We start from the raw sequence: 95,006 nt of genomic DNA, 5'->3' as shown, positions 1-95,006 counted from the left end.
CTCAGGAGCAAAGCGTGCTTAATTTTGCGGGGATGACAGTAGTACCACCACATAGATAACCGGTTAGGCAGGGCTTTTAAGCCCAGCATCTGCTAAGTTAATTCGTACTCTCCAAAAATTCCATTATGAAGCCCAATTAACAGATATCTTATCCGGGGTGTTTCTAAGAAGGAAATACTTTAGCGCTGGGCTTAGCTGCCCAGCCTACGGCTAGTTAGCTTTTTTTGTCAATGAATTACCTAGCACATACGGGGGGGGCGAGGGTTATATGTTGCGTTTTGGTGTTTTCAGTCACACTATTTCAGCTTGATCTCGCGACGCCTCAAATATTTTTTTATATTGACAATTCATTCGATTTTTTATTTGTGAGTTTAGCAGAAATTAATTAAAATCATTTTCTTATAAAAAAATTGTTTGCGTAGCAAGAGTGTTTTTATAAGCAGTAAGTGTTTAAATTTTGTCATTTGTCGTTGCAAAATATTCCATAACGTGTAAAAATTGTCCGCCTATGAAAACGAAAATAATCTCTATTACAACTTTATTCGCCTTAATTGCCCTGAGTTTTTCAGCGTGGTGGTTTTGGCCCGCGAAAAAGCCATCAACTCTGTTTCGACAGGCTGATTTTGATCGATTACCTGGCTGGAAGTCTGCAGATCTGAAGAAGTCCTTACAAACTTTTCAGACTTCTTGCCGTGCTTTTATTAAGCAAAGTCCAGAACAGGTTGTAGGGACGGAGCATATTGATTTGCAGGTAAAGGATTGGCAACCAGCCTGTATTGCGGCTTTAAAAATTTCGCCCACTGATGAGCAAGAAGTAAAACACTTTTTTGAAAAGTGGTTTACTCCTGTAGAGTTTACAGATACAGGTGAAAAACCTGGCTTATTTACTGGTTATTATGTGCCTGCAATTAAAGGCAGTTATACTAAATCCAAAGAATTTCATGTGCCGCTTTATGAAACGCCTGATGATTTGGTGACGACTGATTTAGGTCTTTTCTTTAATGATTTAAAAAACCGCCGTCTTATAGGCCGGTTAGAAGGTAAAAAACTGGTTCCTTATTATACTCGCGCACAAATTAATCATGGCGCGCTTAAAGGCAAAGCCCGTGTTTTAGTATGGATTAATAGCCCAATTGACCGCTTATTTTTGGAAATTCAAGGTTCAGGAGTCATCGAACTTGAGGACGGTAAGCGTCTTTATGTTGGCTATGATGCTCAAAATGGCGCGCCTTATACTGCTATTGCTGGGGTTTTGATCAAAAAAGGCGTTATGACTAAAGATAACGCGTCCATGCAAGCAATCAAACGCTATTTGGAAGCACATCCCAAACAGATGGATAAAGTGATCAATAAAAACAAATCGTTTGTCTTTTTCCGTAAGATGTCGGATGGTTCCGCTTTGGGTTCGCAAGGTGTGGCTTTAACTCCTGGTTATTCTCTTGCTATTGATAAGCAATGGGTGCCTATGGGAGCTCCTCTTTGGTTAGCAACAACGCGTCCAGACAGCACGAATCCTGATGAGAATAAGCCCATGCAACGCTTGATGATTGCTCAAGATACGGGTGGTGCGATACGTGGCAAAGTGCGCGGAGATGTTTTTTGGGGCGGCGGTGAAAAAGCGACGCTGATTGCTGGTCATATGAAGAATCATGGTCATTATTGGATTCTTTTACCCAAAAACGCAGTATCTCGATTAGAAAAAAATAAATTAATTTCTGGGTAGTTTTGCCCTCACCCTAACCCTCTCGGGCGGGAGAGGGGATTGTCCTTCCATGAATTGGGAATGGGGAGAAGGTGCCCGTCAGGGCGGATGAAGGGAAGGTGACTAGCTTTGATGCTCAGATACTTTTTTCCCTGCTGCTTTAAATGGTGGTATAACGCTATTTAATGCTTCTTTATTGTTATTCAATGATTGAGCGGTATCGTCTTTTAAAGCATCAGCTAAACTAATAAATTTGTATCCATTTTTTTTATATAATTCAATGATATCTTCTAAACATAAGCTGTTGAGAAGATTTGCGTGGATTAATAAAATTTGCTTCGTATTTTTTCCCCTAGAATTTTTCTCAGCTCTTAATGTTTGTTGCCAGATGTAAGCCAAATAACGTTTTTTGAATGCAGGAAGATTGGCGGCTCTTTTTCTATAAGGTATTCTGTAGAAGCGCGCATTAAACTCATAGTCTTTGCTGTCAATCGTTACTGGGGCAATAGTATATTGATGTGCCGCTAGGTAGTTAGACACTTTTTGTTTTTTTTGACCAGTACCTTCTGCCAGATAAGGGTAGCGAAAATATTTAGGCTCTGTTAGCACTGGTGCTAATACGGTATCTGCACGATCTATATCGGCTATATACTTATCGGCGCTCATATTATTTAAGCTTTTATGAGTGTATGTGTGATTTCCTAAGGCAAACCCTTGATTGCGAAAGGTCTCTAGCAAATCCCATTCATTTTTCGCGACTGCTCCACCAATAGCAAACCCTGTAGCTGGGACTTGATTATCAACAAGTGCTTTAACTATTGCCATAAATCGAGCTTGGGTTCTTTTCAGACTTGCTGGTGTGCTGGTACCTGAGCCAACAAAGGGTAGATCATCAATTGTAATTGCAATCTCTTTTTCTTCAGCAAAACATGGAGAATTTAGTATGCAAAACAAGAGTGTTACACCGGTCCATCGCAGTAACATGATATCCCCTAATTTATTTTTATTATTAAAAATAACTATAGTAGACAATTTTCAAAAAAGTCTAATTTTTGTAATTAATTCTTTTTTAAGAAGATTATTTGATGATAGTATGAAGGATTTTTATTGATTTTAGTGCCCCAACATATAACCAGTTCATTGCTCCAATTTTTGTTTTGCTTTTCGCAAGCCCTCAAATATAGGTTCGGAAATATTTTTAGGAAAGTGTTCTGGTAATTGTTTTGCAACTTCTTGAATCACAGAATCTGTTTGTTCCAACATTTCATTGAGAATCATTTCCGCTCGATCTGGAGAGTAATTTGCGTCTTTTGCCGTGTCTAAAAAATGCCGACGTTGTAGGGTGTGCCAATGGTAATGCTTGTTTTTCCCTTTTAGAGCCATCGCCATTTTAATTTTTTGGGGTTGCAGTTGATTTTTCTTTATCAGTGGATAGGCCGATATGATGTCATATAGTGGTGAGAGTCTGTATTTTCCTTCTGCTTCAATAAAAAGGCTGAAGTTTTTAGCATGGCCATCAATTGCGGCAAGTAGCCAGAAAAAAACTTGAGTACGATAAAATACATCGCGATCTGCAATCGAGTTTGCTGATGCAAGCAATAATTTCATGATTTCTTTTATACCGGGGCCTCCATCCGATTGATATTTAATGTTGTACGAAACGCCTAGGGCTTGGCACATATCCTCTTGTGGCAAGCGCATAATCCAGCTTTTATCACGAGATACTCTGCGATCAAATCGTTTTACTGATAAAACCTTGATGTCCTCAAACTGAAGAATGTCGCAATCGGCTGCGGGTAGTCCATAGCATTTCGCAAGAAGAGAACATAGCCATTCGTTTTCACAACTGTCACTTAAATCCATCTGCTGATGGGCAATAAAGCCAATGGGTAATTTAAAAATATGGGTAGTTGGCGTTTCTTGCAATGGCTCGCACCATTGATTTTCATGATACAAAAAGGCTGTTTTTTCCTGCGCCCCCGCAATGGAAATTCGGAACTCCTCATCTTCTTGGCTCATGCCTAAGGGGTTTATTCGATAATTTCGTAAAATTGAGGCAATTTTCTGCTCTGTTAAAGGTTTAAATTTGATTTTTTTCTCAAACGCTAAAGGGGCAGTCACCAGTTGAATGGCCCCTACGCAATCCCTACCAATGCCTGCGAGTAGATCAAAAGGCTGGCTGGTTGCTATTTGAAATCGTGCCTGAATTCGCGCGCGAATTTGCTGATTATCTGGAAGCAAATTATCAAAAAAATTATATACAACATCGCCAGAATAAGTATTATTAATGAGCGGTAAAGATAATGAAATGGGACGAGCCCCTGCTTGGTTTAACCAATCGTGGTGGTAGGTAAATTTCAAGCCTCCCTGTGGTGTTTTCTCAAGCAGCCCCACCAAAATGCCATTCATTAAGACATAAAGAGTTTGATTTTTTTTTACCATTCATCGTTCCATTGATTGGTTGTTGTATGAGGAGCGTTTTTTTCTGACGCTTTGAAGTCTAAGCTCAGAGCGGATAATATCCGAAATAAAGTACTTAACCGCATGTTTTCTGGATTATTTTCAATGGCAGAAATAGTTTTTTGCTTTAAACCCACTAAATCAGCAACTTCAGCTTGACTTAGCTGAAGTTTTTTTCGTTGATTCTTTATCAGCAATGCCAGCTCCTGTGGTGAGTGGATCAGCATAAACGCTCCTGAGCAAATTAATACCTTATAAGGGATATTATGGATTATATACCCTAATAGGGATAATTTCAATTTTATCCATTTTTAGGTATAAAATATTATTTATACCCGAAAAGGGGTTGAGTAAATTTTTTTTGCATCACCGTATATCTTTCAAAATATAAAGATACAAACTATACATTAAGTAGTTATTTTACCCATTTTTTAACATTTCAGTTTGAATAAGGAGCATTACATTGCTAAAATGCTAACCCTTTATTTTACTGAACATATATATAGAACTAGTGCACTATTTAATTGTAATTTTATTTTTATTTAATTCCATATGTCATGCCAATATTGGTGAGCGCATTTTAAAAGAGTATCAATCGAAACTTTATACTTTACCCGTTACACATCAAGAGCACTTTGCTATGAGAATGTATACCTTAACGGGCAATGAAGAATACATTAATCCTATTATTAACTATCTGTATTTGCTTGGTGGTCGCTATAGATATCTCTATAAAAATCTTCAGAATGACATTGTGATTGAGATTGAAAACAAAAGATTATTATCAATTACTGATGGGGATACTGAAAAAACTAAAAGAAGAATAAAAGAAAGTTTGAAGTATCCTCGAATAGCTTACTATCTCAGTTTGCTTATTTTGACTAATAAAATATATTTTTATCATATGGAGGGTACTCCATTATTTCCTGACACGCCCAAAATCATTAGTTTTTTAAAAACAAAGAGTAGCGATTTTGAAAAATTTATTCTTGATGAAGAGAATATTAAAATATATGGGGCGCAGCTTATTAATTATGTTTATTATCTTTATGATTTGGGAATTATTGACTTAAGAAAATCGTATACCAAAAAATTTAAGAAAATTTTTCCTGATAGTCAGGATGCTCAATTAACTGATTTAGATTATGCTGCAAAAATCTATGGTATGACCCACTTTATTTTAAGTGAAAGCCGTTATTATCAGAAACAACTTAATCCGAACTTGTTTCATTGGATTACTGAATATTTTAATACCCACATCGATGAAATAATATCACGCACTGAGTACGATGTTATTGTTGAGGTTGGTGTTTGCCTTATGCTGATCAAGAGTAGCGATTCGAAAACGATTGATAAAATTAAAGCTCATTTAAAAACGATTTACAATAAAAACTATGGCATCCTTCCTAATAAGGAAAACTCATTTGACCTTATTAAAGGGGAGCATCGCAATATTTTAACAATCATGCTTTTTAGCTGGCCAAACAAATTAACCGAAGTCCCAAAATCACTGTTTCAAACCATGTTGGAGAAAAATTTTGTTCTCAGTGAATATGACTCAAAGATAATCTTTGGAGTTCGAGTTCCTTATTAGAGAATATGGCGGCCGTCATACCACCATATTCTCTTGCTAGGTTCAGTAATCCAATCATTTAAAACCTGCAGGATTTTTTGGCATTGAGTTATCAAATAGATAAGAAACACCGATTAATCCCATATTGGCTTTAAACTTACCTAAATGCAGCTGAGCATCGCGCCAGTCTAGCCCTTGGCCAAAACCTGAGGAAACATTGCCAAATGATTGATAGCTATAGCCAGCGGATACTAAGAGATTCTGGGTAAAGAAACAATCTAGGCCAGCACCAAGGTTGTAGGTGAATTGATTATTTCTTTTGGAAGCATAATCAGGACTGGTTCTTGAAGTTACATCGGGAAGAGCTGCTTCATTATAGGCGTGACTTCGATTGAATGACACCCCAAGTCCAAGATCGACATAGGGCATAAAGCGACCGATTCGAACTAAATCAAGCTTTGAATACACTGAAACAACATCAGCTTCTATGCTCCAACTGTAAGAATAATTTGTGAACTCAGGGAGTGAATATTGCGTTACCAATCCATGAATGTTTTTTGAAAAAACATGCTCATAGCGCAAAGCTAATGCATAGGATGGAAGCCATTGCTCACTACGATTCCATCGATGTCCTGCTTGAACATCGAGCATAATTGGTTGATGTCTATCCAAAGAATATTGATCAAGATCCCAGGGAGAGGGTGCCTCTGAACCATTAGGAACAGTCATTTCATCTTTCATGATTGTGTGCATAAATCCTACATCCATACCGACATACCAATGATGAGTATCGCGGGAGATTTCCGATGGTACGGGCGCGGAGGCATTTACAGATGTTGGCATTCCTACTAATGTCGACATGACTAAAAAGGCACTCCATTTTAAACTCGCTGAATTCATTTAATCATCCCTAAAATTTAAAAATTTTCACCAAACTCAATTGATTATTTTCTACTGAATATGAATTCAGTAGTACGGTCTTTTGAAAATTCTGGGTTATTGCTTATTGGAATGTTACTTGTGGGCTTGATGATAGCTATCCAGGGGAGGATCGAGTCCTTTTCATCTGCAGAAGTTAAGCATTCCGTGGCATTTGTCAGGCAAGATTATCGCGATTCAAACGAATAGACAAGCATTGCTTGATTCCATTCATCAAGCGAGCAGTTTTGGGCCAAATGATTAGGGTTATTCGCTATTATATTATTGATGATTCAGCTATATTTTATATATAAACGTTGAAAATGGTATTTAAATGAAACTAAGTAAAAAGCTGTGTTTTATGTTGGCCTATGCATTGGTTATATTGCCTTTTATTGGTTTTTACTTTGGCCATTATTATACTTTTCTTCCATTTTTTGTCTTATTCACGTTGATTCCCTTAATCGATGTATGGTTGCTTGATCCCAGCAATCCAGAGAGTACTCAAGAACATTTATTGCTTAAAGACAAATATTTCAAACTTATTACCTGGATGTATGTGCCGGTACAATATTGTTTTATGATTTTTGCGACGTACTTAGTTGTACGTTTTCCGTTAACAGCAACAGAATTTATTGGCTTTAGTCTATCCATTGGTCTTTTAACTGGTGGGATTGGGATTACTCTTGCTCATGAGTTAATGCATAAAAATTCCACTATGGATCAACTCCTAAGTAAAGCGTTATTAGTGAGTGTATGCTACGGTCACTTTTTTATTGAACATGTTCGTGGGCATCATGTTCATGTGGCTACACCTAAAGATCCTGCGACGTCTCGACTTGGAGAAAGCTTGTATCGCTTTTTACCAAGAACAATTATTGGTTCTTTTCGTTCTGCACTAAACATAGAGCGTAAGCGTTTAAATCGTCTAGGATATCGATGGTACCATGTGCACAATCAATTCTGGTGGATTATGGGCTTGCCGGTTGTTCTGGCAATCGCTCTTTTTTATTATGGTGGATGGCGAGCTCTTTTATTTTTTATCCTGCAGTCGTTGACTGCTATTTTTCTGTTGGAAATCATTAACTATATTGAGCATTATGGTTTGGAACGTAAAAAACTTGCGAATGGATCCTATGAAAAAGTGTCAGCTCAGCATTCATGGAATGCAAGTCATTGGCTGAGTAATATGCTTCTTTTTCATCTGCAAAGACATTCTGATCATCATGTTTATGGAGCACGTCCTTATCAAGTATTAAGGCATATTGACTCAAGTCCTCAACTTCCTTCCGGTTATCTGGGAATGATAATTACGGCTCTTTTCCCTCCATTATGGCGAAGGGTAATGGATAAACGAGTACTGGCTAATCGCAACAGGTCAGCCAATAATGTCTAACGAATTTTTAGCAAAGCGATCACCGGTATTCCAAGGAATAGTCAAGTTTTCCAATACGCTTCGACTATTTCCACGAATTACATAAAAAAGTTGTGAGCTTGCATTTACCTTTGTTTTGATTTGTTCATCATGGAGGATACGAATAAAATTAGCTAATAATCCAGGTGCTGTAGCTAGGTAATGACACTGGAGATCATTATTTACACTGAGAGGAATAATTTGCGTGGGCCCTTCTTCATGTAATGTATGGAGAAAACTATGAAAAGGAATTTCTGATATGAAGCCAGAAGCAATTGGATTCGCGGCAGTTGTAATAGAGTGAGGCTTACATTATCTGCTTAGATAAGTTTTTAATGATTCATGATCAATTAATACCTGTTTAATCATGTCTATGGCTGTGTTGCCGTAATACTTTCTATAGGAGTGATTTCTCCATTAGTCGCGGTATTCATCTTTGAGTAAAAAGAATGCGTTCTTGAAACAACACGAGTCGTTTCTGTATTTGTTTTTTCTGGTTCTTTATTTTTTTCTTTGGTGGGATCTACTACAACAAAATGCTCAATGGCATGTAGTGCGGCTAACTTCATGAACTCTGAGCCAGCCAAGCGGGGAAGTCTATTGGGGCTGTCTTTATAAAAGCGTTCTGCTGCCGTTGCGATTAATCCATTCACTTGTTTGAGCAAGTTCAGCTCGTCTACTTCAATTATTTTGCTCGGGACTATACTGCGTAAGGTCGCTAAATCATGGACAAAGATCTTGATTTGCTGATAAAGCGTTGCAAACTCTTCAATAGTGTTCGTATATTGCTCTTCATAAGTCTTGGTTAGTTGATCGCAGCTGTATTTTTCCAGGCCTTTTCCGGTCAGTTTTTTATAGATATGAGATATTTTGATTGCTGCCGGATGGCTTGGTAGTTTTTTATATTCTTCGGAATTTATAATATCACTCAGAATAACTGGAGAATTTGTTTCGATTTGATTTACTTGGGTTAATAACTCACTAAAAAATTGCGTTAAGCGATAATCTATAGATTCTTGCAAGTAATTAAAATCTTTTTCCAAGTCTTGTGCTTGAAGCACCAGCGTATGATTGATGCTGGTGAAGCTCAAAAGAAGTAGTTCTGCGACAAATTGTTGAACCGTTACATTCTCTAACTTAGATAATTCTTTAAATTTAGTGATTATATCAATAATTGCTTGATACAAAGTTCCTTTTTCTTTTTGTTTTTCAATAGAGCCCCAATCATCAGATAAATATCGTTGGCTAACCTGCCTAATCACAATGCCAAATGTGTCTAACACTTTTTTGCGAGTCACTTCAGAATCTAGGATGGATGTTTCTTTTTCCTTAGCGGTGATTTTTTTAATGTGCTCCTCTAGGACTGAGCTTGCAGTGTTGAGCATTTCAGCAAGAGTTTTGCTTGCGGTATTAAGACCAAAAATTTTAAAAAAATGGGCTTGGATTAATAAAGCATGCTCTTCATTGACATAGCTAGAGTACGTCGTAAAGACTTCATTGAAGAGGCCATAGACATGTCCTTTATGCAAGACTCTGCGTTGTTTCGTGAGACCCATATAGGCATAATGAGTTGCATTATATGCATCATACGCAATCTGATTTTTGGCAATTACCGCATAAAGTTTGCGTAAAATAGTAGGAAAATCGAGTAATGCCACATCGATTGATTTTTTCCCGGCATAGTCCCCCAAATATTTTCTACCTAAAGCAGTATGTTGATGAAAGATCTGAGAGCCATCATTAAACGTTACTTTATGGCTGCTTAAAAAGTTAAGTACCTTATATACCATTAATTTTTGCACGTGGGTGGTTTTGTAACCATCGGGGGAGACGATTACTCCTTGTTGGGAGCCATTATTTCCATTTGATCCTGTTCCATGATGCCCTGGCATAGAATAACAAACAAGACTTTGTTTTTCTGTGGAAACTACCTCAGGACGCATTGGAGTAAATCCCCAATCAGAACGTTCGTTTGCATAATAAATTAACTCAGTATTTTTTATAATTTGGGGTACTGTAAAATAGCGCTCGTCATACCATGTAATCGGAAAGCAATCTCCGGGGACAGGATCGATGCCAAAAAGATTTATTGAGGCATTGGGTAGATGTGTTTTAAGTTGATTAAACCATTGTTCTTGTTCTTCTTTAGGTATCAGATTTATTTGAGCTTTTAGCGGTTCTATAATATCTGGGGTATTATTTTTGGGGGTGCCTTTGTATCTTTTGGCCTGTTGTTCTGTTAGATGCTTTAACACGTCTTCAAAAGTAACACATGCTGTTATAATTGATTGTATCGTTTCTAATTCATGGGCCATCAAAATGGCTTCAACAACGCCTCTACTATGAGCAACAATGTTAATTGGCGTTTGTCCTCGCACAATCGCTTTGAGTATTGCGGCCAGACCCAGACCAATTTTCTCTCCAACATCAGAACCATCTGTTTTCGGCCCATTAATGACAGTAATTTCATCAGCCTGAAAGGGATAAGGATTTTTTGCATCTACTTTGGTGGTTTTAACTGGTGAACTTGTTTTAATTAAAGAAGAGATGACACTCAATGTTTCTCCTTTAGGGTAATCCTTTACTGCCGCTCCCTTAATATAAGGAGTCGATTTGCGGGCTTGTTTTAATTCGGGGGTAAATTCAGTGAGCGTCCCCAGCATTGTGAGTGTGAATGGCTTTTCAATTTTACTGTCCATAGCAGCTGTCCCATAGTGTGACACCATTGCTTTTTATATTTTCATTTTTAGAAAATAATAGCAATAAAAATTGTCTGATTGTATTAAAAAGAAGATATGGCATATCTCAATGGCTAGGGGGTAGAGAATGAAGTGGCGATTGCTTCACTTGGTTTATATGGGTGGCATTTGATACAATTAGACCTTTATTTTTTCATTAAGGTGATATTTTATTAATTTTTCTAACTTAGAGTGTTACAATGCCCGAATAATGGTCATTCTTGAACTATAACAATGAAAATTTCTAGTATTTATAGCAAAGTAGGGTTTCAAGAGATTTATACTCATGAAGACTCTCTCCCCCAGCATATAGATCTGCCTGAGAAGAAGCCATTTATTATCTTAGTAATACGCGATAATTCTCCGAATAATCAGTATCTAGAGCACCATTTCCCCTTGTTTCAAAAACTGGGATACACGGATGTTATTGATCAGTCGAAAATTTTAACGATTACAAGCAAAAGAAAAGTTGAGATTGTTATCAACGCAATTCTTTCAAGTGCTGATTATAATCATTCTCAAAATGAGGAGTTACTTAATAAATTAAGGTTGATGCAGCAAGAGCTATCTCAAATAAAAAAACCTAAAATGCTACCTCCTAAAAGCAAAAGCTCTGCGAAATATCATTCAGTTAATGCCCAAATAATTAGAGAAAAGCAGGCACCAACTCCTAATCATAGTGCTAAGAAAGTAAAAAAAGATGATAAACCAGCGATAGAAATTTTAAAAAAAGAAGTCTCAGGAAGAAGTATTACGGAAATAGAGGCGTTTAATGGCATATCGTATCGTCTTCTATTAAATGGTCGTACACCCAGAGTTAGAAGCGTGCATGATGCTGAAGGGAATCGAGTAGGGGTTCTTTCTCGGGAGATAGAGCATTTTCAATCCTTGCATGATTACTATCTAAAAGAAAAAAAGAAGACTGGTCGCATGTGTTCGCCCAAGCAGAGGGACCTAGTCAAATCAGGTATTGGTAGAGTATTAGCAGCTGCTTATTGTGAGGAAGAGAATGATTTGCATGGTGGTAATATTGGCTATGATCCAATCGAGATTAAATCCTATAAAATTGATCATGATCAAGCAACCTGGCCACTCACATCAAAATACAGGGGCATAAATCCTAATAAGCCATATTACGGTTCTATAAGAGTGCATGGCATAAAACCTAAAGATGCTTTCCCAATTACTCAAAGAGATATCACTAATTTCCCATATTTAAAGGATGCTAAACCACGTGCTTTTCCTGATAAAGCTGATAATGCTCTTTTAGATCTGAATGGAATTGAGAATGATCCTAATTTCATCAAAGATGCTTTTTCGGTTTTTCTTAAAAGAGCTTTATTTGATGAGCAAATTTATCGACCTATAGCTAATGCAACTATTGGAAGTCCTAAATTACGAGAAGAGTTAGTGGCTCACAAAAGCGAGCGCAGTGCACTACTTAGAGAAGAACTGATAAGAAATGAAAAATTTTTAAATTTCCTTATCGATAATCCTAATTTAAAAGCACAGATCATGGATGAATTTAGAGAATACAACAATGACTATAAAGAAGATAGTTCGTTGCGTCTTAACCTCGATGCTTTAGGAAATAAATTTGATGCTCTTGTGGGAGAAGCGCTCAATAATCCTGTGGCAGCAGTTAGACTGATTGAGGTGCACTATAAGCCTTATTTAGATAATAATTCCTATCAATACAAAGAAGTGATTGATTCATCTCTGAGAAAACAAGCAACAAAAGAATTCATCAAATCAATGCTTCATGTGAACGACACTGGAGCTGAACTCTATTTCAATCAAGCCAAGGAAATATGGCTCCATGCGTCAACAAATTCTCAAGAAAATATTATTGCAAGAAAAGCAGAAAGTACTCTTGAGGACATTTTAGCAGACATCATTAAGCTTGATGGTAAAATTGGAGTCTTTGGTGGTGAACAACGTATACTAGTCAATGGTGACGAAATTAATATACCTAAAGGCGCTGCCGCAATTTTTGATCTATATAAAAAATATAAAGATCATGAGATTCCCACTGCAATTGAAACCTTAGAGGCCATGATTGAGCAAGCAGCAATTTCGAATGCCTATAAAGGACATACTTGGTTTAATCGCCGCCAGAACGAAACATCCGATTTTTACAATCATATTGTTGCCATTCAGCATAGAACATTTGTTGAAGAGAGTATGAATCAACTATTAACGATACATTAAAAGAAGAAATACAATCCTACAGATGCAATTACATTTTTTTTCAAATTTATGTCGCAGTTGCAAGTCAGAATACATAGTCAGTCAATATAACGATTATTCCGTAATACCTTGCCAGCCAGGCTTTGGTGGATTGGATTTAAATTGTTGGCATCGCTCAATGAATATAGGTGCAATGATGTCTGCAGGATAGATTTCTAGACATTTTTTAAAATGCTCAATGGCTTCATCCCATAACTGTTGTTTATAAAGCAAAAATCCTTGTTCAAAAATAGAATTATAGGCATTGAGATCAAACTCGAGGTCTTGAACATTATCAGTTAACAGTTCGTAAATGTAGCAGCTTTGCGTGCGCCCTTTGACTACAACGCAATCGATCATCCTTAAAATAAATTGATCTTTTATTATTTCATAAACTGTATCACTTACAATAATCTTCGTTCCATAATTTTTATTGATACTCTCGAGTCGACTAGCAATATTAATTGCATCTCCTATAGCTGTATAATTTAGACGCTCAGATGAGCCCAGATTACCTACAATAGCATCGCCCATGTGGATTCCAATACGTGTAATGAAGGCTTCTCTTCCTTTTTTTTGCCACATTTTATTCAACACGGTTAATTTATTTTGGCATCGTAGCGCTGCTCTTGCCGCATGATGGTAAGGGCGTTCATTAGGCAAAGGTGCACCCCAAAATGCCATAATAGAATCACCAATGTATTTATCTATTGTCCCTTTCTCATCGATAATAATTTGAGATAATTCTTCCAAATATTCTCCCATTTGCTGCATTAACACACTGGGTTCCATTTTTTCAACTATTGCAGTGAAACGCTTAATATCTGAAAAAAGAACAGTCAACGTTTTTCTAACACCCCCCGTTCTTATGTCTTCGCCAGATTCAATTAACTGTCTGACAAGACTTTTAGGAATGTATTTCTGGAATAGTTTGAGTCCTAATTTCATTGAATCCACGGAATTTCTTAATTGGATTATTTCTTTTATTTTGGAGTGAATGACGATTTTGTTGTCTAAATTAAATTGCTTGATGTTTTCTGTTTCTGCTACCAGTATTTTAAGTGGTTTTACAATATGACTTACTAAACTAGATATTAAGAATATCCCTACTTGGAATGAATATTAGTGTTCTTTGCTAAGTTAGCAAAAGATGAGCTGCCTGAAGATGCAATTAAATTTCCTTCTTTATCAACAATAAATAACTATTGGGGGTTACTATTTGAATTTTATTAATAAATTGAGACAAATCACTTAAATCAATATCAAGAGCAAAAGCACCAAAGAATTTTCCATTTTTAAAAACAGGCGAGCTAACAGTTAATCCATTATTTTGTTGAAAATAAAACAAATAAACATTTGTCCAAACCGTTTTCTTTTCTTTTTTTGCTTGCAGGTACCAGGGACGTGTGCGGGGATCATAACTGATATCATTTGATAAATATTTTTTTATGATCTTGCCTTGTATGTCACGATTAATAATTGTCCTTGTTGTTGCCCCATGATTTCGTTGATAAATATCAGAGGTGATACTGGCATTAGGCTCTTTTTGGGCAAAAATAAAATTACCTTCTTCGTCTCCCCAATGGGCACCAACCACTAAGGGTATTATTTTAACTATATTCGTGGTTAATGAAATGATTTGAGTAGTAAAATTGTGAGTGATGTCTTCTTCTTCTCCTTCTTCAATGAGACGAGCTGCGAATTGGCTATGTATTTGGGCTGGTCCTATATTTTTATGTAATCTATTTAATATCAGTAAAGATTCATTCACCATCCGCTGATGCGCTATATCCGACAAAGCCTCAGAGTAGCGTTGCGTGGTTATCAGGATGATTAATAAGATGGTGGTGACAAAAAGAGAAATAAAAAGAAAGAGCATGCTCATTCGTAGCGTCACAATCATATCATTTATTTTTTTAAAAAGGCGCGTAATCATGCCAGACCTGCGATTAATAAATCTTTTTGATTAATTATAAATCATTTTAATTGCCTCAATTGTCTCACGCATAGCACGATTTATTGGTTGATAAGACTTGCAAAACTCAATATGAAACAATCAACCTGCAATGCAATTATTCGCGTGGCATGTCATCACGAACAATGAGAGGGATATTCCTGAATATGGCATAGACAATATTTGTAATGACCATAAATTAGGAACTCTTTTGTTGTAAACTCTTCAAATGACGAGGCTTTAAGGACCACAAGATCGATTACAGTCACACAGTACGTTAATAGTTAATAAAACGAGCGGCCTATAGCACTCTCTTTCGAATCATTAGGGTTATATTTTTCATCGAGCTCAAGTGCAGTTACTATTTCTTTAGCGCGAAGATGAGAGGGGGTATGGCTATTCAATGGTTTAAAAAACAATAGAGGGTTAGTACTGCGCAATGAACCATATCTGTCGACTGTTATATTGTCCTCAGAATAAGATGTGATGTCTGAAGACTTATAACCTGATAAATCATTTAAACTAGAGTTAGTCGTTGCAACAAATTCGGCTAAAGTAGTTGTGTTTCCAGAGACAGGCTGATTGCTATGAGTATTGCAGATGACCCCCTCAAGTTGCAGGGCCTTATGCTGATAATAGTAAGTCATTGGAAATTTTAATATATGTACTAAAGCAACTGCAGGTAGAACCATTAGTGTTGCTGCGGCGGCCATTGCGAACCTTAAAAATTGTAAACCAAAGCCTATGAAACATGCGATGCTTCTAAGCATGGTTGCGTCGTTCCACCGCTCTGCATCGCGGACGTATTTGAACGGGTTATCAGTACTTTGCTTTCCTGGCATGCCATAATTAATTAAGAAATTAGAAATTTGTGGGAGCAGGGTGATATCAATGAGCCCATGCTTCAGCTGATTAGGGTCTAGTTCTGCGCCATTTATTTTCTTAAGAATTCCGTAATCCCCGTACATTATTGCAAAGGTATCATCGAGTCCTTCAAGAAAATTATTTTTTATTACTTTATTTAATTTTATCCAGGGGTGCCAACTGTTTATTTTTAAGGCATTTATTTTAAAATGCTCATCTGTTTTTAATCTATCAGAAGCATAGAAATATAAACTGTGATCTTGTCTTATGGCAAAAGCGGTTATATTTTCGCGGTCTTGTAATGTAACATCTAGATAAATATAAGATCGACAATTGATTGCAAGCGCTTTAAGAGCAAAACTTTCTTTTTTCTTTAGTATCGGTGCCGCATAGCGCATTGCGTAAGGATTTAACTTGATCGCCTCAAGCATGAATGTTTCATTAGCCTTTAGATCTTCAGGAGTATTTTGAAGTAACGCAATATGGCCTTTTACTTTTTCTAATTCTTCTAATTCGAATTTACTTAACATCGCTGTATTTTAAATGGCAAACCAAGCGTGGAGTGTACAGTTAGGTGATTAGGATTTCAAATTTAAAAGGGTGCCTATAATGAGGGATAAGTAGCCTAGTTGCTTGCAGCCAAGCTGGGTTTGTTAGTTTTGGTGCACTTTATCAGGGCATGCTTTTCTGAATTTTTGTTAGTAATTTTTTGCAAATAGGATATTTAGCTTGGTCACAATTTTGGGAGACATTGTTCTTCATCGTCTTTAAATCTTTAGGAGCAGTGAGCTCGTTAATATGATCAAGAATAAACTGCTGCAATGCGCCTGTACTTTTATTGCCAGTGATGTATGGGCCTGCATAATTCCATGGTTTGGTTAATAACCTTGAAACAACATCAATCATTCCTTCTGCAAACTCACCATCATCATATTCTGGATGTTTTTTGATTATATTTGAGATTTCTACTGCTAAAGCCCATGCCTTTGGCGTATTTTGCGTGTTATTGAGATAGATTTCTGCCTGATCCATTTTAGTTTCTAGTAACTTTAACTCACTTGTTTGTGCGCTTAAAAATGGTGAGAGGCACATTAAATTACATCCGAAGATGAGTAACATGATTTTTTTCATTTGAGCCACTTTCCCTAGTGAAAAAGCATTGATTTTGTAATTAGTATAGAACGAAACATTGCAGTAAAGTAGGTTGTGGCAAAATGACTCAATTTGCCATCGCGATAATATGGAGGCGTATGCTATGCTGATTAAAGAACCTAATCAATTTGAGCAAATATTATGAATTATCATACTCCTTCAGGGTTAAAGCCTTTGATCCAGGAACTTAGGCAAATAAATATTTTAAAGCATGATGATCAGTACAATATTGAGAAGGTTTCAATTGTCCTAAGTAATTGGGTTAAAAAAACAGAATGGCTTGAGGAACATTTTTATACTGTTGATCCAGTGAACGGATTTACTTCCTGGTTAATTTTTGAAGAACCCGATCATACTTTGGCCGTTAATTTAGTTGCTTGGGAGCCTGGACGGGAAATTACGCCACATGATCATAACACTTGGGGAGTAGTGGGTTGTGTCGTGGGTATAGAGGAAAATTATTCTTGGATGCGTATGGATGATGGCACGCAACCTGGGTATGCTGATATCAAGAAACAGAATAAGAGCATTACCTGTTTTCCTGGGGATGTGATTGGTTTTAGCCCTAACGATATTCATAGTGTCGTTAATACATCTGATTCTGTAGCGATTTCCTTGCATGTTTATGGTAAAAATTTAAATTATACGAATCGTTTTCAATATAATCCCCCGAAAAAAACCGCCGAGCCATTTATTATTAGTTTTAATTAACTTTGACACAAGAGATTGGTTTTAAATGGGGCGCAGCGTGTTGATTGATACAACATGCAATCATAGACTGGGTTGTTCAAGCCCTGTTTAGCGAATTAATTTTTATTCTCTCTCCGGCAAACAGGTATAGGCTAATGGATTATTTAATTGATTTTTAAAATATACAAATAAATATAATTCGTTTACATTTACATTGGTTTGCTGATGTTAATTAAAGGAGCAAACCAAGCGACTTATCTTCTCATCAAGGACTAGAGAAATGGCCATGCCGAGTATTAATGACTAAACGGGTAATGTCGCTGAGGTAAGAGTAAATGATGTGTTAGGAGTTATTGCTGATGCAGCAATAGTAGCTAACCTTTGTTTGTATTTGCATCAGCGCTCAGGATGACTTGTATTTTTCTTTACCTCTCACTCGAAGATTTAACCTCTAATGTTAGGAGAAGAAAATGCAGGAAAAAGCCGAATTACCTTTAGCACAACGTCTAAGCCAACCTCAAAATAGTCAATTAAAAAAAGATGTAGACGGTTGGCTTAAAGAACTCAATATATCTCCTGAAGCTTTAAACTCTAGTCTCGTAGTCAAGGCAATTTCTATTAAAGCAGCTCAAGTCGGCAATTTAGATGTCATTCGATTCCTTACTGAACATAAATACATTGGCCCAAATAGTACCGATTATATAATGCATTGGGCTGTGAGCCGTGGACATGCACATATAGTTAAATATTTAATTAAGTACAGCAATGCAATGCAAATCGAAAATGTTTTGTGCGATGCAGCAAAAGAAGGACATTTTACTATTGTTCAATGCCTATTGGAAAATACACAAGTTGACTCAGCAGTCCGGAATAATTCTGCAATCCGCTTAGCTCTGGAAAAAGGTCATGTTGATGTTGTTTTATTACTTGCTTTGCAACCTTCGGTGGTCGCTTTAATGAATTTTCACAAGGAATTAGGTATTTCTGGGAGTTTGCGTAAACAAGTTGCTGAGTTAAAAAAAGCAATCAAGATGGTTTTAAATCAGTACACGAGTAACTCGTGCCTCTTCTTTCAGTCGGCATTTGATACAAACAGCAGTTTATCCGTTTTAGTTAAAGATGTGGTCTTAAATATAGCGGGCGTTGGCCTTTCATTACTAGAACAAGAATTGCATCTTTCTGATAAATGTATGAAAAATATTTTATCTATAAGAAGGGATATTTTATCGGGTTATAGTGAGCCAACTCCGGAAGAGAAACTATCAAACTCACTTGAGCGGGGGGGCATCCTTCTCATGTAAAAGATCAAGATGTTCCTGAGATGCTAATTTGTCATAGAGTTCGATTAGTTTACCTATTAATTTAGGTAGATCATCATCGAGTTTCATCTTGTTTTCCACATTTTTAGCATGTCGGTGCAGGGTGATTGCTTTGGGCTTATCAAGTGTGAAATATGCTTTTTTGTGTGTTTTCTCAAAGGCAATCTCGGCCTTTTCCAAATTGATTATATTTTTATTGAATTCTTTAACTAACTTACGTAACTGAGGTAAAAATTCAGCGTTTTTCTCCTCATGCAATTTTATTTTAAGGCTGATTAATTCAACAAAAATATTAAATAACCATTGATAATGCAACAGATCGAAAAAATGTATTTTATAGCAAAGGCAAGGGTTTGTCTCATCTTGCAAGAGTTTAATCGCATGCTCTGAGGAGCAAGGGGGGTGAAATAAAGGTAGTTTTTTTCGATCTGTGCTTTTAAAAAAGGGAATAAATGAATATTCAGTAGTTTCTATTACTGGTGGTTTAGCGCTTAACTCTTCACTTACCCAGGGCATTGATTCCTTACAAAGAAAAAGATTGAGTTTATATTGTCCATCTGCATGTTGCAGGTAAAAATCTAATTTTTCTTCCTCTGTTGTCGCTGATCCGGTATCTATCACCTCGATTCTTAGTCGGTCACTTTGAGACTGATAATGCTCTATAATTGTTCGGGGCTTTGTATGATCAAATAACACAAACTCGGTTGCATGGGCCTTCTTAAATTCATCCTTATTGAGCAATATAATAATATTTGCAATGCCAATTTTATCAAGCTGATGTAAGTGGCCAAAGGGAATGTCAGTATATTCCATGCCTAGCAAAATCACTGCGATTTTCATTTTGATTCCCAACAAAGGCTATAACGGATTTATTTTTAGTATAGCAAGTAGGAGGGAGGTGAATGCTCACACATCATTTATATGAGCCAAAAAAATATTTCCAGTCTATCATTTAAATAATATCAACATTGGAATCAATATAATCAAGGACTATTATGAGCATCACAGCATTAGCCGCAAGTGTTCTTTTAATTGTAACAACCACGGTTTTCGCAGACAATAACTCTTACAATGGCTCCAATAATCCAATTATTCCTGCTGATAATGATCAAATTCGTTTAAGTCTTGATCAATGTATTGCAGATACAAATGAGGTGATGACGGATAATGAAACTCATGATTTAGCAAAAGATCTATGTAAACTACGAGCACAACATCAAACTGCCCGTCAAAAAACATTAAAAGGATTAGCTGAATTAGTAGATCAATATAAAGGAGTGACGAACCATGAGCATGACCAGAATTTGACTCAGACAATCTCTTTGATTCAGAACGGAGTAAAATTGTGCCTCGATGCCTTGGATTCTCAGCAAGTTTGTCACAATATAGGTTGTGTGATTGTGCCCGAAACCAATGCCATACTTTGTGACAATCAAGCTACTGCTATCATCAACAGAATTTTAGGGCGCGAATAGTGGCCTATTATTAAGGTTTTAGATAGGTAAGTTGGGGCAGCAATAATCCCCAACGTACTTCATATTCGTAGCATCAGTGCGTAACCAGGTTTTACTATATTTTCTTACATCTTTAATCCCGGATTATCTATTCGTTTTTCCGCTTCTTTAAATATTTTATCAACTGCTTTGTGAGAATCTGTTTTTAATCCTAAGACTTTTGTTGGTTTTCCTTGAGGTCTATCGAGAATTTCCATTTCAGGGGATTTTAAAAAAGCAGCTTTCTTTTTCTTCAATGCATCTTTCGTTGTAATATCCGACAAAGATACTTTAAGCTCATTAAGAATCGTTCTTTTTAGAGCGTCGCCTTTTAAGCCTTCATATGCCTCTTGATGTTTGGGGCTAGTAAAAAAATGATAAGCACTAACTTCTCGAGCATGTTTTCTTTCCTTTACCTTTCCTGATAAATACTCATGAACACCTTGGCTTGCGAAATCCTTATGTAGATCGTTGACAATTTTTTTTGGCAATGACAGTTCGCCATTCTCATACATTTTAAGTAGTTCTTCTGGGTGATCTGATAAACATTGTCCTTCATGTTCATCGTACCAACGATCGACTAAATGTTCCCAATGAACTATTTCATCAAAATCATCATGCGGGGGATAGATGCGGTTATATACATATATCCACTGATCTCTACCAAACACAACTCGACGGCTATCATAATCACCATCGTTATAAGCAAAACCAGCATCCATATCAATGGTTTTTATATCTTCTGTTGTTACAAATAAATTTTGAAGGCTGTAATGGAAGGGATTATTAGCTAAATCCCTATGCCAGTAACCTAAATCATTCATCTCCTTAAGGGCGAGAATAAATTTTTCAACCTTAGGTTTATCATTGTTTCTGTTAAAATTTGCTGATTCAACTTTAGGCATATAAAAATATACGTTTTCTGGTGATTTAATATTCCATAATCCTAAAACGAAGTGTTGTTCAATATCTTTTTCGTTAAGCACAAATTGTTGCCTTAAAATTTCCAAATTAGTTTCTGTGGCATGTCTTTGTGTTCTTCCTCCTCCTTTAGATACTTTCATCGCTTTATCGGGTGTTTTTCCGTATACAGTTCCTTCTTCTCCTTGTCCAATTTTGTCTTTGGGTGTACTAATATTCTCTCCTTTGTGGCTTCTCCACATCGAAATAGAATCAATCGGATCGGTTTCATCATAACGAACTGCATATACTTCATGGTTGTAACGAAATATTTTAAATGTTTCATTCATTCTTTCTTGATAATCTCTCGTTATGTCTTCATCCAGGTAATGCGCAGTGATGTCATCTCCATCAATAATTTCATGTAGTTCAGGCATTTTGAGACTCCATTTCCAAGCAGACTATATGTTAATTATAGCTTTTGGGTTAAAATTTGACCTTATTCAGGTGGCTTTAAGAAGGATTTTGAAGCATGCGTAGTGCAGGCTTAATCTGTATGCTTGCTTGAGATTCACTGGCAACATAGCATTCATTATTTTTTTGTAATAAGAAGTACTTCACCCGGTTATTAACTATACTTAAAATGTTATTAAGCTGGCTAGATGGTGACTTAATGGTTATGTTTAGGCTGCATTATGGATTATTTTTAGGGGCATTATTGTTTAGTGCTAGCTTATTTAGTGAAGGTGTTGAGTCTTTAGTCAAGACAACTCCAAGTTTTTTGCATAATACAGCGGATACGGATTCGGAGCATCAATTAACATTTCCCCTCAATGGAGATAATCACATTAGTTTAGTTGTGACCTTGCCTAATGATTTAAAAAGAGAAAAAGAACAAAAGGACTCTAGCAATCCTAATCAACCCTTCATATTTTTTCATGGTAACTTCACATTTATTACGCTTTCTTCAACAACTTTTAACTCAGACCAACCTGACGAAAACCTCCTTAATCCATCATTTGATCCTATTACTTTAACCTTGGATAGTGTAACTAATACAATGAAAAAAGAAACGGAGGTTACTGTCTTAGAAAATGGCAAGAAAGACAATTCTGGATACCGCGAAGGTTATCGTATTGTTAAACGCTATTCTGCGCAAGGAGATAAGCTTGATGTAGCATATATATATGTTGTTTGCGGGCCACATGATGCTGTTATCATAATATATACAATGAGAGTACATGGTTCTGAAACAGTAGATACTCTTGTACAAAAGCTTAGAGAGGCAATGAAGGCACAGGTCAAAATTGTAAATAAAAGCACAACCAATTGATTTTATTATAAATATTTTCTGAAGAAAGCTACTAGAAAAAGTTGCAAGCGTAGAGGCTGTTAAGCCCAGCTAATCTTTACTCTGTAACATGTCCATTGAGATTTACTACTTCTATTTCTCTTTTATAATATGAGGAGCCTATCAGCCCATCCTCCGCTGAATTTGGCGTATTAGCAGTTGTTGGTGTACCATCAGCCAAGGTGTTTATGAATAAGTGTAGACAGTGAAACCATGTTCATTCAGATTAAATTTAAAGGACAGTTAAGTGATTAATTTTTTACTGATCTTGCTCGCTTTGATATTGGTTTTACTGAACGCTTTTTTTGTGGCAGCTGAATTCGGCATGGTAAAGCTTAGAGCAACTCGCGTAGAGGCTATTAAAAATATTTATGGTTTACGAGGAAAAATTTTATTCCATGTGCATCAACATCTTGATGCATATTTATCAGCATGTCAGTTAGGTATTACCTTCGCCTCTCTTGGACTCGGTTGGATTGGAGAGCCTGCTTTTGCTTATTTAATAGAACCACTTTTAGTCCTTGTTGGTGTTAACTCGCCGCAACTGACGACAGTAATTGCTTTTTTTGTCGCATTTTCGTTTATCTCTTTTCTTCATATAGTTGTTGGTGAACTCATGCCTAAATCGCTGGCTATTCGTCAGTCAGAACGAGTATCAGTATGGACTGCCTTGCCCTTGTATGTTTTTTATTGGCTTATGTATCCAGCAATTTGGGCTCTCAATACGTGCTCTAATTTTTTGTTAAAACTATTTAAATTAGATGCTGTCCACCAAGGTGAGTATTTTTATTCGACAGCAGAAATAAAGCTGCTTTTAAATGCAAGCCATCTTCATGGTGAGCTGACTGAGGAAGAGGTTGATATCATCGAGCATACTCTTGATTTTGCCGATCTAAAAGTCACAGAAGTGATGCGTTTTAGCGAAGAAATGGTCACGATTAATTTAAGTCAACCAATCAGTGAGATGATGGATATCATCTTGGAGCATCGTTACAGTCGTTATCCAGTATATGACCCTGATAAAAAAGATATTATTGGGATTATTCATGTAAAAGATATTCTTCCCATCATTTATCGAAAATCCGAAATAGAAAACTTAATGCCACTTATTAGACCCGTTCTAAAAGTTTCACGCCGTGTTCCTGCTTTAGACCTATTGCGCCAGTTTCGTGAAGGGATGCCTCATTTTGCACTTATTTATAGTGGCAAGAATACCATTTTGGGATTTGTTACATTGGATAATTTATTGCAGGTGCTTATTGGACGAATTAAAGATGAGTTTCATCGAACTAAAGTGGATTGGGTATTAAATAAGGATGGAAGCCTCTCTGTGTCAGGGAATTGCTCAATATATTCTTTGGAACAAGCACTTGGTCGAGAGATTGATGTTGAAGATGACATCGACGTTTTGAATGGGTTATTTTTCCAGCGCCTAGGGTATGTTCCTAAAGAAGGAGAGCGTTTTGAATTTCCTGAATTTGATGCGGAAATAGAGAAGGCAAGAGCTTCGAAAATTCTCAAAGTAAGAATTTACCCCAAGGATTTAAAGAGATGATAAGAGGATTGTTAGCTCATGAAGTAGAAGAGCGAATAAAACAAGGTAAACAAAACGTACCTACTACGACAAAAACTAAAAAAATCACTGAAATATTTATTGAGAATATTTTTTCGGTTTTTAATATAGTCATATTTGCAATTATTATTTTTTTAACAACCTTCTTCTTTATAGAAAATGATGAGAGATTATTTTTTGATATTATTGGTGTATCTTTTATTGTCATTATTAATACATTCATTGCTATATTTGAAGAAATAAAAGCTAAAAAAGCTTTAGACAAAGTTAATTTATTATTGAAGCGTGAAATAAAAGTTATCAGGGATGGAACTGAGCAATCCATTGAACAGTCTGAAGTAGTTATTGATGATTTCATTCTACTAGAACGCGGTGATCCGGTGGTGGTTGATGGCGTCGTAATAGAATCTACGAAACTAGAAATCGATGAGTCTTTATTAACGGGAGAATCCACCCCGATTAATAAAAAAATAAATGATGAATTAATGTCTGGAAGTTATTGCCTTTCAGGCCGAGCAGTCTATAAAGCATTAAAGGTTGGCGATGAATGTCAAGCACAGGAAATTACAAAGCTGGCCAAAAAATTTAAACTGAATGTTTCCCCTTTGCAAAAACGTTTAAACTTTATTGTAAAAGCTTTATTTTTAATAGCGTTGGTATTAATCCTTCTAGAAATGACATTGAGTCAAACCGAATTAAATCGGGTAGAGCTGATTAGAAAAATAGCCACTATTATGCTTTCGCTAGTTCCTCAAGGACTTATTTTGATGGCTTCGGTCACATTTGCGCTAGGAATTTATCGAATTAGCAAAATTGGCGCGATTATACAAAAGCTTAATGCCATTGAAGCTTTTTCCAATATTAAAGTCGTTTGCACCGATAAAACAGGAACACTTACCCAAAATAAGCTATCAGTACACAAAATCACTTCGTTAACTAATGATTATTCAATAGAGGAGACAAAACAAATTTTAGGGACCTATGCACATTTTTCACTAGATAAAAATGCGACTTTGAGAACTCTGGAGCGATTTAATGCATCCAATGCCATTATCACCGGAGAGATCCCTTTTAGCTCTGAAAATAAATTCAGTTTGTTACAGTTAATCATTCATGATGAAAATTTACATTTACATAATAAAAAAGTAACTTTTGTTCTGGGTGGTTATGATGTGCTATTAGATAAAATTGATGATTCCGAAAAAAAGCATATTGATGTGCTATTTCAAAAGGAACAATTGAGCGTTTTTCGAAACATGATATTTGGCATCGAAAAATCTAATCTTTCTCTGGAGTCTCTTTCAGAAAATATGAACTCCATGCAAATTGAACCTATCTGTATCATCTCTATCATGGATCAAGTGAGAGAGGATGTAATGGATGCGATCAATCTTTTCAAAAAAAATAATATACAGATTAAAATATTGTCAGGTGACAATGCTTCTGCAATACAAGCCGTTGCCCATGAGATAGGTTGGAAAGTCCAGGATAGTGATTTGATATCTGGCAGTGAAATTGATGAGATGAACGACGAACAGTTGTCAAAAATAATTAAAGACAAAGAAATATTTTCTCGTTTGAAGCCGCAACATAAACTAAGAATTATTCAATTATTTAGAAAAAACAAAATCTTCACGGCCATGATTGGCGATGGAGTGAACGACCTGCCAGCAATCAAAGAAGCAGACATAGGGATTGCTATGGAGGAAGGAAGCAGTATTACAAAAGAAGTAGCCGACATCGTTTTATTAAAAAACAAATTCAGTCTTCTTCCTAAAATTTTTGATGAGGGCAATAAGATCGTTAATACGATTAATGCTGTAGCAAAGCTTTTTCTTACCAAGACTTTTTTAGTTATTTTTACTACGCTCATGTCGTTTTTTACTTTTTATGATTTTCCACTAACACCACGGCGAGTTGCATTAATTAATGTTTTTTCTATTGGCTTACCATCGTTTATCATTGCTTTAAAAAACGCCAATGTTAATCGATTAAAAAATTTTACAATGGAGTTATTTTCATTTGTCCTGATTTCTGCATTATTAATCGCGATAGCTTCTTATATAGGCCAGTATATTACGGAGCAGTATGCGGGTTACACAATGGAAGATTTGCAAATGGTCATGCTTTCGATCATGGTCATAGTAACTACTGTTAATTTTCTGGCTGTTACTGTTCATAAAAAAGAAAAAAATTTAAAGTTATACGTTTTATATGCTTGTGGACTCATCGCATTGTATTCTTTGCTGATTCTCACCGATATTAATTCTATTGTGGTCAGAGGGATTAAAATATTTTATGAAATATCTTATCTTGATCGAAAATATTGGCTGATTGCTTTTGCGATTAGTCTTTTCTTCTCAATAGCGATTATTATTTCTCAACTTTTGCGGAAAAAAATATTGAAATTAATAATACGGCAAAGTTAATGGATTTAGGTTTAGTTCTTACCAAGTGATTCTTAGTTTTTGCTGGTAGTCAAAGTAGCCTGGGTGTAGGCAAAGCAGTAACTCCGGGTTGCAGATGAAAAAATCAGGCAGTGCACCCCAGGTCCCGCTTCGCTGCATCCAGGCTACAATTTAGCATGGCCCGACCTACACCTGTGGATAAACTTCCAGGAATTACTCCTGTTTACGCCGTGCAAAATAGGCTATTGCTACAATGGCAATAATTAAAATAGGAATAGCTAAAAGGAATATATGCGTTTCCATCCAGGCAACACTTATTGCGAATAAACCGAGTGCGATTCCTATAAAGAGGAATGTAGACTCAATATAGATGCCCGCTAAAAAAATGGCTTGCGCAAGTAGTGTAAGTACACCTAATGTTCCGATAAATGGGCTTATGATTCCTATGCGCACATACATCGAGGTGATATAAACTGAACCAATTAGTCCCAACCAATGTAAAAGTTCATGCCAAAAGAGAACTGGGGATGGGGTTTTCTGCAGATGTTTAAGATAAAAACTTAATCCCAAAGCAAGTAGAGCAATGATGACCGTAGTTATTTGCCAGAACCGCCACGCGCTTGCAGCTTTTATATTGGTTAAAATTAGTCCGATAAATGTTAGAAGAAGTATGATAATTCCAACAGCCAATCGAGCAGTCCATGGATGCCATGGGCGATTATTTTCCATTGATGAACTCCTTTTCTGCTTTTTTAAATACACGCTCATGTTAATACGAAGTAGGGTGGATTATCGCAGCTTAATAGCATGCCGAGTATTGCGCGAATTCCTTGTTTTGATTTCCCTTATCATTTAGATAGTTAATCTTAAATTGGTTTGATTACAATGTACATGGCTAATTGGGGGTTTCTAAGTAGTAGCCTGATTGCTTGCAACCAGGCCACGGTTTTTTTTGATCCTATTGCGTGATTTTTACGTAGCCATCTTGAACGAGCTGTATCAATCTTGCCATGGCGTCAGTGGTGACTTTAATTTCGGGGAGTAGCTCTGTGTTGACCCAGTTATGGGCTTTAGCTGTGCCGCCCACGCTGAAATCAGGTCAGCAATGAGTTTTTTGTAGGGATTCCCTGTCGCGATATTTCGCTCGATGTTATAAGTTTCGTCATTCAATGTCACATGCCCTGCATTGTAGAAATGTATAAATTTTGTACTATAATCAAAAAACACTGTGTTGCTAAAGATTTTTATGATAAAAACAAAATTAATCGAAGGCGAAAATCTACTAAAGATTTATCAAAAACATTATGCTGCACTGGCTCACAATCGTACTGATTTAGAATATTTTAAATGCTCCAAAGTTCGAATTTTTTTTCGCGATTCAGAAGAATACATGATTGGAGGTTTTTGTATTAACTCAGGGCCTCATTATCGCACTTTTCTTCCCTTAAACCCAACTCAACTAAAACAGATCTATCAAGAGCAAGGATTTGATAAAAGACAACCAATTGAGATTAGTTGTCTTTGGATAGAAGAACGTTCTCGGCGTGCAAGTTGGATACTATTGCTATTTTTACTCATGACTCTAGATGTACTTCGTTTACGTCGAGCTTCAATCATTTTTGGGACGCATGGCAAAAATGTAAATAATTATTTTGGCTTGCCACTTCCCAAAGTAGTTTTCTACGAAAAATTATTTGTAGAAACAAAAGGTGAGGTGTGCGATTTCTGGATAAGAACAGGCACTAAATTCCAAATGGTAAAGGGCTTTATTGTCTTGGCAATGATAAGACTTATTTTGGGTTATAAAGCTTTATGCAAGTTTCGGATGTGGTTTAGGAAAAAGGACACCACAAAATCAGAGATTAAATGAATATGAGAGTAGCTAGCATGAAAAGCAATATTTTTTCTTTTGACAAATTGGCAATAGAAGGGGGCCAACCCGTTCGTAACAAACCCTGGCCTACTTATGATAAAGGAAATGTTATTCTTAATGATGAGGATGCTGAGTCTTTAATCGAGGTGATGAAAAGCAAAAGGTTATTTCGTTATGATAATCGGCGGTTGGAAGAAACCAAAGTAGGGCAATTCGAAAATGAGCTTAAAAAATTTTTTAATACAGAGTATGCACTTGCCGTCAGTTCGGGGACTGCAGCAATCTCACTTCCACTGATGGCGCTTGGTTTGCCAGACAACTCATTGGTTGGTTGTCCGACATATTCTTTTACTGCGACTCCCAGTGCCATTATTCAAGCCAGGTTAAAGCCTTTATTAATTGAGGTGGATTCTAATCTTCACATGGATTTGGCTGATCTTGAGAAAAAAATCCAATCGATGAAAGCGCTTGTGGTTGTACATATGCGCGGATTTCCTGCGCCTCTTCCACAAATTAAAGAAATTGCGGCAAAATATAATGTGCCAATTATAGAAGATGCAGTTCCTTCCCTGGGTTCCAAACTAATGGGAAAATTTTTAGGAACTTATGGGGTAGCCGGTGCGTTTAGCACCCAATCTGATAAGTCCTTAAATACAGGAGAGGGCGGATTCATCCTTACCAACGACAAAGAGCTTTATATTAAGTGCGTTGTTTTATCAGGTGCTTATGAGTGTCTTTACGAAAAGCATTGTACACATCGGCCTGAGATTGATGTTGCCTTGCTTCCAATAATGAATTTTCGCCTCGATGAGCTTCATGGTGCGCTGGGACTTAGTCAACTCAAAAAATTAGATGGAAGGCTTAACATACTTTCTCGCAATTACGCTTATGTTCTTGAGGGAATTGAGGATTTGAGCTATTTAAAGCCACGAGCCCCCTGGCATGAGGCAGCATGTCCTATAGGTGATAATCTTCTTCTTCAAGTGAACGGCAGCGTTGATGATTGTTGCTGGTTTGCAGATGCGCTTAGTGCCGAAGGAGTAGATACTAAAGCATTAGGATCTCCGCATAAGATCAATGTTCGCCGATTCTGGGATTGGGCTTATTTATTTCCAACTAAAAATAAAGAAGAAATAACTCGTCTTTATCAAGCAAGTTTTAAACATATCAGTTCATACATTGATATTGCTCTTTCACCAACATTGACTCCTGAAGATATTACTGATTTTTTTAATGCCATTAGAAAGGTACATCATTACTATGAAAATAGAAAAACCTTTAAATAATTGTGTTGCTTTAGTGACAGGTGGCAATGGAGGCCTTGGTCTTGCTATGGCTGTTGCATTAAGAGAAGCAGGGGCTGCTGTCATTGTTTGGGGACGCGATCAAGAAAAACTGAATCAAGCCCAAACTTATGATTTAACCCCGTTTCAAGTGGATGTGGCATCTGAAGAGAGTATTCATAATGGTTTTAAGATGATAAAAAAACATTTTTCCAGACTGGATATACTCATTAACAATGCGGGCATTTACGAAGATCAAGAACTTACAGAGTTGTCACGTGAAAGTTGGGAACACTTAATCAGCAATAATTTAAGCTCTGTTTTTCTTTGTTCACAAAATGCTGCTCGGATGATGAAAACACAACGCAAAGGGAAAATTATCAATGTTGGCTCAATGTATTCTCTTTTTGGCCATCCTCATTCTATAGGTTATACAACAACCAAAACGGCAATACTGGGCTTAACTCGTGCTTTGGCTGCAGAACTGGGACCCTGGAATATTCAAGTCAATGCGATTTTGCCTGGTTGGTTTGAAACGGCCATTAATGGCTCGCTTCCTGAAACCAGTAGAGGAGATGAAATTCGTAAAAGAACCCCCTTGGGTCGATGGGGACAACCTCAGGATATCGGGCCTTTAGCTGTTTTCCTTTCCTCCTCTAACGCAGACTTTATAACAGGTGCCATGATCCCTATTGATGGGGGATATTCTATTTCTGATCGTGCTTTATGGTAGTGTATTAATCATTCTTCGGTTCGAACAGTTAAAAACTGGGGAGTCCTAATATGATACGTCATGTGATTCGCAGAACAATAGGTATACCCTTTATTCAGCATATGGCCAAAAAAATTGAAGAAAGCGCCTATAATCCTTATCCCTATCAGCAAGCTGCTTTGCAAAAAATTATTAAAACTAATGGTAAAACAGAGCTTGGACAACAAAGTGGATTATTTCAATTAAAAACACTAGAGGATGCTCGACAACTTCCTGTATATGATTATGAAGCATTACGACCTGAATTTGAAAAAATATACCAAGAAGGAAAAAAAGGTTTTTTTAGTTGGGATGAGATTAAGGCAATTTCCTTAACTTCGGGCACGAGTGGAGGGCCCAAATATATTCCAATTACCAACAGTTTAGTTAAAAATTTTATGCGCATCAGTTTTAGTTTATACGCCAGTTTATCGAATGAACTTAAAAATCCCCATGAGTTATTTGAGGGAAAGGCTCTTTATTTAAGTGCGTTGTCTCATATCTATGATTCACCGGTGCCGTTACCTGTTGGTTTTATATCTGGTTATATGAACTCAAAACGCTCCTGGTTATTTAAAGATCTACTCTACCCATCAACAAAAACATCATCAATTACCGATATGCAAGTGAGAATGTCTCGTATTCTTGAAGAAATTAGAGATCAGGATATTCGTACCATCTTAGGTTTTCCTGCAATTATTCAGTTATTTACTGAGAAAGCGTTGGCCTATTTCAATGTCGATTATCTACAACAATTATGGAAAAACTTATCGATTTGTGTGTATGGAGGAAATTTTTTATCCCTGTCACAAATCGAGTATCTTAAAAAAAGCTGGATGGGTAATAATAACAATAAGGAACTGATATTAATGGAGCATTATTCTGCTGTCGAGGGATTTTTTGGGCATACCCTGCATAGTCACTGGCCGGGGCTTGTTTTTAATCCCTTTGATATATTTTATCAGTTTAAAGAAGAGGCGAATCATTCCTCTTTTCTGCACTTACATGAATTGAAACAAGGCAAACGTTATCTGGTTTTTGTGACCACAGTCGCAGGTTTAATTAACTATGCGATGGAGGACATTATTGAAATTACTTCAGTGAAACCACTTACCTTTAAATTTATCGCTCGCGCTAAAGAGCAAATTTCTCTTATTTCAGAAAAAATAATTATTTCAGAAATTAAATTTGTGGTTGAACGTCTTGCCCAAAAAACAAATCTGTTAATTCCGGATTTTGCAGTGTATCTCGATTGCAAATCAGAGAATAAATTAATTTACGCCTTATCTGCTGAAATCTCCAACTTGGACGATGCCAGCAAATTATTGGATGATGCTCTTCGTGAAATCAATCCAAATTATAATGAATATCGAGGAAATAATACTTACCAAGCACCACAAATTATTTATAAGCCTCTTGAGTTTTTTGATGCTTACCGTAAGAAAAACATTCATAAGGGAAACTTTAAGGAGAAAAGGCTTTTTATGAGTGAGGTGGCATTTTATAGCGAATATAGCTAAAGGTAACGCAGGAACAGGTCAGTGGCGGTATATTAACTGCAATTGTTGGCTTGATTAAAAAATTTATGAGCAAAGGTTAAGTTTGCTTATTGGGTAGTTGCAGGAATATGTTCTTCTATTCGCTTTATCATGTAGGGATAAAATGGGTTGGATGAAAGGCGCAGTATTGCATCCAAACTCATGATGAGTACCTGACGTTCACCACGCGACGCAGTGGTTCCTAATTGAATGCCATATTTTTTTGAATCTGGGAACAGACCATAGAGGCTATCGTTTACTGGAAAGGGTATGGCTACATGTGACAAGGAGTAAACATCGCGTGGGTAAGCCAATCCTAGAGGGGAAATATGCTCATTTACTGCTTCAGCTTCAGTGACGCGTTCGACAACATCGATACTGTCAACATTTGCATTGGTGATGATTACGGTGCGAAATTTTCGTGGAGGTTCACTTAAAAGCCGCGTTACCGCAGTATCTGCGGAAGGACGTAATAAAAGACCTAATTTAGCCGCTCGATTCAAATCAAATAATACGAGTTCACTACCATTTGCAGGAAGATTGTCATAAAAAGCACTAATTATTGCACGTGTGCTCACTGTAAAATCCATTACTGATTGGAACGTCAATACAGGTGGTAGTTTAATTAGTTGATCTTCATTGGCAAGGCGCACTATTTGTTGTTGTAATGCCGTAGTTAAACGATGAGACTGACTTGCTCCATTCACTGGAAAAGAATTGTATTTAAATGGATTAAATTCAGGAACTATACTGATCCAAGCGGCTTTTGCAAATGGCGGTAAAATGGCTGGTAGCGCAGCAAATCCTGCGAAACGCGCGAAGCGGGTGACGCCTATCATGGGTGAAATTAGGATAATCTTATCTGGTCGTGTTAATTGTTTATTTTCAAGAGAATCAAGCGCATATTTTAATGCCAGTGCGCCACCATTAGAAAAACCTACGAGATGAAGGGGTTTTGATGGTCCTATGCGTCTTCGGGCTTCACGTACGGCGAGCTTGGTTGCCGCTAACCAATCTTCCCATTTGACATCGGTTAAGGCGGCAGGCACTGTGCCATGAGCAGGCAGCCTAATCGCGATGGCAACATAACCATGAGCAACATAGCGTCTGGCAATATGACGCAGGCTATAAGGAGAGTCAGTCAGGCCATGTAAGAATACAACCGCTCCAACTGCGGGACTTTGAGGTTCAAGTATATAAGAGCGATTCCAATCAGTGGAAAATTTTTCAGGATAAACAGGGCTTCCCGAGAAATATCGATTAACTGGAACACGCACTTTACTATTTAGTTTTTCAGTGACTTCGGTTCGTACAGCGTCAAAAAGAGTATTTTCTATTTCTATGTATTGTGCCCAATTCAGTTTATCAAGTTCTTTGGCATGTTTTTCTTGGGGGACATAAGTATGCCATAGCTCCAAGGCGGGACCACGTTGCGAATTAAACATCCTTATCCCGAGCAAAATTATAAGGCCTAAGCAGACAAGCTTAGTTAGTGATTTTAACAACTTAAATAATCTAGTTCTCATTGATGGGCTCTTAGTGATGAAACACAACAGGCTTCTAGATTATAAGACAAACATCCATTCCTGTAGTCGCAATGATAGATGGCGGCAATTCTATTGTAAGCTCAGGATCGAGGATGGCAAATATTAAAGTCCTAGCATACATTAACTTTAATACTAATTGAAATAGCAATAAATGCAAAGGAAACAATGATGGGGGGAATGTTTGTTTGGAAATAAAAACCATAAAAAGGCAGCAAATAAATGCCTAAATTAAAAAGTTCTGCTGCTATTTGGGAGGGGCTGAGTTAAGTAGAACAGCCTAGTGATCTCGCTGTTCTACACAATTTGAACAAGTGATGCATTTATTGGTAAGAGTAACTTTCTTCCTCTTCCTCATCTACTTCAGCTATTCTTATCGCAAGTTCATCCTTGTGAGACGAATCAACTATAGATAGTATTTCTTCTTTTAGAGCTAAATATTTTTGTTGAATATCCTCAAGATCCAAACTATCAATAATTTGCTTATATTCAGGCTTCTTAGTCATTTTGCTTTGAAATTTTGCTTTAGTTTCGGCAAACTCTCTAAGAATGATTTCCATCGCTTCATCACCATGATTTATAATGAATTGTTGGAATTGCTCTGTATTGATTGCGGTATGTTTCCATTCTCTTATAGAGCTCACCTCATCTTCTACGAGCTCCTCTTTAGTATTATCCTGATCAAAATATAATTCAGTGTAGGCTCTATATTGCTCTCTTGAGGTGAGAACATATTTTAATAAGCTCACATTTTTATGGTATATATATACTGGGTGTTCGGAAAGAAGTTGATTTACTTCATTATCTTCCTTGGTAAACGCTTTATTTTTTGAACCTACCATTTCTAATAAATATTCTTCAATATACTCAAAAATGTCTTGATTCTGCTTATAAAAAGTATCCCATTTATGGAGTAATCGGGTGAATAGAACTTCTCTTTTCCATAAATCCACCTCCGGATATCCGGACAGAAGTTCTTTAATAGTAAAGTATCCTAGATGGCATGCGTCAGAGAATTTGCTAATAAAATTGGATTCCAATTCGGCATCATCAACCAAACTTGGTAATAAAGCGGTGATAAATTTGGTAAAAACAGTGTCTTTTATTTTGCTGTTTTTGAACTCCGTCAAAAAAGCGGTGATGAAACCAAATAAAGCTCGGTTAAAATAATGTCTTTTAGTTGAGTGATAATGGACATATTGTTCTTTATCTCCAAGATCAGGAAATCGAGTAATAAGCTCAGGACTCGCAGGTTCATGTTCAAATCCTAAAAATTTAAACATTTGGATATTGAAACCATGGAAATTCTCTTCTCTAACGATGTCCTCAGACGAAAGTCCTAGCTCTTGCTGAATTTTGACGATTAATTTTATATAAGGCTCCCAAAATACACGTCTCATTAAGACATTCATTTTGCTGTATTCGAAATCAACCATCTCTCCCTTTTTAGACCCATTACTTTTATTTGAATCCCAATCTTGGTAAATCCAGCGAACAATACCAGTCCGTCCTTGGCCTTTGATTAACCTATATTGATACAACAAGGTTGAAGATATTGAATATTCTTTACCTTTAAAAGAACAGCGGAGGGTTTGATCTGGTTCAAAGGAAGGATACTGAGCGTCAAATTGCTCAAAAACGGGGATGGATAGATTGAGATGTTCCTCTTTTATATCGTGATTCATCCAGCCATTGAATAAAAGCTTTAACTCTTCAGGGCATAAAGGATTTTCATGCCACTTTCGTATCATCTTAGGAGTTGCAAAATCTAAAGAAGTCAATATTTCTCTATAGAGTTCCAATGGCGTATTAGTCAGCGAAAAAAAAACGACTACTCTTTGGGGTAAAGAACGCTGCTGCCAATCTTCCTCAAGCCTCCTGGCAGGTTCGGTTAGCATTTTTTTGATTTTTGTACTCATAAACGCATTAAAGAAGGGTTGGCATCGCATCATCAAATCCTCTTCTCTTAATGGGGCATCGGCACTTGATACAAAATCAATTGCTTTCGAAGCAACTCCATGCATTTCATCGGTTGGCTTTATAAAAAATTTTAAGAAGAGTTCACCACTCAATAACTTCATTAAGAAGCCTGAGCGATCAGTAAACGCATTGCGAATGAGCGCAATTAAATCATCACCCCATTGTTCCATGGGATCAACACTTCCTTTATAAGCTTTATAACTGGGTACATAGTGAGGTGTAACAATAAGCTGGTGTATTGCAGCACAATACGCCTCCCATTGAGCACGTATCAGTGGCTTTGGTTTAAAATAATATTGTTTTTTAATATCATGATTTTTAACAAATGCTCCTTCAAAAAAAGTTAATTGCTGTCTATTTTGAGTGAGAGCGGCGGGACGCTTTAAACTAGAACTTTCTGAGCTACCATGATCCTCTGAATTGTTATCTAAATTTTCTTGTTTCATCATCATGATTATATTTCCTTATATCTTCTATAGTCCTTGGAGAAGAGTTTATAAAACAACCCGTATCCTAAGGGCACATAATGTTTATAAACATAACAATGCTAACAGGAAAATATTTTATTTACAATAAGTTATGACCTTAGTCAGATTAACAAGCATTTCTCGGGACAAGACCTGCAAAATGATGAAAAAAAAAGGTACTTCAGGTTGGGGCAAATGCCCCAGCCTGAGGTGTGATGGCAGAGATCTAAGGGCACATTGCTATTGTTTTACAATCCACATGGTCTAATTCTATCTCTTCTGTCTCATTGATACTTAATGGCGGCACTTCAGTTGGTTCGTTAATTTTATCTTTCTTAATTAATGCCTCTAAATCCGGATAGTTAGATATCAAATATCTGAATTCAGATAAACTTAATGAGTTTTTATAATCTTCGTCTTTCAGTAAAACACTGACCAAAGCGAGATGACACTCAGCTAAACTAAGCATCCAATGAGGCAACTCTTTGGGTCTTTTTTCCAAAAGAATTCTTTTACACGTTTCATCGAGCAGAATAGCACGGCCATCTTCTGCATCGTTTTGAATGTAAGCTAGAAGCTGAATAAAATGTTTGGACGTTGGCGTTGCCAAAATGGCAGCCAAACGACACTCCATTTTCTGCCTATAAATAGAGCTGGAGTAAGAAGAAACGAAAGACAAGTTATCTTCGCATTTCTCTTCTAAGTCATGACACATTTTAACTAATAATTTCAGTGGTAAACCATTAAACATAGTAATTGTCTCTTTGTCTCAATTAATAATACATTAAGAATAATGCGCTATACTGAAAAAAAATAATCAGTTTGTTCGATTATTGTTTTTTTTAGTGAGAAACACATTATGCCTAAATCAATTGGAACTTTATATAGTGAATCACGATTAATTGCCAAAACAATTAATCGTATTACGGTAGAGCCAGAGCGAGTTGAACTAAATGATTGGCGAGCGGAAGCAAAACTATTGGCTAGCTCGGGTGGATCTTGCCTATCATCAACGACTCTCCTTGTGAAAGGAAAACATGTTCCCACTTATGGATTTGATGGTCGTTGCTATGGTTTTTTATTTGATGCAGAAAAATGTAATGTCTACGATGTAAGCCCTAACGATTCAAATTCGAATAGAGAAACAAAATTAGCGAAGCGTAAAGAGCGGGCAGGCGTCGATTTGCTTAAATCAAATGCTGTAGGCGCAAAAACATTAGACGAATTAGCTGGCGAAGTAGGACAACAAGACGGTCAAATGAATGAGGTTTTACTTGATGCATGGAAGTCATCTTGTGTTGGCTTATTTGTGCGTAAAATAGACCTAGATAGTCAAAATCCAAGAGCATTAAAGCATTACTATCAATCTTTACTAGAAATCGCACTCATTCGCAAATATCTGGTCCAGGCTTTTAACTATCCCGAGGACTTTAAAATTTGTCAATATGATGAAAGAGCGGGAAGATTGCTCACATTTCCTAGCATGGAAGAGCTAATAGTTTATGCAAGAATGCAAGGCGTAAATGACAAAACTTTTCCAGAGTTGTTTCGATTATTAGATGATAAGCATCATTTTGAACCGATGCCTGAGCCAACTAAAGTGGGGGAATTTCTTGCCGCTAGAGATCTATCCCCATCATTGCAAACTGAAGTTGTTGCAAAATTGGTTAAAGATTATGTACCTTTTGATGGCAGAGCTCTTGATGCAACAAGTATTTTGTTAGAAGTAGTCGATAATATTGCCGGTATTGCAGAATCAACCATTTGTGATGTAATCACAGAGTGTCAGGAAAAGGAACGAATAGGAGCGAGCGCCCAGGCGCTTCGTACAAAAAGTATTTTTGCAGAAGAGAGCTCCACGCCATCTGCCGAGGGGCTTAAAGACGAAGATTTGCGTCCCACGCTTTAAAAGGCTAGCCAATAAATGGATTTTTCTAGCGCAAGATCGGGACTCGGTCTGAGAATCGATGAAAACCTTTTCTATCTCCATTGCATGCAACTTGGCAATAAATACGTTTGTTCTATGTATCATTGTATCGCCCTCAAATATGCAAATCGCACGCCTTATTTTCTTTATGGTTCACAATGCAAATAAGGACATCGGGTGTGATTCGTGACAAAACCTTTAATATTCTGGGTACATCCTGCCAACATTTGTTGCTTAATTTCTGGGCGAGTAGAAAAGAAATTTGATTGGCTTGGCAGTTGTCGACAAACTTGCCTCATAACAGAGGTCATACAACGTGACACACACTCATCAAAACCTTCTTGTGTGTTGTATGAAATAAAAGGAAGTGTTGCTGGATCTTTGGGAAGTTCGGCACAGATTGTTGCATCGTCTTTAAGCAGTTCCCCAGATGTAACCTCTGCGGCGCTTGTAAGCGGTGGTCTAGATGTATAATACAGTGCGATAAGAATAACTATTAATATAACGACAAGAAATTTATTTAATGATAGGTGCATGGTGATCCTTACCATTTATCCATTAGCATAAACAATGTCTATATTAAGTGTAGTTTGAATTCAATGAATTACGTTAACGGTCATGCTCCAAATATTATTTAACTTTTGGATTACAACTTTTGTGGGGTGAGGTCTGTTTGACGGAGTGTTCAGCAACTACTACATTTAGCATGAGAGTGCATGTTTTATGAGCGCTTAATAATATGATTTAAGGGAAATGATCTGAGAGCAGGTAAAGAAATGGATACTCTTGAAATATTGAAATCTTCAGAACTATTTTCAAACCTAAGCGATACGCAACTGGTACAATTGGTAAGTCTTTGTCATCAAGAACATTTTGAGAATGGTGATTTTCTTATTAACGAAGGTGATTGTCCAGGTCCTTGTTTTCTCATTGTTTCTGGTCGAGTGCAAGTATATCGTGAGCGAGGTTATGACAGGAAATGGCAACTTGCTGAGTTAGGTCCAGGAGCAATTCTTGGTGAACTTGCGATCATTGATGGTTTACCTCGATCCGCCAGCATCGTTGCTCTGGAGGATACAGAGGCTTTGGCCATTGATGAGGAGGATTTTAAAAAAATGATGCAGAATAATCCTCTAATCGCATTAAACTTACTTCCACACATTGCAAAGATACTTAGAAGAACTCAGGATGAACTTTATCTGACAACTTTTGTATTAAAATAATAGCTCAAGGTGAAAATATAAACCTCATTCGCTGGCCAAGCTATTTGTCATAGAGACCACCAGCTCTATTATTTAAATGAAAGGACTTTGCGTGGCGAATCACAGTTTTCATGTACTAACGTACCTGTTTCTTTCGTTTGTCGTTCACTATTAAAAAAACTTTCCCTCCTTAGGACATGTTCTGGTGTACTTCTCTCTCTCTTTTTTAATACGCTCAGAACATCTGAAGTTAAATTATCACGAAAGGCTGTATATAGATTAGTAATTAAATTTTGTTGAGATGTACTAATAAGTTGCATTAAAGCAGGTTGGTGCATCTCCTTAATAGCTTCTTCAATGATTTTTTTTAATTCACTACTTCTATTGGCATAATATGTTTTTATTTTTTGAATTTCTTCTGTTGATTTTCCCTTTAATTCCGCTGTGAGTGGATGTTCTATAAAGTCCTCATTTTGCTGTAAGATTAACATTGCTATTGTAGGCAATAACTCAGTCTCGAGTACATTATTTGGAGATAATTGTTTGGTAATGGGATCTACAAAACGATTAAAACGAGAAAATCCTTTTTCGGCTAGCTGATCGCATAATTTTATAAGCTCTAAATGAGTAATAGCAACGTTTATTGCTTGAGAATGGGTTGTTTTAGTGTACTTATGGGCTTCAATTGCCAGTTCTTTCACTCCGTCATTGTCAGGATCACCTTGTATTTTCTCGTAGAAAATCGAGTTTTCGTGATGACGCTCAGAGGTATGAGCCAAGGTAACTGTCATACCTAAGTAAGAGGAAACATGGGTGTCAACTTTATGAGGAATTTCCATGGGGTAATGGACTAAATCCCCTTGTTGGTATAAATCCTCAGTAGTTTCCGTTATCCCTGTTTGTCCTTCTAATACAGCTCTTCTAGATGGTGTGTCTTCAGAAACTCCATCTCTGGTCGTGGGAACTAAATTATAACGATTAAAAAGTGGCGCCCCTTTAGTTTTAGCATATTGATGATTACTAAATCCACCAATTAAAAATCTAGAAGCCAGTTGCCAACTATGTTCATGTATGTGGTTTTCATCGTCTCTTATTTTTTTATTTAAATTGCTTATGACATACCCAGGCTCATCACTTTGTCTTACCATGTTATAGGTGTGTAATCTTAAAGCCCATTCATGGGGTTCATCACCTACCATAAGAACTAATTTATCAAATAAATTACTTCTTCGAGATAGAGCAATAGACATTTCAGTGAGTTCAGGGGTATCTCTTACTTCTTTTAATAACTGTATAATGTCATCAAGGGTAAGGTCTTGGATATTTCTCGCTAAAGACTTGGAGGTAGGTTCGCTTAAGTAATAAGCTTTATATTTTTTTGTTATTTGAGCGTGTATTCCCTTATAAACTTTAGGCACAATATTCCTTTTGTTCATCAATGAAAGATAAGTGTGTTCTGCTTACTTATAAAAGACTGTGATCATTAATTGTCAACTATACACAAATATTTTTCATCAGGCAACCAGTCCAAAGTTGCCAAGGCGCTCTCCAGGATGTGATGTTTATTCTTGTTTTAAACGCTCATTGATTAAATGTTGTAAGTGTGACCAAAACATCATCACACACGCAATAAAAAGCAGATTGGGCATCCAGCTTGCAATTACTTGATTCAAATAAGATAAATAACCTTGCTCAATGTTGCTGGTGCCTACCAAACGAAAACCTATGCCTGCAAAATAACTCGCTGCAAAAGCAAGCAGGGTAAGTATCACTAATAATAAAGCATGTTTAGAATGACGAGCTTTTATCTTTTGGTGAAATAGTAGACCTGATTTCGCCAAGTGTTTGGGTAAATCTTTAATACTAACACTATAGAAAAAGACTGTAGGTAATGTTGCAATCAAACCGACAGTTATTGCGGTCATGTTTTGATATTTGGGATCTGCATGCAAATTGCTTTGTAATAGCATTTGTAGTCCTTTAACACATTCGGGAATAAAATTAATAATAATCGGAATTGCACTAATAAACGCTACAATATACCCAATGCCAAGCGATGTTTTTATAATCATATGATCTTTTAAAGCCGCTTTGGCATTAAGTGAGTGTTCGGTATTATTCCGTTCGAGAATGTTGCGAAAAAAACGACGTGCTCCTGCGTATCGCGTAGCAAAGTACACCACTAAATTAAGATAAAAACCAAGGAGTTCTCCAGGAACTCCTAAGAAAGCCATGGTCTCTTTGCCAAGCTCTGCAAAAATCAGACTGGTCACGAAGCACCATACGAATAGTCCATTTTCAATGAACAAAATTTTGTTTCCGCCCAATTTTTTTGAACATTTGTTTTTTAAATAAATGATGTCACTTCTAATGAGTTCTAAAACTGTTTGTGTAGAGCCCAAAAGATATTTTTTATTAAGACCAGTCAAAACAAGAGCAGTGGCGAGAAAACAAATGAGCCCATAAAGGAGTTGACCTATAGTTTGATTGATTAGTAAATGCTTAATTGCATTGAGGGAATTGAGTGATATAAGATTTCCATGTGTACTTTCAAGTGCTGCAAATCCAGATAATACACTAGTAGGTAAGGCGACGAATGCACTGATAGAATAGATTGTTCTGTTCAGAATGACTTTTCTTTTTTGTTGATTTTGTTCGATTTTCTGATCTGTCTCTTGGGCTATAGTTGTAGATAATGAACTACCAAGAGCTTGTCCCATTCTCTCTGAAGACATTGTATTACCTATCATTGATTGTTATGTGTTACTAGACATCCAAGATGTCTGTTATCACTGATGGAGAATTGCAAATTATGAATAGACTTGACGCGACACAGCGAGTCAAGTCTATATTATTCAATCACAAGCCAGTTATTTTACTTTGCCGTTTTGTTGCTTTAAATCATCATGATTGCGTGACTCTGGTTTTTGTTTTGGCGGAGCCCACATTCCCGTGTGTGCTACAGAAATTTCTGAAAAACTATGAGAGCGGTGGAGTTTAGGTTTAGCAGATGGTTTTTCAGTTTCTTTCTGCTTAGGGGCTTTCTCACAACATTTTTTACCAAAGAATACTTCTTGTGTTACAGCACCAATCGAGCTTTCTTCTTCGCGCGACAATTCTTGTACCGTATTAGAAGGCTTTACGTCTTGTGCTGCTAACTTCGCCGCAGTATATAAAACACTAGCCCAGACTTGGCAAATTTCAAAGCCCGGAGTACCGCCAATTGCAAAATTAACTGACTTTCCTTCATTTAAAACATAAATTGTACGACCATCAAATAGCTTATAAGGAGACAAATGGAGCTGTTCTTCACTCTTGGCACGATCTGATTGTTTGTTTGTACTTTGAGCTGCTAATTCTGAGAAAAAGTCATCGCTGAACTCATCATCTGGTGATGTACATGATGCAATAAACAAAACTGGGTTCGTGTCATTTTCAGAAGTACGATCAATTTTTCGTAAGTTAGCAATATCTTTGCTTGACAATACTTTTGAACCCGTTGCACTAAATAAAATCTGTGCTTTTTGTAAAGCTAGGGCTTTAGCAGTTTCATCATTCCCCATCACGACCTCATGCCCATCAATCATCGCCATTTGTGCGCGCAGTGGATCAATTTCAATCACAGTGACGTCTGGAATTCCTCTTTTTCTGCAACTATTGGCGATACTTCGACCGATTTTTCCGTAACCGATAACACAAGCATGTTGTAATGAATTTAAAGCAGAATGGACACCATAAAGAATTGTATTGCTTGCATCGCAGATAGCAACGCCTGTTTGTGCATCCTCTAACTCTTTAATGTTGCTTCGCGCAACAGAAAGATTTGGAACTGGCGTTTCTTTTAACGCTTTATTTAGTTTGTAGTGGCCATTTTCAGTGACTTCTGCAATACCAATTAATCTTTTGCTTACTTCAGAGTGTTGCATCATTCCTTTAAGCGCATAAGAAAAATAACCACCATGGTCCATGATAACCAATTTTTCACCAGGTTTAGTATTCTGTAACACAAGATCAATTGCTACCTGAGGATCTTTAAGGGCCTCTTTTGTAACATCTAATATTTTGCAGTGTTTTGTGGCAAATTCCTCAGCTTCTTTAACATGAGTAGAACTTTTCAGTATGACACCGGCTATTTTGCCGAGTTTGGCTACAGAGTCCACATGTGTTTCAAATGTTTGTAGACAATGATCCACCACTAAGAACGTCACATTCTCATCAACTTTTAAATTCTTTTTACATAAGGCAATGATTTTATCGTAATATTTTGATGCTTTAACGTCAATTTCAGACCAGGATCTAATATGCTCATCTTGTGCTTGTACTGTTGGCTGCACTGGTGTTTGATCTAATACTGGAGATGGTGTTTGTACAGACTGTTGTACAGGTGGTTGAACTGATGTTTCAACTGATGCTTGAGGTGATGTTTGAACTGGTATTTCTTTTACCTGTTTGTCTTTTGGTTGTACTGGTGTTTCTTTTGCCTGTTTGTCTTGTGGTTGTTTCGATAACATTTACTTCTCCGATTCAAATTTAAATTTACGCATCAATTAATTTATAAACAATGGTTATATAAATGTGTCTTGTTGATCTATTATTGGACTGACGATGATACGCAAAGATTCTTTTAAATGCAAGACAATTTGTTCTATTTTTGATTATTATGATTAAATTAATTGGAGACTGTGTTTATTAAAGTCATTGTATGCTTGAGCACTGATCATTAAAAGCATTTAAAAATCAATTGGTTAGAGTAAGCCATCTTCACTCAGAGCCCTTACTTTAAAAGCAAAACATAATTTATTAATATGTGTGGTAAAGGGGACATTTTCTACTGTACATATTTAAAATAGATCTAGGCTGGACTGTTAAGCCCAGCGTTTATCAAATGATTCTTATCTCTAAAAATACGGTTGTGATGCTTTTTTATTTATTTGCATAAACAGTCGCAATTGCGGCGCTTACACCTATTATTGCTATTACTGGAGCAGCTTTTTTGAAGAACCCACACCAGCTTTGACTTGTTGAAACATCAGGAGTCCTATCCGGAGTAACCGTAACAGGCTTTTCTTGTGCTAGCACATCGGTTTTTCTTTGTCGGCTAAGAAAAGGGCAGGTGGCTGAGCTATCTAATTGATGATGGCCCTGCAAAACAGTAACTTGGGTAGAAAAAGGACATGATTTAGGTAAGGTACTATGGGTCTGTGGTTCGATAATTACTGCAGGAGAATCTGCTATTGTGGCTTTGATTCGTCCTATACGATAACTTTGCAACCAGCTCTCTGCAGTAGAGCTCTCCTTGTGCGTCAGCCGATACATTGCTGTCATATCTCTATCGACTAGTGCTTTGGACAAGAACATATCTCGTCCTGCTTTATGGATGTTCAGAAATTCAGTGATGTCATAAACAGTCCCATCAACGGTTACCCAACAACTTTCTGCTGTATTGTGTTGATTAATTTCTTCTAGAGTATATTCTCTATTCCAGTCAGCATTTCTCACTTCGTCGGCATTTGTAAAACTAAACGCTTCATAGACTAATTGAGAGCAGCCAATCATGCTTAAAAATCGCTCTTCACCTAACGCTTTCTTTAATCTGTCCAGAAGTGTCTTTGTAAAGGGTACACTTCCGCAGACATAGGCGAAAAATTCTTCTGACTTAAAACGATTAATCACTGTATCAATCGCAATAAGTTTGTCTTGAGAAGGACTGACGCTATCAATTTTACTTTTTGTCAGCCACTCTACTCGTTTGTTTTTTCCAGTATAAATCATACAACACTGGAGATTGGGCAGTAACTGGGTGTTTTGCCTTAATTGCATTTCTAGCCAATCTTCTTGTTCCGATCGCGTTAAATAAACAAGACATACTGGATTAGTGCATTTATTTTTATTCAACTCGGATAGAAAGTGAGTAAAAGGTGCGATTCCATTACTATTTGCGAATAACAAAATAGGTTTATTCTTGTCTTTAGGCAGTGTGAAACTTAATGGGGGCAATATATGACAGCATACTTCTTTACCCAAATTTTCTTTATTAGTTAAAAAATAAGATCCTGCTCCAATGGCGCCGCTTCCATAAACTTGTCTTTTTACTAATAAGTTAAGAGTGCCATTTTCGGAATCCACAGAGTTAACAGAATAGACTCTGTCAGGTGTAGGTAAAAAGTTTTTCTTTAAATTGATTGAGTTGCCTTTTTTGAGAGAGCCAACAAGTTGGTTTAAGTCAGCATAAACAAGCAACTCTCCTAAGGTAAATTTGGTTTTTTCTGCACATTCTGGCCACTTTCTTAGGGTCTTTTGCCATATTTCATTATCGTGAATATCTACTTCTGCATTAAGATCTATGGTTATCTGCGAAGACTTCAATGCACTTGCGAATTCAGCTAAATGTTCCATCGAATTTTTAATAGGAATATATACGCAAGATCCAGGCTGAATGGCCGCAAGAATACTTTTAGTCTTATCTTGCTTAGTACCACAAAGCTTCAGCTTAACACTAAAGTTGCCGCTATCTGCGCTCTCTTCAGAGGATATCTTTTCTTGGTCGATGATTCGAAAACGAATGGCGTTTTCAAATTCTGGATTCTCTCTTTCTTTTCTTGCTTCTTCTAAGTTTTCACCGAGTTTTGTATCTAATTTAACACCGCTTTGGTTCACATTGGAGCCAGAAGTTACGACGATGCCGCTCATAGCAACCTCTGTATGTATTCCAAAAAAACCATGTTTTCCAACATATGCCTCTGAAATTTGTTGGAACTTCATTTTTAAAGAAGGGTTCTCACATCGGTTAATAAATTCTTTAATATTCGCATCGTTTACATATTGTATAAAAAGTCTATGATTTTCCGGCAATAAGGCTTGTGAGGCCTGCATTGATTTTCCTAAACGCGATTCATATTTATTTCTACCTACCAGTGCATCTAGAATACTAAAAAGGCTGACATCAGAGCCTAATTGGGCCTTTTCTGCAGGATAACATGGTATAACCGCTTTCATTACGGTGTCTCCCCATGTTTTAAGATCAATAAAACTTTCGCCAGAACCGCGGTGAAAATTGTAAAATTCTGCAAAGGTACTTGAAAAATGCTGGATAGAGAGCAAAATGATGTCCAATTGATCTGACAACAAAGACAAGTCATTAACCTCCATCGCCTTGACTATATTTTCTATCGCATGAACCACAGGCGCAATATGGGCCTCAAATACTACCACGCCAAGATTAGTTACTATTTCTTCTCTATTATCAAAAAGTGGTACTAACTGTTCTAGTTTGTCTAAATCTTTTAAATTGTCCAAACTATGCTGCTCTTGTGGATTTTTGTAGCGCCAATTGCAATAAGTCGTATCACTACTTGTAAGAATTGGGAACTCTGGCGAATGGTTCATATGCTTGGCTAATTTTTGCCAAAGTAGAAACAAATTGGCGCATTCGATATCAAAATGTGGTTTGGCTTTTCCAGTAGCATTTAAAATATAACCATAGGCGTGCCCAATTTTTCCTACTATTAATTTTGCTCTTGCTAACTCACTATCAGTCAATCCACCCTTATCAATCTCTTCAATTAATAGTGGAACATTTAATTCTTTATTTAATTGTTTCAGTGGTTCAATATTTTTTCCTTTAACCCAGGTTTTTAAATTTTTTGCTGCATTGTCCAATACCGAAAATTGAGCAGGCAAAGCAGATGCAGGAACCACAGAAGGTAATAATCCAAACTCTGGTGTAACAAAACCTTTAGTAAAATTACTCGTTGTGCTTAATTGTTTTACAATGCCTGTATCTTTGCTAAACATATGAAATTTTCTCGGTGCTGGTTAATTTGGTGAATAAATATACTGTATTTGCTATATATATTCAAATACTATTAGTATTGACCATTCTTTAAGTGGTGTTAAATTGCATTTTGTTTTTTATTTATGCAGATGGTATGGCGTACCTTGCAAAGGCTTTATACTGAGGTTGAAAAGCTGGTGGTGCAAAAAACAGGAAGCCATATTTAGTGCATCTTAATCCAAAACAATCTTCATCAATAGTGTATTTTAAATTCTAACAGACTAATTTATAATCATTATTTTGAATGATAGATTATAAATAATTTAAGAAGATACAATGACCGCTAAATTTTTTAGCCTCCTACCCACTGCGTATCATCGATATGTTGACACGTTTCTCAATTCGAACGAGTCATCTCGTCTTGCAACGACTTCACAATATTTTCATGCTTCATCGAAGCTGCCTCCAACTCTGCCTGCAATGCGCCAATCTTTGAAAAAATTTTTAAGTCATGTTGTACATGGTGAGCATAAACAGGTGCAAGAAATATTGCGACGCGATATTCGTGTGCTACTTCAAAGAGATACAGTGACCGATTGCTCTGGACGAGAATTTGCTTCGATTAGTGGCTTTGAATACGCGCTATGGGCTTTAGATAAACACTTATGGGATGATATGTTGGCCTGTTTGCCCGTGGATGAGCAAGATCATTTGACTGAAGAAGATCGAGGGATTGTTGCGGAGTTGCAACGCCAATATGTTCAAGTGAAGACTCAAGGGGTGACGTACAAGCTCAATGGAGTCTCCAAAACGGAGCGTCACTATGATTTTGCTTTTATTAACGCATTACAAGAGCAAGTGAAGGCTCAAAAAGCTCCTGGAGCTAAAAATTGGGATGGTATTGATGAGCACTGGCGAACAGTAGTTGGGGGCGCGCAGCGGCTGTGTCCTATGCATGTGGTAGATGAGTATTGTTCGAATACACCTTTTTTTCCGGTACCGACATTTGTTGCTCGACCCATTCCTGCGAATGGTTTACGCCACTTTTATAGTTGGCTGTCCAATGTTTGGGAGTCTTGGTTCGGGGTTCATTCTAAGTTGGGTGTTGATTATGCCATATACAGGGCTGTGTCTGGGGGGCTAGAGTGGGGGATAGGTGCGGTGACGGCGCGTGCGGTGGATCTCATGGCGGATTTAACTGCCATGAAGGCGTTACGTACAACAAGAACACTGGACTTTATTAAGCTGGAAGCACGACTGGAATCCCTGGCGGTTGAGGAACATGTTCGCCCTCGTATTTAGAGGCAAGTGTTTGCTCGGCGTTTTGGCGAAAGTAGACTGTCTTTAATGAAAATCTCTCTTGCATTTAAAGACCGTCTACAGTTTTCTCCAAAATTTGCGTCATTATGTAAACACTTTATCTGCGGCTAGCGGGAGAGTCTACTGGGTCCTTTGGACCCGCACTTTCTTTATCTCCCGCCTCTGTTGTAAACATTGAAAGCCTTGTATGAGCGGAAGGCGAACGAGGTGAAGCTCTTGAGCCAAATGCGAACTCCTCAACCTCTTCAGTTGAAGCTCTAGGAGAAGCTTTTGCTCCAAATACGAACTCCTCAGCTTCTTCAGGTTCTGGTAAAACGGGATCAATCCTATTGATATACCCCAAATAATCTCCAGCACTTGCTGATGTCTTTGCGCGATCAACAAGGGTTGTACGTAAGTCAGTTGAAAATAGGGGCGCGCTGAAGACGGTAACCGCTCCTGGTCGTGCATCATCAACACGAACTACAGATGGACCTGCAAGCTCCCGCATTATAGGGTTACTAGTAAGGCTGCTACCATCACCAATTAGAATTTTTCCATGACCACCAGTTACATGATGCAATAAAGTTGCGGTACCTGCTAATCCAAGTCCTCGGCCACCAAAGATCGGAGCATCAGAGGTTTGAGCTGCTGCTTTATCTGAAATTACTCTATTTTCTCTTAATATACCTTCTTCTGGATTAAATTCGGGATCGATAATTTTACGATAATCAGTAAATCCTGAAGGATCTTTAACGCCAAGTCTTAATACTTGTCGCTCATATCTTGCTTTTTCTTGTGCATATTTGTTTTGAAGCTCCTCAGCCGAATCTTCAGGAGGTTTAACAGGGGCAGCTGGGACGGCAAACAGGCCAGAAAATCCATTACCATTATCTTTTATAATACTAGTCAACTCATTTTTTTCTACATCTAGATCAAAGGTGACCCTAAATTTAGTCGCACCTCCATCAAAAGCATTTTTAAAGTGTTCCATAAAGAAAAAGGAATTAGCTGTTACATAATAAGCTGCGGATTCTTTTAACTGTAACAAAGGAATTCCGGTTTTAGTGTGCAGGACCTCTAGTGCTGCCTCCATCCTTCTATTAACCGAAGCCATAAGTGGTATATTTTTTTCCGAGAAAATATTAATAGGCTTCTCTTCTCCTTCCATAACCTGGCGTCTGCATTCAATTAAATCAAAACCTAAATCAATAGTAACCTGATACATAATATTCTCCGCGTAAGTCATAATCCATTGACTGTATAAATTGTAAACAGATTATACAGAAAAAAGCTTATGGAAAAATTAAACGCAATAAGAAAATGGCAAGAGCGAATTGTCTCAGTTCATTGCTTACCAAGGGAGAGTCTAATTAAACGCTAAAATTGCATCGATGCCTCAAATCACATGTTACGTAAATTTCACATGAGAGCATTTGCCATAACTATAATAGTTAGCACTACTCAAGCTGTTTCATTTCTATGAATTGACTCGATAAATTGATAAATTAGAGCATTGATTTCTATTTGAGATTTATATGACTATCGCATTAGTCTGGTTTCGATACGATTTAAGATTGAATGATAATCCCGCGTTTATCAATGCTTGTTCTCATCATCAGTTTGTGATCCCTTTGTATATTTATGATGAAAAAAATAGTGCTTTAGGAGAAGCACAAAATTGGTGGCTTCATCATAGCCTTAATTCTTTAAGCGACTCCCTTATTCAACGTGGGTTAAATCTTATTCTGCGCAAAGGTAATCCTTTGGAGATTATTTTAGACTTAATCAAGACTGTTTCTGTAAGCTCAGTCTATTGGAATCGCTGTTATGAACCAGCAGCTATTTCACGTGATAAAAAAATTAAAGCAATCTTGTTGGAGCAGGGGATTGAAGTTCACAGTTCTAATGGAAGTGTACTTCATGAACCTTGGACGATTAGAAATAAAAGCGATAATTATTTTAAAGTGTTTACCCCTTACTGGAAATACTGTAAACAAATCCTTAGTATCCCAACGCCCAAGCATTTAGAGTATTACCCGGCTGGAGTTGAAGTTCAAAGCGAAAAGCTTTTGGAGTGGAAATTATTACCTACTATCAATTGGGCTGTACGATTTAACGATTATTGGACTCCAGGAGAGAATGGTGCACAAAACAAACTGCATGAGTTTATAGAGCATCATCTCAGTGGTTATCAAAAAAATCGTGATTTGCCCATAAAAAATGCGACATCACGTTTATCTCCTCATTTGCATTTTGGTGAAATTACTCCATGGACAATTGTAAGAGCAATTGAGCTAGCAAAGCTTGAGCCAGATTGTGATTTAGCATCAGCAGAACACTTTTTATCAGAGTTGGGATGGAGGGAGTTTTCAATTTATTTACTTTATCACTTCCCTAAGCTTCCTTTTGAGAACTTCAGAAGTGAGTTTAATGCATTTCCTTGGCACAACGATGAGCAATTATTGGCGTGCTGGCAGAAAGGTTTGACAGGCTATCCGATAATTGATGCGGGAATGAGAGAGTTATGGGCAACGGGCTATATGCATAATCGTGTCCGTATGATTGCTGCCTCATTCCTTACAAAGGGGTTACTGATTGATTGGCGTTTGGGTGCGGATTGGTTTTTAGACACTCTTGTAGATGCTGACTTAGCAAATAATAGCGCAAGTTGGCAATGGGTTGCTGGGTGTGGTGCTGATGCAGCACCTTATTTTCGTATTTTCAATCCAGTGTTACAAAGTCAAAAATTTGATCCTGATGGAAGTTATATTCGACATTGGGTTCCAGAGCTTTCTCAAGTAGGAAGCCAATCAATCCATGCGCCTTGGGAATCTATTGATTCTGAGAGGTTTTATTCAAATACAAATTATCCTCAACCCATTATTAATCATCATGAAGCAAGAGCGAGGGCATTAAATTATTACAATCAGTTAAAAAGGACGTAGCTCAAATAACACCCTTTTTTGTATGGAGTTTCGGCTATACTGTCAATCGGCTTGCTTAAAAACAGATTCAACTCAGTTTAATATTGTTTCAGTTTCTAAATTTTTTAGGTCGGCTGAATTGTAAAAATTCTGGGATTTACTATTGAGGTCTTGAAATTTGGGTATTCGGGAGCTCACCATAAGTTGTTGATTCTCATGGTGGCCAGAGGCGGAATCGAACCACCGACACGAGGATTTTCAATCCTCTGCTCTACCGACTGAGCTATCTGGCCCCGAGGGTTGCTATTAGACTCCGAGAAGCGTTTTGAGTCAAGTGTTTGAATGCTTTTTTTTTAAAAATAATTGGTTTTTATTCTAACGAGATTTATTTCTAGATATTTACTCTATGCATTTTTTAAAAGCATAGTGTTTTTTCTGAATAAGTCGTTAATTTTTTATCATTATTTTAGTATTTAATCGTTTCTTTTTGAGCCCATTGAAACCAAAGTGGAGTTTAAGTTTCTCTATTGTGTCAAGTTTGTATTACATCTTAGAGTGAAGAGAGAAAATAGATGATTGAGGGGCTGATTTTAGTTATAAGATCAATGAGCAAACGTAGGCTGGACTGTTAAAGCCCCGTATTTTGTTGAATTGGCTCTTATTTTTGAAGAAAATATTTTTGAGGTTTACTAAATGCTGGGCTACAACAGCCCAGCCTACGGTTGTATTTATCAATCTTATGCAAAACTTACTTAGGTATTAGGTGTAAAACCTGCAGGTTTTTCAGAACCATCACCAAAAAAGTATTTTTGCATTTCTTCTTTTAAAAATTCGCGGGCTTTAGCTTCGATTAAATTCAGCCGGTATTCGTTGATGAGCATGGTTTGATGGGTTAGCCACATATTCCAGGCTTGTTTTGAAACCTCATTATAAATTCTATCGCCTAATGCGCCAGGGAAGGGGGCTTTTAATAAGCCTTCGGCCTCTTGTTTTAACTTACAGCAGTATACTATTCTGGTCATATTTGTCTCTTCTTTCCAACATCATAAACGCAGTATAGTGTACGTGTTATTTGGCAATTTTGTACTAAATTTATTAAATTAATTTTTAGTCTGAACGGTGTTTTGCCTGCGCCAATAAAATATGTTGGGAAAGAATTTGTTCCTGTTCATTGGTTAAGCCATTAAAAGATACTGCAGTTCGATAATTATGTTCGCTTTGATATTGGCTATAAACCACGGTGCCCTCAACGATAATAGGTATCATTTTCGGTTTGGTATAAATTACCAATTTTAACAATGTTTTTTCTTTAATGAGCTCAGGGGTTTTAAAGGCCATCCCGCCGAGACTGATATTGACTTTACGTAGCTGAATCGTATTAGTCATAAGCATTTGCCGTGATAAATAATCTATTTTTGCATTGAGTAGATTAAGATAATGGGCGATGGTTGGTTCTTTCAGTGCAATGACTTGCGTGAGTTCAGCCAATTCATAATCAATTTCTTGGAAATAATGTGCTGCCTCGAGATATCGTTGCCCATTTTTGCCTAAAAGTTGATCCACAACTGCGCGATCAGGGCACAGTTCCCCTGGTTCCATAACTCGGTAGTTAAAATAAATATGATCTTCTACCCGAAAATGTTGACGTCTCTCATGTATAGGCATAATAGCTCCATTAACTACTTTTAGTGTGCAAGCCACTTCATGTGGCTTATTTAATTACATAAAATACTCATGTTTTCTTCATGTTCATGAACTATGTCCAATGACAGTGAATCTGATGACGATTCTGCTGTCCACACATCCTCTTCCTTCTCCTGCTTTGTTTCAATGACGCTGGGTTCAGCCTGCTTCAATTTATTTTGATGCGGGCATGATGCTAGGAGCTGAGTAATAAAAGGCATCCTAATTACCTCTAATTGACGTATCACTTCTTTAGCTTTATTGGAGAGTTCAAGACTTTCTTGCCCGGCTTTTGTATAATTTGTTGCTGCATTTGCTCTTTGTAAACATTCATCAAGAAAATTTAAAAATTGTTGATCGCTGATTTTATCGTGTTTTATTGCTTCCAAAACGACGGCATTAAATTCAGAGACCCTATCCAGCTTTAAAGCAGCAGTAAAAGCATCATTTAATTTCTCTGGAACCTTTAAGGGGGGCATCAGTCGCTGTAATTGCTGTTGTGCATCAAAAAAGAATTTTTTAATGACATGCATGCCAAAGCCTCTATCATGAGCAGTTAAAATAAGCTCTCTGAGCTGCTCTTCAGTTTCAACAATGCATTTTAGTTTTTCATCAACAGAGATCGTATCGCAACGCATTTTCTCACGATAACAGTTAATTGTGTACATAATATAAGTTCGATTTCCTGTTTTATACGCTACTTTAATTGAAGCCAAATCAATTGGTTCCAAATAGTTTATAGCGGGATCCAGGACTAATCGATATTCGGGATGAAGCAAGTCTTCTCTTAATGCTGCTAACTGAACTTTACTTAAAGTTACCGTTTTACTTGAGGTGATAGTTATGGAGTCACCTCCACCACGGCGTATCATAAAATCTATCATTGCTGGAGGAACTTTGTCGTTAAAAGTCAACTGTATTAAGTCATTGTTCAGCTCTTCTACTTGTTTTAGCGTATTTTGTTGTCTATAAGTCCAAGGGTTTTTAAAAGGGCGGCCATCGTCACTATACAATATAGGATTGTGTATTAGTTTTTCAAAGATCAGGGCGTTTCTTATCATAGGTAAATCGATATTGCCTACTGTTTGCGGAAGAACGTCATCAATTGCTGCGAGACGCTCTATCATCATAGTTCGCAGTGTTTCCGCGTCTTTTTCGAGAAGCACCAGATCACTTAATTCTGAAGTGAGTTGGCTTTGCTTTTCGGTACTCAAAGGTTTTTTAAATTGTCGCTTAATTCGAGCTGCTTGCTGCTGATGTTGTAATATCGTATGAGTGATATATTGGAGAATTTTATTGCCAATTGCCTGCAATTTTATGATGCTTTCAAATTTAGTGTGCATGGATGAGTCTTCAATAATGGTGCGATTTCTTCCTAAACCATGGCGTGTGTGTTTTTTAAGAAACCCTCCAGGTATAAGGCACATGCGTGAATCAAGAATAAATTTGTGAGTATCCATAAGTGACTGATCAAAGATATAAAGAGATTTTGCATTTCTTAATGCTTTATTTTGACAGTTGCCACCTATTGCATCGGTGTCACTACAGAGGTAAAGCAAGGCAAATGCATCACCAAAATCATCAATAAAACAATCTGCTTGTATTCCTTCACCAATGGTCTTAATGGTTGAATAGTGAGTATAGCTTTTTCCTACTAACCAAGCATAAAAAGTTTTTCCTAAAGAGAAATCACTAAGCAACTGTATCTCATCAAAGGGAATAAATAATGCAGGGTGCCCATTATAAGTAATTGTGGTTGTAGCAGTCGTATCTAATCCCATTAATCGAGAGATATTAAGCGCCATTGCTTCATGCTGAACTTCTTGAATAGTTCCATGTTTCGGTAATTTAATAATGGCTTGTGTACTGAGTTTATATTGGCCTCTCTCAGTGTGATAATCCGCCACACTCAAGCCTTCTGCGCGATTACATAGGCGTCGTAGCTGTTTTTTTACATTCGTCAGACTCATTAAGGTAATTTTTTCTGTTACGCCACCTATATTTTCTTGTAGTGTGCAATAAGTGAGGGCTAAGCCATTATCTTGTGGGATACGGATTCGTTTTAATCCATTGATATTATTAAGATCTAGGAAGATATTTAATCTTTTTTCTAACTTTTCTTTTTCTAAGTCATTCTGGGGCAATCGTTCTATTTCTTCTTGCAGACGTTGAATCTGGGCGGCGACCTGTAAGGAGTTAGAGGCATCAAATTGAATGGCTTCTGGAATAGTTTGTGTGAGCGCATACAGCCTTGCTCGGCTGCTCGCGATTAAATCATCTAACTCAGTATCAGCATTTTGTAATGTATAAGCAGGGCGTGCGTAGTAATTGTCTTTAGGTAACTGAATAATTTCATGAGCATTTAGAGTATAACGAATGCATTCTTCTGCTTTTTCGAAGTCAACAGCTTTTAATAAAGGCGGGGAACCAATTTTCTCAAAAGTAGAGGAATAGTTAACAATGTAACAAAATTCTCGCCATTGCTCTGGATCTGTTTCCAGGGTTTCTAAGTTAAATAGACCATTTTGATGGAAATCTATATGATCCAATAGCTTCTCTAGATCAGAATAATGATTAAGATCAAGCGCTTGCAGATTCATTGCATCAGGATTTTCACTTTTATCTTTTAAAATTCGTTCAATAATCCTATTTTTTTGCCCCAACTCCATTAATTAAGTCCTTATAAAAAAAACAAATTATTCCTGCTTATAAATATAGACAATTTTTATGCTTTTGGTCAAAAAGAACATTAAGGATTTCCATATAATAATCAATGCAACTACCGCAAAGGATATATGATATTGCTGTTGTTTCTGAGTATTGATTCAATGAAAGGTAAAAAAATAATTTTTGTTACATAAAAAAACTCATCCCTGAGCGTTTTCTTTTACGCTGGACGGGGGGAAATTATCTTGCGCGGCTTCTTGTTCTTGAGACGTTGGAAAAATTTCATAAATGTGAGTATGATTTTTTTTCTCTCCCCTGAAGAGTGTGCTGCCGATGCGGCGGACTGCCCCTCTTTTTTTAGCATTTAATTGCATGGATGCTCCAACGGAAAAAGACAATTAGATAAATTACTCGACTAAATATGTGTTGACAATCTTTTTACACTAAGATTTTTTCTTGTAAGTATAAGCCCTAAAATGAGCATAAATACTTGCAGTGAATGTACAAAAATATTGCATTTGGTTGGCCATTCAAAGAATTATAGGGAGATTGAAAAGTGTATCAGTTATCGCGCTGATTTTTTCGATTTTTAAAGTGAACCATAAACTCGCTTGAATTGAGAAAGATAAGTTTTAGTCTGTGCAATTACTCGAGAAAATGACTATCGTAAAGGGGCATTTTTATGATTTAATATTCATTATTTCTAGCCTAAAAAAGGGTTATCATGACTTTTGTAGTAACAGAAAGTTGCATTAAGTGTAAGTATACTGATTGTGTTGAAGTATGCCCTGTTGATTGTTTTTATGAAGGACCAAATTTTTTGGTAATTCATCCAGACGAATGTATTGATTGTGCATTGTGTGAACCTGAATGTCCTGTCAATGCAATTGTTTCCGAAGATGATTTAACCCCAGAACAGCAGCAATTTAAAGAATTAAATGCTGAGCTTGCTAAAGAATGGCCTAATATTACTGCTAAAAAAGATGCTCCTCTCGATGCTAAAGATTGGGAAGAGGTTAAGGATAAACTTCAATATTTACAGAAAGAGTGGTAGAAATCACCTCACTTGCTGAATCATGTCAGCGCATTCTTAGCGAGAAAGGACGACTTTCCACGGCCATTGCTGGATTTGTGGCGCGTAAGCCACAATCTGATTTGGCTGTGGCTATTGCTGAAGCGATTGAAGATCAATCGATTTTAATTGCTGAAGCAGGTACGGGAACAGGTAAAACGTTTGCTTACTTACTTCCATGTTTGTTAAGTGGCAAAAAAGCACTCATTTCTACAGCAACTAAAACCTTACAAGATCAACTGTATCAAAAAGATTTGCCTACTTTAGTGAGGGCCTTGGGATTATCTGCTCGTATACAAAATCTTAAAGGAAGATCCAACTATATTTGTCAATATCGTGTTGAATTACACTCAGAAGAAGGACAGTTTCAAAGCCCCCAATGTGCTCATGAAGTCGCTCTTGTACGCAATAAATTGTCACAAATGAAAAATGGGGATCGATCGGAGTTGCCTGAATTGAGTGAAGATTCACCAGTTTGGCATTATGTAACATCCACAGTCGATAATTGCTTAAGTACGGAGTGTCCTAATCATGAAACCTGTTTTTTACTCAAGGCACGCAAACGCGCGTTAGACGCTGATGTAGTGGTAATTAATCACCATCTCTTTTTTGCTGATTCACGCTTAAAAGAAGAGGGATTTGGGGAGTTATTGCCGGGTGTGGATGTTGTTATTTTTGATGAAGCGCATCAACTTGCCGAAATAGCTACTCATTTTCATGGGGAGCGGATTGGAACACGACAATTTCGTGATTTATTAGATGATCTCATTAAAGAATGGCCCATCATGGATCTCGCAAATCGCCCATTGAAAGCATTAAGTCATAAAACGGATCTGTTGCTGGACGAGTTTTTCAATTGTTTGCCGAGAGCAGACGAGCGGCTCAGTTGGGAAGAAATCAAGCATAATAAATCCTTTATGAGTGTTTGGACCCAGTGGTTGACACTAAAAGATGACATTATGGCGTGTTTTAACGACCTGTCGCTTGCTGAGTTTCCTGGACTGGCACGGTGTAAAGAAAGATTACTGGAGTTTACACGAATCTTGTCGTTCTTTAGCCAAGAACATAATAATAAAATACGTTGGTTAGAGCGTTTTAAGCATACTTTAGTTTTTCATATTACTCCCTATGATGTTGCGGAAACATTCAGTAGTCTGCTTTTGCGTCAAGAGTGTACTTATGTATTTACTTCTGCAACCCTAACTATTGCAGATTCTTTTGATTGTTTTTGTAAGCCTCTTGGACTGCATGAAGCGAGAACTTTATTATTGCCCAGTCCTTTTGATTATCAACAACAAGCGTTACTTTATTTGCCTAGAGGGTTACCTGACCCTAAGGATGCAGCTTATTATGAATTATTAGTATCACGAGCTATTCCCTTAATTAATGCTTTAGGTGGACGCTGTTTCTTTCTATTTACCAGCCATAAAGCATTAAAACAAGTTGCTCAAATGATGGGCAATATTTTAAACTATCCCTTATTAATTCAGGGAACTGAGGCAAAACCTATTTTATTGGAGCGTTTTAGGCAATTAGGGAATGCTGTTTTATTGGGAACAGCGACTTTTTGGGAAGGCGTGGATGTCAAAGGTGACGCTCTTTCTTGTGTTATTATTGATAAGTTGCCTTTTGCGAGCCCAGTTGATCCGGTAATTCGTGGTAGAATGGCTTATTTAAAAGAAAAAGGTTTGTCTGGTTTTGACGAATTGTCTTTACCAGGGGCAGTTATTGCCCTAAAACAAGGGGTAGGGCGTTTAATTCGGGATAATACAGACAAAGGGGTTTTAATGATTGCTGATCCTCGTCTTACTAGTAGAGATTATGGTGGGCGTATTCTGGCTAGTTTACCTCAATTACCGAAAACTCGTGATGAACAAAAAGTACTTACATTTATTAAAGAATTAGAGCTGGATTATGAAACTGCTAGCAATTGATACATCTACTGAAACAGCCAGCGTGGCTTTGCTGACAGGGAATGAACTACTTTGCGATGAACAAAGCAACCAAAAAACGCATGCACAATTTATTTTACCCATGATTGATAAGTTGATGGTCAGCTCCGGATTACAGATGAATCAGCTGGATGCTATTGTATTTGGTCGTGGTCCTGGAAGTTTTACTGGTTTACGTATTGCCTGCAGTATTGCAAAAGGGCTGGCTTATGCTCATGATTTGCAGTTGATTCCGGTGAGCAGTCTAGTCGCAATTGCTTGGTCAATTCGCCAGAAAAAACAAATGCACCATGCACCTGTATTGGCGGTAGTGGATGCACGCATGCAAGAAATGTATTGGGCTTATTTTGCTCCAGATCAATGGACAGCAGAGGAACATGTTAATCCAGTGCACGAGCTTACACTCCCAGAAGAACAATCTATAATCCTTGCTGGAGCAGGAGTAGATTTATATTGGGATGAGTTTACACTGGAAGTTAAATCACAAATTAGCGATAAAATAACAGTGAACCCTTCAGCAGAAGCCATGATTCAATTTGCTCGGTTTTCTGGACAAAAAACCATTTCAGCTGCTCAGGCGCAACCTGTATACGTACGAAATAAAGTGACTTAGACTCATAGGAGAATTTTGTGGATAAAAAACTATTGGAAATATTGGTATGCCCTTTGTGTAAAGGAAAATTATTATTAAAAAAACAAGAGTTTATTTGTAAATTTGACCGCCTGGCATTCCCTATCCATGATGGTATACCTGTTATGTTGGAGCACGAAGCTCGAGTTATTTCATTAGAGGAAAAGGATAAGTTGTAATCTTGAATAAGGCTCTGTAGAACAATCTATATACTTTGTTGTCTTTCTCATATCGTATGATATGAATTGTTTGTTTCTAGAAGTTCAGAAACACAATTTCCTTTTGCTAAAAAAATAAATTTTCCTGTTCTATAATTTATCATAAGTTGTAAGCGTATTAACGAGCCCAATAATGATAGATTTTATAGATAAAAAAAGGTTTTTTGGTAAAAAGTTAGGAATTGATGCACCAGGTGTTGCGCCAAAGGTGAGTGGTACTGTGAAGGGAAGATGGCTTTGGTATCGTGAACGAAATGAAAATGCCTCCACGCTTGAGCAAGAAAGAGGCAAAGACAGTCAGGAATATTCAAAGGCCTCTGATGCTGAAAAACAACAGCGGATGTTTTTGGTTAAAACGGGGGCCATTAAGTTTCAAACTAAAGAAGATTTTGCAATTAACAACGTACGTAATCGAGTGGAGGTTGCTAATTCCGCGATGTTAAACTTTTTTCTTGGGGAAGGAGCTGCTGTCAAAAATACAATCGCTTATTCTACATATCATAATGAAAAAAATCCGGATAACTTTCCAAGCGGCCTTAAATATTACCTTGATGAGAATGGTTTTGTAAAAGAAGAGCTTGCATCTCAATATGCTGGTCAATTTGACACACCAAAAGGGAAAAAAACAGAGGTTTATAATAGAGAGAAATTACAAGAATCGGGCTTTGCCCCACTGAGGAAAGCATTTGTTGTTTGCGGGCTTATGGGTTTTCATGATTTTTTGGGAAATTACGATAATTTTGCCTTCATCAACGGCAAATTAATGATAACCGATACAGGTGTAGGCAGTGGGAATACCGGCCAGCATAATTCATATGTAAGCACTGGTAACACCAATTTTGATAATGATGTACTAAAAGATTTGGATAGGTTATTTGAAAATGACAATCAGCTTGTTTCTTCATTTAGAGGGCATTTAACGATTAAGGATGTACTAGATGGCATTGATGAGCTAAAAACTAAATCCAAAGAAGATTTGAAAAAAATCCTAGATGAGTCATTCAAACCAATACCTAGCCCATTTGATAAAAGTGATCCTCGATATGATGATTTTATGCGTTATAATGGGGCGTTGCAATTACATAAAGACCGTCTTTATCAAGCATACGGACAGCGAATTGATGCTCTAGTTGCGTTTCAAAAGGTTTTAAATAAATTTTATTCTGCTGATCCCGAAAAATATCATGTTTCTTCTTTTCAAACCCTTCAAGAAATAGATAGAAAATTATCGGAACAAAATTTTTCTCCAAATATTTACAAAATATATGCCAATGCCAATGAAAAAATCTTTGCTTTAAATAAGAAAGGCACACTTGCTGGAGATGAGGCCTTATTACATTCTGCTTTAAAAAATATATTAGACGAATATTCAAAAGATGATATTAACGGTGAACAAATAGAAACAATATGGGAACAGGTATTGGATCTCGAAGCAAAAATAAATTGTAATAGAGAAAACCTGAAAAAATTTGATAATTTAGTGAATGACTTAAAACAGTCTCTCCCTAAAAAATTGCAAATGATTTTAAATGATTCTGAACGTGGTTTGAAAGCGGTTGATCCAACGGCACGTGCTCTGGTTGAATTAAATGCGCAAATCAATAAGATTAAGAGTGATCTGGGGCAGGGCAAATGTACGTTTGAAGAGGCAAAATCATCACTTACAGAAGCTGTAAGAGAGGTCATTCATGTTTCTAATGAACAACAGGAAAAAACTACGCTGGGTAAAACTCGTAAATTATTGGGATTTACAATCCAAGTAAAAGGAAGTGAGTTATCTACATCACTGCAAAAATTTTTAGAGTCAAAGCATTTTCTTGGTAAAGAATTATTTGACAAAAAGCAAGGAGTGGATTTACCAACAATCGACTCATGTACCAAATACAAATCGGCGATGGACAAAATAACTCACCCAGCCCAAGCTTCTGATGGGGAGGAAGAGCATACATCATTTGAGAAGCATTAAGTAATCTTTTCTCTATTAATCCTCAGACTTAGTAAGGTGTTTTTTTCGCCAATACAGCAAAAATGCAGGGAGCATCATGATTGCTATTCCCATAGAAAAAACTAAGCGAAAATGACTTGCACTTCCAAAATTCATAAACTCTACTGGTGGTATAAAACCTACAATTAAAGTCATAGTGCAACCACATAAACCTAAAATGCACGTCAGATAGTAGCCTGTTTTCTTACCGGGGATTGCAAAAGGTCGCTTAAGATGAGCAAATTTGCTTTTTAATTTCCAGGCTGCAATAAACATCAAAACATACATCATAATATAGAGTTCGGTGCTTAAGGCTGTAAATAGCCAATAGATGGCATTGACGCTGGGAAACAATAGAAATCCACTGCATAAAAGCGTAACCAAAATTGCCTGGGTGATTAGAATTCGCGAAGGCATACCACGCTTATTTAATTGGCACATAAACTTTGGCAAGAAGTTATGATTGGCCGCCATCAGTAAGCCTTTAGCAGGTGAAATGATCCAGTTGATCATGCTACCTAAACTTCCTAAAAGTAATAATGCAATCAATATGGGCAATAGCCATTCAAGATTATATGCTTGGAAAAAGTTAGTAAAGGCTTGTAGTACTCCATCAATCAGGCTGATTTTTTCTTTTGGAAGAACAAACGCTATAGCTAAAGAACCAAAAATCATAGTGGTCAAGATAAGCAGGACTGAGAAAAACATCGCACGAGGAAAATTCGTTTGTGGATTATGCACATTACGAACATGTACTGCCGCAAGCTCCATACCTAGAAATGAGGTCATAATAGCGGTGAGTGATACCCAGGATTGACTGTCTTTCCAGTGCGGTATCAAATGAGATAAGCTTAAATCAATCGCTATAGGATGCCCTTTAATAACCCAGATCAATGCAAGAAAAATAATAAATCCCATGGGAAGTATCATTCCTAATATGGCACAAAGACCTGCAAAATGTGCTGAGGCGCGTAATCCAGATAAAGCAATTATGGTCAATGACCAGAATACAACTAGAATTACTGAAATTAAGTAATATTTATTTTGAGCGAGTTCGGGATTGATTAAATAGGCTAAGACACCTGCAATAAAGGATAAAATCGTTGGATACCAGACTAAAGTATTGATCCACTGCAGCCAGATGGTAAAAAAAGCAAGGTTCTCACCATAAGCATGCTTTACCCAACTATAAATTCCACCTTCCTCATCAGACCAAGTTGACGACAACTCTGCCGCCACCAAAGCTACTGGAATTAAAAAAACAATCGCAGAAAAGATAAAGAAAAAAATTAATGAAGAACCGAATAGGGCTGTTCCCGGTAAGTTTCTTATACTATCAATTGCACCTGTAATTAGTAAGACCAGGGCTAGGACAGATATTTTTTCAGAAGACCAGTTGTTCATTAATTAAATCGACTTGTTAAAAGTGCCCGGCATTATATAGGAAGTTGGCAATGGACGTTACTATTTATTTTATCATATCGCATCAATTTTGTAGTTTTTAAGCTAAATAATTATGATGAAAAACGAATTTTACCTGCAGATTACAATTCAAAGCATTATTATTATTACAATACTGCAGGCAGATTTTTTACAGAATAGAAAGGTACAGAAAATGTTATTTAGTCAATAAGTAATATTAATAATTTTTTAAAATCATAGACTTACCGAACTTTCTGAACTAGGTATCTTCTCATAATAGTCAGGTTTTTTTATTCTCTTGAGTTTCTTAAAAAATGAATCCTTTTTGTTATTTTCGCTCTGAGAGTCAAAATCTTTTTTTATGCTCTTCAATAAATTATCGAATTCGAGAAAAATTTTTATTCTTAATTGATAATCAGATTTTTTATGATCACTGTTTGTTTTATAAAATGCTACGGCTTCATTACTAAGCGTGGTTATTTCTTTTTGTAACAAAGCTTTTGACGTGAATTGATTACCCAGTTTCATTGCCTGCTCGGTCAATTCACCAAATTTTGCTTCATATGCTTCTATCTTCATTCTAATCCTTAAAGAGTTATTCTTAACTGCATGAAAATGAAGCAAAAAATATGCCGGTTTATTGAGTTTGGATTTAATTGCAGCCTGGATGAGGAACAGTGGACCTCAGGATTAAAAAGTTTATTCATGCTAAGAAATCGGGTTCCACTACGTTACACCCAGGCTACAATTATAATATTAATCTTATATGTCTTTGTTTTCTTTATTAAAGCCTCCCTTACATGCAGGGGAGTTCAAAACGCTTTTTCCCTTACTTTCCCATTCTTCTGGGGTAAATAAATGCATGCTTAAGGCATGTAGTCCGAGCTCAAATTCATTTTTCAGCAATTGATTTAATAGTCTATGGCGTGCGATTCGTGATAAATCAGTAAATTGTGAAGAAACGACAGTAACTTTGAAATGAGTTTGTGCGTTTTCCGGAACATGGTGGTTGGCTGATTCATCTTCAACACTTAAATAAACGGGAATTAACTCTTGTTCGATCAATGCTTCAATACGATTTTTACGTGACATATTTAACTCTTACTCATTAAGTATAAAAATTCATAATAAAAAAGCCGCCTTAAAGCGGCCTTTAAAAAAGATAGGATTAGATTCTGCAATTTGCTGGAACATAACGGTCATCGGCAGCATTTTGTACTGCACAAACCCAGGTAATTGGATTTGTAGGTGGTGTTCCCGCAACAAGTGGTTGTCCATTAGATGACGGAGTCAACGTAAGAACCACATTGTTTGCTAGAGCAGTGTAGGTCACTGTAATTACACCAGTAGCTGGAGTAACTACAACACTTGCAACGTTAGGAGTTGCTGGGGGCTGAGCCCAACCTAAGTCTAAGGCATTAGCCCCCGTCGTGGCATTTTCAGAAATTGTAGTCTGCGCCGAGGAAGCAAGACTTAATCCTTCTGTTACACGAGCTCTAACAACATAATCCTGATAAGCCGGAATAGCAATTGCGGCGAGAATACCAACTATCGCCACTACTATCATCAACTCAATTAAAGTAAAGCCTTTTTGTTTCATTATTTGCTCCTAATGATTGGTACAACGATAAATATGCAAAAAAAATGCCATTTATCAGAAACTTACAACACAAATAGGCCAAAACAACGATACAACCTGCCATGGCAAGAAAAGGAAGTCCTCTTTACCTCTTTTCCTATTCTTATTGTAGCAGAACCCAATAAGGGTTGCTTGGATTGTAGCAATAAATGGCTATTTTTACTCCATGTACTGCGCTTTATGTCAGGGTAGAAAGGTAGTTTTGTTGCTTGCAGCCAGGATTTTTTACCGCGCATGAAGCGCGGTATATGCAGTGATTTATGAAAATTTAATTCTTAAATATCTACTATCTTATATGACTAAGTACTTTAGGTACCAATTGATTCTTTAAGCGAACATAATCAGGCAGCCCGTTAACATAGTCTGGGTACGCTTCGCCTTGAATTAAAGGTAACAAATATCGTTTGCATTCAGCAGTGATACCCATTCCATCTTCGGCAATATATGTTTTAGGCATGGCTTTTTCTTGATTCGCAACATTAGCTAGTTGAACATGGCCAATAGACCATTGATAGGGTTCATCATGTTCACGAACGATTATTGGCATGATGGCATTATGACCCTTTATAGCATATTCTACTGCGGCCTTACCAAGCGCATAAGCCTGATCCAGATCAACTTTTGAGGCGATGTGGCGGGCTGCGCGTTGTAAATAATCTGCGACTGCCCAGTGGTATTTGTAATTCAGTTCCGTTTTGATGTACTGAGCAATGACTGGTGCAACACCACCTAATTGGGCATGACCGAATGCATCACGAATTCCAGCCTCACTTAAGAATTTACCTTCGGTATTACGAATTCCTTCTGAAACGACAACAACACAATAACCATAATTTTTAACGCATTCGTCTACTTTTCTCAGGAATTTGCCTTGTTGGAATGGAACTTCAGGTAATAAAATGATGTGGGGTGGCTCATCAGGGTGTTGACTTGCCAAGCCACTGGCTGCCGCAATCCATCCAGCATGGCGTCCCATTACTTCTAGAATAAAGACTTTTGTTGATGAAGCTGCCATTGATGCAACATCAAAACCTGCTTCTCGGGCAGAAATAGCTACATATTTAGCTACAGAACCAAATCCGGGGCAGGTATCAGTATAGGGAAGATCATTATCTACCGTTTTTGGTATGCCGATACAAATAATTGGATAGCCCATTTTAGAGCCTATTTGCGATATTTTATGTGCTGTATCTTGTGAGTCACCACCACCGTTATAGAAAAAATATCCTATATTATGGGCTTTAAAAACCTCAATTAAACGCTCATATTCATCACCATCCTCTTTTAACTTATAACGGCAAGAACCAAAAGCACCTGAAGGTGTTTGTAATAATTTGGCGATATCTGAATCACTCTCTAGTGATGTATCAATAAGCTCTTCATTTAAGGCACCAATAATCCCGTTTTTGGCTGCGTAGACTTTGCCAATATGTTGTGGATATTGCCTTGCAGTCTGAATCACAGCACAAGCTGACGCATTAATTACAGCGGTAACGCCACCTGATTGAGCATATATTGCATTTTTTACAGTCATTCTTTCTCCTTGTTGAAGTAATTACCTGCCTCTTAGCCTCTTGGAGGAGATAGGGGAAGAGATAGGTAATCGCTTAAATTCTTATTTTTTGATTTTCATATTCATTAATCACTGCGTCAATGCTTTGAATTAGTTCTGCAAAAGGAGTAGCAAGCTCTTCAATTGATGCGGTATGCACAGCCAGTTTTTCTACATGAACTACTTTTTTCTGTAAAGTAGGTACTCCAGAAAAACAACATGCTCCATGAAGTTTATGTGCCGCTTCTCCTATTTTTTTGATATTTTTATCATGCATTAATTGGATAAATTCATCACGATTTTTATGTAATTCCTCGACAAATCGCGCAAGAAATTCTTCAGCAAGCACTTGATTTCCCGATACTTTTTGCACACATAATTGCCAATCAATTGCAGCGTGTTTTGCCTTATCTGCAATACGAAGAATTTGGGTCAGTAGTTGTTTTTCATCTATAGGTTTTTGCAAGCAAAAGTCGACACCTGCTTTTTTGAGATCAATGCTGTTCACATCACTGCCATTTGCACTAATTAGCACGATGGGGGTATGACGGTTTAGTTGTGATTTGTGTCGAATGAGTCGAGCTGCTTCTAATCCATTTATTTTAGGCATCTGTAAATCGAGTAAAATCAAGTCGTATTTTTTGTCATTACAAGCCGATACAGCCATTTCACCATCATCAACAGCAGTCATATTGGCGTGGGTGCCTAATAAAGAATCCAAGAGCATTTTGTTCACTGGATTGTCTTCTGCAATGAGCAAGTCTGGGTGCATGAAACGTAATTGCTCTCTTAAGCCATCTAATTCATGATTGACTGTTTTTTCAATGTTTTCTTGACTGGTTAGAGACTCAATAACATCTTGTAGTTTTTGAATACTAATTGGCTTATATAAAAAGCCTTGTGCACCGAGTGCAGTGTAGTCATTGATGAGCCATTTGGAAATCAACACATACGGGAAATAATTATGTTCGGAAATGATTTCAGCAATTTTTTGCTCATAACCTTTATTAATATTAAGAAAAGCAATATTGCAGTCTTTATTATTCTCAAGAGCACTTGCAAGATGATTCAATGAGTTTACGGGAATACACTCTATTCCCCAATAACCAAGGCCATTACATAGCGCTTCTAAATGTAGCGAATTATCATCAAAGCATAACATTTTAAAGTGAGCGAAAGGGTGTATTTGATTTTTTTCTATTTCGTAGGCAACTAACTTTTCAACCTTAACATGCGCGATAAAGCTGGAACCCTTATTGAGTTCACTGGTAAAGGTAATGCGACCATGCATTTCTTCACAGAGTTTTTTACAAATGACCAATCCGAGACCTGAACCCCCATAACGTCGAGTAATGCTGGTATCTGCTTGGTTAAAGGCAGTAAATAATTTGCTTTGATCTTCTGGAGAAATACCCAGACCTGTATCAATGATACTGATGCATAAAGTGTAATCTCTTTCCGTTTCCTGCTCTACTTTAGTGCGAATCAGAACATAACCATGATCTGTAAATTTAACCGCATTAGTCACCAAATTAGTGATGAATTGTTTGATTCTAAAGGGATCACCCAAGACAATTTTGGGTACACTGACATCGGTTATAGGGATTAAATCAATTCCTTTTTTATGAGCATTGGGAGCTGCGAGTGTTAGTACTTCATCAATACAATGACGTATATTTAACGGGATGCAATCAAGATGTAGTTTTCCGGCATCAATTTTAGAAAAATCAAGAATATCATTAATAATTCCTAGCAGGTCTTGTGCGGAGGCTTTAATCGTTTTGACATAATCTAATTGTAATGGATCAAGCTTGCTTTCCAATAAAACGTTAGTAAAGCCAATAACACCATTCATAGGTGTACGGATTTCGTGACTCATATTGGCAATGAATTCTGATTTTTGCCGACTTTTTTCTTCTATTTTTTTCTTCTCAAGTGAGAGCTCAATATTTTTTTCTTCCAATAGCTCAAGACTTTGTTGTAAATCTTCGGTGGCTACTTCGATGTGTTGATTTAAATCACGCATTGTTTCGAGGTATTTTTTCTGCAAATGGGTGCAACCTTGCTCAATGATACCCAATTCGCCTGCGCTCGTTGTTTTGATTTCTGTTTCGAATTCATTTCGTAAAATTTGTTTCATGCTCCGACGCAAACGAGAAATGGGCAAATAAATACGCTTGGAGAGAAAATAGTGGATGGTTAATCCCATAAGCAAGCCAAATAGAGTAATAAAGATAGTTACAATGAGCATTTGGTAACGTTTTATTATCATCGAGCGCGTATCAATATCAATGGATAACCAGCCTAGAATATCATCTGCACGCGAAGCCATTGGACTGAGGATATTCTTAAAAGAGGAATTGGAATAAAGATTGAATTTAGGAATAGTAACTGGTGCGATGAAATTAATTGTAAACGGATTAATTTGCTTGCTTTCAATATAATCCCCCGTAAATTTAGGCGGACTAAATGGTTTATTTAACGAATGTTTGCCACCGCGATATGCAAGTAGTTGTCCGTCGCTACTGTAAAAGGCAAGGGCCTTCACTTCTGGATTGATTGTGGATGCATTAATTAAACCTTGCAAAGTGCGGTCATCACGGCGCAGCATGGCGTATTGTGCAGCAGGAAGCAATTGACGGATGTAAGCCTCTCCCAGACGCGACATGTGCTGCTTCAAGTCATTACCAAAAAGTCCATTATAAAAAATAGCGAGAAGCAGTGCGACTAAAAAGGCTGGAATTAGGGTGGTAATTCTTAGTTGATACTTAATACCAATGCTTTTCAAAATGTCTCACCAAATAGTTTGGATAATACTTTAATTTTAGCCTGCATCGCACGCAACGTAACGTGAAGGGTGATAAGCGGGCTAAAGTCTGCTCATAATATCCTTCACCCAGGCTTTAAAGTCAGTTATTATAGCCCGATTATTTTATTCCTTACAATGTGGAAGAGATTATGACAGTTAGAACCCGATTTGCACCAAGCCCAACTGGTTTTTTACACGTGGGTGGAGTAAGAACTGCTTTATTTTCATGGCTTTATGCGAAGCGCCATCAAGGTAAGTTTATTTTGCGTATAGAGGATACGGATCAAGAACGTTCTACTAAGGAATCGGTACAAGCTATTTTAGATGGTATGTCTTGGTTAGGTATGGATAATGACGAGGGTCCTTTTTATCAAACGGAGCGTTATGATCGATACAATCATGTAGCGCAACAATTTTTGGATGAGGGTAAGGCTTATCGTTGTGAGTGCAGTAAAGAACGTCTGGAAGCTTTAAGAACCGCACAATTAGAAGCTAAAGAAAAACCGCGTTATGATGGTCACTGTCGTGATAGAAACTTACCTTTATCGGATAAGCCCTATGTAATCCGTTTTAAAAATCCTGAACAAGGAACTGTTACGTTTCATGATGAAGTCTATGGAGAAATCCATGTCGCAAATAGTGAGTTGGATGATTTGATTCTTGTTCGTTCTGATGGACACCCAACCTATAATTTTGCTGTGGTTATCGATGATATTGATATGAAAATAACCCATGTAATTCGTGGCGATGATCATATTAATAACACGCCAAGACAGATTAACTTGTTTCAAGCACTTAATGCACCAATCCCTGTATTTGCTCATTTACCGATGATCTTAGGTGAAGATGGTAAACGTTTATCCAAAAGACATGGTGCCGTAAGCGTGCTGCAATTTAAAGAATTAGGTGTTTTACCTCATGCGTTACTCAATTATTTAGTGCGTTTAGGTTGGTCTCATGGTGATCAGGAAATCTTTAGTATTAATGAAATGATTGAATGCTTTGATTTAAAGAATGTGAGTCGAGGTGTTTCGAGTTTTAATTATGAAAAGTTGTATTGGTTAAATCAACATTATCAAAAAAATGATTCTGTTGAAGAGGTTGCTCAAGCATTACGTTGGCACTTTGAACAGGCGGGTATTGATCTTTCTAAGGGACCCAAATTAACAGATTTGGTCGCGATTCAGGCAGAGCGATGTAAAACTTTAGTAGAAATGTGTCAAATGAGTTTATATTTTTTTACTGATTCAATTGAATATGATGAAGCAGCAGTAAAAAAACATTTGCGTCCAGTTGTTTTGGAGCCACTGACAGCACTTTATGAACGGTTTCAAACGGTAACGTCTTGGGAAAAAGACCATTTGCAAGAGTGTATTAATGACATCAGTGCGCAATTTGATATCAATATGGGGAAAATAGCACAACCACTGCGAGTCGCTGTAACAGGCTCGGGTATGTCGCCATCTATTGATATGACACTGACTTTATTAGGTAAAGAAAGGGTCTTAACACGCCTTAAAAATGCTTTACAACAATTAAACACTAGGGCTCAAGCCAGTAGTTAATTTCTATATTTGTTGTGTTTTTTGCTCTGCAGGTTGAAGGAAATGATGATCTGCAGATTCCATATTCTTAGACTCGTGAATATTGCATTTTGATATGAGTGATAATTTTAATAAAAAAAGGATGATGCTTATGAAATTAAAATCACAGTTATTTGGATTAGCCTTTATGGCTTCTTTAACTGCCCCAATGCTTTATGCTGATAGTTCTTCTAACCTCACAAATCAGTTGCAGAAAGAAATAGAGGGCTATTATCAGAAGTACAGTAAAAAAGAAAAATTTTCAGCGATAGCTGCAACCGTCTTAATTCCCCAAAATCGTATGAGTTCTAAAAAAGAAACTCACACGGTAGTACATGGTACTATGGGGTTTCCTCCTTTATCGCAACCGATTACAGCAAACAATTTGTTTGATATTGGCAGTATTACCAAATCATTTACTGCACTTATTTTGTTGCAATTACAGACAGAAGATAAATTGACTCTTGATGATCCTTTAGGGAAATGGTTACCACAATATCCTAATTGGAAAAATGTTACTTTAAGACAATTACTAAATATGACCAGTAGTATTCCAAATTATTCTGAAGATGAGGAATTTTCCAGAAAAATGGAGGCGCATTTAGATAAGATTTGGACCGATGAAGAATTATTAAAGTATGCTCATCCTGAAAAACCACTCAAGAAGAGAAAAGATAATCTTTTTGAATACTCAAATTCTAATTATATTCTGGCTGGTTTAGTGATAGAAAAGGTGACCAATGATACTTTTGCCAACCAATTAAAATTACGCATTATTAATTCACAAAATGGCTTAAATGATTCGTTTTATCTTGCAGGACCTGACAGCCAAGCTATAGCAAAATCAGTTGAGGAACGTAGAGTACATGGATATTTTTTTGATGAAAAAACAAATAAATTAATTGATACGATATCTAATGACTTATCTTGGGCAGGCGCTGCTGGCGCAATCGTTGCAACTACTGAAGACGTAATGCGTTGGGTACAATTACTTTATCACGGTACATTGATCAAGCCAATTTATAGAGAGCGAATTTTAGCTGAGCTGGAATCTGTGGTCTCTATGAAAACCGGACAACCTATCCCTAAAGTAACTGCAGAAGATCCGCATGGATTTGGATTAGGAGTAGGGTCTCTTTATGACAAAGAACTGAAGCAACGTTTTTGGGTTTATAAAGGAAGTACTTTAGGATTTCGCGTGATGTATTTTTGGCAGCCTTGTAATAATGTGACCACAGTAGTTGCTTTAAATGGTAAGGGTGGTGAAGGTGATCCTAACTCTAAATTAGGTGATGAGATCATGAAAGCAAACCTAAGTTTATATAAAGCCATTTTAAAAAATTATCCTGAATTACAATGCATATCGTAAAGCCTTTTTTCTTAACCCTTCTCCATTTAGGAGAAGGGATTTTTCTAAGATATACACCTCGAGTAGATGGAGCAAATTGTTGTATTTGTGCCATAGTAGTAACAATGCAAATCGCATGATATAATTTGCGCTTTCCGCTTTAAAAATTATCATATATGACTAAAAGTAAAGTTCCTGTTACTCTTTTAACGCCTGATAATGAAAATATTGCATCGAATAATGTGGATGATGGAGCGTCTGATGATAAGGCCACCCCATCAGCAGATAATGAAAATGCCTCATTAGCAAAACCAAAATCAAAACCAAAATCAAAATCAAAACCAAAAAATAGTCCATTTTGCCCACCTGACAAGCTTAAAATTAATAAAAAAACTGATCATTTTTTTATTTCTATCAATAAGAGAAAGGGAGATGTACATTCTTTTGTGATGTTGGGGATATATGACCCGAAAAAAAATAAAGTCCAGCGCGTGCTTTGTCGCGTAGGAAAATGGGGCGATAGTGGAATTGATGAGCCTGACTATGCTGATAGTATGACGTTCATTTGTAATGCTCTTTTTTTCAGTAATAAATCAAAGTTAGGGGATGAAGGGGTCTGGAGGGAAGGCGCAGAGCTTCAACCAATGAGCTATCAAGCTTATGATATTTCTTATGAGCAATATTTGGAGTTTGTACAAATATTGGAATCAATCCAAACGGATAAGAATACTTTTGGATGTTATAAACCAGGGATAAAGGAAAATCCCCAAAAAACGGCACAAGATCATACCACTGAACAGCCTCAAGTAGAAGATTCTGGCTCTCTAAGCCCTTCTGAGCTGGCTACATTAGTATCCAGTGAACCTCAAGATGAAAATCCTGACCTAGTCACACTAACATACAGTATTCAACGCGTCTTTCCTTCTCGAGATGTCAGAAAGGTACAAGAAAGCGTGAATGGACTGAATATACATAACACATGCAGACACTCAGCAATTAGACTAGTCGAAGAAGTTCAGCATGCACCGGTCGGATCGATGGTTTCTTCCTGTTTTCTTTGGGGATTACCTTATGAAACGTATTTGGATCATGGTAAACCAAGTGAAAATGTCCCTTTTTATGCACTTCCAGCACCTCCAACGACCTTCGCGCATTTGGATGCGATCAAGCTCAATGTCCTTAAGAAACTCTACACGCGAATGGAAGAGATGCTGTGTCTAGAACCTGACTCTCCGGATACTCAAGATAAGTTTGCAACATTGAGGGATAAGTATTTAGACCTCGCGGGGCCAAAGAATGATTTATCCCTTGATGCATTACTAGAAGACATTCATACTTGGAAAGTAACAAATAAATCCACCTTAGAAGTTTTAAGAGAAAAGTATCTGTGGGATTATCTCCCTTTCTTTAAAAGAACATCCTCTACTATGAAACTAGTTTCCGAGTTAGAAAATGATCTTGAAACAGAAATCAAATTTAGAACACATGGCTAGAATCGCTCGTTTCTAGTATGCTCAACTAAGTATAAAACAGATGATTATGAATCACAGGAGTGAATATGAAACTTTATTATGCTAAGTCAGCGTGTTCCTTAACAGTACGTATCGTGCTTAATGAGTTAGGCTTTGATTTTCAAGATGAAGAAGTAGATTTAAAGACAAAAAAAACACACGCAAACGAGAATTATTTCTCAATTAATCCTAAAGGTGCGGTACCGGCACTGCAGCTTGATAATGGCGATGTGCTGACTGAAAATCAGGTTATTTTGCAGTATCTAGCGGATAGCTCACCTGGTCAAAAGCTTTTGGCTCCAGTCGGTGATTTAAAAAGATACCATACACTAGAATGGGTTAATTATGTTGCTACTGAATTGCATAAAACTGTAGGAATATTCTTTTATCCTAATCTCAATGAAGAAACAAAAAACATTTTCATGAGTCTCATTACTAGCCGATTCAAGTATCTTGACGAGCATCTTGCGCAGGGACCATATTTGATGGGTAAAGACTTTACCTTAGCGGACGCTTATTTATTTGTTATATTAAGATGGGCTTTTTATTTTAAATTAGATCTTTCTGCATATAAACATTTAGAGCAATTTATGAAAGTTGTTGCAGAGCGTCCTGCTGTTGTGACCTCGTTACAAGAAGAAAAACGGTAAGAAGTGCTTGTTCCCGATTAAGAACGTTTGTAGGGGTATTTTTTTGCTAAGTGCAAACGTTCTCCAAACTTTTTGCTCAGGGATAAGATAATTACCAACTGTAATTATTTGGAGGTGGAGCGTGTCTTTAAAGTCTACTTTTCAAGGTGGAATCGAACTTAATTTTTCTTCACAACGTAAATTTGAAACGACTGAAGGTGTCGCACAAGAAAATCAAGCGCCAATTATTGCACGCAATACAGTACGTTTTTTAATGATGGGATGGACGGAACAGTGGACTGAGTTTTTAACCCCATCTGTGGCTTATGCTGTTTTCGTAAAACGTGATCATAAATTATTACGAGAATTGCGTTTTGCGTTTCAACAAGGTTTTTTGGATCTTTTCGAGCAATTAAAAAATAAGGAGTTAACGCCGGAGCAAAAGGAGCAGGTTCATCTTTATTTAAGTAATTGCTTAACTTTGCTTCCTTATGGCGATCTAACACCTTATGAATCCATTAAAATCCCTCAATATATCGATGGTCATTTGGAGTTAATTGAATATCAAGTTAAACCAATCGAATTAACAGAACGATCATCATGGCAGAGTTTTTTTATTCATGACAAAGATCGTGTTTTTGCATATGGGCTTGAGCCACTTTTTCACAACAAAGCAGAATCCCACTTGATCTTTATGGGCACTACTTATCCAGCAGGACAAGGCTTTTTACCGCAGGTGAAAACTGACACTAAAGGCTTTGAAACGGTTGGCGAGTCACTTTATCGAACGGGGCGAGAGCGAATTCATAAATGGTTAAGCACACAAAAAAATAAAATACATGTATGTGGCGTAAGCCTTGGCGGTTCTTTAAGTTTATTACTTGCTATTGATAAAGGAAATTATGAGTTGTCGCGCGTTGATGCGCTAAATCCAGCAGGACTTCATGATGCCTGGTATAAAAATAGATATGATCATTGGGACGAATTAACGAATAAGCCATTAGTTGTCGTGCAAAAGCAAGGAAATGATCCTGTTTCAGCGTTTGGGATCTGGAAAGATGATTGGCACATTATTCAAGTCACTCCACCGCCGGATAAGCAAGGGCCTAATTGTTTTTGTGATCACTTTTTAAATTACGCTGGTTTTGCGGATACAACGTTTACATACATTGAGGCAAAACAGGATAATGCAAAAAGAACAGCACGTAATTTTTGGCTTTACACGCTTGGCAGAAGTTTCATTTATGGTTTTTTCTTGTTGCCATATATTTATGCAGCGCGTCCGCTTAGTTATTTTCTCATAAAAAACTGGATGATCTCAGCATCCGTATTAGGATTATTGGTAGGAGCAGGTCTTACAGCGGCTGGTATTTTGCCAGCAGTAGCTTTCTTTATTATTGCTGGAGGTCTATTTGCCACTATTTTTGTATACTCAGATATCCTTTACAAGAAAAATCCTGAAGCTTCTTCTCAACGTGCGCTTATAGAAAAAGAGGGGCTTCCTGAAATGCATGACCCATCTTTATCTCGCAATCCATCGATGGATATTTACAATAAGGACAATACGGTAGATATAAAACTGACTTATCAACAAATACACACTTATTATGAAGTGATGCGTTGTCTGGTAAAAGGGAAAGGTTTTTTGCCTGATGATAAAAAGAAAAGTAAGCACACAGAAGGAGTTAGCAAAAAATCACTACTCGAAGCAAGTTTGGAAGCCCCAAAGGCTGCAGTCGAAGTGCCTTTTACAGTGACTCGAGCTAAAGCAGCACATATCCGCCATACTTTAGATTTAGTACAACGATTAGGAAGGAAGAACGAAACCCTAAAAGCTAATGTAGAGGAATGCTACACCGAGTATCGGATAGGTAAGCATCTATAATTAATCATGGAAAAACAGGATAGGGAGGTTGAGCTTGTTAGACAAAACGACATTCAAAGGAGGCTTAGAGCTCAAGTTTTTTGAGCAAGGAGAATTTGAAGCCCTTGATGATGTAGATTCTTCTCAACATGGTCCTATTTTAGCGCGCAATATACTGCGTTTTTTTACTATGGGATGGACAAAATCTTGGACTCAATTTTTAACGCCCTCGGTCTTATACTCTTTTTTTCTGCAGCGAAATACGCATTTATTAAAAGATGTTCGTTTGGCCATGCAACAAGGGTTCCTAGAGCTTTTTAAGCAATTGCAGGACAAAGACTTGAATGCGGAGCAAAGGGAACAAGTTCAATTATATTTAAGTAACTGTTTGTCTATGCTTCCATATGGCGATTTAACTCCATATGAGTCTTTTAAAATTCCACAGTGCATTGATGGTCATTGGGAGTTAATTGAGTATCAGGTTACTCCAATTGAACTAACAGAACGACCTTGGTGGCAACGTTTTTTTACCTATGATTATGATCGAGTTTTTGCTTATGGACTTAAGCCCATTGTTCATAAAAAAGCAGAGTCCCACTTAATTTTTATGGGCACTACTTATCCTGCAGGCCAAGGTTTCTTCACGCAAATAAAAACTGATTCTAAAGGTTTTGAATCGATTGGATTATCCTTATACCGAAGTGGTAGAGAACGAATTCAAACGTGGCTAAGCCAACAGAAAAATTCAATTCATGTCTGTGGGGTGAGTTTGGGGGGCTCCTTAAGTTTATTGCTCTCTCTTGATAAAGGGAATTATAAAATATCACGTGTTGATGCATTGAATCCTCCTGGGCTTTTTGATCCTTTATTTAAAAGTAAATATGATCATTGGGATGAGCTGACAGAAAAACCTCGGGTTGTAGTACAAAAGCAGGGAAAGGATCCCGTTTCGTGCTTTGGCATTTGGAAAAAAGATTGGGAAATTATTCAAGTAGTACCTCCCAAAGACAAGCAAGGGCCTAATGCTTTTTGTGATCACTGTTTAAATTACGCAGGTTTTGCAGATACCGAATTTAGATATGTTTCTGCTGAGTATGATAACTCTCAGCGTAAAACACACCATCTCTTTTTGAATGCAGCTGTGAGATCGTTTATTTATTATTATGTATTAGTGCCTTATAGTTATGCGGTTCGTCCTTTGGGGAATTATGTGCTAAATAAATTTCTTCCCCGAGTTACAGGGAGTACATCTCAAGGGCTTATAGCGCAAATACATCATCCAACTCTGCCTCGAAATTCAACAATGGATATTTATGATAAAAACAACACTATTGAACTGGATCTGAGCTATCAGCAAATAAATACCTATTATCAAGTCATGCGCTGTCTTGTTAAGAATAAAAATTTTATACCCAGTCAAAACAAAGAAAGTCAGCATATTCAAGGGATGACTAAAAAAGCTTTATTAACAGATGTCAGTGATTCTGGAAAGTCGCATATGCAGGTTTCTTTTAAGGTAACTAAAGCTAAGGCGGCGCATATAATACAGACTTTAGCCTTAGTTCATCAATTGGGGATGGAGAATAAAGAAAAACTTAAACATGAGTTAGAGAAACACTACGAAACATATCGGTTGGGCAAGCAATAAGCTGCTATGGTTTAGTAAACTAGCAAGTGTAGCAACTGTCTTAAAATAAAATTCAAGACAGTTGCTACGTCTATTTTACTTTTTTCAGCAACGACGCATAAATAATAGTGAACTCGGACTAAATGATACTAATCCGAGTTTACATTGTATGAGTATTTTTAACTTTTAAAAGCGATAAATTAGATGGACTGCAACTGAATAAAGGAAAGGATAATAGGAATCTGCCGGATTAAGTTGTGACTCTCCATAACCCGCAGTAAAATTGCCTGCAACTTCGCCGGTAATGTGCTCAGTAAAATGATAATTTACGCCTACGCTGAAAGCAGGTCCAGGACGCCAGTCATTAACAACAATATCTTTACGATGCACACCAGCAACTCCCGCACCGGAAAAGATTTTCATTTGGGAATGAGGAATAGGGACCATGAGTTTTCCCATCAATGTCACGACTTCAGTTTGAGTCGTTAAAACTTCTAAGCCATCGTGATCGAAACTGAATAAACTTATAGAATCGAAATGAACATTGGCTTCAGGAAAGTGCACATAATTGGCTTCAATAGCAAAGTAACGAGTAAATTCATAACCAGCTAAAACACCCCAGGCACTTCCTCCTTCTTCAACTTTGATTGGCGTTGATAACATTAAGGCAAGATTTTGATTTTCTTCACTTGGAACTAAGCCTTCCCAGGTAGTTGAACCAAAACCGGCAATCGCACCGACATAAAAAGGGTGGTGGGGCATATTATCAGTTTCTGCCAAACAAAAAGATGTTGAAAGAAATAAGAATGAGAATAAAAATAATTTTGAATTTTTATTATGCACAATAAGTACTCTACCAAAATTGCTTTAATCATTAGAATTTCTGGTTGGGCTAAAGCTAGCCTAGCCCAACCTTAATCATTTTTTGTTGACTGTATAATTTAATATAAATTAATGACAGGGTTGCTTATTGGAACTACAGACTCTACCTCGAGAATCTACACCACCCAGGCGATAACAATTCCAATTATCAAGACAATCTTGCTTTGTAGTATAGGGCTGAGCAGCACATGCTTTTTCCAATGAACCATATACACTGACCATGCGAGCATAGAGCATATTCATGTCTTGGCACATTCCAGAAGGCAAACCAGAGCTAGTACAGTAACACGTTGCAACTGTTTTAAATGAAGAACAGAAATTAACATCGTCGGTAGGAACCGCATTACCACAAGCCGCAACATTTCCATTTGCAAAAACTGAGAAACTAAGTAAAAACATTAAACCTGCAAAAAATCCACGAATCATTTTTAACATCCTCCTTTGGGGGCGAAAATTTATCTGAATTACTCTATCAGAAAATTAATCGAGCTGCAAAAGATCGGCATTAATATTATGTGTTTAGCAGTCAATAACCTTAACTTCATTTGCCGTATTCTCATAATGTTGCGGCAAAAGCAATAGTAGGAATTCCAATCTCAATTGATTTAAAAAAACTGTTCTGCCTGTTCACGTTTTAACTTAAGTTCACGCGCATTATTCTCAATTGCTATTGGTTCCATGAGCCGAATAACCTCTTGTGCAATTTTCTCACGAAACGCGGGTTTTAAATTGGCAGAAATAACTAAGTAATGTGCATTTTGGTTGCCATCGCGCAAGAAACTGGCTTCAAAAATATAGTCTATTGCCAGCAAATCATCATTATTGTTTTTAATTTGTTTTGTATCAAAACCAAATAACTCCAAATTTCTATGAGAATACTCAATGAAATTGCCTCTGATATTAAGATTAATAAGAAATTTGGTATTTCGTTTAAATGACATCATACGACTGCCACATCGTTGTAAAATTTTTCGATAAATGGATGGTACTTTGAGTAGCTTTGTATAGAGTGGGGTAACTAAATTAGTAAAAAATTTTTCGATCATATTAGGTTTAAACGAGCCAATGGAACAGAGTTTGACTAAGTTTGAGCAGTGTTGATAGTTACTGGTATCAATAATCGCGTTACGTATTTGTTGAGATAAACTGATTAATGTGGCTTTATCATCAAGGCTAATTTTGGTGGGCTCCACTCTTAGAAAACAGCCAATCGTATTATCATAAATTGGATTATCACGTGTAGATTGAATAATATTTATATAAGTATAAGGAGTTTCACTTTGATAGTTACCACAGCAATTTCTTAAGGCTAATGCAATCACGGCACATAATGCATTATTAATACTGATGTGGTTGCGTTCGCAAAAAAGCTTGAGATGAGTTAATAAGTCTCTAGGGATTACTGAATAAGTAGAATAGGGAATATGCGCAGTTTGCATGTCTGCGATTACGTACTCTTCCGGAAATGTAAATAAGCTGGCATCTTTGAGATATTCGTCCCAAAAAGAACTGTCTTCTTCCAAATGCATTTTCATTGCAGTGCGTTCACTAAAAATATGCTCTTTAAAACGCGTATCTATTTCAATTTGCTCAAGCGCTAATTGATTATAATGTTGATAAAATCGCGATAATTCAGCGAATAAAATATCTGTGCAATAGTCATCAGAAATTAAGTGGGGCACGCAAATTTGCAGTTCCGATTCATGGCCATTTAAATAAAATAATTTACCAATAATTAAAGGAGTTTTTTTAGGCCATGGATAAAAGCTAATGAGTTGCGTCATCGACTTCTGCAGTTCATGCTCACTGTGTTGCATTGAGTGTGATGTAAGATCATTAATAATCAAATTAAATGTATAATCTTTTTGTATTTTTTGTGCGGGTTTTAATTTTAATACCTGATAAGTTAATGATTCATGTTTTTTTATAAGCGCTTGAAAAGCAAACTCTAAAGCGCGCTCATTTAAATGACCGAACATCCTTTTTCTAGCAACAATATTTAGCTTTTGTGCTCTAGGCTCAAATGTATTTGACATCCAGAGTAAGAACTGAAAATCACTCAAAGGAATATTGATTATTTTATGATAGTTAGGATGTTTGTCTAAGCGTTTTTTCTTATTCTTTTTAGTACTCTTGATAATTGGAGCGAGTGTGGCAATGTTTGTGGCTTTATAAAAGTCATGTATGCTAATGCCCCTATTTAAATCTCCGTTTATTTTCGAAATAATACGTGCTGCCGATAAAGAGTGGCCTCCTAAATCAAAAAAATCATCATGAATACCAATGAGTTGGACTCCTAATTCATCTGACCAAATTTGTGCAAGCTTTTTCTCTAAAGCACTAACCGGCTCAACATAGTTATGACTGACAATTAATGAGGGTAAAGGTAGAGCAGCTTTGTCCAGTTTACCATTAGCAGTCAGTGGGAATGAGTCAATCCTTACAAAAACTGAGGGGAGCATGTATTCAGGAAGTTGTTTTTGTAAATATTTGCGTATTTGATTTGCATTTAATGTCGTATTATTGTTTTTCAGTATGTAATAAGCGACTAATAGTTGTTCTCCAAAAGAATCTTTTTGGGCGAGTAGAGCAACTTCTTTAATAGCAGAATGGGTCAGCAAGTGTTTTTCTATTTCACTAGGCTCGATACGATATCCACGTATTTTAACCTGCTCATCAATCCTTCCTAAATATTCAATGACTCCATCGACGCGTTTTTTGCATAAGTCACCTGTTCTATATAAACGCGTATTATCATATGAAATAAATTGCTGCTGTGTTAATTGGGGTTGATTTAGGTAACCTCGAGCCAGGCATGTTCCGCCGATATATAATTCACCCACTTCTCCATCCAGAACAGGTTGACCATTAGTATCGAAAATAACGCAACTCATATTGGAACCAGTTGTCCCGATAGGTACGTTGGTATCTAAATCAGCACAATTTAGAATGTTTATTTCATAAGTTGATACGGCTACAGTTGCTTCTGTTGGTCCGTATTCATTATACAAAACATGTTTGGGGTACAGTTTAAGCCAAGATTGGCATTCAGCAGACGATAAATTCTCTCCACCAATAATAATGGAGTGTAATTGGGGCAAAGCAATGAAGTGATTTTTTGCTTCTTGCAAAAGCACTTTAAAATAACTGGGCGTTAACTTAATGGTATTAATGCGTGATTTCGCGAGATAATGTAAATAAGAGGGTACTTCTTTCTTAACGGGCTCTTCGCAAAGAACAACAGTTAGTCCAAGCATTAAAGGAATAATAGTTAAAGTGACTGCCATGTCAAAAATAGGATTTGCGGAGAAATCAATTCGTTGCTGAGGTTTGCAGTGTGTATAGTCAGCAAACCATTTACAGTAATTAACCACAGAACGATGCTCAATAAGCACGCCTTTTGGAGTTCCAGTGGATCCGGATGTATAAATGATATAAGCCAAATGTTCTGCGGTATTGGCTGGCGGTAGATTATCTATGGGCTGTTTTTTGATGCTGCTATCATCTTGATTCAAGAGAATCACAGAGCCTTGGTAGGATGTAAATTTATCTTTGAACGATGATTTTGTGATTAAAATTGGTGCTTGACTATCATTAAGTAAAAATAACAAACGCTCATTCGGCTGTGATGCATCTAAAGGTAGATAAGCTCCACCTGCTTTTAAAATGGCAAGAAGCGTAATGAGAAAATCAAATGAACGGTCTAAACACAGTGCAACAGGAGTGTCTGGCTTTACACCTAAGCTTTGTAAGTAATGAGCGAGTTGATTTGCTCTTTGATTGAGCTCTCCGTAAGTCAGTTTTTCATTCCCTTTTAGAACAGCGACATAATTAGGAACGTTGTGAGCATGCTCTTCAAATAAGGCTTGTATTATTTTTTTATTAGCCATTTTTTATCCTAAATTCGGCAGTTAAGGAATAGCGCGAAAAACTAAAAACTTATGCTGAATTCAAAGATATCTTAGTTATTTTTTATTTTTTGTGAATTTTTATAGATCTTAATTAAATTAAAAATTCTATTATCGTCCATAAGAAATAACTAAAAAACCTTTAAATTCAGTATAGTAAACACTACTGGTATATTCAAGATTACAGCTTGGGCAAGAGTCGATCCAGCCATTTGGGGAGGTACCAGACCCAATTTTTAAAGAGAGCCATGGTAGCAGGTACTAAAAAGCTTCGTATTAAAAAAGCATCAACGAAAATGGCGACTGCAATACCCAGCCCGAATGCTTTGACCATTAATACATCGGCGATTAAGAAGGAACAGCAAATCACGATAACGATAAGAGCCGCACTCGTAATAATACGGCTGCTTTTTTCAATACCAAAAATAATACTTTGATTGTTGTCTTTAGTTAACTGATGTGCCTCTTTAATTCGAGTCAGTAAAAAGACTTCATAGTCCATGGAAAATCCAAATAAAGCACAAAATATAATGACTAATAAACTAATATCGAGCATTTCCTGAGGTTGGAAGTTAAGTATATTCGCCATAAATCCTTGCTGAAATACAAACACCAATGCACCGTATGAAGCACAAAGGCTTAATAGCGTCATTAAAATCGCTTTCAACGGTAAAAAGAGCGATCTTAAGAGCAAAAGTAAGATGAGGTATGAAAATACAATGATCCATAGGATGGCATAAGGAAGAACACGATAAATACTATGTAGCACATCAATGTTACTTACAGCGACTCCAGTCAGTTGTACTTTTAATCCTGAACCTAATTTGATGTGATGTAATTCATTAATCAAATTTTTGGTTTCTTCAGAATTGACTGGATACTTGCTTATCACATTAATAACCGCTAAATGTTTGGTTGTAGTTGTTTCCAATAACTGTTTTACACGTGGATCGAGTAATTTTTTATTTAAATGATACAACGTATAATATTGATCCTTTTTTAGATCTGATTTACTGCTGATAATGCCATTGACCTCTTTGACCGATGGATTATGTTTTAACTTATGAACCAAATTATATATTTTGGACAAGTTATTGCGTGAAGTGATTGAAGAAGAGGGTGATTCGATCACCAGGACTATAGGATTTAATTGTTCAATCTGAAATTTTTTTGCATACACATCATAAAAAGCCCGGTGTTCTGAGTTTTCTGGAAAAATACGATAATCTGATATGCCAAATTTTGCTTCTAAAAATGGGTATCCAAGCACCAATAAAAATATAAGTATAGGGAAGAAAAAAAGATAGGGGCGACGTACAACTCGCTCTGCAAGCCAGCGCCACCAGCTGTAATGATTTTTGTTCCTAAATAAACGTACAGACAAGAAGTTAATTTTTGATTTGAGCACGGCAAGAATTGCTGGTAAAAATATCGTAGAAATTAATACCGCAAAAAAAACGGCGGCTAATCCACCAACGGCAACTGAAAATAAGATATTGACTGGAAATAAAAATAAGGCACTAAGACTTATAAAAACAGCCAGACCACTAAAGAAAATTGCTTTACCCGCTGTTTCTTGGGTTGTTGCAATTGCTTCTTCAATATTTAATCCATTTTTTAATTCATCTCTAAATCGGCTAATAAAAAATAATGAATAATCCAAACATAAGCACAAGCCGAGCAATAAGGCGATGTTGATTGTGAAAATAGAAAGAGTAAATAGATGACCAAGGAAATAGAGTGTGGTTAAAATGATTATTGCACATCCACCGCCTAAAATAATTGGAAGTGTGGCTGCGACTACTGAGCCAAATACAAGAATTAAAGTGATGATTGCTACAGGTGTAGCAACAAAATCCGCTTTATAAAGGTCAGTTTGTGTCTGTGTATTCACGTTTTGTACGAAAAGCGGTTCTCCTCCCAATAGGACTGTCATATGAGCAGGTTTTTTTATTGATTTTTTAAACTGTGCTAATAATTCATCACTAATAGGCTTATTCGTTTTGATAATCACTGCAACATAAGCTGTGTGTTTATCTTTGGAAATTTGATGCGTATCATCGGGGTAAATGATTTCGTGTTTAATTGGAAAATCCTTTAAATCTGACAACGATTTTTTAATTTTTTCTTTGAATTGAGATTTAGTCGCTAAAAGTTTCGGACTCTGGTACATAATAAGAAATTTATTTTTATCGTTGTAGCCCAACTTTTTATCCATGTACTGTTCAGCGCGCGCGCTTGCAGAACTCTCATCAATAAACCCCGTTGTTTTAAATGGGGTAATGATATGGGGTAAAAATGGGATGCAGAGTAAGATGGCAAGTAACCATAAGACTATAATTGGCCATCGCAGCTTATTTATAAATCTTCCTAATCTGTATGAAAGTGCTTTTTTTTGCATTTTTATTATCGGAACTCCATATTCCGTGGATTCATAAAAATTAATGACTCTTTATTTATATTAGTATAAATTAGACAACATGTGTAAATTAATGAGTGAAAAGATATTTGTGCATCAATATCATGATTTAATAACTCTTTTTTATAATTGTTTCGGCGTAGAATTTAATACCAGACTTATTAAAGGCGACAACGAGCCAATATACTTACCCGCTGATGAGCAACGCCCTTATAATGCTTTATATTTTGCTCATGGTTTTTTTAGCAGTGCATTGCATGAATGTTCTCACTGGCTTATTGCTGGTGAAGAGCGTAGAAAGCAAATTGATTTTGGATATTGGTATATGCCGGATGGACGTACCCTAGAGCAACAGACTTTATTTCAACACGTTGAAGTAAAACCACAGGCATTGGAGTGGATACTTTCGAAGGCGGCAGGACATAAATTTTATATCAGTATTGATAACCTCAATGGCGCAGAATCAGATAGTACCTCCTTTAAACAGGCTGTTTATCAGCAAGTCGCACATTATTGCACACAGGGACTATCACAACGTGCACAAAAATTTCGCGATGCCTTATGTGCTTTTTATAATCAGCCAAGTGCGTTGAGGATTGAAGATTTTTCGTTAGAAGAAATTTGAGTCATTGTAGCCTGGGTGAGTGCGTAAGCCGTAACCCTGGTTTCGCTGCGCTTCACCCAGGCTACAATGATTGAATCAATGATGTAGTACCACACCAATAGTCCAATCTAGATTTTGTGCTGGAGGAATATAATTCACGGTTTGATTTTCTGTTAAGCCATAGCCTTCTACCATTAATGCATAATAAAAAGCAGGTAAGAGACAATAGGACTCAATGTATTCGTCATTAGGAAATTGATTGCTGATGCTTTCCCATGGTTGGTGGCAAACCAGACTATTTGCTTGTTGCAGCAAATCTTGAATGGCTAACTGATTGTCATGGAACTTGAACGGTTTGCTTTCTACAAGATTTGGAAAACCACCAATGGCATACCACGAGCTGATACGGCTGGCAGCAAGAGGCGGTTGGACTTCTTTTTTAACTTTGTGCATTTTAATTAATGGTGATACCTCGTGTTCACAAGTAAAAACATCACCTTGTGCAGAGCTCCCGTCAGGAAGAGGGTAACCCTCTGAGAAGCATGAAGCTGTATCTAGAAGTTGGTGCGCCATTTCATTTTGTCCAAGTCCCAGAAAACTGTGCACGGATAAGTTGATATGTTGGCCATACAGATCCAATTCAACGTGTGTACCCTCATTGTCGATATTTTTTTGAATTGGGAAAACAATTTGCACCGAAGCGCCACCAATATCCATAACGCCTACGGATTGACTGGAAGGTGACTGGAGTGCCCCTATATGATAATTCACTGCAAGCCAATCGTATAATGCTTCATCATGCCCAGTAATTGTTTTTGCGTCCATCAGTTGCCATTCGGATTTCTGTTTAAACCAGTTTTGTACTTCTTTATAATAAATTTTTTGCTTGGTTTGGGGCACAAGGCGCATTCCTGCTGTTGCATAAAAATAAACAGGTATATGTTGTGCAGGAGCTCCTGAGAAGAGGGTTGTTAGGTACGCATCTATGGTATTTTGATTGGCTTCAATCATTGCAAACCCAGGTTTGACTTTCTTAGACCATATTTCTGAAATATGAGAAGGGGTATTCGTTTCATCAAGGTCATATGCAAATATATGAAGTCTTGATCCGGTACTTCCAGCATCAACAACGGCAATGCACTGATGCTCAGTACATGAAGCAGGATCAGCATAACCATCAGTAACTACTACAAAAAAACATGAAAGAAAAAGCACAAAACGCAGCATAATAAGAATCTCAATAATAAGTCGATAAATGATACAGTATGTTTTATTTATTTTCAATATGGTATTATGTGGAAGAAATGATACACTATTTTTACATTTTCATGTAGGTTGAAGTTACCTTCAGTCGTTCAGGTTGGAGCAAAAATCCAACCTTCTTTTTTATTTAGGTCCGTTTTTTAGGCAGTATTTTCATGATGATAAATCAAGAATATCGGGGTTCCATCTATGCCATTTTATCTGGGTTTCTTTATGGTTTTATTGGATATTTTGGCGTAAGCGCGATTCATGGTAATTTGTCCGCAAGCACTATGTTGTTTTGGCGCTTTCTTATTGCCAGTATGATTATTTTAATATTCATGCTTCCCAAAATTAAAAAAAACACTGATTCTTATAAAAATATGCTTATTGCTTTTTGCACAGGGGTTTTTTTCTATGGTATTTCGACCTGGCTTTACTTTTTAGCTTCGCATTATATAGGCTCTGGGCTGGCAATGGTTATATTTTTTACTTACCCAGTTCTGATTATGTTGCTCAACTATTTCTTTTATAATCAATCTATTCCCAAAATTTATTATTTAGCCATTGTAGTTATTTTAATTGGTATGGCGCTTATGGTGGATTTAGATGCGTTATCTTTTAACCTATGGGGAATTTTACTAGGTGTCGCTTCCGCTTTTTTTTATGCCTGCTATGTGATAGGCAGTAAAAAAAATGAACTTTCTCCCAATATGTCTACTTTTATGGTGTGCTTAGGTTGTATGACCACGAGTTTACTTGTTTCTCTTTTTAATCATTCTTTTACAATCCCGTCATCTATGGATGTTTGGTATCATTTATTTGGCATTGCAGTGGTTGCAACGGTAATTCCCATAGTCCTGTTGTTATACAGCTTAAAATACATCAGCTCAGAAAAAGCGTCTATTTTATCCGTTTTGGAACCGGTCTTTGTCGTTATTTTTGGTGTATTACTCTTAGGAGAAGAACTAAACCTATGGGGTACTATAGGCATTATATTGGTATTAACTGGTGCGCTGATTACTTTATTCAGCCATAAAATTAATCTTGGCCAATTAAAATTTCTATTCATTCGTAGAGAGCAAATTGGTTAGGACTATAGTCTGGGTGCAGCGAAGCGGAACCCGGAAAGCTTGACGTGGCCTAATAGATGGCCACGTCAGTTATGAAAACCCGGGTCTCGCTTCGCTGCACCCAGGCTACATAGCTTAATACCAACTTCCATTGCAACCGCCGCAACCCCCACAATCACTAGCGCATGTTCCGCAGCATGGATTGCCACTAGAACAATTGCCTAATAAGGCCGTTGAGCACACCAGAATTACAGCTAGTATTATTCTTTTCATTACCTATCCTTATTATGGTATGTATATTAACTATACTCTACGTTTTTGAATTTAACCAATTTATACTCAAGTAGTTTTGCACACATTATCTTGTCTAGTTTTCTGCGATGTATAACCATTGCAAATTCCATAAATTATAAATAAATATTTGATTTTGTGTAGTATTTAAATAAGCAGTAAGCAATTGATGGGATAAGTACCGATTATTGGCGATGTAGTGGACTAAATCATGGGAAACTCCTGCTATATCCCATTCACAGCCATTAACATAGAGTTGATATTCAGAGTACTCGTCTGAAGTTTGATAAGCAAAACGACAAGATGCGTCTCTAGTAAGATCGGTCCCTGTTTTTATTTCATTAATAAAAGTAGATAAATCAATTATCTCATTTTCTTCTAAGGGCAAAGGTAATTGATGTTCTGCCTGTTGATCTAATCGTGTTGCAAAACACCCAAACCAGGATTTGATTGTCTTCTCATCGCTAATTAATTGTTGTAGCAGTTGCTGCGCACTTTGCCACGCAGGGCGAATGATCTCAGAGGTCTGATGTGACTGTGTCCAGTCGGGATCCTGATATAATGTTTTGAATGTGCCTTTTTCAGCTAAATAATCACTAAGACTATCTAACAACTCTTGCCCTTGATAACTCCGATAGCCAAAGGAATAGGTCATGCAGTCTTCAGAAAGTGAAATCCCGTAGTGACCTACATGTGGCGGAAGGTATAACATATCTCCTTCTTCAAGAATTAGACGCTCTTCAACATCAAATTGATTCATGATACGCAGTTCGAGATCTGTAATGTAATTTTCATTAGTACAACCTTTCGTCGTGAGTGACCATTCACGTCGCCCCTGAGCCTGGTATAAAAAAACGTCATAATTATCATAATGCGGCCCAACGCTGCCATGCATTACTGCATAACTGATCATGATGTCGTCAATCCGCCATTGCGGTATGAAATCAAAATGTTTAAGTAAGGCATAAACCTCAGGAACCAATCTATCCACTCCCTGAACGAGTAAAGTCCAATGGGTTGTGGGCAGGGTATTAAAATCTGTTTCAGAAAATGGCCCACGCTTTAAATGCCAAAAGGGTTGTTCATGGGGTGTTTCAAAGACAATACGACTTTCGACATCCTCTTCAAGAGCAAGCCCAGCTAACTCATCAGCAGATAATTGAGGCGCAAAATTGGGCAATGCATTGCGAATTACTAAAGGTTTCTTTTGCCAATACTCTCTAAGAAAGGTTTCTAAAGGAATTTGAAGATTGATCATGAGTCGTTAATACTCCTCTAAGTCATGTGGTAGCCTGGGCTTTACTCACCCGGGCTGCAATAAATAAGTTTTTATTATAATCAAGTGTGTGCAATTTTTAACTCGATTGAAGAATACGCTCCAACTCTCCTTTCGCTTGACGTGAAAAATTGATGAGCTCACTTTCTTCATCAAAAAAATCAAAAGATTGGATTAACGTGGCCTCATCATGTTTTCTGAACGCGGATGCTTTTTTGCGAATATTTTCATTGTTGTATCCTAGAAACCTCATGACTTCTTTAGTCATAGATAAGGAGGAATCAAATAATTCTCGAATGAAATAATCCACGCCTATGCGATGTAGCTCATAAGCATGACGACGGTTACGTGCGCGAACAAAAATTTTTAAGTGGGGGAAGTGTTGTTTGGCGAGCTTCACAATCTGTAGATTTGCATCGACATTTCCAACCGCGACTATGAGCAATTTGGCATGTTCAGCACCGGCGCTCTTTAACAGGTCTAATCGACTGGCATCTCCAAAATAGCCAATATAACCAAATTTCCTAAGTAGCTCGATTTGTCCTGGATTTTTTTCCAATACGGTAATTTTTATATTTTCACCGTTGAGTAAGCGACCAATAATTTGGCCGAAACGCCCGTAACCAGCAAGAATGATTCCATTTTTTTCGTTAAAGGAATCATACTCGCGTTCGGGTATAAAGCTCATAAATTGAGGAATGATCAATCGATGATAGATAAGCATTAAAAAGGGGGTGGCAAGCATAGATAATGCAACAACAAGAGTAAAAAAGGAGGCCGTTTCCTGATTAATTACTTTAGTACTTCCAGCATAGTCAAAGAGCACGAAGGCAAACTCACTCCCTTGTGCTAAAGCAAAAGCAAAACCGATGCTTTGTAGTTTGCTTAAATCAAAGATGTGGCCCAGAAAATATAAAATAATTGCCTTGACAATAATTAAGGAAAATACGGCGGCCACAATGAGTATCGCATGATGAGAAAAAAGAGAGAAATTCATTGCCATTCCTACTGAGATAAAAAACAACCCAAGTAGAAGTCCTTTGAATGGTTGAATGTCTGCATCAACTGCGTGTTTGTATTCGGAGTTTGCTAATACAACTCCGGCAATAAATGCACCTAGAGCAGGGGATACACCGATAGACTCCATTAATAGAGTGACACCAACTACCAAAGCAAGTGAAAAGGCAGTGAATACTTCACGTAAATTGGTTTTGGCAATAATTGAAAATAAATATCTAGATAAATAACGCCCCACGAAAATGACGATTCCGATGATTCCAGCAACTAAAAGCGCATGTAGCCATCTGGGAAGATGCATAATGAATGCAGTTTCATGAGGATTCATTTGAATATTTTCATGTTGGGCGAGTAATGGAATGATAATTAATATGGGGATTACGGCGATATCTTGAAATAAAAGTACAGCAAATGATGCTTCACCCTCTGCTGTTTTCAGAAGATTTTTTTCTTGGAGCATTTGCAGTACTAGGGCTGTTGATGAAAGGGCCAACGCCATACTTACTGCTAGAGTTGCTTGCCAATTATAACCGAGCATCAGTCCAATGGCCGTTAAAATAATGGTAGTTAAGAGTACTTGTAGATTGCCTAAACCTATAATCAGTTTGCGCAATTTCCACAACATAGCGGGTTCTAACTCTAGACCGATGAGAAATAGCATCATGATCACACCAAACTCACCAAAATTCATGATTTGTTGTGCGTTTCCAATCAGTTTGAAACCAAAAGGACCGATAAGAATACCTACGATAAGATAACCCAGGACTGACCCTAGTTTGAAGCGACTGGCAATAGGAACCATAATGCTGGCAGAAGCAAGAAAGATAAAGATATTAAGCAATAAGTGACCATTCATAATTTAACTCTGTATTTGTATGTGTTTGACATTAAAACGTATGTCAAACTGGACTATCGAATTGGATCCCGTACACATGCTTTACATCCTTGCCTTCTTACGGGATAAGGTTTGTTTAGTGACATAAAAGGTATTTTATGTCTTTTATATTGAACCCACATTACTTTGCATGACAATTTTTAAATTTTTTCCCACTACCACAAGGGCAGGGGGCATTACGAGCAACTTTTGGTTTACTGATCTTATTTAAACCCTGCTTATGTACACCACTAACATAAAACCACTGACCATGCTCTTTATGAAATTCACTTAACTCATGTATCATTTGTACTTTGTTTTGTTCCGAAAAACGCGCGGCAAATTCGACAAATCCTTTATCAGGACCAGACATACTTGAGTTTATGACCTCTAAATTAATCCAGGTCACACTGCTTGTCCATTGCGCGGCTTCGAGTTCATTAAAACCTACTAAGGCTTTGCCTTTCATTGTATTTTTGATGTAATCAATTTTTCCCATAGTGTATGCAGTATATCGTGAGCGCATCAATTGTTCTGGGGTTTCCGGCAATTGCTTTTTATCCAAAAATAAACCGCAGCAAAGCTCATATGTATTTTGAGATCCACAAGGGCAAAGTGACATGATATGATCCAGCAAAAAGTAAAAATTGTATTTTGCGATTATATGCGATATGGCATTAAATTTTTACTACATTAACGTGAGTTCGACATATTATTTAGGATAAAAGAATGAATTCTTATTTATTCACACAAAATATAGAGCAAATTGATCAGCAAAAGAGTACTGACCAATTGGAGGAAGGTAAAGTCTTATTTTTCCCAGAATATTTTTTCTCTTCTGTTGATCCTGAGCTACTCTCAGAAAATCTTTTAGATGGCAGTCGAAAAAATGTCAGTTATGATATTCGGAATAAAAAGCTGAGTGCTTATAAAAAAGACACGAGTGGTTTGGATATTAAGCTTACTGCGATGATGCATGGTTATGCAGAATTTGCTCATCAATTAATTCAGAGGACTCTGCCTTCTTATATTCCTCATTTGCAATGGGGCAGGACCAGTTTCAGACCTGCGCAAATTGATGGACGTCGTTCCTCAAAACGAAAGGATGATACTCGTTTGCATGTTGATTCTTTTGCAGCAAGCCCGGTCCATGGCTTGAGAATCTTGCGTGTTTTTTGCAATATAAATCCTCATAGTGAACCGCGAGTATGGAATCTTGGGGAGCCATTTGCTGATGTTCTTCATCGTTTTGCCCCCCAAATCACTCCTTACAATAAAATAAAAGCAAAAATGCTGAAACTGGTCAAAGCAACGAAAACTTTGCGTTCACCTTATGACCATTACATGTTGCATTTACATGACACGATGAAGTTGGATGATGTGTATCAGGCGCAGGTTGAAAAGGTACAAATTGATTTTCCAGCCAAAAGTACTTGGATAGTTTTTACAGATCATGTGTCACATGCTGCATTGAGTGGCCAACACTTGTTAGAACAAACGTTCTATCTTCCTGCTGATAAAATGGCAACACCAGATCATTCTCCTTTACATTATTGGAAGAAACTTAGACCCGAAGTGGGTGTTTGTTATTCATAGGGATTTATGTCTGATCACCTCGATTTCCATTAAGTCATTTTGACAATAAATTTTAAAGGAAATATAATTGGCATAATTTTTGTTACTTTGTTTTTTATTATGCCAATTATAAATGCGAGAGACAATAAGAGGACTGCTGATTTTCTGTTTTTGATACGCTATATGCCTCGTGTTGCATTAAATACGGTGAAATATGGTTTTTACGGTGCTTTGTTTGGTTTTGGTAGTAGTTTTTTATTTTCAGAAGCATTGAAAAGATTTGCTGCAGAAAATCCAGAAGTGGTTAATCTTGATGGTCAACACGTTCCTGATGATGAACAATTTCTAAAGTTTTCACGCCATTCTGCTTTCACAAAACATACCCCTCCTATGTCGGAAATAATTCCCATTTACTCTGCTATTGTTGGGGGATGTGCGGGAGCCTTTTTTGGTCTCAACAAATCATATATGGAATTTTCTGAAAAACGGTCAGAAGACCGGGAATTAAGACGATTAGATATGGTTTAAAAGAGGAGGCTATCACGTCATCCTTGCCAGTTCATAAATTGCTCCGCCTCCTAAATTGTAGCCTGGGTGCAGCGAAGCGGAACCCGGGAGAGAAGTACCTGATTTCTTATTTGCAACCCGGATTACGGCTTTGCCTACACCCAGGCTACAGCGTAGCGTCTATTGTAAATACGGCTGTATATGTATTTTTTTGTTATTGTCCCTGAAAAAAATCATTTTAAATCAATTAACTAACTGGACGAATAAGTCATATTTAATTCTTGTTTTAGGCACAACGTCTAGCCCACCCTCAAGCCCGATAGACGGTAGGATTAATGGCGATGTTTTAAAAACTGTTCAATCCCGCGTGGTGTCAAGGGCTTGCTGAAAAGAAATCCCTGAACTTCGTCACAGTGTTGTTGCTTTAAAAAATCCAGTTGTTTCTGACTTTCTACTCCTTCAGCAAGAACTTTAAAATTAAAGCTACGTGCCATAGAAATGATTGCTTCAATAATGACTTCATCACTGCGAGAAGAGGATATATTTTGAATAAAGGATTGGTCTATTTTCAGGCAATCGATATGCAGTTGTTTCAGATAATTGATGCTGGAATTTCCTGCCCCAAAATCATCTAAAGCAATACGGATGCCTATTTGCTTAAGCTGATTGAGGGTTTGTATGATATCCCTATGCGTTATAATCACGTTTTCGGAAATTTCAAATTCTATATGTTGCGGATCCATCAGATGCTCTTTTAAAATTTTTTCGACAACATAAATAAAATCGGGTTGTCGTAACTGACGAGTAGTAATATTTATAGCCACCCGAATATAAGGTAGTCCTTTTTTATGCCAAGCTTTTATTTGTTGACAAACCTCGCTGATAATCCATTCACCCATAGGTATAATTAAACCCGTTTCTTCTGCTAAGGGAATGAAGTCTAGAGGCAGTAATAATCCTTTCTCTGGGTGATTCCAGCGAATTAAGGCTTCAACGGACAATAAGTCTTCCTTATCAATGTTGAATTGTGGTTGGTATAACAGGAAAAACTCTTTGTTTTTAATGGCCCTGCGTAAATCCGACTCGAGTTTAAAGCATTTATCAGAATATTCATGCAATTGGGGCGAGTAAAAGCAGTATTGATTGCCCCCACGTTCTTTAGCCTGATACATGGCTAAATCAGAGTTTTTTAATAAATCACTGGGAGTACTCCCATCTTGTGGATAGAGACTTATTCCTACTGCTGTAGTAATCACTAAATCCCGATTTGCAATTTTAAATGGCTCTTTCATGGCGTCTAAAATTTTATTGGCAATAACTTTAATGTCTTCATTTTGGGTTATGTGGCAGGTCATGACAAATTCATCACCTCCAATTCGAGCGATAGTATCTTCTTTGCGAATTAAAGGTGACCAGCGTTGTGCAACTAAACGTAATAATTGATCACCAACTTCATGTGACAAGCTGTCATTCACTAATTTAAATCGATCTAAATCAAAATACAGAAGTGCAAATTGTTGTTTATGTTTTTTTGCATACTCAATCCCCGTTTGTATTTTGTCAATTAACAATGCTCGATTAGGTAACTCGGTTAATGGATCATGTAAGGCTTGATATTTAAGTTGTTTTTCAAGGTTTGCCCGTTCCGTTATATCACGAAAACTCCAAACACGGCCGATCGTATGCTCATTCAAACGATGAGGAAGCGTATAGCATTCCAATATTTTACCATTCTTAAACGTCACAATATCGCGAGTGATTTCATCAATATTTTTCCTGAGACGATTTATACCCGCTAAATACTCTCTGGGTTTAGCGAGCTGATTGAGCATGTAATACAAAAT

At 37.0% G+C, this 95,006-nt stretch carries 73 protein-coding genes and 1 tRNA gene; 33 read left to right on the top strand and 41 right to left on the bottom strand.

The window, feature by feature from the left end; genetic code table 11:
• Window positions 1–508: 508 nt before the first annotated feature.
• Window positions 509–1,723 carry a murein transglycosylase A gene (gene mltA, locus BGO44_RS09255; RefSeq protein WP_273199913.1) on the top strand — a complete coding sequence of 405 codons (1,215 nt, stop codon included), beginning with the start codon at window positions 509–511 and terminating at the stop codon, window positions 1,721–1,723.
• Between the two features lie 102 nt (window positions 1,724–1,825).
• On the opposite strand, the gene BGO44_RS09250 is transcribed toward mltA, so the two are convergent.
• From BGO44_RS09250 to BGO44_RS09240, 3 genes are all read right to left on the bottom strand, one after another.
• Window positions 1,826–2,686 (bottom strand): polysaccharide deacetylase family protein, encoded by an 861-nt coding sequence (locus tag BGO44_RS09250; RefSeq protein ID WP_273199914.1) that lies wholly within the window; start codon window positions 2,684–2,686, stop codon window positions 1,826–1,828.
• Between the two features lie 153 nt (window positions 2,687–2,839).
• Complete coding sequence (locus tag BGO44_RS09245) at window positions 2,840–4,144, bottom strand: type II toxin-antitoxin system HipA family toxin (protein ID WP_058509962.1); 1,305 nt, start codon at window positions 4,142–4,144, stop codon at window positions 2,840–2,842.
• Window positions 4,138–4,389, bottom strand: a complete 252-nt coding sequence (locus BGO44_RS09240) for a helix-turn-helix domain-containing protein (RefSeq protein WP_058509963.1) — start codon at window positions 4,387–4,389, stop codon at window positions 4,138–4,140. The genes BGO44_RS09245 and BGO44_RS09240 overlap by 7 nt, the downstream gene beginning before the upstream one ends.
• Before the next feature lie 284 nt (window positions 4,390–4,673).
• Here BGO44_RS09240 and BGO44_RS09235 point away from each other — a divergent pair, with 284 nt between their 5' ends.
• The gene (locus BGO44_RS09235) at window positions 4,674–5,756 is read left to right on the top strand and encodes a DUF3541 domain-containing protein (RefSeq protein ID WP_273199916.1); all 1,083 of its coding nucleotides are present in this window, start codon (window positions 4,674–4,676) and stop codon (window positions 5,754–5,756) included.
• A 54-nt stretch (window positions 5,757–5,810) separates the two neighbouring features.
• On the opposite strand, the gene BGO44_RS09230 is transcribed toward BGO44_RS09235, so the two are convergent.
• Window positions 5,811–6,635, bottom strand: coding sequence for an outer membrane protein (locus BGO44_RS09230; RefSeq protein WP_273199918.1), 825 nt, complete (start codon window positions 6,633–6,635; stop codon window positions 5,811–5,813).
• A 352-nt stretch (window positions 6,636–6,987) separates the two neighbouring features.
• On the opposite strand from BGO44_RS09230, the gene BGO44_RS09225 reads away from it, so the two are divergent.
• Window positions 6,988–8,049 carry an alkane 1-monooxygenase gene (locus BGO44_RS09225; RefSeq protein WP_273199920.1) on the top strand — a complete coding sequence of 354 codons (1,062 nt, stop codon included), beginning with the start codon at window positions 6,988–6,990 and terminating at the stop codon, window positions 8,047–8,049.
• A gap of 389 nt (window positions 8,050–8,438) precedes the next feature.
• Here the strand turns inward: BGO44_RS09225 and BGO44_RS09220 are convergent, their stop codons facing one another.
• On the bottom strand, window positions 8,439–10,766 hold the full coding sequence (locus BGO44_RS09220; RefSeq protein WP_058509966.1) for a hypothetical protein: 2,328 nt from the start codon (window positions 10,764–10,766) through the stop codon (window positions 8,439–8,441).
• A gap of 273 nt (window positions 10,767–11,039) precedes the next feature.
• Here BGO44_RS09220 and BGO44_RS09215 point away from each other — a divergent pair, with 273 nt between their 5' ends.
• Window positions 11,040–13,016 carry a hypothetical protein gene (locus BGO44_RS09215; RefSeq protein ID WP_273199923.1) on the top strand — a complete coding sequence of 659 codons (1,977 nt, stop codon included), beginning with the start codon at window positions 11,040–11,042 and terminating at the stop codon, window positions 13,014–13,016.
• Window positions 13,017–13,109: 93 nt separating this feature from the next.
• Here the strand turns inward: BGO44_RS09215 and BGO44_RS09210 are convergent, their stop codons facing one another.
• From BGO44_RS09210 to BGO44_RS09195, 4 genes are all read right to left on the bottom strand, one after another.
• Window positions 13,110–13,982: an adenylate/guanylate cyclase domain-containing protein gene (locus tag BGO44_RS09210; protein ID WP_273199925.1), complete on the bottom strand. Its 873-nt coding sequence runs from the start codon at window positions 13,980–13,982 to the stop codon at window positions 13,110–13,112.
• 223 nt (window positions 13,983–14,205) lie between these two features.
• The gene (locus BGO44_RS09205) at window positions 14,206–14,970 is read right to left on the bottom strand and encodes a cache domain-containing protein (protein WP_273199928.1); all 765 of its coding nucleotides are present in this window, start codon (window positions 14,968–14,970) and stop codon (window positions 14,206–14,208) included.
• Between the two features lie 302 nt (window positions 14,971–15,272).
• On the bottom strand, window positions 15,273–16,382 hold the full coding sequence (locus BGO44_RS09200) for a DUF4116 domain-containing protein (protein WP_273199930.1): 1,110 nt from the start codon (window positions 16,380–16,382) through the stop codon (window positions 15,273–15,275).
• A gap of 142 nt (window positions 16,383–16,524) precedes the next feature.
• The gene (locus BGO44_RS09195; protein ID WP_273199933.1) at window positions 16,525–16,983 is read right to left on the bottom strand and encodes a hypothetical protein; all 459 of its coding nucleotides are present in this window, start codon (window positions 16,981–16,983) and stop codon (window positions 16,525–16,527) included.
• Between the two features lie 162 nt (window positions 16,984–17,145).
• On the opposite strand from BGO44_RS09195, the gene BGO44_RS09190 reads away from it, so the two are divergent.
• Window positions 17,146–17,715: a cysteine dioxygenase family protein gene (locus BGO44_RS09190; RefSeq protein WP_273199934.1), complete on the top strand. Its 570-nt coding sequence runs from the start codon at window positions 17,146–17,148 to the stop codon at window positions 17,713–17,715.
• Window positions 17,716–18,164: 449 nt separating this feature from the next.
• Window positions 18,165–18,995: an ankyrin repeat domain-containing protein gene (locus BGO44_RS09185; RefSeq protein ID WP_273199936.1), complete on the top strand. Its 831-nt coding sequence runs from the start codon at window positions 18,165–18,167 to the stop codon at window positions 18,993–18,995.
• Here the strand turns inward: BGO44_RS09185 and BGO44_RS09180 are convergent.
• On the bottom strand, window positions 18,963–19,853 hold the full coding sequence (locus BGO44_RS09180; protein WP_058509973.1) for a hypothetical protein: 891 nt from the start codon (window positions 19,851–19,853) through the stop codon (window positions 18,963–18,965). The genes BGO44_RS09185 and BGO44_RS09180 overlap by 33 nt on opposite strands.
• A 155-nt stretch (window positions 19,854–20,008) precedes the next feature.
• On the opposite strand from BGO44_RS09180, the gene BGO44_RS09175 reads away from it, so the two are divergent.
• Window positions 20,009–20,488: a hypothetical protein gene (locus BGO44_RS09175; protein WP_058509974.1), complete on the top strand. Its 480-nt coding sequence runs from the start codon at window positions 20,009–20,011 to the stop codon at window positions 20,486–20,488.
• A 104-nt stretch (window positions 20,489–20,592) separates the two neighbouring features.
• Here BGO44_RS09175 and BGO44_RS09170 read toward each other — a convergent pair whose 3' ends face one another.
• Window positions 20,593–21,843, bottom strand: a complete 1,251-nt coding sequence (locus BGO44_RS09170) for a Dot/Icm T4SS effector (RefSeq protein WP_273199938.1) — start codon at window positions 21,841–21,843, stop codon at window positions 20,593–20,595.
• A gap of 236 nt (window positions 21,844–22,079) precedes the next feature.
• Between BGO44_RS09170 and BGO44_RS09165 the strand changes: the two genes are divergently transcribed.
• The 3 genes from BGO44_RS09165 to BGO44_RS09155 all read left to right on the top strand — a co-directional run bounded on the left by BGO44_RS09165 (window position 22,080) and on the right by BGO44_RS09155 (window position 26,759).
• A complete protein-coding gene (locus BGO44_RS09165; RefSeq protein ID WP_157070705.1) occupies window positions 22,080–22,739 on the top strand; it encodes a hypothetical protein in 660 nt (219 codons plus the stop codon).
• A gap of 265 nt (window positions 22,740–23,004) precedes the next feature.
• Entirely contained in the window at window positions 23,005–24,312 is a 1,308-nt protein-coding gene (locus BGO44_RS09160) for a hemolysin family protein (RefSeq protein ID WP_058509977.1), read from the top strand.
• 8 nt (window positions 24,313–24,320) lie between these two features.
• Entirely contained in the window at window positions 24,321–26,759 is a 2,439-nt protein-coding gene (locus BGO44_RS09155; protein WP_286823077.1) for an HAD-IC family P-type ATPase, read from the top strand.
• Between the two features lie 192 nt (window positions 26,760–26,951).
• On the opposite strand, the gene BGO44_RS09150 is transcribed toward BGO44_RS09155, so the two are convergent.
• Window positions 26,952–27,467, bottom strand: a complete 516-nt coding sequence (locus BGO44_RS09150; protein ID WP_273199943.1) for a hypothetical protein — start codon at window positions 27,465–27,467, stop codon at window positions 26,952–26,954.
• A 517-nt stretch (window positions 27,468–27,984) separates the two neighbouring features.
• Here BGO44_RS09150 and BGO44_RS09145 point away from each other — a divergent pair.
• The 4 genes from BGO44_RS09145 to BGO44_RS09130 are packed head-to-tail and all read left to right on the top strand — an operon-like array spanning window position 27,985 to window position 32,165.
• Window positions 27,985–28,608, top strand: coding sequence for a hypothetical protein (locus BGO44_RS09145; RefSeq protein WP_273199945.1), 624 nt, complete (start codon window positions 27,985–27,987; stop codon window positions 28,606–28,608).
• A gap of 17 nt (window positions 28,609–28,625) precedes the next feature.
• Window positions 28,626–29,897: a DegT/DnrJ/EryC1/StrS family aminotransferase gene (locus tag BGO44_RS09140; RefSeq protein WP_273199948.1), complete on the top strand. Its 1,272-nt coding sequence runs from the start codon at window positions 28,626–28,628 to the stop codon at window positions 29,895–29,897.
• A complete protein-coding gene (locus BGO44_RS09135; protein ID WP_273199950.1) occupies window positions 29,872–30,627 on the top strand; it encodes an SDR family NAD(P)-dependent oxidoreductase in 756 nt (251 codons plus the stop codon). The genes BGO44_RS09140 and BGO44_RS09135 overlap by 26 nt, the downstream gene beginning before the upstream one ends.
• Before the next feature lie 50 nt (window positions 30,628–30,677).
• The gene (locus BGO44_RS09130; protein ID WP_273199953.1) at window positions 30,678–32,165 is read left to right on the top strand and encodes a GH3 family acyl-acid amido synthetase; all 1,488 of its coding nucleotides are present in this window, start codon (window positions 30,678–30,680) and stop codon (window positions 32,163–32,165) included.
• 86 nt (window positions 32,166–32,251) lie between these two features.
• Here BGO44_RS09130 and BGO44_RS09125 read toward each other — a convergent pair whose 3' ends face one another.
• The 3 genes from BGO44_RS09125 to BGO44_RS09115 all read right to left on the bottom strand — a co-directional run bounded on the left by BGO44_RS09125 (window position 32,252) and on the right by BGO44_RS09115 (window position 36,925).
• Window positions 32,252–33,628, bottom strand: coding sequence for an alpha/beta hydrolase (locus tag BGO44_RS09125; RefSeq protein WP_273199956.1), 1,377 nt, complete (start codon window positions 33,626–33,628; stop codon window positions 32,252–32,254).
• 422 nt (window positions 33,629–34,050) lie between these two features.
• Complete coding sequence (locus BGO44_RS09120) at window positions 34,051–36,159, bottom strand: hypothetical protein (protein WP_273199957.1); 2,109 nt, start codon at window positions 36,157–36,159, stop codon at window positions 34,051–34,053.
• A 241-nt stretch (window positions 36,160–36,400) separates the two neighbouring features.
• Complete coding sequence (locus BGO44_RS09115) at window positions 36,401–36,925, bottom strand: hypothetical protein (protein WP_273199959.1); 525 nt, start codon at window positions 36,923–36,925, stop codon at window positions 36,401–36,403.
• A 108-nt stretch (window positions 36,926–37,033) separates the two neighbouring features.
• Between BGO44_RS09115 and BGO44_RS09110 the strand changes: the two genes are divergently transcribed.
• Window positions 37,034–38,083 (top strand): hypothetical protein, encoded by a 1,050-nt coding sequence (locus tag BGO44_RS09110; protein ID WP_273199962.1) that lies wholly within the window; start codon window positions 37,034–37,036, stop codon window positions 38,081–38,083.
• A gap of 164 nt (window positions 38,084–38,247) precedes the next feature.
• On the opposite strand, the gene BGO44_RS09105 is transcribed toward BGO44_RS09110, so the two are convergent.
• Entirely contained in the window at window positions 38,248–38,637 is a 390-nt protein-coding gene (locus tag BGO44_RS09105) for a hypothetical protein (RefSeq protein WP_058509987.1), read from the bottom strand.
• Between the two features lie 240 nt (window positions 38,638–38,877).
• Here BGO44_RS09105 and BGO44_RS09100 point away from each other — a divergent pair, with 240 nt between their 5' ends.
• A complete protein-coding gene (locus tag BGO44_RS09100) occupies window positions 38,878–39,324 on the top strand; it encodes a cyclic nucleotide-binding domain-containing protein (protein WP_273199964.1) in 447 nt (148 codons plus the stop codon).
• Between the two features lie 68 nt (window positions 39,325–39,392).
• Here BGO44_RS09100 and BGO44_RS09095 read toward each other — a convergent pair whose 3' ends face one another.
• From BGO44_RS09095 to BGO44_RS09080, 4 genes are all read right to left on the bottom strand, one after another.
• Window positions 39,393–40,721: a hypothetical protein gene (locus BGO44_RS09095; RefSeq protein WP_273199967.1), complete on the bottom strand. Its 1,329-nt coding sequence runs from the start codon at window positions 40,719–40,721 to the stop codon at window positions 39,393–39,395.
• Between the two features lie 144 nt (window positions 40,722–40,865).
• Window positions 40,866–42,038 (bottom strand): hypothetical protein, encoded by a 1,173-nt coding sequence (locus BGO44_RS09090; RefSeq protein WP_273199970.1) that lies wholly within the window; start codon window positions 42,036–42,038, stop codon window positions 40,866–40,868.
• 135 nt (window positions 42,039–42,173) lie between these two features.
• Complete coding sequence (locus BGO44_RS09085; protein WP_273199973.1) at window positions 42,174–43,814, bottom strand: NAD-binding protein; 1,641 nt, start codon at window positions 43,812–43,814, stop codon at window positions 42,174–42,176.
• A 412-nt stretch (window positions 43,815–44,226) separates the two neighbouring features.
• On the bottom strand, window positions 44,227–47,097 hold the full coding sequence (locus tag BGO44_RS09080) for a cytochrome b5 domain-containing protein (protein ID WP_273199976.1): 2,871 nt from the start codon (window positions 47,095–47,097) through the stop codon (window positions 44,227–44,229).
• 316 nt (window positions 47,098–47,413) lie between these two features.
• On the opposite strand from BGO44_RS09080, the gene BGO44_RS09075 reads away from it, so the two are divergent.
• Entirely contained in the window at window positions 47,414–48,379 is a 966-nt protein-coding gene (locus BGO44_RS09075) for a Dot/Icm T4SS effector CpeA-related protein (RefSeq protein ID WP_273199979.1), read from the top strand.
• Window positions 48,380–48,494: 115 nt separating this feature from the next.
• Here BGO44_RS09075 and BGO44_RS09070 read toward each other — a convergent pair whose 3' ends face one another.
• Window positions 48,495–49,604 (bottom strand): hypothetical protein, encoded by a 1,110-nt coding sequence (locus tag BGO44_RS09070; RefSeq protein WP_273199982.1) that lies wholly within the window; start codon window positions 49,602–49,604, stop codon window positions 48,495–48,497.
• Between the two features lie 310 nt (window positions 49,605–49,914).
• Here BGO44_RS09070 and BGO44_RS09065 point away from each other — a divergent pair, with 310 nt between their 5' ends.
• The gene (locus tag BGO44_RS09065; protein ID WP_273199983.1) at window positions 49,915–51,324 is read left to right on the top strand and encodes a cryptochrome/photolyase family protein; all 1,410 of its coding nucleotides are present in this window, start codon (window positions 49,915–49,917) and stop codon (window positions 51,322–51,324) included.
• A gap of 196 nt (window positions 51,325–51,520) precedes the next feature.
• Here BGO44_RS09065 and BGO44_RS09060 read toward each other — a convergent pair.
• The 5 genes from BGO44_RS09060 to BGO44_RS09040 form a co-directional block, all read right to left on the bottom strand.
• Window positions 51,521–51,596: transfer RNA gene (locus BGO44_RS09060), tRNA-Phe, on the bottom strand.
• Between the two features lie 459 nt (window positions 51,597–52,055).
• Window positions 52,056–52,325, bottom strand: a complete 270-nt coding sequence (locus BGO44_RS09055) for an oxidative damage protection protein (protein ID WP_058509997.1) — start codon at window positions 52,323–52,325, stop codon at window positions 52,056–52,058.
• A gap of 85 nt (window positions 52,326–52,410) precedes the next feature.
• Window positions 52,411–52,968, bottom strand: coding sequence for a PilZ domain-containing protein (locus BGO44_RS09050; protein WP_273199985.1), 558 nt, complete (start codon window positions 52,966–52,968; stop codon window positions 52,411–52,413).
• 50 nt (window positions 52,969–53,018) lie between these two features.
• Window positions 53,019–55,655 (bottom strand): hypothetical protein, encoded by a 2,637-nt coding sequence (locus BGO44_RS09045; protein ID WP_273199987.1) that lies wholly within the window; start codon window positions 55,653–55,655, stop codon window positions 53,019–53,021.
• Window positions 55,656–55,853: 198 nt separating this feature from the next.
• On the bottom strand, window positions 55,854–56,027 hold the full coding sequence (locus BGO44_RS09040) for a hypothetical protein (protein ID WP_273199989.1): 174 nt from the start codon (window positions 56,025–56,027) through the stop codon (window positions 55,854–55,856).
• A gap of 350 nt (window positions 56,028–56,377) precedes the next feature.
• On the opposite strand from BGO44_RS09040, the gene fdxA reads away from it, so the two are divergent.
• The 5 genes from fdxA (at window position 56,378) to BGO44_RS09015 (ending at window position 61,492) form a co-directional block, all read left to right on the top strand.
• The gene (gene fdxA, locus BGO44_RS09035; protein ID WP_273199991.1) at window positions 56,378–56,707 is read left to right on the top strand and encodes a ferredoxin FdxA; all 330 of its coding nucleotides are present in this window, start codon (window positions 56,378–56,380) and stop codon (window positions 56,705–56,707) included.
• Window positions 56,701–58,659 carry a DNA repair helicase YoaA gene (gene yoaA, locus BGO44_RS09030; RefSeq protein ID WP_273199994.1) on the top strand — a complete coding sequence of 653 codons (1,959 nt, stop codon included), beginning with the start codon at window positions 56,701–56,703 and terminating at the stop codon, window positions 58,657–58,659. Before fdxA ends, yoaA begins: the two co-directional genes overlap by 7 nt.
• Window positions 58,640–59,290 carry a tRNA (adenosine(37)-N6)-threonylcarbamoyltransferase complex dimerization subunit type 1 TsaB gene (tsaB, locus tag BGO44_RS09025; RefSeq protein WP_273199997.1) on the top strand — a complete coding sequence of 217 codons (651 nt, stop codon included), beginning with the start codon at window positions 58,640–58,642 and terminating at the stop codon, window positions 59,288–59,290. The genes yoaA and tsaB overlap by 20 nt, the downstream gene beginning before the upstream one ends.
• A 17-nt stretch (window positions 59,291–59,307) precedes the next feature.
• Complete coding sequence (locus tag BGO44_RS09020) at window positions 59,308–59,487, top strand: Trm112 family protein (RefSeq protein ID WP_058510003.1); 180 nt, start codon at window positions 59,308–59,310, stop codon at window positions 59,485–59,487.
• A 172-nt stretch (window positions 59,488–59,659) separates the two neighbouring features.
• Window positions 59,660–61,492: a hypothetical protein gene (locus tag BGO44_RS09015; RefSeq protein ID WP_273199999.1), complete on the top strand. Its 1,833-nt coding sequence runs from the start codon at window positions 59,660–59,662 to the stop codon at window positions 61,490–61,492.
• A gap of 15 nt (window positions 61,493–61,507) precedes the next feature.
• On the opposite strand, the gene BGO44_RS09010 is transcribed toward BGO44_RS09015, so the two are convergent.
• From BGO44_RS09010 to letS, 6 genes are all read right to left on the bottom strand, one after another.
• Window positions 61,508–62,914, bottom strand: coding sequence for an APC family permease (locus BGO44_RS09010; protein ID WP_273200002.1), 1,407 nt, complete (start codon window positions 62,912–62,914; stop codon window positions 61,508–61,510).
• A 252-nt stretch (window positions 62,915–63,166) separates the two neighbouring features.
• A complete protein-coding gene (locus tag BGO44_RS09005) occupies window positions 63,167–63,511 on the bottom strand; it encodes a hypothetical protein (RefSeq protein WP_273200004.1) in 345 nt (114 codons plus the stop codon).
• A gap of 183 nt (window positions 63,512–63,694) precedes the next feature.
• Window positions 63,695–64,024, bottom strand: coding sequence for a BolA family protein (locus BGO44_RS09000; RefSeq protein WP_273200005.1), 330 nt, complete (start codon window positions 64,022–64,024; stop codon window positions 63,695–63,697).
• A 76-nt stretch (window positions 64,025–64,100) separates the two neighbouring features.
• A complete protein-coding gene (locus BGO44_RS08995; protein ID WP_273200007.1) occupies window positions 64,101–64,532 on the bottom strand; it encodes a pilin in 432 nt (143 codons plus the stop codon).
• Window positions 64,533–64,857: 325 nt separating this feature from the next.
• Complete coding sequence (locus BGO44_RS08990; RefSeq protein WP_273200009.1) at window positions 64,858–66,105, bottom strand: 6-phosphofructokinase; 1,248 nt, start codon at window positions 66,103–66,105, stop codon at window positions 64,858–64,860.
• Window positions 66,106–66,178: 73 nt separating this feature from the next.
• The gene (gene letS / locus BGO44_RS08985) at window positions 66,179–68,914 is read right to left on the bottom strand and encodes a two-component system sensor histidine kinase LetS (RefSeq protein ID WP_416338570.1); all 2,736 of its coding nucleotides are present in this window, start codon (window positions 68,912–68,914) and stop codon (window positions 66,179–66,181) included.
• Between the two features lie 167 nt (window positions 68,915–69,081).
• Between letS and gltX the strand changes: the two genes are divergently transcribed.
• The 6 genes from gltX (at window position 69,082) to BGO44_RS08955 (ending at window position 77,515) form a co-directional block, all read left to right on the top strand.
• Window positions 69,082–70,497: a glutamate--tRNA ligase gene (gene gltX, locus BGO44_RS08980; RefSeq protein WP_273200013.1), complete on the top strand. Its 1,416-nt coding sequence runs from the start codon at window positions 69,082–69,084 to the stop codon at window positions 70,495–70,497.
• Between the two features lie 130 nt (window positions 70,498–70,627).
• A complete protein-coding gene (locus BGO44_RS08975) occupies window positions 70,628–71,884 on the top strand; it encodes a serine hydrolase domain-containing protein (RefSeq protein WP_273200016.1) in 1,257 nt (418 codons plus the stop codon).
• 155 nt (window positions 71,885–72,039) lie between these two features.
• The gene (locus BGO44_RS08970) at window positions 72,040–73,356 is read left to right on the top strand and encodes a hypothetical protein (protein ID WP_273200018.1); all 1,317 of its coding nucleotides are present in this window, start codon (window positions 72,040–72,042) and stop codon (window positions 73,354–73,356) included.
• Between the two features lie 65 nt (window positions 73,357–73,421).
• Window positions 73,422–74,024, top strand: a complete 603-nt coding sequence (gstA, locus tag BGO44_RS08965) for a glutathione transferase GstA (RefSeq protein WP_273200020.1) — start codon at window positions 73,422–73,424, stop codon at window positions 74,022–74,024.
• Window positions 74,025–74,145: 121 nt separating this feature from the next.
• Window positions 74,146–75,888: a hypothetical protein gene (locus BGO44_RS08960; protein ID WP_273200021.1), complete on the top strand. Its 1,743-nt coding sequence runs from the start codon at window positions 74,146–74,148 to the stop codon at window positions 75,886–75,888.
• 34 nt (window positions 75,889–75,922) lie between these two features.
• Complete coding sequence (locus tag BGO44_RS08955; RefSeq protein WP_273200023.1) at window positions 75,923–77,515, top strand: hypothetical protein; 1,593 nt, start codon at window positions 75,923–75,925, stop codon at window positions 77,513–77,515.
• A 165-nt stretch (window positions 77,516–77,680) separates the two neighbouring features.
• On the opposite strand, the gene BGO44_RS08950 is transcribed toward BGO44_RS08955, so the two are convergent.
• From BGO44_RS08950 to BGO44_RS08935, 4 genes are all read right to left on the bottom strand, one after another.
• The gene (locus BGO44_RS08950) at window positions 77,681–78,337 is read right to left on the bottom strand and encodes an outer membrane beta-barrel protein (RefSeq protein WP_083503914.1); all 657 of its coding nucleotides are present in this window, start codon (window positions 78,335–78,337) and stop codon (window positions 77,681–77,683) included.
• Window positions 78,338–78,445: 108 nt separating this feature from the next.
• Window positions 78,446–78,811 (bottom strand): hypothetical protein, encoded by a 366-nt coding sequence (locus BGO44_RS08945; protein WP_237760430.1) that lies wholly within the window; start codon window positions 78,809–78,811, stop codon window positions 78,446–78,448.
• A 170-nt stretch (window positions 78,812–78,981) separates the two neighbouring features.
• Window positions 78,982–82,266: a non-ribosomal peptide synthetase gene (locus tag BGO44_RS08940; RefSeq protein WP_273200025.1), complete on the bottom strand. Its 3,285-nt coding sequence runs from the start codon at window positions 82,264–82,266 to the stop codon at window positions 78,982–78,984.
• Window positions 82,267–82,465: 199 nt separating this feature from the next.
• Window positions 82,466–84,685, bottom strand: coding sequence for an MMPL family transporter (locus BGO44_RS08935; RefSeq protein ID WP_273200028.1), 2,220 nt, complete (start codon window positions 84,683–84,685; stop codon window positions 82,466–82,468).
• Window positions 84,686–84,794: 109 nt separating this feature from the next.
• Between BGO44_RS08935 and BGO44_RS08930 the strand changes: the two genes are divergently transcribed.
• Window positions 84,795–85,328: an elongation factor P hydroxylase gene (locus tag BGO44_RS08930; protein WP_273200043.1), complete on the top strand. Its 534-nt coding sequence runs from the start codon at window positions 84,795–84,797 to the stop codon at window positions 85,326–85,328.
• Window positions 85,329–85,403: 75 nt separating this feature from the next.
• On the opposite strand, the gene BGO44_RS08925 is transcribed toward BGO44_RS08930, so the two are convergent.
• The gene (locus BGO44_RS08925) at window positions 85,404–86,534 is read right to left on the bottom strand and encodes an acetate and sugar kinases/Hsc70/actin family protein (protein WP_273200030.1); all 1,131 of its coding nucleotides are present in this window, start codon (window positions 86,532–86,534) and stop codon (window positions 85,404–85,406) included.
• Window positions 86,535–86,728: 194 nt separating this feature from the next.
• Between BGO44_RS08925 and BGO44_RS08920 the strand changes: the two genes are divergently transcribed.
• Window positions 86,729–87,643, top strand: a complete 915-nt coding sequence (locus BGO44_RS08920; protein WP_273200046.1) for a DMT family transporter — start codon at window positions 86,729–86,731, stop codon at window positions 87,641–87,643.
• 346 nt (window positions 87,644–87,989) lie between these two features.
• Here the strand turns inward: BGO44_RS08920 and BGO44_RS08915 are convergent, their stop codons facing one another.
• The 3 genes from BGO44_RS08915 to BGO44_RS08905 all read right to left on the bottom strand — a co-directional run bounded on the left by BGO44_RS08915 (window position 87,990) and on the right by BGO44_RS08905 (window position 91,702).
• On the bottom strand, window positions 87,990–89,171 hold the full coding sequence (locus tag BGO44_RS08915) for a JmjC domain-containing protein (protein ID WP_273200033.1): 1,182 nt from the start codon (window positions 89,169–89,171) through the stop codon (window positions 87,990–87,992).
• Window positions 89,172–89,268: 97 nt separating this feature from the next.
• A complete protein-coding gene (locus tag BGO44_RS08910) occupies window positions 89,269–91,062 on the bottom strand; it encodes a monovalent cation:proton antiporter-2 (CPA2) family protein (RefSeq protein ID WP_058510023.1) in 1,794 nt (597 codons plus the stop codon).
• A 160-nt stretch (window positions 91,063–91,222) separates the two neighbouring features.
• A complete protein-coding gene (locus tag BGO44_RS08905) occupies window positions 91,223–91,702 on the bottom strand; it encodes a YchJ family protein (RefSeq protein WP_273200035.1) in 480 nt (159 codons plus the stop codon).
• 107 nt (window positions 91,703–91,809) lie between these two features.
• On the opposite strand from BGO44_RS08905, the gene kdoO reads away from it, so the two are divergent.
• Window positions 91,810–92,676, top strand: a complete 867-nt coding sequence (gene kdoO, locus BGO44_RS08900) for a Kdo hydroxylase KdoO (protein WP_273200037.1) — start codon at window positions 91,810–91,812, stop codon at window positions 92,674–92,676.
• Between the two features lie 99 nt (window positions 92,677–92,775).
• Entirely contained in the window at window positions 92,776–93,183 is a 408-nt protein-coding gene (locus BGO44_RS08895) for a hypothetical protein (RefSeq protein ID WP_273200040.1), read from the top strand.
• A 311-nt stretch (window positions 93,184–93,494) separates the two neighbouring features.
• On the opposite strand, the gene BGO44_RS08890 is transcribed toward BGO44_RS08895, so the two are convergent.
• Window positions 93,495–95,006 (bottom strand): putative bifunctional diguanylate cyclase/phosphodiesterase (locus BGO44_RS08890; protein WP_286823060.1); only part of this gene is annotated, 1,512 nt, incomplete at its 5' end.

This window comes from Legionella sp. 39-23, from assembly GCF_001897665.1.
Classification (GTDB): domain Bacteria; phylum Pseudomonadota; class Gammaproteobacteria; order Legionellales; family Legionellaceae; genus Legionella; species Legionella steelei.
This window is presented reverse-complemented; position numbering and strand designations above follow the sequence as displayed.

What these genes read in the sequence shown, in the direction of transcription:
- BGO44_RS09225 (WP_273199920.1), top strand. Translation starts at nt 6,988, where the DNA reads ATGAAACTAAGTAAAAAGCTGTGTTTTATGTTGGCCTATGCATTGGTT.
- BGO44_RS08895 (WP_273200040.1), top strand. Translation starts at nt 92,776, where the DNA reads ATGCCAATTATAAATGCGAGAGACAATAAGAGGACTGCTGATTTTCTG.
- BGO44_RS08935 (WP_273200028.1), bottom strand. Translation starts at nt 84,685, where the DNA reads ATGCAAAAAAAAGCACTTTCATACAGATTAGGAAGATTTATAAATAAG.
- BGO44_RS09075 (WP_273199979.1), top strand. Translation starts at nt 47,414, where the DNA reads ATGACCGCTAAATTTTTTAGCCTCCTACCCACTGCGTATCATCGATAT.
- BGO44_RS08940 (WP_273200025.1), bottom strand. Translation starts at nt 82,266, where the DNA reads ATGGCTAATAAAAAAATAATACAAGCCTTATTTGAAGAGCATGCTCAC.
- BGO44_RS08915 (WP_273200033.1), bottom strand. Translation starts at nt 89,171, where the DNA reads ATGATCAATCTTCAAATTCCTTTAGAAACCTTTCTTAGAGAGTATTGG.
- BGO44_RS09210 (WP_273199925.1), bottom strand. Translation starts at nt 13,982, where the DNA reads ATGAAATTAGGACTCAAACTATTCCAGAAATACATTCCTAAAAGTCTT.
- BGO44_RS09000 (WP_273200005.1), bottom strand. Translation starts at nt 64,024, where the DNA reads ATGTCACGTAAAAATCGTATTGAAGCATTGATCGAACAAGAGTTAATT.
- BGO44_RS09240 (WP_058509963.1), bottom strand. Translation starts at nt 4,389, where the DNA reads ATGCTGATCCACTCACCACAGGAGCTGGCATTGCTGATAAAGAATCAA.
- BGO44_RS09185 (WP_273199936.1), top strand. Translation starts at nt 18,165, where the DNA reads ATGCAGGAAAAAGCCGAATTACCTTTAGCACAACGTCTAAGCCAACCT.
- BGO44_RS09205 (WP_273199928.1), bottom strand. Translation starts at nt 14,970, where the DNA reads ATGATTACGCGCCTTTTTAAAAAAATAAATGATATGATTGTGACGCTA.
- BGO44_RS08975 (WP_273200016.1), top strand. Translation starts at nt 70,628, where the DNA reads ATGAAATTAAAATCACAGTTATTTGGATTAGCCTTTATGGCTTCTTTA.
- BGO44_RS09130 (WP_273199953.1), top strand. Translation starts at nt 30,678, where the DNA reads ATGATACGTCATGTGATTCGCAGAACAATAGGTATACCCTTTATTCAG.
- BGO44_RS09190 (WP_273199934.1), top strand. Translation starts at nt 17,146, where the DNA reads ATGAATTATCATACTCCTTCAGGGTTAAAGCCTTTGATCCAGGAACTT.
- BGO44_RS08925 (WP_273200030.1), bottom strand. Translation starts at nt 86,534, where the DNA reads ATGCTGCGTTTTGTGCTTTTTCTTTCATGTTTTTTTGTAGTAGTTACT.
- BGO44_RS09200 (WP_273199930.1), bottom strand. Translation starts at nt 16,382, where the DNA reads ATGTTAAGTAAATTCGAATTAGAAGAATTAGAAAAAGTAAAAGGCCAT.
- BGO44_RS09170 (WP_273199938.1), bottom strand. Translation starts at nt 21,843, where the DNA reads ATGCCTGAACTACATGAAATTATTGATGGAGATGACATCACTGCGCAT.
- BGO44_RS09180 (WP_058509973.1), bottom strand. Translation starts at nt 19,853, where the DNA reads ATGAAAATCGCAGTGATTTTGCTAGGCATGGAATATACTGACATTCCC.
- BGO44_RS08920 (WP_273200046.1), top strand. Translation starts at nt 86,729, where the DNA reads ATGATAAATCAAGAATATCGGGGTTCCATCTATGCCATTTTATCTGGG.
- BGO44_RS09150 (WP_273199943.1), bottom strand. Translation starts at nt 27,467, where the DNA reads ATGGAAAATAATCGCCCATGGCATCCATGGACTGCTCGATTGGCTGTT.
- fdxA (WP_273199991.1), top strand. Translation starts at nt 56,378, where the DNA reads ATGACTTTTGTAGTAACAGAAAGTTGCATTAAGTGTAAGTATACTGAT.
- BGO44_RS09040 (WP_273199989.1), bottom strand. Translation starts at nt 56,027, where the DNA reads ATGCAATTAAATGCTAAAAAAAGAGGGGCAGTCCGCCGCATCGGCAGC.
- BGO44_RS09080 (WP_273199976.1), bottom strand. Translation starts at nt 47,097, where the DNA reads ATGTTTAGCAAAGATACAGGCATTGTAAAACAATTAAGCACAACGAGT.
- BGO44_RS09115 (WP_273199959.1), bottom strand. Translation starts at nt 36,925, where the DNA reads ATGTTTAATGGTTTACCACTGAAATTATTAGTTAAAATGTGTCATGAC.
- BGO44_RS08945 (WP_237760430.1), bottom strand. Translation starts at nt 78,811, where the DNA reads ATGTTAAAAATGATTCGTGGATTTTTTGCAGGTTTAATGTTTTTACTT.
- BGO44_RS09065 (WP_273199983.1), top strand. Translation starts at nt 49,915, where the DNA reads ATGACTATCGCATTAGTCTGGTTTCGATACGATTTAAGATTGAATGAT.
- BGO44_RS09140 (WP_273199948.1), top strand. Translation starts at nt 28,626, where the DNA reads ATGAAAAGCAATATTTTTTCTTTTGACAAATTGGCAATAGAAGGGGGC.
- mltA (WP_273199913.1), top strand. Translation starts at nt 509, where the DNA reads ATGAAAACGAAAATAATCTCTATTACAACTTTATTCGCCTTAATTGCC.
- BGO44_RS09105 (WP_058509987.1), bottom strand. Translation starts at nt 38,637, where the DNA reads ATGCACCTATCATTAAATAAATTTCTTGTCGTTATATTAATAGTTATT.
- BGO44_RS09195 (WP_273199933.1), bottom strand. Translation starts at nt 16,983, where the DNA reads ATGAAAAAAATCATGTTACTCATCTTCGGATGTAATTTAATGTGCCTC.
- BGO44_RS09055 (WP_058509997.1), bottom strand. Translation starts at nt 52,325, where the DNA reads ATGACCAGAATAGTATACTGCTGTAAGTTAAAACAAGAGGCCGAAGGC.
- BGO44_RS08905 (WP_273200035.1), bottom strand. Translation starts at nt 91,702, where the DNA reads ATGTCACTTTGCCCTTGTGGATCTCAAAATACATATGAGCTTTGCTGC.
- BGO44_RS09145 (WP_273199945.1), top strand. Translation starts at nt 27,985, where the DNA reads ATGATAAAAACAAAATTAATCGAAGGCGAAAATCTACTAAAGATTTAT.
- BGO44_RS09010 (WP_273200002.1), bottom strand. Translation starts at nt 62,914, where the DNA reads ATGAACAACTGGTCTTCTGAAAAAATATCTGTCCTAGCCCTGGTCTTA.
- BGO44_RS08995 (WP_273200007.1), bottom strand. Translation starts at nt 64,532, where the DNA reads ATGAAACAAAAAGGCTTTACTTTAATTGAGTTGATGATAGTAGTGGCG.
- BGO44_RS09245 (WP_058509962.1), bottom strand. Translation starts at nt 4,144, where the DNA reads ATGGTAAAAAAAAATCAAACTCTTTATGTCTTAATGAATGGCATTTTG.
- BGO44_RS09215 (WP_273199923.1), top strand. Translation starts at nt 11,040, where the DNA reads ATGAAAATTTCTAGTATTTATAGCAAAGTAGGGTTTCAAGAGATTTAT.
- BGO44_RS09050 (WP_273199985.1), bottom strand. Translation starts at nt 52,968, where the DNA reads ATGCCTATACATGAGAGACGTCAACATTTTCGGGTAGAAGATCATATT.
- BGO44_RS09005 (WP_273200004.1), bottom strand. Translation starts at nt 63,511, where the DNA reads ATGAAGATAGAAGCATATGAAGCAAAATTTGGTGAATTGACCGAGCAG.
- gstA (WP_273200020.1), top strand. Translation starts at nt 73,422, where the DNA reads ATGAAACTTTATTATGCTAAGTCAGCGTGTTCCTTAACAGTACGTATC.
- BGO44_RS09250 (WP_273199914.1), bottom strand. Translation starts at nt 2,686, where the DNA reads ATGTTACTGCGATGGACCGGTGTAACACTCTTGTTTTGCATACTAAAT.
- BGO44_RS08970 (WP_273200018.1), top strand. Translation starts at nt 72,040, where the DNA reads ATGACTAAAAGTAAAGTTCCTGTTACTCTTTTAACGCCTGATAATGAA.
- BGO44_RS08910 (WP_058510023.1), bottom strand. Translation starts at nt 91,062, where the DNA reads ATGAATGGTCACTTATTGCTTAATATCTTTATCTTTCTTGCTTCTGCC.
- BGO44_RS09125 (WP_273199956.1), bottom strand. Translation starts at nt 33,628, where the DNA reads ATGTTTAATTCGCAACGTGGTCCCGCCTTGGAGCTATGGCATACTTAT.
- BGO44_RS09230 (WP_273199918.1), bottom strand. Translation starts at nt 6,635, where the DNA reads ATGAATTCAGCGAGTTTAAAATGGAGTGCCTTTTTAGTCATGTCGACA.
- BGO44_RS09100 (WP_273199964.1), top strand. Translation starts at nt 38,878, where the DNA reads ATGGATACTCTTGAAATATTGAAATCTTCAGAACTATTTTCAAACCTA.
- kdoO (WP_273200037.1), top strand. Translation starts at nt 91,810, where the DNA reads ATGAATTCTTATTTATTCACACAAAATATAGAGCAAATTGATCAGCAA.
- BGO44_RS09045 (WP_273199987.1), bottom strand. Translation starts at nt 55,655, where the DNA reads ATGGAGTTGGGGCAAAAAAATAGGATTATTGAACGAATTTTAAAAGAT.
- BGO44_RS08990 (WP_273200009.1), bottom strand. Translation starts at nt 66,105, where the DNA reads ATGACTGTAAAAAATGCAATATATGCTCAATCAGGTGGCGTTACCGCT.
- BGO44_RS09110 (WP_273199962.1), top strand. Translation starts at nt 37,034, where the DNA reads ATGCCTAAATCAATTGGAACTTTATATAGTGAATCACGATTAATTGCC.
- BGO44_RS09135 (WP_273199950.1), top strand. Translation starts at nt 29,872, where the DNA reads ATGAAAATAGAAAAACCTTTAAATAATTGTGTTGCTTTAGTGACAGGT.
- BGO44_RS09070 (WP_273199982.1), bottom strand. Translation starts at nt 49,604, where the DNA reads ATGTATCAGGTTACTATTGATTTAGGTTTTGATTTAATTGAATGCAGA.
- tsaB (WP_273199997.1), top strand. Translation starts at nt 58,640, where the DNA reads ATGAAACTGCTAGCAATTGATACATCTACTGAAACAGCCAGCGTGGCT.
- BGO44_RS09090 (WP_273199970.1), bottom strand. Translation starts at nt 42,038, where the DNA reads ATGTCTTCAGAGAGAATGGGACAAGCTCTTGGTAGTTCATTATCTACA.
- BGO44_RS09175 (WP_058509974.1), top strand. Translation starts at nt 20,009, where the DNA reads ATGAGCATCACAGCATTAGCCGCAAGTGTTCTTTTAATTGTAACAACC.
- BGO44_RS09015 (WP_273199999.1), top strand. Translation starts at nt 59,660, where the DNA reads ATGATAGATTTTATAGATAAAAAAAGGTTTTTTGGTAAAAAGTTAGGA.
- BGO44_RS09120 (WP_273199957.1), bottom strand. Translation starts at nt 36,159, where the DNA reads ATGATGATGAAACAAGAAAATTTAGATAACAATTCAGAGGATCATGGT.
- BGO44_RS09220 (WP_058509966.1), bottom strand. Translation starts at nt 10,766, where the DNA reads ATGGACAGTAAAATTGAAAAGCCATTCACACTCACAATGCTGGGGACG.
- BGO44_RS09165 (WP_157070705.1), top strand. Translation starts at nt 22,080, where the DNA reads ATGGTTATGTTTAGGCTGCATTATGGATTATTTTTAGGGGCATTATTG.
- BGO44_RS09085 (WP_273199973.1), bottom strand. Translation starts at nt 43,814, where the DNA reads ATGTTATCGAAACAACCACAAGACAAACAGGCAAAAGAAACACCAGTA.
- gltX (WP_273200013.1), top strand. Translation starts at nt 69,082, where the DNA reads ATGACAGTTAGAACCCGATTTGCACCAAGCCCAACTGGTTTTTTACAC.